A 113,751-nucleotide genomic window follows, 5' to 3' on the forward strand; every position below is an offset into this window, starting at 1 on the left:
ACGATTCTGCTGAACAAACCGATTGGCATCGTCAGCGGTCAGGCCGAAGACGGGCACGAGCCCGCCATCACACTGATCCAGCCGCAGAACCGCTGGGCGGACGACAACGCACGTTTCTTCTTCCACGGCAGCCAGCTCAAGAGCCTGGTGCCGGCCGGGCGGCTGGACATTGACTCCACCGGCCTGTTGGTACTGACGCAAGATGGCCGCGTGGCGCGCCAGCTGATTGGCGAAGACTCGGGCATGGAGAAGGAATACCTGGTGCGTGTGGTCTACACCGGTGTGGCCAACCCGGCGGCAGCCAACTCGCCCGCGGCCACGTACAACGCGCGCATGGCGGCCCGCCCTGCCCCCCCAACACAACTGAGCCGCATCGATGATGACGACCCGGTCAGCTCGGATGTGCAGTCCGTGTTCCCCATCGAAAAACTGCGCTTGCTGCGCCACGGTCTGCGCCTGGACGACCAGGCCCTGAAACCCGCCAAGGTGGAGTGGCAGAACCCCGAGCAACTGCGCTTTGTGCTGGTCGAAGGCAAAAAACGCCAGATCCGCCGCATGTGTGAATTGGTCGGGCTCAAGGTGGTGGGCCTAAAGCGCGTGCGCGTGGGCAAGGTCATGCTGGGGAATCTGCCGGTCGGCCAATGGCGCTATCTGGCGCCGCATGAGTCTTTCTGATTCTTGTGGTTTTGAACGCGGCTACAGCGCCAGGCCATCGAATCCGACACTGAAACATGCGGAGTTACTTTCGGTCTCTGGGCCTACTGGTCTTCGTTGCCTGCGTCGTCTACGGCATCGCAACAAATTTGCCGCATCTGCAGTTGTTGGCCATGCAAGTGTTTTCACAGCCAGCACAGCATCCGAAAACGACTCAAAGCACAGGTTCTCCCGAGTTCTTCGTCGACGTCTGGAAGTTGCGGCAGGACGTGGCAGCACTAGAACCACTGCGAGTCAGTGACAACACCGATGGATGCCATTTCGAGGGTGACGGTGAGGATGAGAGTGCTGACAAAGATCCTAGCCCACAGGCCGTGGCTGAGCAGGAAAATGCAGTTAAGCGAGAGCAGGACGCCGCGCGCGTTTGCGAAGAGACCATCACCCAGTCCTACAAAAAATACATGGCCGCCCGCCAGGCGTTTAACGACATTTGGTTGCCAAAATTGACCAAAGCTGTCGCAAGCGGAGATCGTGTGGCAGAGGTGATTTTGCGCCAGTGCGCCACAACGCCGGTCTTGGATCGCAGCAACATTGAGTCAACGTGTGACGAAAACCCACAGCGTCGAGCCGTAGCGGGAAAGAGATTGAAAGAAATAGGCTTCGCCCCCGCCTTTGACTACATCACTGAAATAGACCATGTGCCACGCCACAAAAGTCACTTGCATTCCATCAGGAGTGCGGTGTTGGCCGCCTTTCGCCAAGGTGCATATGGGGTCGATTACAGGAGAGCTGATTACGGAAACAGCGTTGACACAGAAAGTGAGCTTGCCGACTACCGTCGTTGGGCTCTTATCGAAGCTGCACACCAGGATGCGAAACGCATGTTTACGTATAGGGGCTCGGATGCGGATATTGCAAGCTATCCTGACTTGTCGTTGAACCGTCGCCCAGTTCAACCCACCACCCTGGCATGGGGTCGAGGGATGATTTCCTCTGACGGGCGGACATTTGAACGTGCCAACTATTGGCGCTCTTGGCCAGTTGAGGCGCAATTTGCTGGCAACCGACATTACTTTGGAAAGCCCATACGGGTGTTTCGCGAAAGGGTGCTCCATCTTTCTGGAAGTGGTGCGACCCTGATGACGGCTGACAACCACAAAATCGACAAAAACTTTGAATCAGATTTGCGCGAGATCTTGGAGGCGAACGACAGGGCCATAGACGGCTACCTGAAGGACGATACCCGCTGGGGCATTTTTCTACTCCAGCGCATCGGGCACCACGAATTTGTTCCGCAGGGAATGGCCAGCGACACCCACCGGGTTGATGCCGCTCTTATCGGAGACTGGAAACTTGAGAGGCATTTTGTCGACTGGGAGCCGGTGCCAGTGGATGCACAAGGCGTCGCAAAAGTTAGCCGCACCGGGGAATCAACGCGAATCAGCATTCGTGCAAAGCAAGCAAATTCAGACCTACGCGAAGTCGATGAACTGCCGGACATAACCGACTGCGTTTTGCGCAAGAGCGGCGGGCGTTGGCCCGGTAGGGGATATCTCCCGATCAATGAGAAAAAAATGCGCAACGGTGGGGATGAAACGATCCCTGCCTACAGCCCATTCGATTCGGGCGGTAGTTATGAGCAGGTTTTGTTGCAATGCAAGGGTGCCGAAGGCGACGACTCAGATCGCGTACGTTTCGTGCTGTTGGCGGGCAATACCTTGGTAGAGTTTTCCACGGCGAGCCCGCAGCATCAACTATTGCACATTCGCCACTTCAAGCGCCAGCCTTGAAGAACCAGGGTTTAAAGCTGGCGCGGCGCATGGCCACCGGCACGCCCCAATGGGCCGCGTGTACGATGAGACATGACAAAACCTCGCGCCAAAACCTCCGCCCTGAAACACCTGCGCCCCTCCGACCTGCGCGCCGTGGCCCAACTGGCTACCCAGGCGACCCGCGGCGTGACCACCATGGCCGAAGGTGTGCACCACGCGGTGCTGGGCACCATGGGCTTGGCCGGCGGCAAAGCCGGGCAGCAGACCAGTGGCCTCACCGGTTTTGTCTACCGCACCGTGCACGGTGTGACCGAGCTGGTGGGCAAGGGGCTTCAGGCTGCGTTTACCAAGCTGGAGCCTCCCCTGGCCGCGCTGGTGGATGCGCCGCCCGACACCCCCGAACGTGAAGCCGTGCTGGCCGCGCTGAACGGCGTGCTGGGCGACCAGCTGGAGCAAAGCCACAACCCGCTGGCCACGCCCATGACGCTGCGTTACCAGGGCCGCATGCTGAACACCAACGCCCTGCCCGCCATGCCCCAGGCCACCGGCAAGGTGCTGCTGATGATCCACGGCCTGTGCATGAACGAGCTGCAGTGGACACCGGGCGAACCCTCCGTAGAAGGAGGCAACGCCACAGCCAACATCGGCGCCGCATTGGCTGCCCAGCTGGGCTACACGCCCATTTACCTGCGCTACAACACTGGCCGGCACACCTCACAAAACGGGCGGGAACTGGCAGGCATGCTGGAGCAACTATTGGCCCACTGGCCGGTGGCGGTAGAAGACTTCACCGTGGTCGTCCACAGTATGGGTGGGCTGATCATTCGCAGCGCCGTCCAAACGGCCCAACACAAGCAGTTGCACTGGCCGCGCCAGCTCAAGAACATCGTTTTCCTGGGCACGCCGCACCACGGGGCACCACTGGAGCGTGCCGGCAACTGGATCGATGTGCTGCTGGGCGCCACCCCCTTCAGCAAACCCTTTGCCAAGCTGGGCCAGTTGCGCAGTGCGGGTATCACCGACCTGCGGTATGGCTTTGTGCTCGAATCCGACTGGGCCAACCAGGACCGCTTCAAACGCAAACCCGACAGCCGCCAGCCCCTGCCGCTACCCGAGGGTGTGGCCTGCTATACGGTAGCCGCCACCCTGGCCAAGCCACGCAGCCTGCTGGCAGAGCGCCTGGTGGGCGACGGCCTGGTGCCATTGCGCAGCGCGCTGGGTCAGCACGATACGCCCGAACACAACCTGCACTTTGCCAAGGACCGCCAAACCGTGGTCTACCGCATGAACCATATGGAAATGCTGTGCAGCCCTGTGGTGCGTGACAAGGTTCTGGCCTGGCTGGGTGCGGCAACCCGCTAACCGCCCCACGGCACGGGCCAGCGCCCGGCTCTTGAAAAGCTCCCCGTCGCCCATAATTGAGGGTTTCGCGCGGTACGCCGTTGGCGTCCGCTGGCACCTTTTCCCCTTGAATTAGCTTTACCGAAGGTTTTACGCCCCATGACCAAGCAAACCCTTTCCTTCCAGGCCGAAGTAGCCCAACTGCTGCACCTGGTAACGCATTCGCTGTACTCCAACAAGGAAATTTTCCTGCGCGAGCTGATCTCCAATGCGTCCGACGCCTGCGACAAGCTGCGCTTTGAAGCCATCAACAACAGCGGTCTGTACGAGAACGACTCGGAACTCAAGGTCAAGGTCACCTTCGACAAGGATGCCAAGACGCTGACCATCACTGACAACGGTATTGGACTCTCCCAGCAAGAAGCCATCGACAACCTGGGCACGATTGCCAAGAGCGGCACCAAGGATTTCGTATCCAAGCTCAGCGGTGACCAGAAGGCCGACAGCAACCTGATCGGCCAGTTCGGCGTAGGCTTTTACTCCGGCTTTATCGTGGCCGACAAGATCACCGTCGAATCCCGCCGCGCAGGTTTGCCTGCTGACCAAGCCGTGCGCTGGGTCAGCGACGGTGGCGCCAGCGGTGGCGGTGCGTTTGAAGTGGAAGGCATTACCCGCGAAGCGCGCGGCACCAGCGTCATCTTGCACCTGCGGGAAGACGCCCAGGACTACACCCAGGCCTGGAAGGTCAAGAACATCATCAACAAGTACTCTGACCACATCAGCCTGCCCATCCAGATGGAAAAGGAAGAGTGGAAAGACGGCGAACTGATCAACCCCAGCGACGAAAACGGCGGCCGCCAACCCGGTGGCATGGTCAAGACCGGCGAATGGGAAACCGTCAACAAAGCCAGCGCCATCTGGACCCGCCCCAAGAAAGACATCAGCGCCGAACAGTACGACGAGTTCTACAAACAGATCAGCCACGACTTTGAAGCGCCCCTGGCCCACACGCACAACCGCGTGGAAGGCAGCACCGAATACACGCAGCTGCTCTACATCCCCGGCAAAGCGCCCATGGACTTGTGGAACCGCGAGAAGAAAGGCGGCCTCAAGCTGTACGTGAAACGCGTGTTCATCATGGACGACGCAGAAGCCCTGCTGCCCACCTACCTGCGTTTTGTCAAAGGTGTGGTGGACTCTGCCGACCTGCCCCTGAACGTGAGCCGTGAGTTGCTGCAGGAAAGCCGCGACGTCAAAGCCATCCGCGAAGGCTGCGCCAAACGTGTGTTGTCCATGTTGGAAGATTTGGCCAACAACGACAAATTGCCCGAAGCATCTGCCGATGGCGTGACCGATGTGGTGTCTGAAGAAGACAAGGCACAAGTGGGCAAGTACACCAAGTTCTACAGCGAATTTGGCGCCGTACTGAAGGAAGGCCTGGGCGAAGATTTCGCCAACAAAGAGCGCCTGTGCAAGCTGCTGCGTTTTGCATCCACTACCAGCGACTCGGCCAGCGTGGGCTTTGCCGACTACAAGGCGCGCATGAAAGAAGGCCAGGAGGCCATCTACTACATTACCGCCGATACCCTGGCCGCTGGCAAGAACAGCCCGCAATTGGAAGTGTTCAAGAAAAAGGGCATCGAAGTGCTGGTGATGACCGACCGCGTGGACGAGTGGGCGCTGAACTTCGTGCAAGAGTTCGACGGCACGCCGCTGCAAAGCGTGGCCAAGGGTGCAGTCGATCTGGGCAGCCTGCAAGACGAAGCCGAGAAGAAAGCCGCAGAAGAAGCTGCCGAGACCTTCAAGCCCCTGCTCGCCAAGCTCAAGGAAGCCTTGAAAGACAAGGCCGAAGACGTGCGCGTGACCACCCGCCTGGTGGACAGCCCTGCATGCCTGGTCGTGAAAGACGACGGCATGAGCACCCAGCTGGCCCGCATGCTCAAGCAAGCAGGCCAAGCCGCACCTGATGTAAAGCCGGTGCTGGAAGTGAATGCCGAACACGCACTGGTCAAGAAGCTGGACGGCAGCGTGCACTTCAACGACCTGGCCCACATCCTGTTTGACCAGGCGTTGCTGGCTGAAGGTGGTATGCCTGCGGACCCGGCAGCGTATGTGAAGCGGGTGAATGCGCTGCTGGCTTGAGGATTTAAGCCAAATCGGTCTCTAGCCCCCGTAAAAATTGGGCAGGTCGCTAGTGATTCCCTAGCAAATGGAAACGCCCCGAAGTCGAAAGACTGTCAGGGCGTTTTTCATTTAGGAGTAAATCTGAGTGCTTCAACTTAGCCCAAAGAACCAATTTTAGAAGTGCTCACACTTTAATTTCCCAGCTCAAGTAAATCTGGAGAGTTAAGTAGTTCATGTGCAAATTGGCGAATCAATATGAAGTGATGATTTGTTGGCACACCAACTTCAATGCCGTTAACTCTTATGGATGTGACTTTCGTCAAACCCTGCCGCAGTTCTCGCACGCTGTCGGGGACGCTCTCTTGGACATGGGCTCCACCTTCTTTGTTAGCCGTGTCAAGAACAAGCTTCCTCCTGGTCAATGTATGTTCTTGCATCCAAACCACCTCATCCCACCATTGAGCAATAGTCACAAACACCGCTGGGTCCGGCAAGCTAAAAGGAGCAGATACACCGCCCTCCGCTGAATTCAAAAACAAGGGAAATATTGCGGTCGGTCGAAAGCCTGTCGACATAACCTCGGCTGTGCCGAATGAAGTGACAAGACTCACTCGCTCCTTCACACGCATTTGCTTGAGTAGCGACTTACTTTTGTCCGTATCGTGCAAAAGGACTCTTATAGTCAGCGCTATTCGAACGGCCTCATCGTGGTGCCCCGCGTCGTAAAGTTCACAAGACCGTCGAAGGTAGTCGACCTGTCGAACTAGGTGGTCCTTCAGTGTGATGGGCTTTTGATCACTTACCTTCACCGTCGACGATTTGCTATCCCCTACTTCCAGCTTTAGCTCAAAGTAGGTGCTCGTGGGGGCATCGCCAGCTTTCTCCATTTGAAACAAGTACGCAGTATCTCCACCAGCTGAATGCACTAAATGAGCGTTCAAGAGACAAACGATTTTGTTGTGCCAACGCAGATTTGCGGCCTTAACCTGATTGAGAGAGATCGGCAAAGCACCAACCCGTCGAGGCTGCAAAACCAACTCACAGTGTTCAGCTAGGATGGCGAAGTCCTCTTGAGTTAAATACTCTGAAGGTAAAGGGTGATTCCAAATGTGTTGACCCAGATCATCGCGAGCTGGGATCACAGGGACAGGGTAGAAGTGTTGGTTAATTTTGCCAAGCTTGGCAAAGAACTCCTTGACGTTCTTATATTTGACAAAAGCAGCGTATGCCGGAATCGCCTTTTCTCCAGTTGCCAACACGAATCCAAAGGCTAATAGTTCAAGTATTTTGAATAGCTGAAGTGTGCAGACCTCTATCGTCGCAACATCGTAAACAGCATTTAACTGCCCTTTGGAAAACAGCAAAAATACATTGCCGCGTTGCTTAACTTCCTTCAGTTGCTCAAGATATGTTTCAACGGAACGCTGGTCCATCACTTTCCTTTGATTGCTAAGTGCTCCCACAGTATGGATTCAGACGGTCCGCGCGGTGAGATTTATCCCGAGTATTGCAAGCATTTAGTGCTTCGGCATCAATTCGCGAGTACAAAAGCGTTTCACATTACTGTCTCTGAAATACGTCACTCCACCCAGAATTATTTGTCACGCGCAGATCTAACCACTACAGTCGCCACTCGCAGTTTTTGCCACAGCCCTCTGCTGTTGCGCCAAAACTGCAACCCCCACCCTTTCATCCACCTATCAGGAGAGAACAACATGCAAAAGAACACGACCTCCCTGTGGGCTGGGTCAACGGTGGCGGGGCTTTTCGTTTAACGACGGCACAAGCCTCTCCCACCTTTTCTAGCGCCCCACGGCGCGCTGCCAAGTGCTTTGATGTGCATGGCCAGCGCGGTGATGGCGTGCGCGCGTTTGTCCCAGTCCAGTTTCAACTTTTTACTTTTGAATCTGGATCTTTCTTATGGGCAATATTTTTGTCAAAACCGTGTCGGACCGCGCCTGCGTGGTCGCGTCCGACACCACGTGGATGGAACACGCTGCGCTACAGCAGCTCCTCACCACATCGCAACTCGAAGGCATGCAGCGTGTAGCCGGCATGCCCGACTTGCACCCTGGGCGCGGCTATCCGGTGGGTGCCGCATTTTTTTCAACCGGGCGCTTCTACCCTGCCCTGGTCGGCAATGACATTGGTTGCGGCATGGCGCTGTGGCAAACGGATCTGAGCGCCAGCGCTGTCAAGCTCGACAAGCTGGAAAAGCGCGTGGGCAATATCGACGGTGCGTTTGGCGATGGTGATGCCTTTGATGGTGCAAACGCTATTGCACAAGCATTGACGGACGGCTCGCTGCCAGCCACCGGCTTCGAAGCAGCGCTGGGCACGCTGGGTGGTGGCAACCACTTTGCCGAGTTCCAGCAGGTGGATACTGTGTTCGACACGGCGGCGCTTGCGGCGCTGGGTCTGGACACCAAATGCCTGCTGTTACTGGTGCACACCGGATCGCGCGGTCTGGGTCAGCACATCCTGCGCCAACATGTGGACCAGTTTGGTCACCACGGATTGGTCGATGGTTCGAGCGATAGCGCGGCCTACATGGCCCAGCATGACGCTGCCTTGCAATTCGCCCGCCTGAACCGGCAGTGGGTTGCACAGCGCCTGCTGGCCAATGTGCGCAGCGAGGGCCGCCATGTGCTGGATGTGCACCACAACTTTGTGGCCCAGTCCACCGTGGGCGGTAACACCGGCTGGCTGCACCGCAAGGGCGCCACACCGTCGGACCAGGGGCCGGTGCTGATACCCGGCTCACGTGGCGACTACAGCTACCTGGTGCAGGCCACGCAGCCAGACGATGCCACGCTGCGGTCCCTCGCCCACGGCGCGGGCCGCAAGTGGATGCGCACGGCCTGCAAGGACCGGTTGTTCAAGCTGATGACGCCCACACAACTGGGCCGCACGGCGCTGGGTAGCCGCGTGATTTGCAACGACCGCGAGCTGATCTATGAAGAGGCGCCACAAGCTTACAAGAGTGTCAACAGCGTGGTGCAAGACCTGGTGGGCGCTGGCCTCATACGCCTGCTGGCGCGGACCAAACCGGTGCTGACCTACAAGACGCGTGGGGAGTGCTGCGAATGACCATGCTGCTTCTACAACTCTCGGCCAATACCGGGCCCGAGGAATGCTGCCTGGCGGTGCGCAAGGCACTGGCCTATCTACAGGACGAGGCCGCAGGCATGGGCGTGCGTCTCGACGTGGTGGAGCAGGTTGCGAGTGAACGCGCAGGCAATCTACGTTCGGTTTTGCTGGCGCTGGATGGCGAGCAGGCGCAAGCCTTGGCGTTGCGTTGGCAAGGCAGTGTGCAGTGGATATGTGCCAGCCCTTACCGGGCTGGCCACCGCCGCAAGAACTGGTTCATAGGCGCGGAGATCTTTGCGCCAGACGCGGCTGCGCTCACCAATGGCGCGGCTCTGCAGGACAAAGACCTGCGTTTCGAAACCCTGCGCTCCAGCGGGCCGGGTGGCCAGCATGTCAACACCACCGACTCTGCGGTACGTGCAACCCATATGCCGACGGGTCTCAGTGTGAAGGTGCAGACCGAACGCAGCCAACACGCCAACAAACGCCTGGCCCGCGCGCTGCTGGCGCACAAGCTGGATGCGTTGGCGCAAGACGCGGCAGGCCAGAGCCGGGCCGAGCGCCGCATCCAGCACCACCTGGTGGAGCGTGGCAACGCCGGGCGGGTTTTCAGAGGGGAGGCATTTGTGCTGCAGGCTTAGTGGCCTGCAGCAGGGGCTCCACGGCCACCTGGTCGCGGCCCGCATGTTTGGCCTGGTACAGCGCCGTGTCGGCCGCCTTCACCAGCACCTCGTGGCCGGTGTCCAGGCTGGGCACCACACAGGCCACGCCCACACTCACCGTCACCACGCCGAAGGCACTGTCAGCATGGGGTATGGCCAGGCCGCGCACCGCCTCGCGCACCCGCTGGGCCACCCGCAGTGCACCGTCTGCATCGATGGACGGCAACACCACGGCAAACTCTTCCCCGCCGTAGCGCGCCACCAGGTCACCCGGCCGCAGCACGATGGCGGCTGCACATTGGGCGATACGGCGCAGGCAGTCGTCGCCGGCCTGGTGGCCATATCGGTCGTTGAACAGTTTGAAGTGGTCCACATCCAGCAACAGGAGCGCCAGCGGGGTTTTGTCGCGCCGGGCGCGCAGCCATTCGTGGTCCAGTTTTTCGTCGAAGCTGCGGCGGTTGGCAATGCCGGTGAGACCGTCGCTGGATGCCAGGCGCTCCAGCGCGGTCTGGGCCTGCTTTTGCTCGGTCATATCGCGCAGGGTTTCGACCACCGCTATCAGCTCTCCTTCAGCGCCGTAGATGGGGCCTGCGTCAATGGCCAGGTAGTACTGGTGGCCCAGTTGGGGCATCACACACCAGTTTTGGGCGTGGAAGCCACTCGCACTATCTCCGGTTTTGTCAAACGTGGCGTAGTGCTCCGATATTTCGCCGGTGCGGCCCTGTGCCACCAGGTCGGCCAGGCAGGGCCGCGGCGCGTCGTAAAAAGCGCGCCAGTGTTCGCGTGTGCCAATGACGTCTTTGGCAGCCACACCGGTCAGGCGTTCGCAGGCGCGGTTCCAGATGATGACGTGGCAGGCGGCGTCCAGCACAAAGGTTGGCACGACCAGATCCCGCATCAATTTGATGGCAAAACTGCGGTCGCGTTCTACATGCTTGTTCTTCATCGGGGGCCTATTTTTTGGCTGCGCTTTATCTCCTGCCTCTTGATTGTGCAACTGCCGGGTCAAAATATTGGCATAAATTTACAGCCCAGCACCATGCCTACCGCCGCACGCCCATCGCCGTTGTTGCCTGTCGCCCTGATGTGGGTGGCCCTGTTGTTCTCCAGCCTGTGCGCACCAGCGCTGCACGCCGCCGCCAAAGACGGTGTGCCCCGCGCCATCACCCCGCGGGGCGAGCTGGGCGCTGAAGAAAAGGCCACCATCGATCTGTTTGAGCGCGCCCGCGATTCGGTGGCCTTCATCACCACCAGTTCGCGCGTGCAAGACTTCTGGTCGCGCAATGTGTTTTCGGTGCCGCGGGGCAGCGGCTCGGGTTTTATGTGGGACGAGGCGGGCCATGTAGTCACCAACTTCCATGTTATCGAAGGGGCCAGCGAGGCCACGGTCAAGTTGGCCGACGGCAGCGAATTCAAATGCAGCCTGGTGGGTGCCAGCCCCACGCACGATATTGCGGTACTGAAAATCAGTGGCAGCTACAAACGTGCGCCGCCCGTGCCGCTGGGCACCAGCCATGATGTGCGCGTGGGCCAAAAGGTGTACGCCATTGGCAACCCCTTTGGGCTGGACTGGACGCTGACCAGCGGCATTGTGTCCGCACTCAACCGCTCGTTGTCGGGCGGCAATGGCGCCACCGTGGAGCACCTGATACAGACCGACGCGGCCATCAACCCCGGCAACTCGGGCGGCCCGTTGCTCGATTCGGCCGGGCGGCTGATCGGTATCAACACCGCCATCTACAGCCCCAGCGGTGCCAATGCCGGCATTGGTTTTGCCGTGCCGGTGGACACCGTGAACCGCGTGGTGCCGCAAATCATTCGCCACGGCAAATACGTGTTGCCCGCGCTGGGCATCCGCATGGACGACGGCGTCAACCAGCGGCTGCTGTCCATACTCAACCTCAAGGGTGTGGTGGTCTTGCGCGCGGCAAAAGCCGCCATACAACCCGCGGCGGGCCTGAAGGAGGCCACGTTTGGGCGCAATGGCACCATCACCCTGGGTGACGTGATCACGGCGGTAGAGGGCAAGCCCGTTACCTCGGCCAGCCAGTTGGCGGCGCGGCTGGACGACTTCAAGGTGGGAGACCGGGTGCGCCTGACCGTGCTGCGCCAGGGGCGCAGTGTGGCGCTGGAGGTCACGCTGCAGGCCGATTCCTGACGTATCTTGGCGCCTGCGCGGCTCAGCGTCAAGGCATTGAAGTACGTTTACAACGCCCATTATTTATGGCCTTAGCGTATGGCGCGGGCTGTGCTTCAATGGAGTTGTCGTTGTAGGGGTTTCAACACTATTGCAAAGGAGGCCACCATGGAATCATCTCGCAGTCTTGTTACACAGTCTTCCGTATTCCAGATGCCTGTTGCGCAGATGCGCCGCGTGTTCCAGCCCGATGAGGTGGAGCGCAAACTGGCCAAGTTGCAGGATAACGAACACGACAGCCTGCGCAACACCTACCGCCGCATGCTGGAGCGCGGGCCCCAGCGCTTTTCGGTCAAACCCTCGGGTGTGCCCAACATGGCGGGGCTGTACCACTCCCTCCCCAACTTCACAGAGGTGCTGGACGACGTCAAACGCCATGTGGCGCTGGCCCAGGACAGCCGCGATGCGCTGGAGGTCACCCCCATGCTGTTGCTTGGCCCCCCGGGCATTGGCAAGACACACTTCGCCCGCAAGCTGGCCGAGCTGCTGGGCACCGGCATGAGCCTGGTGCCCATGAGCTCCATGACGGCCGGCTGGCTGCTGTCGGGCTCATCCTCACAATGGAAAGGCGCCAAGCCCGGCAAGGTGTTTGAGGCCCTGGTGGACGGCGAATACGCCAACCCGGTCATCGTGGTGGACGAGATCGACAAGGCCAGCGCCGACGCCCAGTACGACCCGCTGGGCGCGCTCTACAGCCTGCTGGAGCACGACACGGCGCTCAACTTCACCGACGAGTTTGCCGAGGTGGCGATTGACGCGAGCCAGGTGATCTGGGTCACCACCGCCAATGACGAGCGCGGCATTCCCGCCCCGATCCTGAACCGCATGAACGTGTTCACCGTGGAAGCCCCCACGCTGGAGGCCGCACGCCTGATCGCGCGCGAGCTGTACCAGAGCATCCGCAACGACCACGACTGGGGCCAACGCTTTGGGCCCAAGCCCGGCGACGATGTGCTGGACCAGCTGTGCACCCTGGCGCCGCGCGACATGCGCCGCGCACTGATGACCGGTTTTGGCAATGCACGGCTGGACGGGCGCTGCGACATGGTGGTGGCCGACCTGCCCAAACCCGGGGGCAAGAAAGGCAATATGGGCTTTGTGCACTGAAATCGGCCCTGATCGACCCATATTGCTCTACTATTGATAGCTATACAGGTCCAGTCCACGGGGGCTGGATGCCAAAATAATAAAGAGGAGCATTGCGATGGTGTCGTTGAATTCGCCTTACCTGGCCTCGTTCTGGTCGCAGTCCATGGTCGAGGTCAATCTGCTGATCTTTTTGTACCTGGCGGGATCCCTGGCCCTGGGGCTGCTGCTGGGCTACGAGCGGGCCTACCACGGCCGTGCTGCGGGCATGCGCACCTATGGCATTGTGTGTATGGCGTCTGCGGCGCTGACCGTGTTTTGTGGCTACCCCGACTTTTGGTGGGGCGGGGGCCACCACTCCGCCATACCGATAGACCCCACACGGGTCATACAGGGCATCGTCACCGGTGTGGGTTTTCTGGGTGCCGGTGTCATTATGAAAGAGGGACTCAACATCAGCGGCCTGACGACGGCGGCCTCCATCTGGGCATCCAGCGCCATCGGGGTGCTGGTCGGGCTGGGGTTTTTCGCGGCGTCCATCATGCTCACGCTGCTGCTGTTGGCCTTGATGATGTGGGTGCCCAAGCTGGAGGCCCGCCTGCCCTCGCGCCGCGCCATGGGTGTGGTGCTGGGTTTTAAACCGGGGTTTGAGCCGCACGAGTCTGCGCTCAAAACCACCATCCGCGAGTGGGGCTACCTGGTGGCCGAAGGCTCGCTCCACATCTCTGCCACGCAGCATGCCGTGCAGTGGAATTTTGTGATGGTGGCACTCAAGAGCCGGCCCGAGCCTAACTCGCTGTTTGAGCTGTCTCGCAAGCTGCGTGAGGTGGCGGGCGTGGACAGTTTGCAAATCAGCCACGCCAGAAACTAGACTTTTTACCGCCGCACCGGCTTGGCGACGGGCAGGGGCTTGCCCTCAGATGTAGCGGGTGGGGCAATACCCAGCAAGCCCGCCAGCGTGGGTGCAATGTCCACCACCTCCACCCGCGTGTCTACCCGCCCCTTGCCAATCCAGGCCGGGCCATAGGTGAGGATGGGCACGTGGGTGTCATAGGCATAGGGCGAGCCATGCGTGGCCACGGCCCGCCCGGCAAACATCCAATAGGGCTTGAGAACATACTGCACATCACCCGACACATCGGCGTGCCAAGACTTGCGCATCTGGGCAAACAGGGGCTCGGAGTCACGGCTGCCGCTCAGCAACTCGGCACGGGTATAGGCGGCCGCGAAACCGGGCTCGGCCAGCAGCAGGGTGCGCGCAGCTTCGGCCACGGTGTTGGCATCCTGGCCCTTGCTGGCCAGCAACTGTTTGTCCAGCAACAGGGTTGAGCCCGAATTGCCCATCACCCACTTGCCGGGGCCAAATTGCGCCTCCAGGCCCTGGTTGATACGGGCCAGCGATTGCACACCATCGACCTTGCCGCTGGCATGGCCCTGGCTTGCGCTGTGCTCTACCGCTGGCGCAAAGCCGTGGTCGGCCGTCAACACCACCACATACTGGTCCTTGCCCACCTTGGCATCCAGGTCGTGCCAAAAGCTTTGCAGCAGGCGGTCCAGGTGCAGGACATGGTCGTGCGACAAACGCGACTCGGCGCTGAAGGCGTGGTTGACATAGTCGTGGCCCGACAGGCTGATGGACAGAATGTCTGGCGCGCTGTCCTGGCCCAGCTGCTCGCCCGCCAGCGCGGCGCGGGCAAAGTCCAGCGTCAGCGCATCGCCAAAGGGGCCGCGCAGCAAGCCACCATAAAAGTTGGGGCCGGGCTCTGCATCCTCCGCGGCGCTGTAGCGCATGGGCAGGCCACCACCGGCAGGCCCAAACCAGGGTTGGTTGTCCGCAACCGATCGCGCATAGGCGGCCTCGGGCAACACGGCCTTCCATTCACTGCGGAAGTACCGGTCTGCGGGTTTGGCGCTGTTGAACGTAGTCACCCAGGCCGGGTGCTCCTGCATGTAATAGGTGGTGGAGGCGAACTGCCCGGTGGAGCCCATGTACATATAGGCCGTGCCCGTCTTACCGGCAGGCAGTATGGCGCCACGGTCTTTGCCCGAGATGGCGATGACCTTGGACCGTGGGTGGGCACGGCGCAGCACGTCGCCCACGGTCTCTACCTTCAAGTTTTTCGGGCTGGTGCCGTCCAGCGGGTTGGTGGGGTGGCCGATGTAGGTGGCCGTGGTGTCACCCGCGCAGTATTCTCGGGCGCCGGTTAGGGCATCGCGCCATTCATTGCTGATGATGCCCGTGCGGTGCGGGTAGGCCCCGGTCAACATGGTGGCGTGGCCCGCCCCGGTGACGGTGTGGGCATGGCCATAGTGCGCGTTGGCAAACCAGCTGCCGCGTTGAAGGAAACGGTTGAATCCGTCTGGCACCAGCTGGTCCTGGTAGGCCAGCACCTGGCGCTGGGGAAGACCATCAATGGCCATGAAAACGATGAGTTTGGGCGGTTTGGCCTTGGGCTGCGGTTTGGCATCTGCAGCAGCCACTGGCGCCAGCGCAGCGCCCACCAGACACAGGCTGGCCAATAAACGGGCGGCCATCACGCTGCCTGGCCCAACGCGTGTGCCAGCCACTGGCAGACGGGGCTTTGGGCATCTTCCAGCCCGTGGATCACGGTGAAGTGGTTGGTGCCGGCATGCTCTTGCAGCGTAGCGGTATTGCCTGCGGCCTGCCAGGCGGCATGGTAGGTCTGGGACTGGCGGGCAAACTCGCCACTCTCCAACCCACCCCAGGTGATCCACAGCGGGGTTTTGCAGGGCCGCACCAAAAAGGCGGGGGAATTGCGCCGCACGATACCGTCGTCCAGCTGGATCATGGGTTGCAAATAGCTGTAGCGCAGGGGCTCCAGGTCATAAAGGCCACTGAAGGCAATGGCACCGGCCAAGGGGTCTTGCGGCAGGCCATAGTCGCGCGCCCATTCGGTTTGCAGGCACATGGCGGTCAGGTGGCCGCCGGCCGAGTGGCCACCGATGGCCACGCGGCTGGGGTCGCCGCCGTGTTGGCCAATATTGCGCAACACCCAGGCAATGGCCGAACGGCACTGGCGGGTGATTTCGTCAATGGTGACAAAGGGGCACAAGGCGTAGTTGACCACCACGGTGGTGATGCCCAGGGCGTTCAGGCCCAGCGCTACACCATGGAAATCTTTGCTAGACAGGGCGCGCCAGTAGCCGCCGTGTATGAAGACAAACACCGGCGCGTTGGGCGCAGCAGCGGGAAAAATATCAAGGGTTTCTTCGACCGTAGGACCGTAGGGCACATCCAGCGTGTTGCGCAGTGTGGTGCGCGACCGGTGGGCCTGCGCACCGAAATGCTCCATGGGCTGGTCGCCCGGGGCCAGCACCAGGCTGGGGTTGTACTGGGCGTCTATCTGCGCCTGGGTTTCAAAATTGCGGTACAGCGTGCGCATGGGGGATGCCTTTGTAGCGATGGAATGCGGTGATTATTCCGCATGCCGGGCCCCCAGCCCGCAAGCTGCCAATCAGTTCAGGTACGACTCGGCGTGCGCCTCGAAGTCTTCTGCGTCAATGGCGGCGTCGTAGGCGGCGCGGCTGGCCAGGGCTTCCTTGGTGTAGGGGATCAGGGGTTTGTCCAGCGGGCGCAGCTTGTGGCGGCGCAGGCCGCGCAGTTGCTGGGAGCGTTCCATGGTTTGCAATACCAGTTCGGGCTCCATCATCAGGCTGAAGGGGTTGAGTGCCAGGGCTGCGGTTGTCATGGTGGTTCTCCGGTTGCAAGCTGCGCCAAGGTAAGAAGGGAAAGAAAGCTTTGGCGCTTGGTGCAACTGTAGTCACTGTGGCGCAAAACTGGAGTCAGCCGCAGGCTGGAAAGCGTGTAGGAATTTGCCTTACAAGCAGAGGCGGCCGGGCCCAAAACGCCTTGTTACGTTTGCCGGCCAGCAGCCTGGCGAGAACTGCAGCAAAATCCTGCTTGGAACGCCAGTGACGGCGGCACAACAAGGACGGGTTGGATCGTGAAAAAAGCTCTCAAACATACGGCGCAAGCCCTGGCCGCCATCCCCCTGCTGGGTTCGTTGAATGCCCATGGCGCCAGTGTCTTTGATGCCACCATCAACCGACTGTTTATCACCTCGGTTTCGGTAAACGGCACCAGCTACACCAACGTGTCGGCCACCATCAATTCGTACACCCTGCTGGGTGTGGACAGCGGCACACCGGGCAGTGACACCTTCAACCCGTCGAATAACCTGCTGACGCTGGGCTCGGTGGTGTTCCAGGGTACAACCTTCAACAACGTGCGGGTGCAACTGAATTCGTTCACGCTGCTGGCCGCCACGCCAGTGGCCACGACACCGACCACCCCCACAACGCCGACGACACCTACGACGCCCACCACACCCACTACGCCTACCACCCCAACAACACCAACGACACCCACAACGCCCACCACCCCGGGCGGCACGTTGACGGCGGCCAACACCTGCAACCTGGCCAACTTCCAGACCGACCTGATGACCCTGATCAACCAGGCCCGCGCCAGCAGCCAGACCTGTGGCGGCGTTATCTACCCGGCGGTGGCAGCCGTGGCCTGGAACAGCCAGCTGTTTGATGCCGCGGCAGGCCATTCGGCCGACATGGCTACGCAGAACTATTTTTCACACACCAGCCTGGACGGCCGTACCGCCGGCCAGCGCATCACCGCGGCTGGCTACAGCTGGACCGCCTATGGTGAAAACATTGCGGCTGGGCAAAGCAGCACGACATCCGTGATGGCCGGCTGGATGGCCAGCGCCGGCCATTGCAGCAACATCATGAACAGCAACTTCACCGGTGTGGCCGTGGCCTGCGTTAGCAACAGCAGTTCTGCCTACAACCGCTACTGGACGATGAACCTGGGCCGGCAGTAAGCCGGGCGGTTTCACCGTGGGGCAAAAGCTACTCAGGTGTAATCGGCCAAGCTCATCACCCGCGCCCGCACACTCTTGCCCTTGACCTTGCCCGCATTGAGCTTGGCGCAGGCCTGCTTGGCCACATCCCGCGTCACCGCGACAAAGGTGCTGAACTCGGTGACCTGGATCTTGCCAATCTGCTCGCGCGCGTAGGCCGGTCCGCCCTCTTCGCTGGTTAACGCGCCCAGCACATCGCCGGGGCGAATTTTCTCTTTGCGGCCACCCAGAATCTGGATGGTCACCATCGGTGGCAACAGCGGCGCGTCGCTGGCGGGCACCAGCGTGTCCAGCGGGTACCACTTGGACGGCTGGTTTTGGTACTGCTCGATCTTGCCGATACGGCCCATGTCGTTCATGATGGCCAGGCTCAGCGCCAGGCCCGTGGCACCTGCCCGGCCGGTGCGGCCGATACGGTGCACATGCACTTCGGGGTCGGGCGTGATGTCAACGTTGATCACCGCTTCCAGCTGGTTGATGTCCAGCCCGCGGGATGCCACATCGGTGGCCACCAGCACCGAGCAGCTGCGGTTGGCAAACTGCGCCAGCACCTGGTCGCGCTCGCGCTGCTCCAGCTCGCCGTACAGTGCCAGGGCGTAGAAGCCTTCTGCTTGCAGCAGCGTCACCAGGTCCTTGCACTGTTGTTTGGTGTTGCAAAACGCCAGCGTGCTCACCGGCCTGAAATGGCGCAGCAGCTGGCCCACGGTGTGCAGGCGGTTGGGCTGGGTCACCTCGTAAAAGCGCTGTTCGATCAGGCTGTCGGTCTTGGGTGGTGCCACCTCCACACGCTGCGGGTCACGCATGAACTGCTTGGCCAGCTTCTCGATCCCCTCGGGGTAGGTGGCCGAAAACAGCAGGGTCTGGCGGTTGGCCGGGCATTGTTTGGCCACCTTGGCGATGTCGTCAAAGAAACCCATGTCCAGCATACGGTCGGCCTCGTCCAGCACCAGGGTGTTCAGACCTTCCAGCGTCAGGTAGCCGCGCTCCAGGTGGTCCATGATGCGGCCCGGCGTGCCAACCACGATGTGGGCGCCATGCTCCAGCGACGCACGTTGGCCGCGCAGCGCAATGCCACCACACAGTGTGACCACCTTGATGTTTTCTTCGGCCCGCGCCAGGCGGCGGATTTCAACGGTGACCTGGTCGGCCAGCTCCCGTGTGGGGCACAGCACCATGGCCTGCACGGCAAACCAGCGCGGGTTGAGCTTGGCCAGGAGTGCCAAGGCAAAGGCGGCCGTCTTGCCGCTGCCGGTCTGGGCCTGGGCAATCAGGTCGTTACCCGCCAGTGCGATGGGCAGGCTGGCGGCCTGGATGGGCGTCATGTCGCTATAGCCCAGCTGCTGCAAATTGGCCAAGGCGGCGGGGCTCAGGGCCAGGTTGGCAAAGCTGGTGGGGGGGGATGCGTCAGGCGCGGTGTTCTTAAGAGTCATGCCCAATTATCGGGCAGGGGGCTCCTCAGGCAAATTCCACGGCATCGCTGGGGGTGAGCGTTACGCCGCCAAAGCCATTCCACACCCAGTGGTGGTGCTCGATGATTTTGGTCGCATCCAGGTGGGGGCGGTCGCGTGTGGTGTGGGCGTCTGACACCACCACGGTCTCCAGCAGTTGGCCGCTAGCAGCGCGGCGCACATTGGTGTCTATGCAAAACTCGGTCGCATAGCCGCAGATGAATACCCGAGTGATGCCCTGCGCCACCAGGTGGTTCTGCAGTGCCGTTCCCTGAAACGCGTCGCAGATGCTTTTGGGGCTGACATAGTCGCCCGGCTGGGGCGCTATCGCGTCGGGGAACTTCCAGGTCTCGGTGCCCTTTTCCCAGATGGTGCCCGCTTCGTCATGCTGCACATACACAACGGCCACACCAGCGGCGCGCGCCCGGGTGATGAGGCCGTGGATGCGGTCCTGCACCAGCAGGCCCTGGTAGGCCGGCGGGTCCGTGAAGATGGCGTTTTGGAAATCGATGACCAAGAGCGCGGATGTCATAAGCGGGGGTGTTCTTTTCTGTACAAGGGGGTGATGGGATGGCGCGGTTCGCGCACCGCAATATATCCCCTCCGCGCAGTTGCCAATGGGGCACGCCCTGCACACAAGCCGTTACAGTGGATGCACTTCCCTGAAAGCACTGGACACACCACCCATGCCCGCACTGCACATCTCCACCCAGTTTGACTCCGGCGCCATTGAGGTGCTGAGCCTGGACAACCCGCGCGACATCCAGCTCAACATCCGCGCCGACAACGCCAGCCCCTTTGCACAGTGGTTCCACTTCTGCCTGCACGGTGCGGCCGACAAGGCGGTCACGCTGCGCTTCATGAATGCCGGCGCCTGTGCCTACCCGGACGGCTGGGACGGCTACCGCGTGGTCGCCAGCCACGACCGGCAAACCTGGTTTCGCATCGCCACCGAATTTGACGGCACGGTGATGACGGCCCACGCCACGCCCGAGTGCAACTGCATGTACTTTGCGTACTTCGAACCCTATTCGTACGAGCAGCACCTGGACCTGCTGGGCTCGGCCGCGCAGTCTGCCCATGTGGCCTTGCACCGACTGGGCAGCACGCTGGATGGGCGCGACATGAGCCTGCTGCGCATCACCAACAGCCACAGCGCCACGCCGCTGGATCAGAAGAAAAAGGTCTGGGTGATAGCCCGCCAACACCCCGGCGAGACCATGGCCGAGTGGTTTGCCGAAGGGTTTCTGGAGCGCCTGCTGGACCCGGACGATGCGGTGAGCCGCGTGCTGCTGGACCGCTGCATCTTCCACGTGGTGCCCAACATGAACCCCGACGGCGCCGTGCGCGGCAACCTGCGCACCAATGCCGCGGGCGCCAACCTGAACCGCGAGTGGGCCACGCCCAGCATGGAAGCATCACCCGAAGTGTTTCTGGTGCGCCAACATATGCAGAAGACCGGCGTGGACCTGTGTCTGGACGTGCATGGCGACGAGGGCCTGCCCTACAACTTCTGTGTGGGCTCCGAGGGCAACCCGGGCTACACCGAGGGAATCGCCATGATGGAGAACACGTTCAAGGCCGCGTGGCTGGCCAACTGCCCGGATTTCCAGGACCAGTTCAACTATGGCCGCAGCGCCCCCGGTAGCGCCAACCCCACGCTAGCCACCAACTGGGTGGCGCAGAATTTTGGCTGCCTGGCGCTGACGATTGAAATGCCGTTTAAAGACAACGCGCAGTGGCCGAATGCCGAGACGGGCTGGAGTGGGGAGCGCTCGCGCAAGCTGGGGGCCAGTGTGTTGCAGCCTTTGTTGGCGATGGTTTAAACATCATTTCGCTATCGTGTTGATAGCGTATTAGTTATGTTTTACGGGGGCTAGAGGCACATTTTGCTTGCAGGCATCTGGCGGGTGCGCGCGCGGCGGGCGGCGGGCGGCGTGGCTTGCATTCTCCGCCTCGCCTCGCGCGCGACTGGGCCGGTGTGCTGGCGCTACTGCGTGAATGCTTGGGTTGGTGTGCAGGCTCTGCGGCAACCGCGACTGCGGCCTGCGCCCGCAAACCCCACCACCCGCCTTGGGTGGATTTGAGGCACCAGATCGAACAGCCGTTAAAGACACATAGCGGTAGTACAGCTTTTCAAAACTGTTGCCGCTGAGCAGACGTTCGCTTTTACTTTAAAACTTACACAAAAATCGCCGTTTCAACCTAGCAAGTCAGGGCAGGCCCTTTGGCCGCGGGATTGATTTTGCATTCGATGCGGTGTTCGCGAAAGCGATAGTTCTTGTCATATCCGCTGGAGTTTGAGGTTGGAACAAATGTCGCAGAATCCGAGAACTCAATGACTACCGACTCGTAGTACACCGCGTGTTTGTCTTTCGTATAGGCAGGATGCCGGTCTAGTACTTGGAACGTCGCTGGGTCTCGGTCTATTTTTTTGTAATTCAGGTATACAGCGGAGTCGTCAACCGTGTATCTCCCATCTAACGGAAAGGTTCTAGCAGTGGCGGGATCCAGTCCAACAATTTCCCGGCCTTCACTGTACACAGCACGCTTGTCTTTGAATAAAGAGCCGGCAATCTTCGTTATAGTGACTGGGTCCGCTCCAGCTATTGGAACGTCGTAATAGTAGACCCTGTGTTTGTCCTTGGTCATTCCTCCGACTATCTGGATCACTTCGAATGAAGCTGCATCGGCGATGAGTGCTTTTCCCCCGTTGTATACCTTGGTGCTAGTTCTCGCGTATTCGTAGCCGTTAGGAACTTCTTCGAATCCTTCGCCTTCAAATTTTGTTACTTTGTAGAAGTAATGCTTACCGTCTGTCGCCCAAACTCCAATCGGCAGTCTGCGAAACTCTTCAACGCGATTCGTGAGGCGTGTAGCGCCACTGTAGACGGCAGACCTGTCCTTGGTATAGATGCCATCCATGAAAACAAAGGTGTCTGGGTCGGCCCCCGCCAAAATACTCCCACGATAGATCACATGATCCTTGTCCCGCGCATAGTTGTTTATTCGCCCTGCGCACGGACCTTCTCCGCTGTAGGGTGAAATATCTCTGAAGGTTGCTGTGTCGACACCCTTGACTATCTGATTCGAATCGGGATGTCTGCTTGAAAACCAAACCTGGTCTCCCCGAACCCTGTAGCTAGACGCTTCTTGCGTACAGGTTAGGGCGCCTACACCAAACGGCAACATCAAACTGAGCAAGGCCAATATGATGATGCAAAGCGATTGGGTGAGCTTTAGCAAAATCGATTCCGTCATTTCAGCCCTTCTCAAGTATTCATGTTTGCATTGGACCGAATTGTGCACAAAGACCACATGGCCAATCGTTGCTCGCAGCTTTCGATTCCGATTCAGGTATGCGTTGCCATGACAACCTGGTCATCAATGCCGCAATCGAACTAGCGGACAGCAGTCATCAACGACCGACCGCTTCCGCCCCACAACGGCCCCCACGCGAGGTGGCATTTCCTTGAATCTTATCCGCTCCCCCACCGCCCCCAGGCTGGCGGACCGGGTGTCCGTTCATCGGCCCCAGATTCGCGGTTGCCACGGAGCAGGCGCACCCACCACGTTGTTAACGAACCCTCGCCCGCACACCCACACTGCCCGCCCGCGAGCAAGGGCCAGGGAACGGATACCCGGTCCGCCAGCCCCGCATACACCTTGGCGCGCAACCCACCCCAACCACACACACTCCTACAAACATAGCAATACAAGCATATTGCACGGGGGCTACAGCCCATTTTCACCAACAGCAATTATTTTCAGGCATATCTAGAATATTTGTTCTAGAACATCTATACTAGATTCATGCCACAAGCGACAACCCCCATCCCCCACCCCACCGCCGCCGAGCTGGACCTGCTGCGCATACTCTGGCGCATAGGCGCTGCCGACGCCAAGCTGGTGCATGAAGCCCTGCTGGAAGAACGGCCCGACGCGACCTATGCCACCGTGCTGCGCCAGTTGCAAGTCATGTATGGCAAGGGCCTGCTGACCCGTGACGAGAGCCAGCGCCCGCAGCTTTACGCGCCCGCGCAAAAGCAGGACAAGCTGCAAACCCATTTGCTCAAAGACCTGATCGCCAAGGCCTTTGCCGGTTCGGGCAAGGCCCTGGTACTAGCCGCACTCAAGGGCCATGTCAGTGCCAAGGAGCGTGCCGACATCCAGAGGCTGCTGGGTGGTGGCAATAGCAAACAGGACGAGGCCCCATGAGCCCGCTGACCACTGTGGAATCAATGTTGGTGCCAGCCCTGGGCTGGGCGCTGCTGCACTTTGTGTGGCAAGGCCTGGTAGTGGGTGCGGTTGCCGTAGTTGCTCTGGCCCTGCTGCGCCATGCCAGCCCGCGCTGGCGGTATGCCGTGTGTGCGCTGTCTTTGCTCATTTGCCTGGCCCTGCCCTTGGCCCATATGGGCTGGATGCTGGGCACCGTGGATGTGCTGGCACCGCCAACATTTGCGCTACCCGGGTGGTTGCAATCTGTGGCCGCACAACTGCCGGCCCTAGTGGCCGCCTGGAGCCTGGGTGTGGGTCTAATGGCGCTGCGCCTGGGCGCTGGCCTGGCCTGGGTGGGCATGTTGCGCCGCCGCGCGGTCCCGGCCCCCGCGGTCTGGCAGGCGCGGCTGGATGCGCTGGCGCACACCCTGGGTGTGCAGCGCAAGGTTTTGTTGCAGCTGCTGCCCGATCTGCCCAGCCCCATCACCGTGGGTTTTCTGCGGCCGTTGGTGCTGATGCCAACTGCCTTGCTCAGCGGTATGCCCGTGCATTTGCTGGAGGCCCTGCTGGCCCACGAACTGGCCCATGTGCGCCGCTGGGATTACTTGGCCAACCTGCTGCAAAGCGTGGTCGAGGCCCTGCTGTTTTTCCACCCTGTGGTGTGGTGGTTGTCGGGCCGCATGCGGGATGCGCGTGAAGAGGTGGCCGATGAACTGGCCGCCGCTGCGCTGGATGACGACCCCCACCGCCTGGCCAAGGCCTTGCATGCGCTTGCCCTGCAACAAGCTGCCCCCATGCTCAGCCTGGCGCTGGCCGCCAACGGTGGCAAATTACTACAACGATTGGAACGACTGATGGCACCGCACCACACCCATACCTCGGGCTGGAAGATGGCCCTGCCCGCCCTGCTGCTGGCCTGCACCAGCCTGTGGGTCCAGGCGCGCACAACCCCGGCTACCAGCCCGGTGCAAGCACCTGCCGCAACCATTGCGGCGGCGGCCCCTGTTGCAACCACCACGCCACCGGCCACACCCGCAGTCACCCCGGTACTGCCTACTGCGCCGCAGTTGCTGCAATTGCCCGTCAACGCCAAACACGCCCTGGTGCTGGAAGAAGGCACAGGCCGCATCGTGATGGCCAAGAATGCGGATGCGCCCGTGCCCATTGCCTCCATCACCAAGCTGGTGACGGCCATGGTGGTGCTGGATGCCAAGCCCAATTTGCAAGAGACCTTGCGCATCAGCCAAGACGATGTGGACATGCTCAAACACAGCGCATCCAGCATCCGCGTGGGTGCCGAGATGCCGCGCCTGGCCGCGCTCAAGCTGGCGTTGATGCAGTCAGAGAACCGTGCCTCGGCCGCTCTGGCCCGCACCTACCCCGGTGGCACCGCTGCCTTTGTACAGGCCATGCAGGCCAAGGTGCGCAGCCTGGGCCTGACCCACACCAGCTTTGCCGATGCCACTGGCCTGTCGCCGGCCAACACGTCCACCGCCACCGAGGTGGCCAAGATTGTGGCCGCGGCGGCCCGCTACCCGGCCATTGCCAACATCACCAGCGACCGCACAGCCAGTGTGCCGGTCAACGGCCGTGTGCGCGCGGTGCACAACACCAACAAGCTGGTGGGCGGCAGCGGCTGGGACATCCTGCTCTCCAAGACCGGCTACACCGACGAGGCCGGCCGCTGCCTGACCATGCGGATGAAGAGTGGCAACAAACACTTCACCGTGGTGCTGCTGGATGCCGATGGCTCGGCCCAGCGCCTGCGCGATGCGACCCGCATACGCTCTTCGCTGGTCCAGCTGGCCAAGCAGCACATCTAAACAAAACCACCCCCAGGAGCATCCCCATGCAACGCCGCCAATTGTTGGGGGCGGGCGCCGCTGCGCTCGTCACCTTGCCCTCCATCCACCACGCCCAGCAAAACAGCTTTGCGGCGCCCCGCACGCTGGCCCCCGTGCGCGCCAGCGCAGACCGCCTGATCGACATGACCGTGTGCCTGCGGCCGTTTCGGGCACAGGGGCCGCGCATCGAGTCCGAACGGCGGTATGGCAAAACCATCGTCCACCACTATGGCCACGGGGGCAGCGGCTGGTCGCTCTCCTGGGGGTCGGCACAACTGGCCTTGCCACTGATCCAGGCCACCGGTGCGCGCCAGATTGCCGTCATTGGCTGCGGTGCCATTGGCCTGACCACGGCCCGGGTGGCGCAGCAACACGGCCTGCGGGTGCGCATCTACTGCAAGGAGCGCCCGCCCGAGGTGGCGTCCACCTTTGCCACCGGCACCTGGTCGCCCGACTCACGCATTTGCACCGAAGAGCACGCCACACCGGCCTTCAGCCAGCGCTGGGAGACCATGGCCCGCCATTCCTTCCGCACCTACCAAAGCCTGCTGGGCCTGGCCGACAACCCGGTGGAATGGCGCGACGGATATGTCTTGTCGGACACACCCTTTGACCAGCCGCTGGAAGGCGACGACGACGGCGAGCCGGACTACCCGGATTTGCAGGAACGCCTGGCCGACATGCGTCCCCGGTCCGTGCCGCTGAGGCCGGGTGAACACCCGTTTAAAGTGCCCCACGTGCGCCGCTTCACCCAGATGAACTTCAACATCGCGGCCTACCAGCGGCTGCTGGTGAATGACTTTTTGCGCGCGGGCGGCGAGTTTGTGCAGCGCACGTTTGAGCACCCCCGCCAGTTTTCCGACCTGCGCGAGCGCACTATCGTTAACTGCACCGGTTACGGCGCGCGGGCGCTGCTCGGCGACCACAGCATCATCCCGGTGCGGGGGCAAATCGCCCGCCTGGTACCACAGGCCGAGGTGGACTACGCCATCATGTACCGGGGCCACAACCTTTTCATGCTGTCGCGGCGTGACAGCCTGCTGGTGCAGGCACAGGGTGTGCACGACTTTGGCAACGACGACACCCGCGTGGACCGCGCGCTGTCGGTGGCTGCGGTGGAGCGACTGGCGGCGCTGTTCGCTTAGCGGTGAACAAGGCACAGTGGGGCTAGCGCTCCAAAAGCGTGGCGCAACGTGAGAAGCGCCCCGGCAGATGGTGTAATACCTGCGACAAAAGCCTGGCGAGAACATCGCTAGGCTCGCACGTAATATTGCAACCGAGCGGCCAAAAGCCGCCTTGGTGCAACACCCCATCACCCGCCATGCAAAAAATCTCCTTCACGACCTGGCTTGCCCGCGGCACCTACCCGCGGTTGTACCTGCCCATCATTGCCATCATTCTGGTGGTCTCCGTGGTGCGGTATGACCTGCTGATCAAGGCAGAAGTCAAAGAAGTGCAGCTGCAACGGCAGGACAGGCTGCAGCACATGCAGCATTACCTGGTCCCGCGGCTACTCGCCCAAAGTGCGTCCGGGGAAGCCGCATCGGTGAAGGCGCTGCTGGATGCAGAGGCTCGCCTGAACCCCGACATCCTGTCCTTGCGCTGGCAACATGGCGACGCCACCACGGCGGCCAGCCTGGCGCCAGGCCAGGGTTCACACGTGCCCGGCTGGTTTCAGCGACTGTCTGGGCTGGAGCAGTTGGAGACCAACTGGCCTGTCCCATCCGTCGACGGACTGCTGGCCACTCTGTCTGTGCAACTGGGGGCGGACCATGCCCAAGAGCGGGTCTGGAACACCGTGGGCTCGCAGCTGCCCATTTCGGCGCTCAATATTTTTACCATCCTCTTCTTGCTGACCCTGCTGGTGCGCTCCAACGCCCGCATGCTCCAGCGCCTGGACAGCGCCACCAGCCAATTCCGCGCGGGCCAGCTCCAGACACGCATGGCCGAGACGGGCACGCTGGAGGCGCGGGCCTCCGCGCGCACCTTCAACCTGATGGCGAGTGAAATCCAACGCCTGGTGAAGTCGCTGGAAAAAACCCAGAAGCAGCAGGAAGAACAGCTGCACTTCACCCGCCAACTGGTAGATGCCCTGCCCCTGCCAGTGTTTGTGCGCACCAGCGACGGCACCTGCCTGAGCGTGAACAAAGCCTGGGAGCGGCTGTTTGACACACCGGCCGCCACCGTGGTGGGCAGCCCCATGCGCAGCGATTTTGTCCCTATAGAACCTGCGCGCGCCAGCAAAGAACGGCGCACCGTGCCACGTGAAAGCAACGAGGTGTTGATACGGTCTGGCGCATTTGATGTGCGTGAGATGTCGTACTTCAAGGCCGCGTTTTCGACCACCGATGGCGCAGAGGGCGGCACCATCAGCGCGCTGGTCGACATCACCGAACGCAAACTCGCACAGGACGAACTGGTGGCCGAAAAAGAGCGTGCAGAGGTCACGCTGTCATCCATTGGTGATGGGGTCATCACCACCGACATGGCGGGGTTCATCGAGTCCATCAATGAAGTCGCCCAGTTTCTGACCGGGCATACTAGCGCCCACGCGGTGGGCCGCAGCCTGACAGCGGTGTTCAACCTGGACAGCACCTCCCAGGCCCTGCCCTATGGCACGGCGTTGCACGCATTACATGCCACCACCAAACGCCTGCACGCGGTCAACCAGATTCTGGTGCACCGTTCGGGCGAGCGTTACCCCATTGAGTTCACCGCGGCCCCGATCCGCCGGGGCAATGGCCCGCATGTGGGCTGTGTGCTGGTGTTCCGCGACATCAGCGAAACGCGGGATCTGCAGCAGCAGATTTCCTGGCAGGCAACCCACGACGCCCTGACCGGGCTCAACAACCGCACCGCGCTGGCCGAACGGCTGACACACGCCATCTTCCAGGCGCGCCAGGACGATGGGCTGCTGGCCGTGTGCCTGCTGGACCTGGACCACTTCCAGGCCATCAACGAGCAATATGGCAACACCACGGGCGACCTGCTGCTCAAAGAGGTGGGCCAACGCCTGATGGACATCGCACCCGACCCGGCCAACATCGCCCGCTTGGGGGGCGATGAATTTGTGGTGCTCCTGCCCGGCCACGCAGACGTGGCCAGCATCCATGCGCAGGCGCAACAGCTGCTGCAGCGCATTGCGCAACCCTATGCCATAGGTGACCAGCAGATCACCCTCACCGCCAGCGTGGGTGTGTCGATCTTCCCGCTGGACAACGCCAACCCCGACACGCTGATGCGCCATGCGGACCAGGCCATGTGCCAGGCCAAACAAACCGGGCGCAACCGGATACACCAGTTCGACGCGCAGAACGACCTCAACATCCAGACGCAGCATTCGCAGATCACCCGCATCACCTATGGCCTGCGCTCGGGTGAGATGCGGCTCTTTTACCAACCCAAGGTGAACATGCGCAGTGGGCGCATCCTGGGCTACGAGGCGCTGATGCGCTGGGAGCACCCGGAACGGGGCATCGTCAGCCCTGGCGAATTCCTGCCCCTGATTGAACAGACGGACCTGATCGTGGAAGCCGGCCATTGGGCGTTACACAAAGCCATGGCCCAGCTCGACGAATGGGTGCAGCAGGGGCACGACTGGGTGGTCAGCGTCAACATTGCAGCGCGGCACTTCCATACACCAGACTTTGTGGAGAGCATGCGCCAGCTGCTGGCGCAGTATCCCCGTGTGCCATCCCATCTGCTGGAGCTGGAAATTCTGGAGTCTGCCGCGCTGCAGGATGTGGCCCATATGCGGGAGGTCATGCAGGCTTGCCAGGCGCTGGGTCTGCAGTTTGCGTTGGATGACTTTGGCACCGGCTTTTCTTCGCTGTCTTACCTGAAGCAGTTGCCGGCCGAAACCATCAAGATCGACCGCAGCTTTGTAGACGGTTTACTGAGCAACGCCGATGACCGCACGCTGGTCAGCGCCATTGTGGGTCTGTCGCAGGCCTTCACCCGGTCGGTGATTGCAGAAGGTGTGGAAACGCCCGAGCAGGCGGGCAAACTCTTGTCGCTGGGCTGCGAGCTGGGCCAGGGTTATGGCATCTGCAAACCCATGCCGCTGGCACAGGTCAAGGGATGGGCGGCGCAGTACACGCTGTTGTTTGAACCTGCCTGAGGGGTGGCCGCCCGGTCTGTGCACTGGCGCACAGGACGGCCGCTTGTGCGCTGATATGGTCAACCAGACATCAACCCACAGCGTCTGGAGGCCTGCCCATGATCGACGACCTCGTCGCCTACCTGCAAATCACACCCTGGCCCCTGCAACCGGGCGTGGTGTTTTGGTCGGCCCTGGTGCTGGTGGCTGGCGGCAGCCTGGGCGAGCTGGTGTTTCGCAAGGCGGGCCTGCCGCGCATTGTGGGCTACAGCGCCGTGGGCATGGCCATTGCGGTAACGGGATATGGCGCTGGTGCGTATTACCTGGGCGGTGTGGTGCGGGTCATCGTGGACCTGGCCCTGGGCCTGCTGCTGTTTGAGCTGGGCAGCCGCGTCAGCCTGCGCTGGTTGCGTGCCAACCCGGCCCTGCTATGCACCAGCCTGGCCGAAGCCTTGTTCAGTTTCCTGGCCGTGTTTGTATCGCTGCGCTGGATGGGACTGAGTCTGAATGTGGCACTGACCTGCGCCACGCTGACCATGGCCACCTCGGCCGCGGTGATTGGCCGTGTGGCCAGCGAGCTGCACTCTGCCGGCCAAGTGACGGAGCGCATGGTCATCATGACGGCGCTCAACACCCTTTTTGCGGTGCTGCTGCACAAACTTATCCTGGCTTGGCTGCACTTGGACCGGGTGGGCGACTGGACGCTGGCCATCACCCAGCCCCTGTACACCTTTGGCGGCTCTTTCCTGGTGGCAGCATTGTTGTGTGGCCTGGTGTCCTGGATCGCACGCCGCTTGGACCTGCGCGATGAAAACTCCGTGTTGTTGCTGCTGGGCCTGATCATGCTGGCGCTGACCACGGCGCGCATGTTCAAGCTGTCCACGCTGCTGGTGCCCCTGCTGGCGGGTGTGATGTTGCGCAACACCTCCGACCGGCCCTGGGTCTGGTCCCGCCACTTTGGCACGGCCGGTGGTGTGCTGGTGTTGATGCTGTTTGTGATTGTGGGGGCCTCGTGGTCAGTGCAATCCCTGGTGGCCGGGGGTGCCGTCGCTGTGGTCTTGCTGTTGGTACGCACCGTGGCCAAAGGCCTGGTGGTGACGGCCGGTGCACGCTGGAGCGGCATCAGCCTGCGCCAGTCGCTGGCATTAACCCTGGCGCTGACACCGATCTCTGGCACCGCACTGGTACTGCTGGCCGAGCTGCAGCTCAGCCATCCGATATTTGCGATGCAGGTGGCGCCCATTGTGTTCAGCGCCATTGCCATCATGGAGCTGCTGGGGCCCATCGTTGTGCAGTGGGCCTTGCGGGTATCGGGTGAACTGCCGCACAGCGCCGCACGCAAAAAAGGAGCACAGCCATGAGCCTGGGTAACTTCGCCGAATCGCGTGCACTGAGCATGGGTGTGGAGCTGGAATTGCAAATCGTCAACCTGCACGACTTTGACCTCAGCCCCGGATCCAGCGACCTGCTGCGCCTGGTGGGCAAACGCAAGCTGCCCGGTCTGGTCACCCCCGAGATCACCGACAGCATGATTGAGCTGTGCACCGGCGTGTGTACCAGCCACGCCGAGGTGTTGTCGCAGTTGACGGAGATCCGCGACGCGCTGGTGCAGTGCGCCGCACAGCTGAACCTGGGCCTCAGTGGCGGTGGCACCCACCCCTTTCAGCAGTGGAGTGAACGCCGCATCTACGACACACCGCGCTTCCACCAGGTGGCCGAGTTGTATGGCTACCTGTCCAAACAGTTCACCATCTTTGGCCAGCATGTGCACATTGGCTGCCCGGGGCCGGACCAGGCCCTGGTGCTGCTGCATGGCCTGTCCCGCTTTATCCCCCACCTGATCGCGCTGTCGGCCTCGTCGCCCTTTGTGCAGGGCACGGACACCGGCTTCCATTCGGCGCGGTTGAACTCGGTGTTTGCGTTTCCACTGTCGGGTCGCGCACCCTTTGTGCTGAACTGGGACGACTTCAATGTCTTCTTCGACAAGATGGCACGCACCGGCGTCGTCAAGAGCATGAAAGACTTCTACTGGGACATACGACCCAAACCGGAATACGGGACCATTGAAGTGCGGGTGTTGGACACACCGCTAACCATTGAGAAGGCCGCGGCCATGGCCGGCCTGGTGCAATGCCTGGCCCGCTGGATCAGCCTGGAGCAGCCGTTCGAGCCCGCCGAGGACGACTACCTGCCCTACACCTTCAACCGTTTCCAGGCCTGCCGCTTTGGCCTGGACGGCACCTTTGTGGACCCCAAGACCGGTGAACACCGCACGCTGCGCGACGATATTGCCACCACACTGGCCGCGCTGGCGCCCCACGCCCAGGCGCTGCATGCCGAAGCGGCCCTGGTCTACTTGCAGGGCGAGCTGGCAGACCAAGGCAACGACGCGACATGGATTCGTGGTGTGGCACAGCATGAACGCCTGCTGCCCGAGGTGGTGCGCCAGCAGTGCCAACGCTGGGCCGGGCATTCACGGTTTCACGGTAGTCGATAGACGCACCACCGCTGCAGCGACCCGAACGCCAAATCAAGGCCGGCGTTGCTTGCTTAGCCAGGCCGAATGGTCAAGGGTTTTTACGCAGCTTGCTACCAACATAGCCCGTTCATACTGGCGTTGAACTCTCTGAGGCAACACTGCAGTGCAATGCTGTGCAGCCCGCAATAAAAACCCCTATGAGGACGACCCGATGCGCCAGTTGTACCTGCTTCTTGTTCTGATCGGTTTTCTGGCCGTCGCGCCCGCAGCCGTTGCGCAGCAAGCCCGCCCAGGCTGTGATTCCTGCCAGATTGTGGTCAAGAACCTGGACGCACCCATCAAGCTCAGCGGCAAATGGTTGTTCACCCGTGACGACAACCCCCAGAACAAGGCCGTGGACCTGGACACCAGCACCTGGCCCATTATCAAGACGCCGGGCCCCTGGAAAGGTGCCTACCCTGACCACACCAATTTCCGGGTCGGTTGGTACCGCGGGGTGTTCCAGTTCGCCCCTGAACTGGTGGGCAAGGAGGTGGTCATCCTGGTCAACGCCTATATGGGGCGGGTCAATGTGTACAACAACGGCGAAGAGATCTACCGCCGCCCCGGCGACATCAACGTGGAGCGGTATTACGCCACGCAGCCGATTCCGATTCGTTTTAAGGTGACCCAAGCCCAGCACGTCATCGCCATCCGCGTGGATACGCTTTTGATGACCGGCATTTACCAGTTGCCGTTTGAGCTGCACCAGTACGACATGCACGACTACTCGCTGGCCTGGTACCAGTTCCAGAATGGCGAATCGCGCATCCTGGCGGCTTTTGCCGTCTTCTTCTTTGGTCTGTTCTTCCTGCTGGTCTACCGTAAAACGAACTATCGCCTGTATTTGATTGCGGCACTGGGGAGCATTTCGGTTTTCCCGTTCTTTGTAGCGCCCAGCGACATCATGATGAAGGTGTTGCCGCCAGAGCCCATGCTGTTGCTGCATTACACAGGCTTGTTTGCCTTTTTCTTTGCCTACATCTTCGCCCAGTATTTCTACAAATTCAAACCCAAAACCAACTGGGTGTTAGGCACGATTTACGCGTTGGCGGGGCTGGTCATTGCGGCGCAAATATTGCACTTCAACATCGACCTGTTTCAGAAGGCCAGATCGGTGTATTTCCTCACGAGCCTGATCCTTGGGACCATGGCGTTGTATTTTTCGTTTAGGGGCGCCTTGCTCAAAAATCCGGGCTCCCGGGTGTTGTTCGGGGGCATGCTGGGCTTCTATGCGGCCGGTGTGCACGACATGCTGCTGAGCTTTGGACTGATCAACTCGATGTCCATGCTGTTCTTTGGCGTGTTGATCTTTGAAATTTCCATGCTGAATGTCGCTATCACGATCTTTGCCAATACCTTTGTGGAGAACAAAGTCTTGGCGAACGACCTTAAGTCGATCAACGACAACCTGGAACATCTGGTGGCCGAGCGGACCCTGCAACTGCGGCAGAAAACCAACGACATCCAGACCATGCTGCAAAACATGCCGCAGGGCATTTTGACGGTGGCAGACGGTGGGCTGATTCACCCCGAGTATTCAGCCTACCTGGAGCAAATATTCGAGACCCAAGACATTGCCGGCAAGGGCGTCATGGACGTGGTGTTTGCCCACACCAATCTCGGGGCCGATGTGTTGTCACAGGTGGAGGCGGCCTTTGGTGCCTGCATCGGTGAAGACCGCATGAACTTCGACTTCAACACCCATCTGATGGTCACTGAAATGGACAAGACCCTGCCAAACGGCAAGGTCAAGTCATTGGAGCTGAGCTGGTCCCCCATCTGCAACGACGACGATGTGTGTGAACGCCTGATGCTGTGTGTGCGCGACGTCAGTGAACTCAAAGGGCTGGCAGCAGAAGCCGACCAGCAGCGCATCGAGCTCAACATGATCGGAGAAATACTGGCCGTCAACCAGGAAAAATTCCACCAGTTCATCGACGGCGCGGTGCAGTTTATCGATGAGAACCGCAAGATCATTGAACACACCCCGCAGAAGGATCAGGAAGCCGTTGCACTGCTGTTTCGCAACATGCACACCATCAAGGGCAATGCCCGCACCTACGGCCTGCTGCAACTCACGAACACCGTCCACGAGACCGAGCAAACCTACGACAACCTGCGCAAGGACCCTGAGCAACCATGGGATCAGGCGCTGCTGCTGGCGCAACTCAAGCAGACGGCGCATCTCATTGCCGAGTATTCCCACATTAACGATATCAAGCTGGGCCGAAAGGGACCTGGCCGGCGCGGCGGGGTGGAAAAATTTCTCATGGTGCAGAAAGACCAGATCGAGTCCCTCATTTCAGCGCTGGAGGCCGCACCGTCCAAGCCCGAGGCACAGAACCAGGAGTCACTGGTCCGGCGTGTTCTCGCTACCTTGCGCCAAATTGGAACGGAGAAGCTCAGCGACATACTGGCCGGCGTGACCGATTCGCTGCCGTCCCTGGCCAAAGAGCTCGGCAAAGAGACACCCGTGGTCCAGGTGAACGATGGGCATATCGTGCTGCGCAGCCAGATTGCCGATTTGCTGAAGAACGCGTTTATGCACCTGCTGCGCAACTCGCTGGACCACGGAATCGAGCTGCCGGCTGAGCGCCAAGCCAAGGGTAAGGCGGCAGCGGGAGTAATTGCCATTGATATGTCACTTGGGGACGGTCGCCTGTGGTTGCGCTTGCGCGACGACGGTAAAGGATTGGCGTTAGCCTTCATTCGGCGCAAGGCGATAGAGTCTGGCCTGCTGGCCGCCGACAGCGTGGTCAGCCCAGACGAAGTCGCCCAGTTGATCTTTGCCTCCGGCTTTTCCACAGCATCCGCAGTGACCGAAGTGTCCGGCCGCGGCGTGGGCATGGACGCAGTCAAGGGGTTCATCGAGCGCGAGGGCGGCACCATTTCACTGCATTTCCTGGACGACAACAGCGACGCCGACTTCCGGCCTTTTGAAACGGTGATCTCGTTGCCGGAGAAGTTCGCAGTGCGAACGACCGCCTAACACCGCGGCATCAAAACTCCCGTATGGGCAACATCAGGGCAGCTGGCAAGCCAACTGCCCTGATCACAGCCGCTACACCGCTAGATATGCAGCGCGTGCCCCAGCGCCCGCAGGGCCGCCTCTTGCACGGCCTCGCCCAGCGTCGGGTGCGCGTGGATGGTGCCGGCCACGTCTTCCAGCGTCGCACCCATCTCCAGCGAATGCGAGAAGGCTGTGCTCAGCTCCGACACCCCCGCGCCGACCGCCTGCCAGCCGACGATGCGGTGGTTGTCGCGCCGGGCGACGACGCGCACAAACCCGTCGGTGGATTCCAGCGTCATCGCGCGGCCGTTGGCCGCGAACGGGAACTGGGCTGTGATGCAGTCCAGCCCGGCCTTGGCGGCCTCCAGCGGCGTCTGCCCCGCCACGACGACCTCGGGGTCGGTGAAACAAACGGCGGCGATGGCCGCCGGGGCGAAGTGGCGGCGATGGCCCGAGATGATCTCGGCGACCATTTCACCCTGCGCCATGGCGCGGTGGGCCAGCATGGGCTCGCCGGTCAAGTCGCCAATCGCCCAGACATTGCGCATCGAGGTGCGGCACTGGTCGTCGACCTTGATGGCGCGGCCATTCATAGCCAACATCAGCTTCTCCAGCCCCCAACCATGGGTGTGCGGCACACGGCCAATGGCCACCAGCACCTGGTCGGCGGCGAGTTCGCGCTCGCGGCCCGCAGCATCCAACACGCGCACGGCATCACCGGCAGCATTCAGGCCCTGTACCTTGCTGCCCAGCTGCACCTGCACGCCCAGCTTGCGCAGCGAAGTCGCCACCGGTTTCGTCAGCTCTTCGTCGTACAGCGGCAGGATGCGGTCTTGCGCCTCCACCACGGTCACGTCGCTGCCCAACTTGCGGTAGACCAGGCCCAGCTCCAGGCCGATATAGCCGCCACCGACGACGACCAGTTTCTTGGGAATGCTGTCGGGTGACAGCGCCTGCGTAGACGAGATGACGCGCCCACCAAAGGGCATGCCAGGCAGGCCCAGCTCGACCGAACCCGTGGCCAACACGATGTGCTCGCCCTGGATGCGCACGGGCTTGGTGTCCGCCTGATCCTTGGCTACATCGACGGTCTTGCCGTCCACGATGGTGGCCCAACCTTTGACGACCTTGACGCCATGTTTCTTCAGCAAGGCGCCCACGCCACCGGTGAGCCTTGCGACAATGCCGTCCTTCCAGCGCACGGTCTGCGGAATGTCGATGCGCGCGCCGTCCACATGGATGCCCAGTGTGCTGTCGCCCATGAAGGTGCGAGCCTGGTGGAAGGCCTCGGCCGCGTGGATCATGGCCTTGGACGGGATGCAGCCCACATTCAGGCAGGTGCCGCCGAGCTGGTCACCCTCAATCAGCGTGGTGGCAATGCCCAGTTGTGCGGCGCGTATCGCCGTGATGTAGCCGCCGGGGCCACCGCCTATGACTAAGAGTGTTGTGTGTTGTATGTCCATCTTCGCCCTCTATTCCACAAACAAGGTGGCCGGACATTCCAGGTAGCCACGTATCTTTTGCACAAATTCCGCCGCGTTCATGCCGTCCACCACGCGGTGGTCGAATGAGGACGACAGGTTCATCATCTGGCGCACCACGACGGCGCCGTTGCGCACCATGGGGCGTTCGACCATGCGGTTGACGCCGACGATGGCCACCTCGGGGTGGTTGATCACCGGTGTGCTGACGATGCCGCCCAAGGCGCCCAGGCTGGTCAGCGTCAGCGTGGAGCCGGTCAGCTCGTCACGAGAGGCCTTGTTCGTGCGCGCGGCTTCCGCCAGGCGAACGATCTCGGCGGCGCAGGCCCACAGGTCCAGCGTTTCGGCGTGGCGAATCACCGGCACCATCAGGCCGCCTTCGGTCTGTGTGGCAATGCCTAAGTGCACCGCGCCAGAGCGGGTGACCACGGCCGCCTCGTCGTCGTAGCGGGCATTGACCTCGGGGTGCGCACGCACGGCCAGCACCATGGCACGCACCAGGAAGGGCAGCACCGTCAGGCGACCGCGCTCCTTGCCGTGCTGGGCGTTGAGCTTGACGCGCAAAACCTCCAGCTCGGTCATATCCACTTCTTCCACATAGGTGAAATGCGGAATGCGGCGCTTGGCCTCTTGCATCTTCTGCGCGATCTTGCGGCGCAGGCCGATGACGGGCACGGTCTGCTCGTCCAGGCGCTGCGCATAACGCTGATCCGCCACACCGGCCGGTTGGGCCTGTGCCGCGCGGGCCACATAGGCTTGCAGGTCTTCGTGGGTGATGCGGCCTGCGGTACCCGTGCCGGGCACGAACTGCAGTTCCACACCCAGGTCCCAGGCCTGGCGGCGCACCGCGGGTGAGGCAATGGGTTTGTCACCTGGGGCGCGGACCAAAGCGGCGGGGGCTTTGCTGCCGTTGCCGTTGCCATTGCGGGCTGGTGACGATGGGCCGTTGCCGGCTTTCGCTGCAGGTGCAGATGTGGACGCTGGCGCAGGCGTGGCGGGTGCCGCGGCAACAGCTGCCTCAGGTGTAGGGCCTGCGGCGGCAGGTTTTGCATTCGCTACTGAATTAGTAGCAACTTGCGCAGGTTTTGCGGGGGCTGCAGCCGATTCTGGCTTAAGGTTTCCTGCGCCGTCCACTTCGATACGGATGACTTCAGACCCTACGGCCATGACCTGGCCGACAGCACCGCCCAGGGCCAGCACCTTGCCAGCCACGCTCGATGGAATCTCCACCGTCGCCTTGTCCGTCATCACATCGGCCAGGAGCTGGTCCTCGGCCACCATGTCGCCCACCTTCACATGCCAGGCGACCAATTCAACTTCTGCAATGCCTTCGCCAATGTCTGGCATCTTGATGATATGGATTCCCATCATGCCTCCATGGCGCGTTTGAACGCTTCAGCGACCCGCTTGGGGCCGGGAAAATACGCCCATTCCTGGGCGTGCGGGTAGGGGGTGTCCCAACCGGCGACACGCTCGATCGGCGCCTCCAGGTGGTAGAAGCAATGCTCCTGGATCAGCGACACCAGTTCGGCGCCAAAGCCGCTGGTGCGTGTGGCTTCATGCACCACGACACAACGGCCGGTCTTCTTCACGGAATTCACAATGGTCTCCAGATCCAGCGGCCAGATGGACCGCAGGTCGATGATTTCAGCGTCCACGCCGCTCTCGGCAGCAGCCGCTTCCGACACATAAACCATGGTGCCGTAGGCAACCACGGTCAGGGCCTTGCCCGGGCGGAAGATGGCCGCGGTGTCCAGCGGCACGGTGTAGTAACCCTCGGGCACATTGCCCATGGGGTGTTTGGACCAGGGAACGACCGGTTTGTCGTGGTGGCCGTCAAACGGACCGTTGTACAGGCGCTTGGGCTCCAAAAAGATGACGGGGTCGTCGTTCTCAATGGATGCGATCAACAGGCCCTTGGCGTCATACGGGTTGGACGGCATGACCGTGCGCAGGCCGCAGACCTGGGTGAACATGGCCTCTGGGCTTTGGCTGTGCGTCTGCCCTCCGTAGATGCCGCCGCCGCAGGGCATGCGTATCGTCATGGGGCAGGTGAAGTCACCGGCCGAGCGGTAGCGCAGGCGCGCCGCTTCGGAGACGATCTGGTCGGTGGCGGGGTAGACGTAATCCGCGAACTGAATCTCGATCACGGGGCGCAAGCCGTAGGCGCCCATGCCCACTGCCGTGCCAACAATGCCGCCCTCGGAGATGGGGGCATCGAACACACGTGAGGTGCCGTACTTCTTTTGCAGGCCTTCGGTGCAGCGGAACACGCCGCCGAAGTAACCCACGTCCTGGCCGTAGACGACGACGTTGTTGTCGCGCTCCAGCATCACATCCATGGCGCTGCGCAGCGCCTGGATCATGGTCATGGCCGTCGTTTTATCTGCGCCAACTAGGGTCGCGTTCATGGTTGTTGTGGTGTTGTCTTGGTCCATTTAGATCCCCAGTTCCTGGCGCTGCTGGCGCAGGTGCGCGGGCATGTCCTTGTAGACGTCTTCAAACATTTCAGCCGGGCTGCGCACCATGCCATCGGCCAGCGTGCCGTACCGCTCCGCTTCTTTCTGCGCGGCGGTCACTTCGGCTTCCAGTTCCTTTTGCATGGCTTCGTGCTCAGCGTCGGACCAGGCACCGAGCTTGATCAGGTGCTGCTTCAGGCGGGCAATCGGGTCGCCCAGCGGGAAACGTGCCGGGTCGTTGGCGGGCCGGTATTTGCTGGGGTCGTCGGATGTGGAGTGCGGTCCTGCACGGTAGGTGACCCATTCGATCAGCGTCGGGCCCAGGTTGCGGCGCGCGCGCTCCAGCGCCCATTGGGACGCGGCGTACACAGCCAGGTAGTCGTTGCCATCGACGCGCAGCGACGCAATGCCGCTGCCCACGCCGCGTGCGGCAAAGGTTGTGCCCTCACCACCGGCAATCGCCTGGAAGGTGGAAATGGCCCATTGGTTGTTGACCACATTCAGGATCACCGGTGCGCGGTACACATGGGCAAAGGTGACGCCGGTGTGGAAGTCCGCCTCGGCGGTGGCGCCGTCGCCAATCCAGCTCGATGCCACCTTGGTGTCGCCCTTGATGGCCGATGCCATGGCCCAGCCCACAGCCTGGATCACCTGGGTGGCCAGGTTGCCGGAGATAGAGAAAAAGCCCTGCTTCTTGCTCGAATACATGACCGGCAGCTGCCGGCCCTTGAGCGGATCGTTCTGGTTGGAGAACAGCTGGCAGATCATCTCCACCATATTGCAGTCGTCACGCGCGAGCAGCAGGCCCTGCTGGCGGTAGGTGGGGAAACACATGTCGCCATCGGTCAGCGCCATGGCGTGGGCACAGGAGATCGCCTCTTCGCCCAGGGACAACATATAGAAGGACATCTTCTTTTGCCGCTGCGCGATCTGCATACGGGCGTCAAAAGCGCGGGTCTTGACCATGGCGCGCAAACCCTTGCGCAGCGCGGCCACGTCCAGGGCGGGCGCCCAGGGGCCGACGGCGTTGCCGTCTTTGTCGAGCACGCGTATCAGCGTGAAGGCCAGGTCGCTGGTTTGTGCAGCTTGCGCATCGACCGGGGGTCGGCGCACGGCACCAGCTTCAGACAGGGGGAGGTAGGAAAAGTCCGTGTCGTGTCCCGGTCGCCCCGTGGGCTCCGGCACATGCAGACGTAACGGCTCGTACGGTGCCATATGCATTTACTCCTTGCAGGGTCGTGTCCTGCAGCATTTTTCAAGGGGGCTGAACGTTTGGCGGGTAGCCAAGCTCAGTCTGACAATACCGCAAACCCCACAGGATCACCATGGGGTTTGCATGCGGTCGAGAGCATACCGCGGCTTGGGCGCATGGCCAGCCGCCCAGTACAGAATATTTGCGGTTCAGCCGCCGCGCAGCTTTTCCAGTTGCATGCTCAGCTTCTGGCGCAGGTCGGCCAGGCGCTTTTGGTTGGCGGGCGCGTCTGCCGCGTCGGGGGCGGTCTCCAGCGTGCGGCGCAGGGCTTCGATCTCCTGCATCAGCTCCACCTCGGGGGGCACATAACCCGCGTCTTTGAGGATTTTGTAGCCCATGCGCAGGTCTTCGGGCGTCTCGAAGTAGCCGTCGCCATAGTCCAGCGGTTTGCCAAAGCTGGGGGCGGCCTGCAGCTCGCCGGTTTTTTCACTCTCGGCCAGGTGGCGGCCGATGTGGTCTTCCACCAGACGCAGTCCGTTTTCACGCTTCCGTTCTTCGAGATTCATGGGTAGCTCCTGAAATTTTGTCGCCGCACACTATTTTTCAACTTTTACACCAATAGTTGAATCCAGCCCCGTTTGGCATGCGTATCTCCAAGGGATGCCCCCTCTCTTTTACCTTTGGAACAACACGCATGAAAACACTCACCACAGCCCTTGTCATTGGCGCAGCAGGCCTGGCCTGCACGGCGGCCCAGGCCGACACCGGCAAACTTCTGCTGACCGGTGGGGTCAGCTCCATCGATGGCGCGGCCGGTGGCGGCCTGACGCCCTGGGCCGTGATTGGCAGCAACGCCACGGCCGGCGAAATCGGCGGCTCTGCCTTTGTGACCCGCACCACCACACAAGACTATGGCCTGACCGCCTATGGCGCAGCGGCTGGCATCTATGACCGGGTTGAAGTGTCCTTGGCGCGCCAAGACTTTGACGCGTCCCCCGCCATCGCCCTCAACGGTGTGGCACCATTTGGTGTGATGCCCGGCCAGCACATCGTGATGGATATTGTGGGTATCAAAGTGAAGGTGGCGGGCGACGCCGTGCTGGACAGCGATTCGCTGATGCCACAAATTGCGGTGGGCTTGGAACACAAGTCGGTGTCCCCCGGCTCGCTGAGCTCGGTCTTCAATTTCCTGGGCACCAAGACCAACGGCACCGACTTTTATGTCAACGCCACCAAACTCTTCCTGGCCCAGGGCATTCTGGTGAACGCCACACTGCGCAATACCAATGCCAACCAGAACGGCCTTTTGGGTTTTGGCTCCGCCGCGCCGGGTAAAGACAGCCGCTCCTGGGTGCCCGAGGTGTCGGTGGCCTACCTGTTGAGCAAGAACTGGGCAATTGGCGCCGAATACCGCGCCAAACCCAACAACCTGGAAGACCTGGGTCAGGCCGCCGGCCTGGGCAAGGGCCTGGCCGAAGACGCCTGGAAAGATATTTTTGTGGCCTGGGCGCCAAACAAAAACGTGTCCATGACGCTGGCCTATGTGGACTTGGGCCGCATCGTGCCCGGGGTCACGGCGGCGCGCAACCAGAGCGGTTATTACCTGTCGGCGCAACTGGCGTTCTGAGCCGGATCCCCGCCTTACCCATCGACCGAAACCATTTTCACCACGAGATTTCCATGAAAAAACGACTCACCTCCCTCGCCCCCGCTTTGCTGCTGGCCGCGTCTACCCTGCTGGCCCTGCCTGCGTCTGCCCAGACTGCTCCCACACCCATGGCGGCCAGCAGCGCGCTGTTTGACACCTTTGGTGGCAAAGCGGGCCTCGCCAAACTGATGGACAACTTTATGGTGGGCCTGCTGGCCGACCCCCGCACCGGCCCACACTTCAAACCCGCCAACCAGCAGCGTATCAAGGAGCAACTCGTAGACCAGTTCTGTGTGGTGATGGGCGGGCCCTGTGTGTACAAAGGTGCGGACATGAAGTCGTCCCATGAAGCGATGGACATTACCAAGGGTGACTTCAACGCGCTGGTCGAGGTATTGCAGCGATCCATGGACGCCCAAGGCATTCCGTTTGGTGCACAAAACCAGCTGCTGGCCAAGCTGGCCCCTATGCACCGTGACGTGATCACGGTAAAGTGAACAGCACCATGATGAATTCAATTTCGCCCAATGGGCAATACACCTTCCAGCTGCGCGCCTTGTTTGCCGCGCTGGCCATGGGCCTGCTGGCCACCGCAGCCCAAGCCGGCACACTGGAGGTGCTGGTACTGGACCGGGATGGCAAGCCGGTGCCCGACGCCGTGGTGGTGGTACAGCCCAGCGCAGCGGGCGGCGCTGCCAAAAAGGCACTGCCCCTGAGCGCAACCGTCAACCAGGAAAAAATGCAGTTTCTGCCTGCGGTGTCCGTTGTTGGCGTGGGCGCCAAGGTGCGTTTCACCAACAACGATGCGTGGGACCACCATGTGCGGCTGACGGTGCCGGGCGCATTGGCCAGCGCCACGCCCAGCAACACCGATGGCCTGTCGCTGCGGTTGGAGGGCAAGACCGAAGGCAAACCGGCCAGTTCCACCGTGCTGACACTGGACAAACCCGGTGCCACCGGGGCCGTGTTGCTGGGCTGTTTTATCCACGGCTCCATGAGTGGCCATGTGTATGTGGCCGAATCTCCGTGGACGGTGAAGACCGATGCCAACGGTGTGGCCTTGGTTGAAGACGTGCCCGGTGGCGCCGCCACGGTCAAGGTCTGGCACGCGGTCCAGCTCGTGGACAAGGCTCCGCAAAATCTGACGGTAGGCGCCGCCCCCGCCAAAGTGACTTTCCAGCTGGACATCGTGCCCCGGCGCCGCCGGGGTTGATGACCCTTACAGCATCTTCTGGATCAAAGCACCCTTGAAGAGTACGGGCCCTGTGGGGCCCGTTTCGCTGGGCACGCCGCCTTTGGGCTCCAGGCTGATGGCCAAGGTGGGCACTTCGCGCACGTCACGCTCACCAGCGGTCAACTTCAGCAGCTTGTCGCGGCCCAGCACACCCAGTGACTTGGGCCCGCCGGTAGGCGGCAAGGCCCACAGCTGCAGCGAACGGTCGCCAGCCTCCTCAAAATCGCCCACACGCTGCAGTGTCAGCTTCTTGGCCTTGGGGTCAAAGGTGACCAGCATGGATGCAGCGGCCTTGTCATCGGCCAGCACCGCCACGTATTCAATCTGCGGCGCCGCCAGCAGCTGGTTTTGCAGGCGGGCAATTTCGCCGCCAAACTCCTGGCGCTGGCCCACATTGACGGTGATGGCCGTCACCGTGGCCAGTGCGCCCACAGCGGTGGCCGCGCGCCACAGCGTGAGGCTGCGCAGCCAGGCGGCCAGGCCGGTCGACTCGGCCGCCGTCTGGGCACGCACAGCCGCTTGACTGGCGCTGGTCTTTTCACCCTGCACCAGGTTGTGGATACGGGTCCAGACCACGGCATCGGGCTGTACCTGGGGCTGCAACTCGTTGATGCTGGCCAGGCGGCTTTGCCAGATCAGCGCGGCAGCACGCACCGGCGCCTGCTCACGGGCCATGGCTTCAAAACGGCGCCGCGCGCCACCGCGCAGTGTGCCCAGGGCGTAGGCGCTGGCCAGACGTTCCAGTAATTCGGGGTGGGTCAAGAGGTTCATGGCTGTGCCTCTCTTATTAAGCAAAACGCGCCATACACAGGCGCAACTGGTCCAGCCCGCGGCGTATCCAGGTCTTGACCGTGCCCAGCGGCAGGCTCAGTTGCTGGGCCAGTTCGCCGTGGCTCAGGTCGCGCACATAGGCCAGGCTCACCACTTCGCGCTGTTTGTGGTCCAGCTTGCCCAGGCACTGGTGCAAGGCCCAGGCCTGTTCGCTGGCCTGGGCTGTGTCCATGGGGGTGGGGTTGTCGCTGGCCAGCGTGTCGGCCAGCACCTCGTCCAGCTCCTGGGTCACATGGCTACGGTCCGCCGTGCGCCGGCGCAACATGTCCAGGCCGCGGCTGCGCACGATCAGGCCCATCCAGGCCATGGGCGGGCTCAACGAGGCGCGGTAGTCGGGGGCGGAGCGCCAGATGGACAAAAAGGCCTCCTGCAACACGTCTTCGGCCCAATCGCGGTGGGTGACGACGCGCAGGGCCAGGCCATAGAGCTTGGGCGCACATTGGCGGTACAAAACCTTGAGGGCGGCATCGTCCTGCTGCGCCACGCGCTCCAGCAGGGCAATCAGCAGGGCGTCGCTGGTGTCTGTATTCATGTCAGCATTGTGCGGGAAGGCGCCGGGGTGGCGCGCAGGCCCCGCGGTATCCCATGGCAGCCGGGGGTCACTATCAAATGGATAGCGACTAGCGCTTATTTCACGGGGGCTAGAGGGCAAAAACATGGTGAGTGCTCCCTGGTGGGGCGGTTTGCATAAAAGGGTGTACGTACTGAATACGCAGGCCAGCGGCCATCGGATTCAAAGGGGATCCACATTTGGGGGTGTCCGAATCTGCGCCGCTCCGGCACAATCTCCTTAAATAGAAGCTGGGGAGGACAATCAATGGGAGGCGTACGCTGGGCGGGCGGGGTAACCGGAATCGCCATGTTCCTTTTGGGCGCGTTCTGGATGTTTATGTGGCTGATTGGCAGCAACGGGTTCAGCAGCAGCCGCGGCAGCGTGATCCTGGGGGGCAACCTGTTGCTGGTGGTGCTGGCCATACCGGGCGCCACCTGGCTGGCGTGCCGCCTGAGCCGCCGCTGGCTCACCGAGGGCTGGCCGCTCTGGAAAGCCACGCCACTGGCGATCGTTTGCGCGTTTGCGGCAGGCCTCGCTTTCCTGTCCGTCACCTGTTTTGGGGTGCTGGCTGTGGCCAGCGCCTGACCAAAACGCAGTGCGATACTGAACGCCATGCGCCTGGTCTTCCTCTGTATCCTTGTGCTGGCCGGGCTCAGTTGCCACTGCCGCGCCTGGGCGGAAGATGCGGTCACGGTGGTGCTGAGTGAAGACGGTGGCGTCTACGCCGAATTTGCCAGCCAGCTCGGTCTGGCCCTGGGCCAGGCTGGCGGCGCCAGGCCCCCGCTGCGCGTAGTGACACTCAATAGCCTGAAGGACGAACCGACAGGCCGCGGCAGCCAAGGCCAGTTGCTGGTTGCCGTGGGCACCCCGGCCATGACCGCCATGGCCCGCAAGCCGCCCAATGTGCCGGTGCTGAATGTGCTGGTGCCGCGTGCCAGCTTTCGCAGCCTGGCCCGCTCCAGCCCCCGCACACAAGACAGCAAACTTTTTTCTGCTGTATTTTTTGACCAGCCCTGGGCCCGGCAACTGTCCCTGATCCGCAACGCCGTGCCCGGCCGCCGGGTCGGTATTTTGCTGGGCAAGGATTCGGCCGACCTCAGCGCCACCCTGCTGACCGCCGCCCGCGAGGCGCAAATGGTGGCCAGCATAGAGATGGTTGCCGACGAGGCCGATTTGTTGCCCGCCCTCAAACGCCTGCTGCCCAACACCGATGCCCTGCTGGCGGTGCCCGATGCCACCATCTACAACCGCAGCAACATCGCCACCATCCTGCTGACCAGTTACCGCGCCAAGGTGCCGCTGTTCGGGTTTTCCCCGTCGTATGTGAAGGCAGGTGCGCTGGCGGCGGTCTACAGCCAGCCGGCACAAATCGCGCTGCAGGTGGCCGAAATCATCCAGAACCTGCCGGCCAGCGGCAGCCTGCCAGCGCCCCAATCGCCACGGTATTTTTCGGTCAACGTCAACCCACAGGTTCGCATGTCCCTGGAGCTGAGCATGGACGATGAGGCGCAGCTTCTGCAAAAACTCAAGCAGGGCCCGGAGGGCACCCCATGAAGAACTGGCGGATCACCCACCGCATCTTGCTGCTGGCGCTGGCGCCTATCTGGATCATCACGATTTTGCTGACGCTGCTGGTCGTGGTGGGCGGCATCACCGAAATCGACGGTGCGCTCAAATTGCGCGGCACGGTCATCGTGCGCCAGCTGGCACCGGCCAGTGAGTACGGGGCCTTCTCGGGCAATAGCGAGGTCTTGCAGGCGCTGGCCCAGGCCGTGATGCGCGAGGACGATGCCAAGGCCGTCATGATCACCGACACCCAGAACCGGGTGCTGGCGGTCAGCGGCACGCCAGGGCGTTTCAGTCTGGACCACAGGGGGACGGTGGACCAGGCACAGGTATTGCACAGCGACAAAGACGCCCTGGTCTTCGCCGCGCCCATCTACCAGGACGCACGCCAGGGCGACGGTTTTGGCCTGCTGGACCAGGCCGCCAGCACACCGGCCAACGCGGCCAAACTGCTGGGCACCGCCTACCTGGAGTTGAGCACCGCCAACAGCCAACACAGCAAAAACATGTTTATGCTGGTCTGCCTGCTCATTGGCGCCCTGGGCACGGCCAGCGCCACGGTGCTGGCCCTGCGCATGAGCCGCGAGCTCACGCGCCCCCTGGTGTCCTTGCTGGGCGGCGTCAACCAGATGGCACAGGGCAAACTGGAAACCCGCATTCCCACCCAGTCAACGGGTGAGCTGGCCGAGCTGGAAAACGGCTTCAACCTGATGGCCGCGGAGCTGCAAAGCAGCCACGAGGCCATGCGCAAGGCCAATGTCAACCTGGAGCTGCAGGTCGCCCACCGCACCCAGCAGCTCAAAGACCGCAACCTGGCACTGGAGCAGCTGTCCAAGACGGACCAGCTCTCACGCGAGCAGGCCGAGGCGGCCAACAAAGCCAAGAGCGAGTTTCTGGCCAATATGAGCCACGAAATCCGCACGCCCATGAACGGCATCATTGGCATGACACACCTGGCCCTGCAGACCCCACTGGACACCCGCCAACGCCACTACCTGCAAAACGTGGAAACGGCCGCCAAGGGATTGCTGGGGGTTATCAACGACATCCTGGATTTCTCCAAGATCGAGGCGGGCAAGGTCAGCTTCGAGCAAGTCGATTTCCAGCTGGAAGACGTGTTGTATGGTGTGACCGACCTGGCGGTGATCAAGGCACAAAAGAAAGGGCTGGAGCTGCTGTTCCGCATCGACGCCCAGGTGCCCCATGCCATGGTCGGTGACCCGCTGCGCCTGCGGCAGATCCTGACCAATCTGGTGGACAACGCGATCAAGTTCACCGAACACGGCGAGGTGACCGTCTCCATCAGCACGGTCTCGGTGGATGCGGACGGTGCCGTGCTGCGGTTTGCCGTGTCCGACACCGGCGTGGGCCTGGACACCGAGCAAATCAGCCGCCTGTTCACACCCTTCACCCAGGCCGACAATTCAACGACCCGCAAGTACGGCGGCTCCGGACTGGGGCTGACCATTTGCAAACGGCTGGTGGAGCTGATGTACGGCCAGATGGATGTCACCAGCGAGCCCGGTGTGGGCAGCACCTTCTTCTTTACCGCACGGTTCGGGCTGCGCGCAGCGGACCGGCCGCGCACCGCCGCGCTGGCACCCATGGATGCACTGCGGGTGCTGGTGGTGGACGACAACGCCAGCGCACGTGACATCTTCCACGGCATGCTGCAGTCCATGCAGATCGAGGCCGTCTGCGTCACGAGTTGCCTGCACGCCCTGGATGCACTGGAACAGGCACACCGGGACGGCAAACCCTTTGGTCTGGTCCTGGTCGATTGGCATATGCCCAACATCGACGGCGTGGAGACAATACGCCGCATCCAGGCAACCGCCAGTCTGCCTACTCCGCCCATGTGCATGATGGTTACGGCCCACAGCCGCGAAGAACTGCTGCGACAGGTACAGGATTCGGGCATCGGCATAGACGGTCTGTTGATCAAGCCGGTGGCCCCCTCCACCCTGCATGACAGCATCATGACGGCGCTGGGCACGGATGCCAGTCCGCGCCGAAGCGCGGTCGTGGGGCGCAGCGCACGCGCTGACGTGGAGGCCGCCTTGCGGGGTGCCCACATCCTGCTGGTCGAAGACAACGACATGAACCGCGAATTTGCGCTGGAAATCCTGGGCCGTGCAGGCATTCAGGTGGATGTGGCCAGCAACGGCAGGGAGGCACTGGAAAAGATTGACTGTTTCCACTACGACGGTGTGCTGATGGATTGCCAGATGCCGGTCATGGACGGTTTTGAGGCCACCCGCTGCATCCGTGCCGACGTGCGCTTTGCCACCCTGCCCGTGATTGCCATGACGGCCAACGCCATGGCGGGTGACCGTGAACGCTGTGCCGCCGCCGGAATGAACGACCACATTGCCAAACCCATAGACATAGACCTGATGTTTATGACCTTGGCGCGCTGGATGAAACCCCGCACCGGTACCGATGTGGCGTTTGCCACGCCGCAGCTGCCGCAGCCCACCCCCATGCCCCAGGTCGCCGACCTGGACATCGCAAAGGTCGTGGCGCGTATTGGGGAAGACGGCGCCCTGTTCCGCAACATGCTGCGCTGGTTTGCCGACGGTCAGGCCGACTTTGTACGTGACCTGCGGGCAGCCATCGCCACGGGTGACCACGACACGGCCCGGCGGCTGGCGCACACCCTCAAGGGCGCCGCTGGCGACATCGGCGCGACCCGCCTGGGTGAGGCGGCCAAGCGCCTGGAGGCTGCATTACAAGCCCCCACCGCCAAGGCGCCGCCCGCTCTGGTGGATGCGGTGGAGGCCCTGCTGGTCCAGCAACTCAGGCACATCCGGCAAGCGATAACACCGCAGGACGGTGCAGCGGTTACACCGAGCGCTCCGGCCGACGACGGAGAACTGGCCACCCTGCTGCGCCAGATGGCTAAACTGCTACGCAACGACGATGCCCAGGCGCTGGAATTGCTTCCCGCCCTGGCGGTACATGGCAAACGCAGTCGGCAGGCCGAAGAATTTCACCGCCTGCAGAGTTTGGTGGAGCGCTTTTCGTTGAACGATGCGCTTATGGTGTTGCACGGCATCGCAGCGGGCATGGACATCGCGCTGGATTGAGGTTCACAGGACATGGTGGTGCATATGAACAATATCCCCGCATTTGCGGGTGAGGCGACGGTTCTTGTGGTGGACGACACGCCCGCCAACCTGTCGCTGATGAGCAGCCTGCTCAAAGACACCTACAAGGTGAAAGTGGCCAATGGCGGCGAGCGCGCCCTGGAGATTGCGCAATCCGACACACCGCCTGATCTGATACTGCTGGACATCATGATGCCCGGGCTGGACGGTTATGAGGTGTGCCGCCGCCTCAAGGCCCAGGAGTCCACCAAGGACATCCCCATCATTTTCATCACCGCCATGGCGGACGTTGAAAACGAAAGCATGGGTTTCGCCCTGGGTGCGGTGGACTACATCTCCAAACCCTTCAACAAAACCGTGGTCAAGGCACGCATCCGGGTGCACATGCAGCTCAAAAGGCAAAGCCGCCTGCTGGAAAACCTGGTGTTCCTGGATGCACTGACGGAGATACCCAACCGCCGCGCCTTGGACCAGGCCTTTGCGCAGGAGTGGGCGCGCAGCATGCGCGCGGGCCAGCCGCTGTCCTACATCCTGATCGACATTGACCTGTTCAAGCAGTTCAACGACCACTATGGCCATGGCAGTGGGGACGAGTGCCTGGCACGTGTGGCCAAGGCGCTACACGCCTGTGTACAACGGCCCGGTGACTGCCTGGGCCGGTATGGTGGTGAAGAATTTGGGGCCATTTTGGCCAATACCGATCTGGACCAGGCACTGCAGGTTGCACAGAATTTTCATACCAGTATTGCAGGCCTGCAAATTCCCCACGCACGCTCTGAAGTTGCGCCCCAGATAACCATCAGTATTGGTGTCGCGACCACTAAACCAGTTGCAGACCAGAGCAGCCACGGTTTGAGCGATGCTGCAGACCGCATGTTGTACGCCGCCAAACACGGCGGCAAGAATACGACGCGTTACCAGCGGCTCTGAGCCCCAAATTTGTTACAAATTGCGGGATAAGCATGGCATCATGGTGCAGCACCTGTACACCTGCAACCATGTCCCATTCAGCATATTTCAAGCGACTGACACCGGCGGCGTTAGCATTTTTTGTAGGGCTGGCTTACGGACCTTGCGCCGCACAAGCCCAAGGGTCTGCGGACGATGTTTTTACCCAGGACCTTCCCCTGGTGCTCACCGCGTCGCGGCTGGCGCAACCCGTATCGGAAGCGCCCAGTGCGGTCACCGTGATCGACCGGCAAATGATTGTGGCATCGGGTTTTCGCACCGTGCCCGAGCTGATGCGGCTGGTACCGGGCATGTATGTGGGGTTTGTGGACGCCAACCGCCCGGTTGTGTCGCTGCATGGCTCTTCCGATGAGTACGCACACCGCATGCAGGTCTTGATCGATGGGCGCAGTGCCTACCTTCCACCGTTTGGTGGTGTGCACTGGGCGGATCTGCCCTTGCTGACGGAAGACATTGAACGCATAGAAGTGGTGCGCGGCCCCTCGTCTGCATCCCACGGCGCCAATTCGTTCTACGGTGTGATCAACATCATTTCGCGTGACGCGGCAGACCAGACCGGCACCAGCGTATCGGCCAGCGGTGGACATGCGGCGGACGCTCTGGTTCGCTTTGGTCGCACAGCGGGCAATTTTGACTACCGGGTTTCACTGGGCTACCGCTCGGACCGGGGCCTGGACAACTTTGTGCTGAACGACCGCAATGCCACGCGGGTGGTCAATTTTCGCGGCAACTACCACCCCAGTGCCACCGACAGTGTGGACATCCAGATGGGCAGCAGCGACGGCGTGTATGGCCTGGGTATAGAAGGCCGGCCGGAAGATGCCTTTCGCAACACCACGGCACGCAGCGACTTCCAACAATTCAGCTGGCTGCATGTGTGGCCCAGCGGGGACGAGAGCAAGCTGACCTATTCGCGGGCCAGCCGCCGATCCAGGGACCCCTATATCTGCATTGACAGTGAGGTATGCGAAAACAAGGTCATTGGCAAGACCGCCGCCGAAGGTTTTACCACCCGCGACGTCTACACCCGGCGCCATGATCTGGAGCTGCAAAACACCATGCAGTGGGGCGCAAACAACCGCCTGGTTTGGGGGGCAGACCTGCGCAGCGACCATGCAGACTTCCCGCTGCTGTTTGCACGACCTTACACCGTCAACCCCTGGCAGTTTTTTGTCCACAACGAATGGCGTTTGCCCAAGTCGGCTGTGTTCAATATCGGCACCATGCTGGAAGACGACGGCATGGGCAATCGCAGCCATTCACCACGGGCCTCGCTGAACTACCATGTCTCGCCGGAGCACACCCTGCGGATTGGCGTCTCGACCGCTACCCGCAGCCCGGTGATGTCGGAGGCCTTTATTGCAGCCGACAACACCATCTGGGGTGGCGCCTATGTGCCACCCACACTGGCACTGACACCCGAACGTGTGGTGTCGCGCGAAATCGGTTACATCGGTGAATTGCGCCAGTTGGGCCTGTCCGTTGAGGCCCGGCTGTACAACGAGTCCGTTCGCAACCTGATCTGGTGGGACAAATGTGTTGAACTGTCCCGCTGCGCCGATGGTTTCGCCAACCTGTTGGCTGCCGAATACCAGGGCCTGGAAGTCACTGCGAAGTTTCGCTGGGACGAAGGGCGGAATTTTTTGATTGCCAACTACGCCCGCCAGCACGCATCGGCCCGCATGGACGCGTTTCCGACCCAGTACTTTCACCCCGTGATTGGTGGTGCGGTCAAAGACTTCTATGACAGCAAGTACCTGGCCCTGTTCCCGCAGTCTGCACCGCTGAACAGCGGCAGCCTGTTGTTGTCCATGGCACTGGCGGACACGTGGCGGCTGAGCACGGGGTATTACTTCAGGGACCAGGTGCGGGTTTTGGATGTGGCGGAGGACGTGACACCGGAATACAGCATGCACCGCATCGACATGCGCCTGGCCAAGACGTTCAAGTTTGAACAGGGTCGCCAGGCAGAAGTGGCCGTGGTGGTGCAGAACCTCAACCGGGATGATTACCCGAAATACGGCACGGTCAACCGCGTCGCGGAAGTCCCCTTCACACGGCGCGCCTGGTTGACTGCGGCCCTGCATTTCTGACGGCCGCGCCCGGCGCTACATATTGCGCCGGTACTGACCACCCACCTCAAACAGCGCATTCGTGATCTGCCCCAGTGAGCAGACACGCACCGCATCCATCAGCACCTCAAACACATTCTTGTTGTCGATAACCGCCTGTTGCAGGCGCTTCAAGATGGCTGGTGACTCTGCGGCGTGCGCGGCGTGGAAAGCAGCAAGGCGCTTCAGCTGGTTCTGTTTTTCCTCGTCGGTGGAGCGGGCCAGCTCCAGTTTGTCCATGACCTGGTCGCCATGCGGGTTACGGAAGGTGTTGACACCAATGATGGGCAGTTCACCGGTGTGTTTGAGCATTTCGTAGGTCATGCTCTCGTCCTGGATCTTGCCGCGCTGGTAACCGGTTTCCATCGCCCCCAACACACCACCCCGATCCGCAATCGCGTTGAACTCGGACAGCACGGCCTCCTCCACCAGCTCGGTCAGCTCTTCGATGATGAAGGAGCCCTGGTTCGGGTTCTCGTTTTTGGCCAGACCCCACTCGCGGTTGATGATCAACTGGATGGCCATGGCGCGGCGCACGGAATCTTCGGTCGGCGTGGTGATGGCCTCGTCGAATGCGTTGGTGTGCAAGCTGTTGCAGTTGTCGTAAATCGCAATCAGCGCCTGCAGCGTGGTGCGGATGTCGTTGAACTGGATCTCTTGCGCGTGCAGGCTGCGGCCACTGGTTTGGATGTGGTACTTGAGCTTTTGTGATCGCTCATTGGCACCGTATTTCTCTTTCATCGCCACAGCCCAGATGCGGCGCGCCACGCGGCCCATGACCGTGTACTCGGGGTCCATGCCATTGCTGAAGAAGAACGACAGGTTGGGCGCAAAGTCGTCGATGTGCATGCCGCGGGCCAAATAGGCTTCGACCAGCGTAAAGCCATTCGACAACGTGAACGCCAGTTGGCTGATGGGGTTGGCCCCAGCCTCGGCAATGTGGTAGCCGCTGATGGATACGCTGTAGAAGTTGCGCACGTTGTGGTGCACAAAATACTCGGCTATGTCGCCCATGACTTTCAGCGAAAACTCGGTGGAGAAGATACAGGTGTTTTGCCCTTGGTCTTCTTTCAGAATGTCGGCCTGCACCGTGCCGCGCACATTGGCCAGCACCCATTCCTTGATCTTGGCCGCTTCGGTGTCCGTGGGTTCGCGCCCGTTGTCGGTCTTGAACTTTTCCAGGTTCTGGTCAATGGCGGTGTTCATGAACATGGCCAGGATGGACGGCGCGGGGCCGTTGATGGTCATGGAGACTGACGTGCTGGGGCTGCACAGATCAAAACCGCCGTACAGCACCTTCATGTCGTCCAACGTGGCGATGGACACACCACTGTTGCCAACCTTGCCGTAGATGTCGGGGCGTGGGTCGGGGTCGTTGCCGTAGAGCGTGACCGAGTCGAATGCGGTGGACAGGCGCTTGGCGGCCATGCCGCTACTCAGCAGCTTGAAGCGGGTATTGGTGCGGAAGGCATCACCTTCGCCCGCGAACATACGGGTCGGGTCCTCGCCTTCACGCTTGAAGGCAAAGGTGCCGGCGGTGTAGGGGTAGCTGCCGGGCACGTTGTCCAGCATCAGCCACTTCAGGATTTCGCCATGGTCCTCATACGTGGGCAGGGCCACCTTGCGGATGGTGGTGCCGCTCAGCGACTTGGTGGTGAGTGCAGTGCGCAGCTCCTTGTCGCGAATCTTGACCACATATTCGTCACCGGCATAGGCGCGTTGCATTTCGGGCCACTGGTTCACCAGTTTGCGGGCGGCAGGGTCTTGTGTCTCTTCGCGCAGCACGGCCAAGCCTATGACGGCCTCGCAAGCGCGTACCTTGTCCGGATTGGCAGCTTCCAGCATTTTTGCGGAGGCACGCAATTGCTGAATTTCACGCGCCAGGCGGGCCTGGGCGCGGGCGTGGTGTTTGTAACCACGCACCGTGTCGGTGATTTCTGCCAGGTAACGGGTACGGGCGGCGGGCACGATGGGGGTCTGGTTGCTGCTGTGGCGCACGTTCACCGTGGGCAAACGGACACCGGTGGTGTCAGCTTGCAGCCCCAAAGCCTGTAAACGTGGCAGCAGAGCCTGGTACAGCGCCGTCACCCCGTCGTCGTTGAAACGCGCGGCCATAGTGCCAAAAACCGGCATTTGGTCCGGCATCGTGGTCCAGGCTTCCTTGTTGCGTTGCACCTGTTTGGCGACATCGCGCAGCGCGTCGCTGGCACCCTTGCGGTCAAATTTGTTGATGGCGACGAACTCGGCAAAGTCCAGCATGTCGATTTTTTCCAGCTGGCTGGCCGCACCAAACTCGGGCGTCATCACATACATGGGCACGTCCACCAAGGGCACAATGGCCGCGTCACCCTGACCAATGCCCGAGGTCTCGACGATGATGGCATCAAAACCCGCCACCTTGCAGGCGGCGATTACGTCGGGCAAGGCCTGGCTGATCTCGGAACCAAAGTCGCGTGTTGCGAGGCTGCGCATGAAGACACGCTCGCCGTTCTGCCACGGACTGATGGCGTTCATACGGATGCGGTCACCCAAGAGCGCTCCACCGCTCTTGCGGCGCGACGGGTCTATGGAGATGACGGCCAGGCGCAAGCTATCGCCCAGGTCCAGCCGCAGACGGCGGATCAGCTCGTCGGTCAGCGAGGATTTGCCGGCGCCGCCGGTGCCGGTAATACCCAGGACCGGTATCTTTTTTGTAGCAGCAGAAGCACGTAACTCGGGGGCTAGAGGGTGTTTTCCTTCAGAAGCTTCCAGCCCGGTGATCAGTTGTGCCAACGCGCGCCAGGATGCTGTGGTGTGGCCTTGTACCGCTTCAAGCGCTGCCGGCGCAAAACCCGTCAGATCTTTGTCGCAGCGCATCACCATCTCGCCAATCATGCCGGCCAGCCCCATGCGCTGGCCGTCTTCGGGGCTGTAGATGCGGGTCACGCCGTAGCCTTGCAGCTCGGCAATCTCGCTGGGCACAATGACGCCTCCGCCGCCGCCAAACACCTGGATGTGCGCGCCGCCGCGCTGTTTGAGCAGATCGACCATGTATTTGAAGTACTCGACATGGCCGCCCTGGTAGGAGCTGATGGCAATGCCCTGTGCATCCTCTTGCAGGGCTGCGGTCACCACCTCGTCCACGCTGCGGTTGTGGCCCAGGTGGATGACCTCGGCGCCCATGCCCTGCAGGATGCGGCGCATGATGTTGATGGCGGCGTCGTGCCCGTCGAACAGGCTGGCGGCGGTGACAAACCGCACCTTGTGCGTGGGGCGATAGTTGGCCAAGGCTTTGGCTTCTGCGGACAGGTCGGACATGGGGATGCTCCTAAATCACTGCGCCTATTGGACTGGCGCAGTTGACGTTTACGTAAACGTCAACTGTAAACCATTTTCCGCCGATCGTGGAACCGGGAACCCCACGGCAACCAGAACAGAGCGCTTGGCCCGCGCGGAACCCAGTGAGTTGCCTCTAAATTTGTGGCACTGACCTTGCATCCACCGGTTGCAGCCATTTTGCGCATTGTTGGAAAGGTTTATATGAAGACACCCTTCGGTACCCGTCGCTCCGTCTTTGCCGCCCTGTGTTGTATCGCCGCCCTGGGCGCCGGCGCCCTTCACTCCCACGCTGCGGATGTTTTGCAGGTAGTTGCAAAACCGGGACAGGCAACGCTGGTGGTCAACGGAACGGGTGTTCGGCGCGACGCGGCCGCAGAGCTGTACAGGGCAACCCTTTACATGGAGCACCCAACGTCCGACCCCGCCCAGGTGGCGCTCATCCGCGGCCACGCGAAGTTCCGCGTTGTCCTGCTCAAGGATGCCAGGGCTTCGCAGCTGACCCACCTGTTGACCCAAGGCCTGGTGGCCAATGCCAGCGACGACGAGCTGATTACGCTGGTGTCTGAAATCTTTGAGGTGAGTATGTTGCTCAATGAACAGGGCAGCTTGGCAGCCGGTGACAGTATTGAGGTGGCGTCCCACCCCGCCAGCGGAACGACCGTAAGCCTGCACACGGCCAAGCCCAGCGCCCAATCCTTTGCCAACCCCCTGTTTTTCAAGGTCATGATGGGCGTTTGGCTGGGCAAACAACCAGCCGACCCCGGCCTGAAGCGTGCACTGCTGGGGCAGCCCAGCTAGGCGCTTGAATGAATTACAGTGGCACTCCCAACGGCGAGCCGCAGGCTCGCCCGCCATCCGGGAGAAGACCATGCACCCTTTACAGCTTTTTGACGCCGCATCCAGCACCTACACCTACGTCGTTTTCGACGAAACCACCCGCGATGCCGTCATCATCGACCCCGTAGACCAGCAGGTGGAGCGTGACCTGGCCGTGCTGAGCCAGTACGGGCTCAAGCTGCGCTGGACGGTGGAAACCCACACACACGCGGACCACATCACCGCCGCCAGCCTGCTGGCCGAACACACCGGCGCCCAGACGGCGGCACCCCAGGCCTGTGGCATCAGCACCGCAGCATTACAAATGGTGGACGGTGACCTGCTGCGTTTTGGGCGTGAAACGCTGTTGGCCTTACATACCCCAGGGCATACCGCGGGCAGCATGAGTTTTGTGTGGCGCAACCATGTGTTCACCGGCGACACCCTGCTGATCAACGGCTGTGGCCGCACCGATTTCCAGTCGGGCAGTGCCGAGGCGCTGTACCACTCGCTGACCGAGGTCTTGTTCAAACTGCCGGATGAGACCACCGTATGGCCGGGGCATGACTACCAGGGCCGCACACACTCCACCATCGCCACCGAACGCAGCTGCAATGTGCGGATCGCTGGCCGAAGCCTGGAGGATTTTGTCGCCGTCATGGCGACGCTGAACCTGCCCAAACCCAAACGCATGGACGAAGCCGTGCCGGCCAACCAGAGTTCCGGCGTACGGCACGACGCCGACAGCGCGGGTACCGCCGCCCCGCGCAGCGCCGATGGCTACGCGGGTGATGTGCCACCGGCTCTGGCCTACAGCTGGTGGCAGGCCGGCGACGCCGTGTTAGTGGACGTGCGCACCGACGCCGAGCGCGAATGGGTGGGTTTTGTACCCGGCGCCGTGGCATTGGCCTGGAAGCAATGGCCGGGCATGGCCATGAACCAGGGATTTGACGAAGGCCTGTGCGCCGCGGTGGAGCCGGGCAAAAAAGTGGTGCTGCTGTGCCGCAGCGGTGTGCGCTCGGTGGCGGCTGCCAAACGCGCCACCGAACTGGGTTTTGAGGCCTACAACATTCTGGAGGGTTTTGAGGGCGACCCCGATGCCAATGCCCAGCGCGGTCGCAAAGGTGGCTGGCGCCTGCGGGGCCTGCCCTGGCGCCAAGGATAATGGGGCATGACCTTTCTCGCTCTGGATATCGGCAACACGCGGCTCAAGTGGGCGCACTATGCATCCCCCCGACCCAATGCCGCGCTGCTGGCCCAGGGTGCGGAGTTTTTGGAGAACATTGACAAGTTGTCCGAAGGCGCCTGGAAAGACCTGAAGGCGCCCCAGCACATCCTGGGTTGTGTGGTGGCAGCCGATGCCGTCAAACGCCGCCTGCAAGAGCAGATGGAACTGTGGGACGTCGCCCCGCAATGGGTGGTGGCCAGCGAGGCCGAGGCCGGTTTGCGCAATGGGTATGACCACCCCACACGGCTAGGGTCGGACCGCTGGATTGCGATGATTGGCGCCTACCACCGCATGTTGTCGCAGGGTGCGCCCCGCCCCATGGTGGTGGTCATGGTGGGCACCGCGGTGACGGTGGAGGCTGTGGACGCCAGTGGCAAATTTTTAGGCGGCCTGATCTTGCCGGGCCACGGCATCATGCTGCGGGCACTGGAATCCGGCACCGCCGGCCTGCACGTGCCCACGGGTGAAGTGAGCCTGTTCCCCACCAACACCAGCGACGCGTTGACCAGCGGCGGCACCTATGCCATTTCGGGCGCGGTAGAACGCATGGTGCAACACGTGCGCCAGCACTGTGGCGCCGAGCCCCTGTGTGTGATGACGGGTGGTGCAGGCTGGAAAATGGCGCCGCACATGTCGGTGCCCTTCGAACTGGTCGACAACCTGATTTTTGACGGCCTGCTGGAACTGGCCGCCGTCCGGTTCCCGGGTTAGATATCCAGGAGTTGGGAGAAATCGGTGTCGGTGGCGCGGCGGCGTTCTACTTCCACCACTGCGCTGGACTCGAACATGTGGTCCACAATCGTGGCCTCGGTTTCACCGTCGCGCGGGCCGGCCAGCAGGGCACGGTCCACCATGCGCATCAGCAGGGTGCGGGCCACCTCAGGGCTTTCGCCATGCATGTCGAATGTGGCGTTGATGGTGAGGCGCACCGTGGCCAGGTCGGGAATGCGTTCGGCCAGCCTTTGTACCGAGCCCGTGTCCTGCAAAACCGCGCCGTCGTGGCCCACAAACAGAATCCGGGCGGGCACCTTGGGCGACAAGACATGGGACATGCCTTCGGTGTTGACGACCAGCATGGTGCCATTGGCAAAGTCACGTGCCCAAGCAGTTTTGCCGCCCTTAAAACCGCGAATCGTGAAGCCGTATTCGCGTGGGGACACAAAAAACCGGCCCGTGGAATCCACCGCGGGGTCATCCACTTCCAGGTCGTCGTGGATAAACACATACCGCACCACCCCGGGTGAAATCTGGCGATGGATGGCTTCTGGCAGGCCTTCCGGCTTGTCCCGGGAAGTCAACTCACTCCAAATCGTCACGGCATAGCTCCCTTTGCGCTTAAACGCTATAAGCCTGCATCATACTAATTTTGTCGCTACGCGAGCCATGCTTCCGCCAGTTTTACCCAGTAAGTCGCGCCCAGCGGGATCAATGCGTCGTTGAAGTCATAACTGGGGTTGTGCAGCATGCAGGGGCCGCCGCCATGGCCCATTTCGCGGTGGGCGCCGTCACCGTTGGCAATAAAGGCGTAACAACCGGGCTTGGCCATCAGCATGTAGGCAAAGTCTTCCGCGCCCATGGTGGGCTCCTGGGCGGTCACATTGGCCTCACCCACGATGCTGGCCATGACCTTGCGCGCAAATTCGGCTTCTTTGGCGGCGTTGATGGTGGGCGGGTAGTTGCGCACAAATTCAAAACTGCACTCCATGCCAAAGGCTGCGGCCGTGTGTTTGGCAATCTCGCCCATGCGCTGCTCGATCATGTCCAGCACCTCAATGCTGAAGGTGCGCACCGTGCCCCGCAATTCGCAGCTATCGGGGATGACATTGGTGGCCTCGCCGGCATGGATCATGGTGACGGAGATCACACCAGCGTCGATGGGTTTTTTGTTGCGGCTGATGATGGTCTGGAAGGCCTGCACCATCTGGCAGGCCACCGGCACCGGGTCTAGGCCATTGTGCGGCATGGCCGCGTGGCCGCCCTTGCCCCGTATGGTGACCGTGAACTCGTTGCTGGACGCCATCACCGGCCCGGCACTGACAGCAAACTTGCCCACCTCGGAGCCCGGCCAGTTGTGCATGCCAAACACAGCCTCCATGGGAAACTGCTCGAACAACCCGTCCTTGATCATCTCCCGGGCGCCGCCGCCGCCCTCTTCGGCGGGTTGGAAGATCAGGTAAACCGTGCCATCAAAGTTGCGCTGTTTGGCAAACTGCTGCGCCGCGGCCAGCAGCATGGCGGTGTGGCCATCGTGACCGCAGGCATGCATCTTTCCGGCATGTTGGCTGGCGTGGGCAAAGGTGTTGAATTCCTGCATGGGCAGGGCGTCCATGTCGGCCCGCAGGCCAATGGCGCGGTTGGAGGTGCCGGCCTTGACAATGCCCACCACGCCGGTGGTGCCCATGCCACGGTGAATGGGGATGCCCCAGGCGGTCAACTGGGCGGCCACCACATCGGCCGTGCGCTCTTCTTTGAAACAGAGTTCGGGGTGTGCATGGATGTCGCGGCGGATCGCCCCAATGGCGGGCGCGGCGGCAACCAGTTCGGGAATAAGCTTCATAACAGTCCTGGTGTTGGCGTTGAAAACACATTATTACGCCCAAGGCTTTACCATGGCGGCCATGCCTGATTCAACCCCTTCTATCGCTACCCCATCCGTCCGCGACGCCTCAGATGACGCTCCACATGACGTCCTTGGCGCCTGCCCGCACGACTGCCCGGACACCTGCTCCCTGGTCACCACGGTGCAGGGCGGCATTGCCATCAAGGTGCATGGCAACCCCGCCCACCCCCACACCGACGGCGCGTTGTGCACCAAGGTCTCCCGCTACACCGAGCGCACCTACCACCCCGAACGCATCCTGCACCCGATGAAACGCAGCGGGCCCAAAGGTTCGGGCCAGTTTGAGCGCGTCACCTGGGACCAGGCGCTGACCGACATCGCGCAGAAGCTGACCGCCATTGCCGCCCGGGGGCCAGACGCCGCCCAGGCCATACAGCCCTACAGCTACGCCGGCACCATGGGCCTGGTGCAGGCCGAAAGCATGGCGGCGCGTTTTTTCAACCAGTTGGGCGCATCGTTCCTAGACCGCACCATCTGCGCCACGGCCGGTGGCGAGGGCATGACCCAAACCCTGGGTCGCAAGGTTGGCATGCGGGTGGAGTTTTTTGCCGAATCCAAACTCATCATCATCTGGGGCAGCAACTCCATTGCCAGCAACCTGCACTTCTGGCGCTATGCCCAGGTAGCCAAGCGCAATGGCGCCAAACTCATTTGTATAGACCCGCGCAAGAGCGAAACCGCAGACAAGTGCCACGAACACATCGCCCTGCGCCCCGGCACCGACGCGGCGCTGGCGCTGGCGCTGATGCACGAGCTGATCGCCAACAACTGGCTTGACCACGACTACATCGCCCAGTACACGCTGGGCTGGGACGCCCTGAAGGCCCGCGCGCTGGAGTGGACGCCGGAGCGGGCCGCCGAAGTCTGCGGCATTGAGGCCGAACAGATCCGCTCCCTGGCGCGCGACTACGGCGGCTGCTTCCAGCGTGGCGAGCCGGCCGCCATCCGCATGAACTACGGCCTGCAGCGTGTCCGCGGTGGTGGCAATGCGGTGCGTGCCATAGCCTGCCTGCCGGCATTGATTGGCGCCTGGCGGCACCGGGCGGGTGGTGTGCTGTTGTCCAGCTCGGGCACCTTCCCGGTGGACACCGCGGCCCTGCAGCGCCCGGATCTGCTGGCTGGGCGCACGCCGCGCACCATCAATATGTCCACCATTGGTGACGACCTGCTGCGCCCCGCGTCGCCCGACTTTGGCCCGGCGATCGAAGCCCTGGTGGTCTACAACAGCAACCCCGTGGCTGTGGCGCCCGAGTCCAGCAAGGTAGTGCAGGGCTTTGCGCGCGAAGACCTGTTTACCGTGGTGCTGGAACACTTCCAGACCGACACCGCCGACTATGCCGACTACATATTGCCCGCCACCACCCAGCTGGAGCACTGGGATGTGCACCTGAGCTACGGCCACACCGATGTGCTGCTGAACCGCCCGGCGATTACGCCCGTGGGAGAGGCCAAACCCAATACGCAGATCTTCCGCGAGCTAGCGGCGCGCATGGGCCAATACGACCCCGGATTTCTTGACCCCTGTTTTGCCGAAAGCGACGAAGACCTGTGCCGCGCCGCCTACGGCCCGGCGGTGGATTTTGAGCTGCTGCTCAGCCAGGGTTTTGCCACACTGAAGGGAGCCGACGCGCCTTTTGCCGAAGGCGGTTTCCCCACACCTTCGGGTCGCTGCGAGTTTTTCAGCGCGCGCCTGCAGGCCCAGGGCCTGGACCCGCTGCCCACCTACCTGCCCAACCATGAGCTGGCCGGCAGTTCGGCCGCCTACCCGCTGGCCATGATCTCGCCACCGGCGCGCAATTTTCTGAACTCGACCTTTGTCAACGTGAAGAGTCTGCGCGACATCGAAGGCGAACCCATACTGGAAATGCACGCAGCGGATGCCGAAGCACGCGCCATACCCTCGGGCGCCGTGGTGCGGGTGTTCAACCAGCGCGGCGAGTACCTGTGCAAAGCCGTGGTCTCCAAACGGGCGCGGCCGGGTGTGGTCAACGGCCTGGGCGTGTGGTGGCGTAAGCTGGGGCTGGCAGGCACCAATGTCAACCAGCTCACCAGCCAGAAGCTGACCGATATGGGCAAGGGCCCTACCTTCTACGACTGTCTGGTTGAAGTGGCATTGGCAAAATAGGCCTCTAGCCCCCGTCAAATGGACAACTATTGCTATATTTTATATAGCAATTCGCAACACCCCTTACGCTGGCTTCACATCGATGTGGTACACGCCCCAAGGGCACAGACCAAACCGCTGCTTCAGCGGTTTGTCCTTGAAGTCCGCCAGGTTGTCGGCATCGTAGACCGCCCACTGCGGGCCCAGGCCGCCCAGAGACAGGGGCTGGCCGTCCATGTGGGTTGCCAGCACCATGCGGTAGCGCCGGATGTCGGCCAGGCTGATGGCCACGTTGTAGCCATCCACCGCCCGCAGGCCGACCAGGACGTTGCTGCCCGGTGCCACGCCCGCCGCTTCCAGCACGGTGCTGAGCAGGGGCCCGGACAGGGTGTGCACCTTGGCGTCGTACTCCAAGGTGGGTTTAATTTGCACGGCTGGCATGCGGTGCAGCGCGGCAGCGTCCAGGGCCAGGGCCTTGTCAAAATTGATGCCGTGTTTGACCATCATCTGGTCCAGCGCACTGTCCAGCGCGCCACGGTTGCTCTTGGTGACCGCCGCACCACTGATGGTCAGCAAAACCGGTCCGCGGGACGCGGGTGTGGCGGCCTGCACAGACACCGCAACCGGCAAAACACCCACCAGTGCAGAACCTGCCAAAAAATCGCGCTTGTGCATGCATGCTCCCTTGATTGATTGCGTAGAAAAATCATTCTAGCCACGGCCTTCACAGCCTTGGCACACGCATGGGCATGGCCTTGACGGGCCTGTTCTTGTACAGTGCGGGCATGATGACCGTTGACAAAACGCTGGCCCTCAGCCTAGTGACCCTTACCGTATTGCTGGTCGGCTGTGGCACCACCCCATCGGCAAGAAATTCACAAAACTTTCCAGAAAACATAGAGTACCCGGCCCGCCTGACCGCAGACCAGGCGGGCGATGTCACCATCTATGCCATTGGCCTGGTGGGTACGCCCTACCGCTACGGCGGCAATACGCCGGAATCGGGTTTTGACTGCAGCGGCCTGATCGGCCATGTCTACCAAACCCGGGCACAGGTCGCACCGCCCCGCACCGTGGCCAAGCTCAACGGCTGGGGTTATCCCGTTGCCAATGACAGGGTCCGCTCCGGTGATCTGGTGCTGTTCACCCAGCGCGGGGTTGTTTCCCACGCGGGTATTTACGTGGGCCAGGGGCGTTTTGTGCATGCCCCATCGACAGGTGGAGAGGTCAGGCTGGACTACCTGGCATCCAAGTACTGGTCCGCGCAACAGGTGGCTTTTCGGCGGCCGTAGTCAACGCGCAGGCATTCCAGCCGTTAAGCAGCAACGGCTCCGTCTGGAAAACCATGAAATCCACCACCAAATCCCTCACCGTCGCCCTGCTCACCCTGGTCATTACAAGCAGCGCGCTTGCAGATGGTCCCCGGGGCCGCTACTCCCACAACCCGCACCGCGGTCACCATGAGCGGCACCACAACAACCACTCCGCCAATTGGGTTGCACCACTGCTGTTCCTGGGGCTCGCCGGGGCGGTCATCGGTGCCGCGGCCAGCCAGCCAAGCCCACCACCACCGCAGCAAGTGTATGTACCGCCACCGGTCACCTATGTGCAACCCGCTCCTGTCTACGTGGCGCCCCCGGTTGCCATGCCGGCACCCGCCCCGCAGCCAGCCCAGGCCTGGTACTTTTGCAGGTCGATCGGGCAGTATTACCCCTACACCCCAAGCTGCCCGGAAGCCTGGCAACTGGTATCCCCCACTCCCCAGCAGTAACAAACCGGCCCTGCGCCGGTGTGTCTCAGCCGTGCTGGGAGGCCTTGGAATGCCATGTTCCAATATGGCATTACTTCTGCGTTTGAATTGACGACCCCATGAACCACACTACCCAAGGCCTGGAGCGATTTGTAGAGGCCCAGGCCCCGGTCTACCACACGGTCATTGCCGAGCTGTCCATGGGCCACAAAGAGACGCACTGGATGTGGTTCATCTTTCCGCAACTCAAAGAGCTGGGCAAAAGTGCGATGGCCAAACGTTACGGCATCGAATCAGCAGACGAAGCCAAGGCCTACCTCGCACACCCGTTGTTAGGCAGCCGCCTGGTGGAATGCACCAAGCTGTTGCTGGCCCAGAGAAATGCCAATGCGTTCGAGATTTTCGGGTCGCCGGATGAGTTGAAACTGCGGTCCTGCATGACCCTGTTCGCGGTGGCTGCACCCGAACAGCCGGTTTTCAAGCAGGCGCTGGATGTGTTCTTCAGGGGCAAGGCTGACGAGGTTACTGTGAAGCTGCTGGCACCGTCAGTTGGAAAATAATGCCGCTGGGTTACAGACTCAGGAGTTGAGCAGCCGCCACGCCAAGAAGGCGCCAAGCACCACATTCCCAATTGCAAACACCACAATCATCAGACTGACCAGCACACCCAACGCATAGGTTTGTGCAATCCAACCCAAAACCATGGACATCAGGTTTAACGCCGCCATGAGCCAAAACAGTGGATTGCGTGGTTGGTACAAACGGCTGAGCTTCATCGCGCTAGTTGCAGTCTAGATTTGAGCCAGAACTGCGTGGTCGTGCTGAATCCAATTGACCCACATGAACCACGCTGGAAACCGCCTTGAAACTGATTATTTCAAATGCCCAATTGCCTGGAATTTCGGCTAGAAAGTGGCGCGGTTTGAAAGCGAAATCAACACTTCGCTTAAACCAGGTACCGGCTTTCGTTGTGTAGGCATAAGTATTCCGAAACGGAACAGCTATGGTTCCAGGAACACGACCTGTCCCTGGAACCATAACCGTGCCGCGGAGTGAATCATAACCGTTCCGCTACCAGCAAATAGCTCACGATTCGATCCCTGATTGACTGATTTTTGGGCAGATTTCAATCCGCGGGCAAAGAGGCGTTCAACCTAAGAGAGCAATGGACATGCGTTGTCGCAGCGCCTGTGCTTGAAAATTGCCGACGCACAAGAAAAATTGATCGAACAGTGAGATTCTTCAGATCGACCGCAAAGGAGCCTGTCAGAAATTTTGTGTGCGAGGCATAACATGTCAACAAGGAGCATGAATGCCAAGCAAGACAAAGAGCGCCACGGTGGCGGACAACGCAACACAACTTCAAATCCCAGCCGAGTTGCTGGACCAACTGGTGACCGGCCCCATGACAGCCGGTCAAGTCCAGGGACTGTTTGACCAGTTCAAAAAGGCCGTGCTGGAGCGGGCACTGGCTGGAGAAATGAGCCATCACCTGGGCTACGCGCCGGGCAAGGCCAAACCCGAGGGAGCGCCTGCAAACCACCGCAACGGCAAAAGCGCTAAGACGGTACTGACCGATGCAGGAGCCCTGCGCATTGACGTCCCGCGCGACCGGGAAGGCACGTTCGAACCCCAACTCATCGGCAAACACGAGCGCCGTTTCACCGGCTTTGACGACAAGATCATCGCCATGTACGCGCGTGGCATGACCGTGCGCGAGATACAGGCGTTTTTGAGCGAGATGTACTCGGTCGATGTATCGCCCGACCTCATCAGCCGCGTGACTGACGAAGTCATGAGCGAGGTGACAGCCTGGCAGAGCCGCCCATTGGAATCCATGTACCCGGTGGTGTTCTTCGATGCGCTGCGCGTCAAGATTCGTGAGGACGGGGTGGTGCGCCCAAGGCCGTGTACTTGGCCCTGGGCGTGCTGGCCGATGGCAGCCGCGACATCCTGGGGATCTGGGTCGAGAACACCGAAGGGGCCAAATTCTGGATGAAAGTGTTCAACGATTTGAAGACCCGAGGTGTGCAGGATATCCTGATTGCCGTCACCGACGGGCTCAAAGGCATGCCAGAGGCCCTGGGCGCGGTGTTCCCGGCCACGACACTGCAAACGTGCATCGTGCACCTGATACGCAACAGCCTGGACTTTGCCAGTTGGAAGGATCGCAAGGCGCTGGCTGCGGCCATCAAACCCATCTACACGGCGGTGAGCGCAGAGGCAGCACAGGCTGAACTCGATGCATTTGAGGCAGGTCCCTGGGGCCAGAAGTTCCCCACCGTGGTGGGAGCCTGGCGCAGGGCTTGGGACAGAGTGATTCCCTACCACCATTTCATAAACTTGCCTACGCCCATCAGAGCCATCAGCATTCCGATGACGATGCATAAACTCTTGTTGAGCAGGAAGGTGGGGAGCTTTTCCCTTTGTTGAATTGGCAGACGATCTGCGGCAAACGCGAAGTAGAAGAACGTGGCCGAACCGAAAATCCAGCCAACTATGTCGTACCAAGGCCCAAAGACCTGACTGCCAAATGTTTGTGCCATCTGATTTTCCTAGTTCATTAAGAAAGCGCCTGTAGCTATTCCGATGTGCAGATCGCCCGGCTCATTTTGGCTGCAATTTGCACAAACTGAGGGCCCTATAGCAACGACCGCTCCCGCCCCAATTCGGGGACGCAACGTAGCGTCCCAGAGGGGGCAAGTGGGTGCGATTGTCTTCCAGTAAGCGGGTACTGGCAAAAGACCGCAACTGGCCCGAACCTGCGGTCGGTTCCAGATACAAAGCGGTCAGAGGCAACGTCGGAGTTGTACGGCACACAACAAGTGCCTCGGAGCGGCCTTCTTATGTTGTGTATCCGTGTCAGGCGACCTGTTAGCCATGCGACCCGCCCTTTCCGCCTTTCTTCAACAGCTTTTGAACGACGAGGAACAACAGAAACCAACCGAGCCAGATGATGAAACCTCCCAGCGTGTATCCGAACTGTGTGGGTTCAAAAAAACCGTTGTTCGGTTCGCCCAACCCGCGCATGCCCAACTCATGCAGCGACCAGAGCGGCAACATCACGGCGATCAATCCAAGAATGTTGAACCCGGGAATAAACATCACCACTGCCCAAATCATGGTTACGGCTAGTGCATTCTTTGCGGCGCGAAGCATATCTTGCATGGCTAACGTCCGAGGCTACAGGCACACGACACAACACGTCACTTCGACTCCAAAGCTCCCAGTATCTGTTCGGTCGTGACGCTCCATGGCTGCACGAGGTGGTTTACATAGTACTGTTGTTCTTTGACGTATGCGCCCAGCCCATTGAAGAAGAAGACGTATTCAGCGCCCACCTTAAATGAATCAATTCCGCAACTGGATCTACCGCTGGTGACAACCTTATCGCCCACAAACTTGCCCTTCAAAACGCGAATGGGCTGAACCTGAGCAATAGAGGCCAATGATCCTTGCTCCTGAGACAAGACACGCAAATGAACCACGACATCGGCATTGTGAAACGCGGATTGAGGCGTAGGTGGCTTCCATCCTGGCATGGGTGAGCAGGCAAGCACCGAATACGGCATCGCTGAAAGGATTGAGACAAGGATTGCAAGCAGTCGCATATTTTTCGTCATGTAATGTCAAAGACCGAAACTGGGCTCCGATCTTAACTACCGCTTCCGCCCCGCTGCCGACGAAAGCCGGCGACTCTGAATTTAGACCAGTCTACTTCCCGTAAGCAGTCATACGACCAACGGACGCCGCTACATTCATTACTACGCGACTACGTGCTCGTCAACCTGGACCACCGGCTCAAGGAGCTGGGTACAACGCGCGCCGAGTTGCTGCGGATCGGCGCCGCCCCAGGGATCGGCTTTGGCGGCGTGATTCGTAACATTGCGAATCATTTGATGGGCCGGCGAAGCGCAGGCGATACCAAGGCGAAAGTGAGTTCTTAGGAAGCGATTGCCGAACGGGAGTCTGCTCGCCGCTGCACAGCGACCCATCGCGAGGCGACCGGCGCAGTGGGTCACATGCTGACTTCCGCAAAAGACCGCTATCGGCGACAAGACTGGGGAAAATCTAGAGTTGCCGTCTTTGCGGACACGGGGCGAAAGCAGTGCTCCAGATGGTTGGACTAGCGGGCTATAGTTGCGACTCATGACATCCAATATTCGTTAGACGGCATCATTCACTACCGGTCCCCACGGAGAACACAAAATGCACGAAGGTTCCTGCCACTGTGGCGCAGTTAGGTTGAAATTGCCTTCCACGCCGGAAGTAGCCACCGCCTGCAACTGTTCCTTGTGCCGACGCATTGGTGGGCCGTGGGTCTACTTCGAGTTTGGTACCGTCGAAATCCAGGGGCATCCGGAGGCAACTAAAGAGTACATCCAGGGCGACAAAACGCTGCGCACTATCCACTGCAGGACGTGTGGATGCGTCACGCACTGGGAACCACTGCAGCCGACGCCTGGCTGCAAGCATGGTGTCAACCTCGGAAACTTCCATCCTAAGCTCATAGCGGCGGTCCGCGTACGCCGGCTCGATGGTGCCGACACTTGGAAATTCCTTGACGACTGAGCATGCCCTGTGGGCCATCTTCGGACATTAGTCCGTGACCGCTTTGTCGAAGATAAAAACGCTGACTCAGCGCCAAGCGCATGCTTACTTGTACTTTGCGGCCGTGATGAACTGTCCGAACGACTCGCACCATACGATGACGGTGTTGTACTGAGAAGGGTCTACGCCTTGCGGCACGACCAAAAGGAAGTTATCAAAGGTTTTCACGTCCCCCACGCGAACCATACTCTCCTTCAATCGCCTAAAGTCCGCCTCCGTCTCCACAAATGCCGGGGAAAGGTAGAGCTTGTAGTCGGGACCCGGAGCAAGCTTACCTACCAAGCTGATGCTCTTGGGACCAACTGAGACCCTGCCTTCTCCCCAGTGGAGAGCATCGCTGTCCTTCAAGTCGCGCCGAAACTGCCCCGTCCACTGCGCGGGACCCATCAAAGACGCGATTTCGGCGCCGGACAAGGCGTTTGGGGCTATGAGGATTGGTAAGACATACACACCCAGGGCAAACCCGAGCAAGAGCGCCACCAGATGGGTGCCAAAGAGCAGAAGTCGCTTCATACTCGTATTGTCGGCTGTGGATACGTCGAAGAATGGCACAAGCGCCGGCCGCCGGTGGTGCTCCAATCGATCAACAGGTTATGGCGCTTGGGCATTACTACTCCGAGAAATTCGTTACTTTGAAACGACGCGACCATCCGCAGAATACCCGACTCCATACTCCATACTCCGTACGAAAGTACTCGTAACCCTCTTCCGTGAGACAACGGCCATCATTGTGGGCACTGTACTTTGAATCGTCAACCACCAAAAAGGTTTTTCCACATGTGCGAACCACGTCCGGGCCCGCGCAGCCACTACTGCCGCTCACGGAGCGTTTTCAGCGACTTCGAAGGGCCAGGTGCAGTCATTGGCCAATGGCAGCTCTCTGGAAGACAATCATCCTGTCTTACACCTTGTATATGGACTCCCCCACAAGTGCAAGAAACTGGCAGGGTTGCAGTTTGAGGGCCTACACACCAAGCCAACGCTTGGCCTGACCGACGACATCGGTTAGGCATCCGTCATCAAAGGGTGAGACGAGACCAGCTCCCCGCACCAGCGACTGGAAAGGCGCCTCGCCGCCGCGGCGGCACAGCGCGACATAGTCCTCCATCGCGGCCGCTCGTTCCTTTTCAGCGCGCACCCAAAATTGCATGGCACACGTCTCGGCAAGCACGTAGTCAATGTAATAGAAGGGTGAGCCATAGATGTGGGACTGCGCCTGCCACATGCCACCCTGGCTCGCATGCGGCATCCCGCCGTAGTTTCGCCAAGGGAGGTAGGTCTGCTCCATCTCCTTCCACATCTCACGGCGGCGCTGGGCAGTCGCATCCGGCTCGGCATATACAAGATGCTGGAAATGGTCAACCGCGACGCCATAAGGCAAAAAGGCGATTTTTGCCTGCAACTCTTGGCGACGGAAGCGGTCGGCGTCTTCTTCACCAAAAAACTGCTCCATCCACGGCCAAGTCAGGTACTCCAGACTCATCGAATGAATTTCAGCCGCGTCATAGGTCGGCCAAAAGTAGTCGGACAAGCGCTGTTTACGTGAGGAATAGTTCTGGTACGCGTGACCCATCTCGTGGGTAAAGACGGTAACGTCGGCACTGGTGCCGTTGAAATTTGCAAAAATGAAAGGTAGGCCCCACTCAGTGATGCTGGTGCAATAGCCACCACCCGCCTTGCCGTTGCGGGCCTTGAGGTCAAGCAGACCACGCTCGCGCATCTGTGCGAAGAACTCGCCCATGTCGCTGCCAAGCTCTTCAAACATTGTTTGGGCGCGCGCCACCATCCAATCGTGGTCACCTTTGGGGCGGGGGCTGCCCTGGATGTCCCAGATCTTTTCATCCCAATACATCACTTTGTCTATGCCAAGGTCCTTGGCTTGCGTTTGTTTGAGTGCAAAGGCCAGCGGTACGATGCCATCGCGAACCTGCGCGCGAAACTTGGCGACTGCCACCTGGTCGTAGTCGTTGCGCTGGCGGATGCGGTAGGCCATTTCAACGTAGTTTTTGAAACCGAGCTTTTGGGACATTGCGTGGCGCAACTTGACCAGTTCGTCATAGATCGCGTCAAGTTCGGCTACGTTGGAAGCGAACCATCCCCACTGTGCCTCGCTCGCAGCCTGCCGGGTTGCACGGTCAGCGTCCATCGCGAATGCAGCAAGGCGTGAAAGGTTGTAGCTCTCACCACGAAAGAGGATTTGGGCACCAGACTTTAATGACGTGTACTTCGAGGCCAGCTTGCTTTCGGCGACAAGGTCGGCCTCAATCTTTGGATCGAAGGTAATCACATCGTTTTCCCACAAGCGAAACGCTTGTGCACCGAACTCTGCTTCGAGCTCGGCCCGGTACGGCGACTTCAGGAGCATCTTCTTGAACTCGGTTTCAGGGCCCAGGAACTTGGGCGAAAGTTCTGACTCTCGATCCTTGGCCGCCTTGTAGTCCTCGTTCCTGGTGTCCTGCGTGAAACGGGCGTGAACCACGCTCTGCCATGTGCCCAGCTTGATGCGCAAAGCATCCCAGCGCTTGATCGTTGCGACGCGCCCACCAGCGTCCTTTGCTGCTTCAAACGCCGCGTTTATTGTTGCGTACTCGGAGACGACGGAGTCAACGTTTGGGGTCTCAGGATTGAACGTGTCGAAGTTCGGAAGCGTGGTGTGCATGCGTGCCTTTGTTCTGCGGGAACGTGAAATGGTACGCCATGTACTCAAGTCACGATGCAGGTCGCGTTTGGGCCACCTGCAGCCATTGGCGAAGGACTTCAGGTGGGGCGTACGTTGACAGAGGTCGGCTATATTCTTCCGCATTCCAACATCAGATGAGTTCGTTGAATGAAGCGCTTGCTGTTCCTCCTATTGATGATGACATCGCTATCGGCTTCAGCAGATGCCTTTTACGTTCTTGCTGGCTACGTTTGCGACAAGAAGGCTGATGAGCTTCGCATTACCTATGACGGCGCCTACAACGAGGCGGGCAAGGCCATGATGGCCAGCCGCAGAAAAACCCAATGGGACCCGTGGGATCTGACAGTCGCAAAGGATGACGACCATATCGGATCGTTAAAGACGGTGAGAGCAAATTGTCGCTTATCAAACGGAGTCTATGCAGTAGAGATCACACCTTCGCCTGGAAATTTCAACGTACAAGGCCGGTGCGGCGCATGGATGACGGCGGGAGCGAAAGTTTTCAAGGGGAGGAAGCAGATTTACTCTATCGGTCGATTTGACAGTGACTGCTTCGGCGAGGAGCCGATAGTGACTCGCGTGGCTGTCGGTCCCAAGTTGACGAAGCCTGTCGAAACTTCAGTGAGCTCCGCAGAGTTCTACAAGTAGGGGTTCAATTTTTAGTTAGAGTAGGGCCACTTGCAGACTTTCACGAACGACTGGTATCGGGTACCATTACTGCAACCATTCAGGTCCCAAGACAACTTTATGCACCGCGCCGCCTGGCCCCCTTTGACGAACCGCTGAACGCATAACGCCACCTTGCACTCGCTGCAGGCGGCCACGTGCATTAAAGCGCCAGTACGGTAGTAATCCGCACTGGCAATACCCCTTTGCCCCAACCTTTTCGGTCCCTTTTGTCGGCCGGGTTGAGGCTGTTCGTCTTCCGTTCTCTTGGATACCCACATGCAACTCTTCAATTCCGTGGTGGCGCACGCCATCCCCTGGATTCCCCGCGCGCTCGTGCAAAAAATGGCCCGCCGCTACATCGCCGGCGACGACATCAACGCTGCCGTCAAGCGTCTACAGCAACTTCAAACGCAGGGGTTTTGCGCGACCATCGACGTTCTCGGCGAAACAGCCGCCACGCCGGCTCAAGCTCACAATACTGCAGCCGAATACCTGCGGGTTCTCGACGCCATCCACACCTACGGGCTCCATGCCAGCATCTCAGTCAAGCCCACGGCAATGGGTCTCTTGTTGGACGAGGACCTATGCGAGCGGTTGTTGACTGAAATTCTGCAATCAGCCTGTCGCATCGGGGCGTCGGTGTGTATGGATATGGAAGATGTGCGTTGCACACAAATGCAGATTGATCTATTTCAACGGCTGCAGGCTCACCACAGTGACTTCGGCCTTGCCTTGCAAGCCTACCTGCGGCGTACCTATCAGGACATTGAATCCCTGGCGCACGCACGCAACACGCTGCGTCTGTGCAAGGGCATTTACCGCGAAGAGGCCGCCCACCTGGTGGACAACGCGGGTCGAGACCGCAACGCGATCAACCCGCACTTTCTCGCACACCTGGCGCGCTGCTTTGATGCTGGATGCTTCGTGGCCATTGCCACCCACGACGCGGCTCTGATTGACCAAGCGGTCGCGCTGGCGCACAGTCGTGGCATAGACCGCTCCCGCTTTGAGTTCCAGATGCTACTGGGCGTTAGTGAGTCCTTGCGCGATCGCCTACTGGTGCAAGGCTTCGGTGTCCGAATCTATGTTCCGTTCGGGAAAGACTGGTATGGCTATAGCACGCGCCGGCTGAAGGAGAACCCCCGCATTGCCGGACATGTGCTGCGGGCAATGCTGCAGCGCTGATCACCACAAGGGGGGCTACAGCAGGGCCATGGTGCACAAGAGCGGTGGCCTAGCAGCGATTGAAACGCCGGTGTCATATGAACTTGTGCCAACGAACGTTTGCATAGTCGCTAATCGCTCGTCGTTCGCGAGAGCAATTAGCGCAATATCAGCTTGGAATATCGACCTTTCCTTCTGAGCAACGAGTTTCGCATTCGTCAGGAGGGGGCCACTTGCGGTCCTCTCACAATGACTGCTTTGAGTTGTTTCATTGGCTACGCGGCACGACCGGCTGCTGCCGGGTTGTCAGATCACTGCCTGACAAGGTTTGCAAAGCAACTGCCCGCAATGCCGTTGGCCATCACTTTGGCGATGTCGCAGTAGAAATCACACGCCGCCGTTAGACGAACCGTTCCGCATGAGACGTGAGGGCCATCAACATGAGCAAACCTTGGGTCGAACGTAGCGGAGGTATTTGGCTTAGCAGAGCACAAACGTTCGATAAGCTCCTGGTTGAGGAATACGACCAGGAGCACGATGCATTCATATTGATCTGGCAACGCGCATCTGACGGACACTTCCAAGTCGAGTATCTGGTCAAGGGAAAAGAGCACCGTGATCCACAGTGGTCATTGCCATTCTGGGGCAACATCGCTGGCCAGGGAATTTATGGGACACTAGCTGATGCAAACGCAGACTTGAATGCAATTGCCAAAGAGCACCACCGAAAAGTCGCTGATGCCCAACAATAGCTTCATCCGACGACTGCGAGCGCAGCGAGCGTCAGCAATGTGTCTGGAAGCGACCTCGGGTTCGGGCCAGTTGCGGTAGTGGCCAGCGACCGCTATTGGGATGATCCCGGCTGCGCCAATCTACTTCGTGGCGGGGCTATAGTGACCGGTTGAGTGTTCAATTTTTCAAAAGTATCCAATGAAGAGTCTGCTTGTCTGTGCAGTTGAGCCATACAGCCCCGGAGATGGTGCCGACGTTACCCTGCGAAGCGACAAGGCTGAAATTGTTGTCTTATGCTATCCCTGCGGGCTAGTTGTGGGTGACACAGTTGAAAATAGACTGTCGATTCTGAGCGGTAATGTTCATTCCGCATACCTCTCCGATTGGCCGGAAGAGGACAAAGTCTTGCGTTCCCATCACAAGCTTGAGCGCGTTGGCAACTACGCCTATCGTGGGGTCGGTCAGGTGGTGAATCACGCAGAGGGGCTTGTGGACGTCCTCGGATTTGTTATTGATTTTGGTAGCGTCCCGTGCGATGGAGCAGTTGAGTTCGAGGTCAGCCGCGTTGACATATGAAGTTTCCGACTAATCTGCTCACTTTGGGCCAGGTGCGGACTTTGGTCAATGCCCGCTTTTGGAAGACAATTCCGCAGTCAAATTGCTATTTTTTTGAGGTGCTTCGCCGTAAGTGGCGAGCTCCGATTCGCGCTGAAGTTAATCTGCCTCACGCCAACAGGGTGAAAATGACTTCACTTTCTTTGCGAAATGGCTGCGAATCAAGCCTTTGTGCGCCTTGCTGTCGTCTGCGTGATGAGCATTGGCAAGGGAAATTTGGCTCTATCCCGTCGGATATCCTAGGAGCCCAGGATATCCGCCATCTACATCACGTTGGGCAAAGAACATGAAACACCTTCTCGCAATCGTCCTCTCTGCTGTCTTGCTCGGGTGTGGAACCACGTCAAACGTTGCACCCGGTACCGCCATCTCGGTTGACCAGTCCAGCAGTGTCTTACTTCTGCGAGTCAGTCCTCAATATAGGATCCACCTTCTCCGGGGAAAAATTGAAGGCAACCAGTGGGTACGCCCCCATCTGGATATCCCGGAAGTAAATATCGTGCCAGGCTCGGACGGGTACATCTTCGTAAAGCTTAAGAACAATGCTGCAAGCGAAAAGCTCGGGGTGTCTCTTGTGTTTCCAGAAGGCAAGCCCTACGGGCCTTGCGAGGGGTCCATCGGAGCCACATTTGACCTACGACCCGGCGCGATCACCTACGCTGGTGAATTGGTGTACACCTACGACGGCAAGAATCTCAAGTACAGCCACAGATTTGATGAGCAGGATGCGAAGAACTACGTTGAGAACCATCTCGGAAAAACACACCCTCCTATAGAAGCGGCGCCTATGACCCCGATGAAGGTTAAAACAAGTTTCTGTGAGCCCAAAGCGACGGCCTATATTCCGATCTATATTCCGATCTATGTGCCGCGTGGACGATGAACTATTAACAAGTCCTCTCGTGCGCTGAAGCTGCTTGCCTAGGGCTGAACTGTCATTACAGCCGGACCGGGCCAGTTGCGGTAGTAAACCAACGACCGCTCTGAGGCTCACCATCGGCAAAATCTAGTGCAGCGAATGCTCCCAGTCTGTCTACTGATAGTGAATGGCGTTAGGTTTCTGAAATTTACAGCAGGCTTCAAGTACCTTCTCTGCTGCAGCGGGATTTACGTGGTTAAGTCCCGAACCCAGCATTCGTGAACGGTTTGGTTCAGCGATTGCTGTTGACATCGGCAGGGCGACTGACCGCAAATGGAAAAATGAATTCATTGCTTGGCTGGCGAAGATTGGCATTGCACCAGTTTAGCCAGTTGAACTGCTTGTCCAATCTTTTGTCATTGTCATTTCTGCCACGGGCCAATTGCATTCTTTCGTGAATGACTGGTATCAGGAAGTAGACTGAGGTTACCTAGAGCATTCCGCATTTGAAAAGTGGGTTGTGATCAACACTGTATTTGCGTACGTGACATTTACAGTGGCAGCAGGAATCTCCCATTTTGTTCTGAAAGCCTTGCGCCTTGCAGCCGCGTGGCAGTATTGCCTGGTCATGTTTTGTGTGGCTTTGGTCGCAAATCTAGGTCTTGGTTTTTATGGCCTCCAGGGTTACAGCGAGCTTTACCACTCGCAAACACAGGTAGTCCAAAACGGATCGATCACTGGCGCAGGATTTGTCCTCGAAATCACCAATGCTGTTCAAGGTGCGGCTCTTCTCTCCGCTGTTTTCCTACTCTTTTGGTTCATCAGCATCGGACGACGAACCGGGGGTGGTACTCATGTTTAACAAGTTGTTCGTCACGGACATGCAGTCGCAGAATACCGCTGCGCGGCGTATACTGCCCGCCGTACAACGCCGACGTTAAATTTCAAATGAAGCGTATTAAAAATGCGGTAGCTTTGAATCCGCTTGTGGGCACTTGGAAATGCGGTGACGGCTTTTCTGATTTGGAAATCAGCGTCCAATTCAAAGGCGACATCCCGAGCGTTTCGGTAGTAGACAAGTACGACGACGAGGCCCCACAAGTTTTTGAAGTACTGTGGGACGCAGAAAAGGGAATCTTGAGCTTTGGAACTCTGTGGTCTACCGGTCGTTTCGTAAAGTACTCTTTCATGTCGTCGCCCATTGTGGGCCGCGCCGGTGTCACGTTTTCTTATACCGATCAAGAGTTGTGGGTGCGTCAATGAAATTTGAGATTTCGCTCGGCGCGGACACGCAGCAGCAGGATGCCGCTGCGCTGCAAGTGCTGCGTGCTGGGCAGCTTTGACGTTATGCCTCATAGAAGCGCCCCGATCTGGCGGCAACTGGGTAGCGCCTCTGGCCGTCGCCGGAGTTCTCCATCCAAGCTGCAAATCGAAAACCCACTAAAGCGTAGGCGTTCTTTCTGGAGTCGCCTCACCAAGCCTGAGCTTCGTTTGCTCATGGCGGGGTTGGCAAATTGGGAACGACGTTCACGCGGCCCTACTCGTTCCCGTGTACGGCGCAAGCGCTTGGATGCAGTGGAGTATTACGGCCGCAGGTTTGGCGCTCTCGCGAGTGAGCGCCTTTGGGCGAGTCCGAGGACAAGCGGCAGGGCACTACCTACACACAATCCACGGAGTGAGAACGCTAGAGGAGTGTTGTGGCATGAGGCATAACATGTTCGTCGATTGGACCAACAACAGCGCGCCGCGCGCTTGCGATTCTTCACAATTGAGCGCGCTGTTGTATTCCACTCGCGGCCGACTTTAAACCGCACAGACGAGCAATGAGGTACTACTGCACTTTCTTCCTGCGGTCCGACGACAGGGATGCACCGTCGAAGATATTGCTTTCCGACGTCGTCGATGCGCTCGACTTCGATGACAACCAGTCTGCGACTAGGTTAACCTCCAACGCTAAATCTGCATTTTGAGCGACTGCTTTGGAGCTCCGCCCTTGACCGCTATTGTCTGGAACAGACCGCAGGTTCGGGCCACTTGCAGTCTTGGGCGAATGTCCGCTGCCAGGAGCTGAGGCAAGAGCCTTGAGTCGGACGGAATCAGCTTACCGCACCGTTGGCAGAGAGTTACAGCGAGCCAATCTGTTTCGTCAATAATTGCTGGGGCATCGAATATTCGATCGAAACCGCGTAGGCTTCAGGCCGGACGCCGTCTCCCACTCCGAACGATGCCAGTTCTTCAACAACAATAACAAAGACAAAACCATGACAGAAATTTACATCAGTACAGACGTTGAGACCGATGGCCCGATACCGGGCCCGCATTCAATGCTGAGTTTCGGCTCTGCCGCTTACACAGCAGACAAGAAGTTGATCGCCACTTTTGAGGCCAATCTAGAAACGCTTCCAGATGCATCCCCCCATCCAAAAACTGCGGAGTGGTGGGCTACCCAGCCGGAAGCATGGGAAGCATGCAGGAAAAATACTGTTCCGCCATCGGACGCGATGAACCGATATGTTGAGTGGCTCAAGTCCATGCCTGGTCGGCCAGTTTTCGTTGCCTACCCCGCGGGCTTTGACTTTCTGTTCGTGTACTGGTACCTCATCCGATTCGCCGGAGAGAGTCCCTTTAGTCATTCCGCGCTCGATATGAAGTCCTTCGCAATGGCGCTACTGAAGACAGACTATCGAGAAAGCACCAAGCGAAATATGCCAAAACACTGGTTTGACAAGCTTCCACATACCCATGTCGCGTTGGACGACGCTATTGAACAAGGGGCGCTGTTCTGCAACATGTTGAGGGAAAACCGAGGGGGATAGAGTTTATGCAATTCGTTCGCCTCGGCGACTACTTCTGCGCCTCCCATATTACCGGGCCAAAGCACAACCTACTTCAAGTGCGTCTGTCGAACGCTGTGGGAGTCCAACGTCCAGTTCTTGAGACGCTCCCGGCAATTGGCAACTGCTCACACGCGCCGCTGAACGATGAAGTAGTAGTGCAGAAGGTTGTCGAGGGAGTCGATGAGGCCAATCGTCGTTTGGGTACGAGCTTCCATGTCACACACATTCGTCGGGTTGCCAACGACACCGGTCCCGAAGTCTTGCTCGCCTACATGGCAGGAAAAATAGTTGAACGCATTGTGGAAGGTGGCCAGTTCCAAGAAGCTGAGCGCCAATCGACAGGAGAGTCTTAAGTAGCCAATCACCACTAACCCCGCGGAGAGTCTTGGCCTGTCGTGGGCTTCGGGCCAGTTGCAGTCGATTACAGATGACTGTTATGAGGCACAGAGTTGATAGACTACGCTGAAGCGACAGCGGTAATAGAGAGTTGAATTGACTAGAAGGACGCTATGGGACTTTGGGAAAAGCTGTTCAAGCGCAATGGCAACGATGTCGATGAGACAAGTTGGGCCGGTATTTTGGCAAACTCTGTTGAAACGCATGGTGCGGTCACAACTGTTAAAGACGGGGGAACAGTTGTGAAAGAAATTCGTGGAAAGGAGTTTTTTGGCCCGGCGGCTGAATGCCAAGACTTCGAGGCCGTGACCAGTCTCCTAAGGGATGTTGTTGACGAAGATGCCAAGAAATCCGTAGTGGCGTTTGGCATGTTGATGGCGGCCAATTCAACAGAAGGCGGCGTTTACCGCAAGGACGCATTAGCAGTTCTTACCAAGCTCGCGTTTGCGAAGGCGGAACTGGACTCGACTATCTGTCATACACATCCAACAATTGACGTTACGGCTGATATCCTGTCACAGGCGCAGGAGTTTGCTGATCGAAACACTATTCCGTGCAACGAATGGCCAACTTCAGAGGAAGTCGTCGCAAACGTATTGGAAAACGCGATGAAATATACCCAGGTGAAGGAGTGGAGAAGGCACACTTATAGCGCCAACGGGTTGGTGATTGGCGTAGAAGCCTTTAGCAAAACTTAGGACGTTGATTGGGCTTTTTGGAAACGATCGCTGGTCTGGGCCAATTGCCGTCGTTGGTGAATGTCCTAAGTCGGGCGGTAGACTGAGTCAGTTTCAAACCAATTGCGACACCAACTTCATGTCAATCCAACCCGCCCCTGTGTTTTGTAGTGAGGCCTGCGCTAATGCAGACACTGTCCGATCATTTGGAGAATGTCCCGACTGTAGGAAGAGCTGGGATGGCGGTGGCGGGGGCAACTGGGACCACTACAGAAACAACGCTTGGGCAGTTTGCAACACGTGTTCAAGGGCCCAGAACCGATGCGCGCGATGTGGCAAAGACGCTTCTGGCTTAGGAATCAACGGTGCTTGATCGCTTTCGTCGAGTCCGCGAGCCGTATCGTGGACTGCTAATTGCTTTGGCCACTTTCATCGTGCTAATGGCAAGCAATACCTGGCCGAGCCTGAGCTATGCAATCTGGGGTCTATTTGTTGCCACTATGGCGGCGATGCTTTACGGAGACCTTCGGGAACCTGTTAACTATGAGTCGATGCGGATATCGGATGGAGCCATCGAATACGTTGCCTTTGGCCAAACGACCCTAGTCCGACTGGACAAAGTTTCAAAGCTGGAGTTCGTACGCGAAGAGGCACTCTTTCCAGATATTGATGGGCCATACCGTGAGACAAAGTGGGTGGTGCAGTACGGTGGTGGCCTTCGGGTTGAAATCATGGATGAGTGGCCGCACCGACGAGCATTGCTCCAGGCATTCAGGAAGCACTTACCAAAATTCGATGATCAAGCAGCCCGAGGTGGTATCGCGGCACGGAGGGAAGGCCAGTGGCTTTGCTACGAGTTAAAAGCTGATGAAAAGTTATGCGTTTGATGCGCAGATATGAGTTCAAGTACGAGGGATTCGAAGTGGCAAAACTATCAGACGAAATTCATTCCGAAATACAGCGTCTTTGTGCGACGGGAGATGAACTCGCTAAGGCAAGAAGATTTGCCGATGCGATCCCCATGTATTGGACTGCCTGGGATCTGTTGCCAGAACCCAAAACAGACTGGAGTGCGGCCCTTTGGATTCTGGCTGCGATTGGCGATGCAAATTTTCTAGGGGGTGATTACGTCGCCGGCCGGGACAACTTGTCTCAAGCAATGCATTGTCCAGGTGCAATAGGGAACCCATTTGTGCATATGCGCCTTGGGCAATGCCAGTTCGAACTCAACGCCGTAGATCGCGCTGCTGACGAGCTAATGAGAGCCTATATGGGTGCTGGGCCGGACATATTCAAAGACGAAAACCCACGCTATCTGGCCTTTCTAAAGACCAAGGCAAAAGACATAGAGACACCAAAAAAGCCATGGCAGTTTTGGAAGAGGTGATTCGAAAGAAATGGGAGAGACTAAGTGTTTCCAAGTCACTACGAATGCAGCAGCTGCCGTGAGAAATTCCAATTCGGCTTCACTGAAGTACGCTACTATCTAGGTGGCGACTCAGCCACTGCTTCTGTCCGGGATGAAGACACCCTCTTGGCGCCTGTTCGCCCAGCATGGTGCAAGGATTGCGAAGTCGTCACCGTTGTCGAGGACATCCAATCAGTGCGGGCCTTTGAAGACGCCTATGGCGCTGTTAGGGGTGGACACCCGGTCGACTATCCGTTCGGAACTGAGTTCATGGATACAGCCGGGGCCATAGAGTTTGTAGGGAGGTACCTACGTTGGAGGATGGCTCGCCAACATACTCCAAGGGCACTTTGCTGCGGTAGATCGAACTTTCAATTCCTAGACGTTGCACAGCCGCTGCTTAAGCATGCTGAATGTGACTTCGGCTTCATTGAGCCTCTGTACTCCATTTCTCCATACTGTGGGCCTGGTCCCGGCATTCTTGGTCCAGCGAACATTCGTCTCTACAGCGCAGAGGGAGTGCTTGTTGGCCTGCTTACTTGGCGAAACCGTGATGACGAAAGATGGGATGTCCAGAGTCTCAGCTACGGGCAGGTGATAGTTGAGTAAATAGTAATCGGAGGGCTTAGGCTCCCTTATCAGCGGGAGGCTGTCACTGCTTGTTTGTCAGCCTTGACATTTACTGAGGCAATAGATGAGTTACTACACGAGATTGGAACTGAGCTGGGATGATGGCGACTACGCCGCCGGTGACATGACACCGGAGGCGGTGCTTTTGGCAGCAAGGCCGTTCGTTGTTGCGAGCGACTGGGGGGTTGAAGACGTTCTTTCCGACTTAAGGGAGTCCGCCGAAGGAAACGGTCTTGACCGTCAGGGATACAACCGTATCGTCGCATTCGACTTAATCGAACTCATCGCCACAGTTTCTCGTGCCTATCCTGATGTGACGTTCTACGCTCGCGGAGTTGGTGAGGAGTACTTTGATACATGGGCAAGACACTTCCGCGGTGGAGCAGTGTTGTGGGAATTCGGCCCGTTCGATCCTGACTGACTTCAGATGGAGAAAGTGCCCCGTCTAAGTTCGTAAAACTGTGGGCTATAGTTCCGTAACATTCTCGCTCTTGAACTCGCTGTGGACCAAGTCATTGCATTTACCGTCGTTGAAGTCCACCTGAGCCCTTGGGAGGCTCATGTTGCACGAGCACTGCTGGAGTCAGAGGGCATTCGGGCCTATCTGGGTAGTGAGCACGTTGTGGCGGCGTGGTGGCCGATGTCATTGGGTTTTGGCGGCGTTCGCTTGCTTGTCCGTCGTGAGCATGCTGATCAAGCGCATGCTGTTCTGAATTTGCGTGATCGAGGCGAGCTTGAAGCTGCGTTGATTGAGGCATATCCACCGGACGTCGTCCAGTGCTCGCATTGTGGATCTGGGCAGTTCGTAGAGTGCCGCAGTTGGCCCGCTATCTCACTTGCATTCATGCTGCTATTTGTCGGCCGCGCCATCTTTCCACCAGCGAAGGATTTTCGATGCCAGTCCTGCGGTCAATTGAGATGATCCGTGAGCTTCGGGCCAAGTGCTGACATCGACGAATGACCGCAATCGGTATGCAAGTTGATCAGGTGCCTGGAGGCAGAAGTTGCTACTCTTCGTGTCGATGCTCTAGCTAATATAGTTGTCACCCTCGACGTCAACTATTTGTCGCACCTTCTATGAGTTTTCGATCACTTGATACGCTGTATTCCCTAGCCAAATCGGGCGAAGAGCCCGTTTTTATCGCCCACCTTCTGGAGCTGGAGTCAATGTACCCGGGAGATCAGGACCTGCAGAACTGGGCTCTTATAGCGGCGGCCGAAGAGAACCGTATCGAGATTGTCGAATCATTGCTGAAGAGAGGCGCAAACATCGAGGGCGCGTCAGAACGGCCTTGGATTCGGCCACTCTGGAAAGCCGCGAAAAAGGGTAATTTGGCGATGGTCGAACTACTTCTGAACAATGGAGCAAACATCCATGCTACCGATAACTCGGGAATGAGCGCTCTGGACTATGCGAGGAGGTACTCACGCGCCGATGTGGCGAATCTCCTAGAGGTTCGCAATCGTGAGATCGACCAGAACATTTGAGGCGGCACTTGATAAAACTGTCGCCCTGGTGTTCATTCAGCGTCGGCAGTATTTTGTGGCTACCGCGGCTACGGGCCAGTTGCGGTAGTAAACCAACGACCGCTCTGAGGCTCACCATCGGCAAAATCTAGTGCAGCGAATGCTCCCAGTCTGTCTACTGATAGTGAATGGCGTTAGGTTTCTGAAATTTACAGCAGGCTTCAAGTACCTTCTCTGCTGCAGCGGGATTTACGTGGTTAAGTCCCGAACCCATCTGAACATTAAACTCTTGCATCGTTACTCCGCTACCGCCACCCAAGGTAGCTCCCGTGAACTTAGACATTCCGGTCAGCTCAATAAAGTAGGTTGTCGCTGGCTTCAGGTTTAGCGATATCAGCGAGTCCCTTTGGCCTGACAGGCCAGCCCACACTGCCCGAATTTCCGTTGTCCCCGGAGCTACTGTGGCCCACGTGTAACCATTTTGATTGAGGCTCGTGACTTCGGTGCCGTTGATCTTGATCGTGGTCCCAAATGCCGTTGGCTCAGCGTACTTTCGAAAAATGTACACAGTTGATCGGTCCGACTGTAGGGTTTTCGCCTTACTTTCCGAGTAGCTTGGGCCTTGTGCAACGGTCGCGCAAGCCGTCACAGAAAAGACGAAGGCTGAGACGATGGCAAATCGAAGAAATGACTGCATAAATGGTTTTCGCTTGAAAGGGTACTGTGATGAAGCGCCCAGTGTAAGTGTTGAATTTGGCAAATCTACTGTAGTTGCCAGTTCCAGTTTGAACGCTTGCTGCAGTTTCTGCTGATGGAGACCGTAGGGGGCCAGTTGCGGTCATTGTCGAATAACCGCAATCAGGAACTGCGTTGATAAATTTCAGTGGTAGGGAGCTTCCAGTCACGGCAAGCTTCAGTTGAGCTCCGAGATAGCGCGTGGAGGCCCCTGTCCTTTGCCATCGCCAATATGCAGCTATCCGATAGTTAGCTCTTTCTAAGTAAAACAATAGTTTCAATTGAATGCAAGGCGAATTGCTGACGCCGCTCAGTTTGGCAGACTGCCGCAAATATTTACGATCTGTTTACGCTGCTCCCGTTCCAATCAGGAACATGAACGACGGCCTGCTGATGAAAGATATTTTGTGTCGGGAGCGAGTGTTGCTGGATGCTCCAGTGACTTCGCAGGCGGAGGCGTTTGCAGCAATTGGGCAGGTGGTGCAATCGTGTAGTCTCGCCAAGGCAGCGGAAGTAGCTTACCGGCTCTCAACACGTGAGCGCCACGGCTCCACTGCGATGGGTTATGGCGTGGCGATTCCGCACGCGCAGATCTCGGGCTTGCGGCGGCCGCTGGTCGTGTTTCTAAGGCCGAAAACCCCGATCCCCTTCCAAACGCCCGATGGAAATCTCGTCACCGACTTGCTGGTGCTTCTGGTTCCCAAACCAGCAGTGGCTCAGCATTTTGCGCTGCTGAGTGATTTCATCCAATTGCTGTCGGACCCTGACTTCCGCCAGGCCTTGGTCGCTTGTGTGGATACCCTGGAGGTTTGGCAGTTGTTTGAGCAGTGGCCGTTTTACAAGGGCGTTACCAAGTCAAGGCCACCCGTGAATGGTGTCTCGGGCTCACGCATGCAACAATGCGACGCCACCTCCTGACACACTGTTTCATGCGCGCCAATCCGACTGACGATCTGGCACATTGCAATGCCCGAAAAACTGCCGCGGCCGGTCTGGCTTCAGGCGTGCTGTCCCGTTGGGCGAGTCCTGTGCAACGTTACGGCTGGGTCTATGCGTTGCTGGTCGTGCTGATGTGTACCGGGCTTTGTGCCCTGATGACGCCGTATTTCGATCTGGCCAATCTCATCATGGTCTATCTCGCAGGGGTTGTTTATACCGCCTTGAGATTTGGCCAATCGGCCTCGGTGGTCGCCGTTCTGTCGAGCCTTTTCCTCTTTGACCTGATTTTTGTACCGCCGCGCTGGTCACTCAATCCAACCAATACCCAGCACGTTTTCACGCTGATTGTGATGCTGCTGGTGGGTTTGCTGATCAGCCGCTTGGTGGCACAAGCCCGCACCCAGGCGCTTGTCGCGGACGAACGGTCACGGCGTGAGCAAGCGCTCAACGAACTCGCACGAGAGCTCGCGGTTGCCCGGACCCCCGACGCAATTGCAGTGGGGCTGACAAAGGCGGTTCGCTCCACTTTCGGCGCGTCCGGCGTCCTGTTGTTGCCGGACGAGTCTGGAAGGCTTCGGGATACGGAGGGATTTTGTCGTGGACTCCTTGGGGACACTTCGAACCGGCTGGCGCGGGGAGGCGTCGGTGCGGAACTGCATGAAGCGCAGAAGACGTTTGATCGAGGTGAAATCACGGGAGCCGGATTGCACAACGCTTCGCAGCCAAGGGCACTGTATGTACCTTTGCGTGGAGCCGCCGGCTCGCTTGGCGTGCTTGCCATACATCCCGGTCAATCGGGCTTGCATAACCCTCAAGAGCATGATCTGCTTAAAGCCATCGCCAACCAGGCCGCACTTGCCCTGGAGCGTTCGATCTTTGAACACAAGAGTGCGAACGCAGTGGTCGAAGTTGAAACCGAGCGGTTGCGCAGTACTCTGCTCTCAGGAATTTCACACGATTTTCGTACCCCGCTGACGACGATAGTCGGCGCGGCGACCAGTCTGCAGCAGCAGGACAAGTTGCTGGATACCTCCCGTCGAAGCGCGCTGACCCAGTCCATTCTGGATGAGGCAAGGCGCATGCACGCACTGGTCAGTGATCTGCTCGATCTCACCCGCCTGGAAGACGGCGGCGTTCAACCGGCCTATGAATGGTGTCCAGCCGATGAATTGGTGGAGGAGGCACGCAAAGCGTTGGCTACACGGCTGAAAACCCACATCCTTCTGATACAGGTGCCCCCCGATGCGGTTGTCTGGTGTGATCCGCGCCTGCTGGTGCAAGTGTTGACCAATCTGCTCGACAACGCTTTGCGTTACACCCCACCAGGGAGCACCATTGTGGTGGCCGTGGATGTGATGAAAGAGTACTGGCGGCTTACAGTGAGCGATAACGGCCCGGGCCTACCCGTCGGGCATGAACGCGATGTGTTCAAGAAGTTTTACAGAGGGCGGCCCGAGCCGGCAGGTGCGGGTACTGGCCTCGGGCTTGCCATCAGCGCGGCGGCGGTGCGGCTGCACCATGGAACCATAGAAGGGGTCACCCGCGACGGGGCTAGCTTCGAAATCCGCTTGCCCCAGCCGGAGCGCCATGCACCACCAATGGACGAGGTGGCCTGATGTCATTGCGCGCGCCGGTCACACGGGTACTGCTGGTGGAAGATGAGGAACCGATCCGCCGTTTTCTTGTGACCACGCTGGAGGCGGAGGGGTACGAGGTCTTCGAAGCTGCCAATGCGCTGGAAGGCGAGACCCTTGCCGGAAACAGGCGAATCGATGTCTTCCTGGTTGATCTGGGGTTGCCCGACCGCGACGGGGTTGATCTGATACGCCAGTTGCGCACCTGGACGCAGCGACCCATCCTGGTGTTGTCTGCGCGGTCGCAGGAACGGCAGAAAGTCGATGCTTTAGACGCTGGCGCCGACGACTACCTGAGCAAACCTTTTGGAGTTGATGAATTGCATGCCCGTCTCCGCGTGGCTTTGCGCCATGCCGCCCAGACGACGCGGGCGGGCGCATCGACACTGCGCATTGGTGATGTGCGCATCGATCTGGAAACCAAAACGGTCTATCGCGCCGGGCTGGTGGTTCGCCTGACGGCCACGGAGTGGCGATTGCTGGAAGCGCTGGCCAAACGCGCAGATCGGGTGGTGACCTCGCGCCAGCTCTTGCATGAAGTCTGGGGCCCTGGGTATGCAGAGCAAGGTCACTACCTGCGTATCTATATACGCCAGTTGCGGCAGAAGCTGGAGGTGCAACCGGCCAGCCCAGTTCTGTTGCTGACCGAAACCAGTGTCGGTTATCGCCTGCTTGTTCAGTCCGACGGCATGCCCTTGCGCTCGGCAGCGTCATCCTAGGGTCAGCTGAAGATCGGGCCCAGTGTGGGCCGTCAGCCTTTCGTCAGCGCACAGCCGTTTTCTTTACGGCCTCTTTACACCCTGCTGGATAGAGTCAACCGGTCCTTTCCTGACAGGTTTCGGAGGCTCCGCTTTGAAAACACTTCTTTCTTTCGCCCATCTGGTTGACTGGGTCAACGACCGCTTCGCCAGCATTGCCAAATGGGCCGTCATCCTTTCGTGCGCAATCAGCGCCGGCAACGCTGTGATCCGCTATACCTTCGACATCAGTTCGAACGCCTGGCTCGAAATCCAGTGGTACATGTTTGCCGCTTGCGTCATGCTGGGCGCTGCCCAGGTACTGCGGGTCAATGAACATGTCCGTGTAGATGTGATCTATGGGCAGTTTTCCAGCCGGGGCAGGGTGTGGATCGACCTGTTTGGCCTGGTTTTCTTCCTCCTGCCAGCAATGGCCCTGATGCTCCATTTTTCTGCCCCTCTGTTTTTGCGCATGTATCTCATGCATGAAATGTCGAGCAATGCTGGCGGTCTGATCCGCTGGCCTGCCATGCTGATGCTGCCGCTGGGCTTCACTTTGGTGTTTTTTCAGGGCCTGTCAGAGATCATCAAGCGCATCGGCTGGCTCCTGCATGTTTATGACATGGACCTCCATTACGAAAGGCCTCTGCAATGAGTTTCCACATTTATGTTGGACCGCAATGGATGGGCGGCTCGCATACCAACGCCACAGTACTTTTCCGGAGAGCAGCATGAACATGCAAGATTTCGCCCCGCTGATGTTTGGCGGACTGATTGTCATCATGCTGATCGGTTTTCCGGTTGCTTTCTCGTTGTCGGCGCTCGGCTTGCTTTGCGGTTTCATTGCCATCGCGATGGGCTGGTTTCCAGCCGCCTTCATGGCCAACCTGCCGCTGAACGTCTTTGGCATCTTGTCCAACGAGTTGTTGCTTGCGATTCCCTTCTTCACCTTGATGGGTTCGATTCTCGAAAAGTGCGGTCTGGCCGGAGACATGCTCGATTCCATGGGGCAACTGTTTGGCCCGATGCGCGGCGGGCTGGGTTACTCTGTCATCATTGTTGGCTTCATTCTGGGAGCCATCACAGGCACTGTAGCTGGACAGGTCATTGCCATGGCCATGATTTCACTGCCAGTGATGATGCGTTACGGCTACAACATGCGCTACGCCACGGGCGTGCTGGCAGCATCTGGAACCATAACCCAGCTGGTGCCGCCTTCGCTGGTGTTGGTGGTGATGGCAGACCAGCTAGGCCGCTCTGTCGGCGACATGTACAAGGGCGCTTGGGGGCCATCCATCCTGCAGGTCGTGATTTTTGCGCTTTACACCTTTTTCCTGACGCGTTTCCGCCCGACCTATCTGCCGGGTGTTCCCGCGGAGGCGCGTACGCTCGGCGGCTGGGCCTTGTGGAAGAAGTGCCTGCGAGGGATCATCCCCTCTGCCATTCTGATCTTTGCCGTGCTTGGCAGCATGGGTGGTTTGCCAGGCATTAACACCGCCATTGCAACGCCGACAGAAGCCGGGGCCATGGGTGCGGTCGGCGCATTTATTCTGGCCGCCATTCACAGGCGTCTTTCGTGGGATCTGATCAAGGACGGCATGACCGGCACCATGCGTATTACCGCCATGGTGGTGTTTATCCTGATTGGTTCACGTGTCTTCTCGCTGGTGTTCCAGGGCGTTGATGGTGGGATCTGGATTGAACACCTGTTGACCGGCCTGCCTGGCGGTCAGATCGGGTTCCTGATCGTTGTCAACGTCTTCATTTTCTTTCTGGCGTTTTTTCTCGACTTCTTCGAAATAGCCTTCATCATCCTACCAATGCTTGGCCCGGTAGCCGACAAGATGGGAATCGACATGATCTGGTTTGGTGTGCTGCTTTGCGTCAATATGCAAACCAGTTTCATGCATCCGCCTTTCGGTTTTGCGCTGTTTTACTTACGAGGAATTTCCGATACGCTGTTCAAGTCCGGTGCCATCCCGGACAAGGTGAAGTCACGAGACATTTACCTGGGTGCCATTCCTTGGGTTCTGCTTCAATTGCTGTTGGTCGTCATTGTTATTTTTGTTCCCCAGACGGTGACAATCTTCCTCGACAAAGAAGAGAAGGTCGACATCGACAAGGTTCAGATCGAGATGCCGGCGCAGGAAGAGTTCAACGCCATGGATGATCAAAGAAACGTCGAAGAACTGTTTAAAAGCGCCTCCAAGTCAGACGCGGCGTCTGGCGCACCGGCAGCCACAGACAATGCTCGGAAATAACATGTCACCAGCTTCCGCAACTATGGATGAAGTGGCAGAAGGCGCCGCCTTTCCCATGGCTGTAAAGATACTGGCGAGCCTTTTCATGGCCGCGCTGCTGTACTGGGGAACTCGGGCGGCCCACCAGATCATCGGGACAGGCTGGTCCATCCACGCGGCATTGTTCATGGCGGTGACTTTTTCTGTCATCGCGTTTTGCTATTACTGGATCTTGCAGAGCCGTACCATGATTGACGAGAACTGCATTCACCAGAGCTGGATGTGGTCCAAGCGGGTCGCTTTGGCGGATATCAGTCAGATCAAGTTCGTTTACGTGCCTTACCTGCAATGGTTGATTGCACCGCGCTTGATTGTTCGTGCCCGAGGTCGGGGTTTGTTTGTGTTCCATGCCGCCGACAACAGGGTGCTGCAGAAGTTTGCGCATCTTAGTCTCGGCGGCGCATTTTTTACGGGCACGACAACGACCGGGTTGGATACTGCTGATGCCCGGAAGTCTGCCAAAGACTAGTTTTTCCTTGTGGCTGGCTGTAAGGCCGAACATGAGGCCGAGGCAGGCTTCCTTCACCGCGACCCGCAAAACCAGTACCGCACCACGTTCGGACAGAGGGGCGGCCCGTGTCGGTACTTCGTTCAGACGTGCCGTAGGAGATAGCATTCAAAACTGGAGGCGGAGCTAACCCGCTCGTTGCAAGCGATCCTGCAGCTTCTGCTGTGTGCGCAATCGGCGTGGTGCAGGTACTTTCTGCATTTTCAGATCGCTGTTCATCGCGGCTGCGCGGACCAGAACGTGCTGAGGGCCAGAAGCAGCAGGGGTCTTGCGGCTGTTACTTGAACCGCCGGGAGAGTTGTACACCTAGAAGTTCGTTCAACACAGCAGAGTGTACGGTTAGCATTGGCGAAACCGATGGCGCATCACAATTGTTATTGGTCCTGGGTATAAGCATTGCATCCGTGCGTGTTTAGCGCCGCTACGCGCGCATTCATTTCAACTTAGCCGACATCGCTGGGAAGGCGGATCTCCACGTAATACCGTAGGGTCTCCTTTACCCAGGTGTCTGAAAGAAGAGTTCATGATTGACAAGAAGAAACTGCTGTCACCCGAGCTGATAGCCATCGCCACCGGCAACCCTGCCGCAATTGCCAACCGCTGCACGAGCGCAGACCATCGCTTGGCTTGCCAGTTGCTGGGCCTGACGGTCGGCTTATTCGGTCTGAGCTTGCAAGTGCATGCGGCAGGCGGACACCATGCGGTGGATGACGCCGCCATTCTCGCGCCGGGTCAGTGTCAACTTGAAACATGGTTCGACCGGGACAGCCACGGCGCACGCTCGCTCATCCACATCGGCCCAGCCTGTCGCGTGGGTCCGGTCGAGCTGGGCCTAAATCTGGATAACACACACGTGACCGACATAGGCGCCACCACCGCGGTAGGCCCGCAGATCAAATGGGCGCACCAGCTTACGGAGGCATTGAGCGCCGGGGTGGTGTTTGGAGCCAACTGGCAAGATCGGTCGCCGAGCTTCGTAGCCAGCACCGTGGTGTTCCCGTTGACTTGGGCTGCGAGTGAGACCGTGACCATCCACGTCAATGTCGGCCGCGATTTTCGCCGTGGTGGTGAACCAGACACCGATCGCGCGGGCGCGGCACTGGAATGGGCGCCAGTGCCAGCGTGGACCTTTGTGGCGGAGCGTTTCCGTGAAAGCAATATGGACCACTGGCGCGCGGGTGTGCGCTATGTGTTGAGCCAGAACGCCAGCATTGATCTCAGTCGGGCCAAAGGACTCCATGGAAGCGAGCCCGCCTGGTGGACGGTGGGGCTGAGCTGGGCCTTTGCCCGCTGAGCGAACGCGACCGCTACAACCAGCGAGCGCGCTTGAATTTCCAGTAGAGGAAAGAACACGCCACCGCCATGACGCCCAGTGCCATGGCGTAGCCATATTTCCACTTCAACTCCGGCATGTTCTCGAAGTTCATGCCCCAGACACCGGCAAGCGCGGTCCATATTGCAAAGATACTGGCCCATGCCGCCAGACGTTTGGTGACCTCGTTTTCTTCAATCGTGGCCATGGCCAGATTCACCTGGATGGCCGTGCCTATCGTGTCGCGCATGGTGTCGATCAGCGAATTGATGCGCGACAGATGGTCCATCACGTCGCGAAAGTAATCCTGTACCCCGAGGCAGATACTGGGAACCCTGCCTCCAGAAAGCTTGCTGGTTCCCTCCAACAAGGGGGCCACCGCGTGCTTGAGAACCATCACGCGGCCCTTGAGTTCATACAGGCGTTCGATGTTGGAACGTGCCATTTTTTTGGTAAAAATGTCCTTTTCGATCAACTCCAGCTCGGTCTCGAACCCATCAATGATGGGGAAGTAGCGGTCCACCACCGAGTCCATCAGCGCATAGAGTACAAAACCAGAGCCGTGGCGCAGCAGTTCAGGCTCCCGTTCACACCGGGCTCGCACACCCAGGAAGCCCTGCTGGCTGCGATTGCGTACCGAGAGCACGTAGTTACTACCGGTGAAGATGTTGACTTCGCCGATGTTGAGTTCGCTGGGCTTGTCCGGCACAACCAGCGGTTCGATGAGGTGCAACACGGTAAACAGTGAAGCTCCGTATTCCTCGACTTTTGGGCGTTGGTGGCCATGCCGGGCGTCCTCGACTGCCAGTTCATGCAGTGCGAACTCTTCCCGCATTTCTTCAAGCTCTTCCGGCGTGGCGTCTTGCAAGGCGACCCAGACGAAGGTGTCTGGTTTGGCAATGTAGTCGCTGATTTCGCTGACGGGTATGTCGGCGAGCTTGGTGCCATGTTGATAGACGACACAGTTGATCAACATCTCAGTGCTCCGTGGATTGTTGAAATCTCGGATTTTGACATTGATTTTTGACAGAAACTCAGACTCCCGCCGTGCCACGCGGACAAAGACATGCTCGGCGATCAGTCCCTCGAATGCCGTGATCCCGCTTATGAGGATCTATGTTGGTGAAGATGGCAGCAGTGCAAGCTGCCATTGCGGTATTTACACGAACAAAAGCGTGCCAATCTTGGGTGACCTTGTACTAGCTTGTAGAGCTTGTGCGATACCCAAATACCAATTGCTGAGCGTGAACTTATCGGTAGTACCAATGATCCTAAGAAGGCCAAAAAGGGTGTGTCCGACTCCGGTCGACTTGGTTTATCTGTCTCAAACACATAGTCACGAAAGTCCGCTTTCAGGCGCCGAGTCGGCGGTGGTCTAATTCCGCTTTGGGTCGGAACCGGCTGTACGCGGAGCTCGTCAAAGGATTGCAACCGGCGGTTAGCGAATACCACAGCGGGGGTTGGAATCAGCAACTGCAGAATATGCACTCTGTCATCGTTAGCTCACTGCTGAACCTGTGACCTGACCTGTGGTGTCAAGCAGCTTACTCCGACGGCAAGACCCATAGTTAAAAAAAGCGGGGGTCTTTGCGAGTTCTGTCCTTTGACCCCGGGCCATCGTTTAGGAACTCTTCATCGATCGCGTGCGTGCGGGTTTTATCCCGGAGTCCGCGACAGATTGTTCCACTTGATACCGCTGCTCGACTCGCCCCATGAAGTCACCGAGTGGGTATTGCAACCCCTCTGCCAAACGCAATAGGACGCTAATCGTAGGCTGTTTGCTACCCACTTCTATCAAAGAAATATAGGGTCGATCCAGCTGGCAGATCCCCGCCAAATCCTCTTGCGTAAAGCCCAGTTCCTGGCGGCGAAGTTTGATCTCCGTCGCCAAGGCGCTGATTAAAGGCTGATTCTTGCTGGGCCGCATATGGCCCTACTATTTCTGTTATGTATACTTTAGACACGTGTCTATAGACAGCTAAATGCCGCTTTTGGCCGATTTCCATGGAGTGCCGCTACGGAGTGGTCGCTGCTCCAGCTGAGATGTATTCAACAGAACTAAGAGGCCGGTATGAAAGACTCCTTAATACTGACAACATTCGCCTGCATGGTGCTACTTGTTGGGGCGTGCAGCATGCAAGCAAAACCGACTCCAGAAGAAGTTGCAGGCGTCGTAGCGAAACGATTTCAGAAGCTTGGCATCCGGTTCGTGGACTTGACTGTCTCTGATCTGAACTGCGCCTACGAATCCCCAAAGTGGCGGTGCACGTTCACAAATTCCGCGAGGGATCTGGATTTCTCCAAGTCCGATTCAACCGGCAAAGAGGTCTACAACGACAAATTGACCGTCACCCCCAACGTCCAGTTGACTCTGATCAAAGGCGATGGGGGATGGATGGAAACGCGTTGACAGCGGGGAAACGCAGTCCAACTCTCCAGCTCGCTCAAAAGCCTATTCAACTCCCGGAGACCCTCATGGATCTGAACTGCCCGAAATGCCATAGCGAAAACACCCAGCGCCTTTCCCAAGCATTTGAAAACGGGCTCTCCCACATCAATACAGCGACCAAGGGCGTCGGCATCGGTGTCGGCCCCGATGGCATTGGCGTTGGAGTGGGTGGTGCCAAGACATCCGGGACTTCCCAGACGGCCGCATCCCAGCGCGCTGCACCACCGGCCAAGATGAAATACCTCTACCCCCTTATCGGCATCTTCGTGATGGCCCTGGTCGGCGTGCTGGTGGCCGGCATCATCTGGAAGCCCTTGGGTTTCTTCGCACAACTGTTCTGGGTCGTAGGTTCCATTGCCTACATCTACCGTGCCTACCAGTTCAACGCAAAGACCTGGCCCCTACTATTCCAGGATTGGCAAAACACTTACGTATGCAAGAGGTGCGACCACGCCTTTCTAGTGAACTGACCCATATCGGGATTGTTAGCGTGATGGGCCTTGCTATGCCCCACGTTGAGATTGCGTTGTCGAACTGTTCAATCTAAAAACCAAGGGTGCTTTGCCGCTTGCTCATGGCCGCATGTTTGCATGTGTGATTTGCGCCCCACTCTGAGCTCCTACTCATCAAGCCCTGCGCCGATTTGTTGATCCGCGCAGGGCTTGCTGCTGCGCGTTGTCTAAGCAATAGGTGACCGTTTATGGTATCCCTCTAGCCGGCTCGGATTCTCCAGGTGACCATTTGTGGGGAACCCCCATATCGAGGGACTATTGCTTCACACAAAACGCAATCCAGCGTGCTGTGAATGGATGGGTTTAACCATCACGCCTTTTGGAGCAAAACCATGAGCGAGCAATCCAAGTCCACAGATGCTGGCAGTGATACACCCATTGCAGAAGTCACTGTCCCAGACGATTTTCCGCGCGATCCATTTCCGGCCGCACTGTCCGGTACCCAGGCCAAGTTCGCAGCACGTCTGATTGATGGGAGATACGTAGTCGGCCTGACACCGGATGAGCGGGCCGAGCGCTACCTTGGTTGCCTTGACCTGGTCGACCAACTCACCGCCTACGTCAACAGAAAAGCGCTAGAGAAGCCGGAGCTTACGCAGTCCGTTGTATTGGACAGCCTGGTCAGCCGTATGCCCCATCAGGGATGGAACTTGGGAAATGCAGAGCTGGCATGGATGGAGAAACATCTGCGAGCCCGGTTCTCGATCGCGACGATCGTTTCTGACTTGCTCGATCTCTGACCCAACGCCGAGCCGGCGAAGTCCCACCCATCTCTCCTTGGAGCGCGTATGCAAAATCGAATCATCGCCTTGGACGCAGACGGCGTCCTGCTGGACTACAACCTAGGGTACGCCGCCGCCTGGAAGCGAGCTTTCGGCATCTATCCAAAAGAAGTAGACCCAAATGCCTATTGGGCACAGGACCGCTGGGATGTCGAGCAACTGGATGGCGATCGGCTTGAACACTTTCGGGCGAGCTTTGATGAAACGTTCTGGGAGTCCCTATATGCATTGCCCGGCGCCATCCAGGCTTGCAAGGATTTGAAGTCCGCCGGATACCTCTTGGTTTGTGTCACTGCTCTAACAGGACGGTTCGTCGCGGCGCGTAAGCGCAACCTCCAGCAACTGGGATTCCCAATCGAAACTGTCATTGCAACCGGTAAATACGCTGAGGGCAAGAGTCCCAAGGCTGTTGCCCTGAATCTCCTAAGCCCAGCAGTATTTGTGGACGACTACTTGCCTTACATGGCCGGCGTGCGTCCTGGCATTCACCGGGCGCTCATCACCCGCGATCCCAACGGCTCGCCGAATGCCGGTGCGGCTTTGCAATCCGTCGCGTCCAAACACAACAACCTTAGAGAATTCAGCGACTGGTGGTTGTCGACTGCGACGGTTTAGAGACGAATTGCCAATACAACCCTGCTTAGAAACTACTCACCATGAATGAACGCAAAGTCTCGATGCCACGGCTGTCCCTTTGGCTGGTGCGCCTGATTGCTAGCGACCAGGTGCAAAGGCGCATGGTGCTGGACCCCATGCTCTTCGCCAGCTGGTATGCCATGGGATCAGACCTGTTGGACTGGCCGGAAGCGGCCCAAGCCATACAACTGGACCAGCGCGCCAGAAAACTCTCCCTGGAACGCGCCCTGAGACTATTGGGCCAACTGGGCAAGGGAAACGCAAGCACCCATGCCAGCCTCCAGGAGGCAAGGCTGCTGGTGGAAGGTTATGCCCTGCACGACTGGGCAACGTCCAACTGGAGAGAGTTCACCGAGCTGGCAAGTAATCGCGCCGCCCAGCTCGGCTCCTCCTTCGAGGACTTGTTGAAGAAATTTGAGGACTCCACGACCTTGCGCATGACAGAGCTTTGCAAGGTGCTCAACCTCACTGCGGTCGAGGAGAAGGTACTGGTGCTGGCCTTCACCTGCGCCATTTACAGCGACTTTGGTGCTTTCCTGGTCCAGTTGATGAAGGAGCGTCGCTCGAACATGGCCCAAACATGGTGTGCCATGCTGGACTGCTCCGAAGAAGAGTTGCGCATGGCACTGTCAAACGCCGGAATCCTGCGCACCAGCCGGATTCTCCGGGGCCAAGGAAAGGACAACCAACTACCCAGGGTCTCCGACTTCTGGGTGGAACTCCTGACGGACCCTCTGGAAAGCGTGTTCGACAGCCTGTTGAAACCTATGGTTACCGCTCCGGGTGCTGGCATACCGGCCCGCATGGCACCAGAAGACTTCCAACTGGCGGTAGACATCCTGCGCAATGGAGCAGAGAAGGACACCCTGGGTGTCAATCTCCTGCTGTACGGTGCCCATTCCATTGAAAAGCGCTCCCTGCTGGGTGAGCTGCTGGGCCAGGCCCAGCTGGTCGGATACGTGTTCCAGGACTTTGACAATGCCTACGGGGAATTGCCATGCATAGCCTTTGTGGCACAGCGCGTTCTCTGTATGGTCGCTTTGGACCCGGCGCTGTCCTGGTGATCGAGAAACCCGGGGATGTCCTGGAACGCAGGCCGTCAGAGTTCCTACGAAACATCCTGGGCATCGAACTCGACAGTAGCCATATCGCACCCTTGGACCAGCTTCTGCTGGATACCAATCCGGCCCCCACGGTCTGGACCGGACCCGGATCCGACAGCCTGGTGGACGAATGTGTGGCGCGCTTTGTCTTCCACGCAGCACTGATGAAGGCCGGCAGGGAGGAGCGGCGTACCCAGATGGAAAACCTGGTGACCGACCTCAAGCTCTACAAGGCCACCAAGGCCGACATCCTGGCGCTGGAAGACGTGTCTGCCAAGCAGATAGAGGCGGCAGTGCGTGCCTCCAAACTCAGCGGCGCCGCCAACAAACGAGAGCGAGAAAACGCCATGGTGCGGGCCGTGCGGCGCTCGCTGGCCGCCATGCAGCGGGACACCTTGCCCAAGGCAAAGGAATGCGTGACCGAATACTCACTTGAATACATCAACCATGCCGGGAGATTCGGGCCAGCCCAGATTCTGCAGGCTCTCAAACTCCGGCCCAAAGGCTCCTTGTGTCTCTATGGTCCACCGGGCACGGGGAAGACGCAATTTGTGGAGTACCTGGCGCAGCAAATGGGCAAACGCCTGATCAGCAAGCGCGCTTCCGATTTGCTGTCCAAATGGTTGGGTGACAACGAACGGAACCTGGCTGCCATGTTCCAGGAGGCCGAAGAGGAAGAAGCCATCCTTTTCCTGGACGAGGGGGACAGTTTCCTGCGTGACCGTAGTCTGGCCAACCACTCCTGGGAAGTGACCACGGTCAACGAGCTGCTGCAGGGCATGGAGCGTTTCCCGGGGGTATTCATAGTGGCGACCAATCTGTTCCGCGGACTGGACACGGCCGCATTGCGTCGGTTCACCTTCAAGCTGGAGATGAGGGCCTTGAGCCCTGAGCAGCGCTGGAGCATGTTTGTCAGCGAGACCGGCATCAAGAAAACCCTGGCCGAGATAGCGAGGACCCAGAAGGACAGTTGGAAGGCAGACCTGTACCAAATGCACCAGCTTGCTGCTGGGGACTTTGCCACGGTCAAACGGCAGTGCATCCTGCTGGGTGAGACCTTGTCACCCGATCAGTGGATTGAGCAGTTGCAGATCGAGTGTGACATCAAGCGCGAGTCGCAGACGCGAGAAGCCTCGGAGACCGCGCCGCCGCCAGCGGGTGCAAAGACTCCCGCCAAGCTGGTCCATTGAAGAATCGGAGCCAACCATGACTGCCAAGTGCCTAAAGCGCATGCGTCCCGCAAATTGGTCAACGACGGTCGATAGCCGCCTGCGCGTGGCCATTCCACCTGGCGCAACACCTTGGAAGGTTGGACAACGCGTGTACTGGCTGTTTCACCCGGATCGGCCTGGCTCTGCCGTCGTTTCGGTCAACCCGCGCGGCACGCTGCGCAGTGGCCATTACGTTTCCACGGCGGTTCAGCGTACTCGCTTGCGCGGACAAAAGTGGTCAGGTGCAAAAAGGGTCAAGTCCAGGACTTACCTTTCCGTCTGAGGCATGTGCGCGTCAACGGGGGCTCCTCCCCTGAGCATTGAGGAGATGAAGCCATGAGCCGAAGCAGAAGGAAGACGCCTATCTTCGGTATGACAGGTGCGAAGTCCGAGAGGCGGGACAAACAGACCTGGCACTCGCGCATGCGTTCCCTGGTAAGGACGGTCTTGACGGCGATACCGCTCGCGCAATTGGATGGGTATGTAGCCCCAATTGAAAATGAAGTCGGCAGTGTTTGGGAAATGGCCAAGGACGGAAAACACTACTTCCGCTCAGACCGGCAGGATGCTGTAGCAACCAGATTCTCCAGAAAGGGCAAGACGGCCATTGAGCGGCAATCGTTGAAGATCAGGTTGCTCAGGAAGTGGGCAACCAAATAACGCACGTTGGTGGGTTCAAAAAAGTGACCGCCAAAAATTGGAAATCACTGCTTGGCGAACCACTTCACTCGGACTGTGGGAAGTCCAACTGGATGGCGCTATCGTCCAAAAGGAGTCTGCTTGTCAGGGATCAAAAACCGTGTCCGAGCAATGAACCATAAGCGTTCCGCGCTGAACCATAACCGCTCCGCCCCTGCCGTCAGCATTTGACAGAAACTGCGTCAAATATGCGGAATTGCGCAAGCAATCGCCGTAGTCATGCAACTGCATGCACGGGATTGCGTCTTTGTGAGTGAAGCATAACCATGCCGCACTCAAAATGAAGCATAACCGTTCCGAAACGGCAAGGTTATGGGTGTAGGGACAATGTGACACGTTGAGAAGTGTCAAATTGGTGCGGCTGGCGGGGATCGAACCCACGACCCTTGGCTTCGGAGGCCAATACTCTATCCACTGAGCTACAGCCGCACGGCTGAATCAAACAACACCCGGTATTTTCGCACATCGCCAACCGGTTCCTCGCGCCGTCGACTAGGGCCTGACGGTGTTGACCTGCAATGCAATGCCGTTTGCCCCCACTTTGACGGTCTGCACCGCTGAAACCAGGTCACCCGGCTCGGCCTGGGCCATGCCCGATTTGGAAATACGGGCCTCGATTTCTACCGTGCTCGCACCCGAGATACGCGCCTGCGGGCTCATGGCCAACGAGTCATCCAGCGTGAATTTCAGCGGTAGACTGGTCGCAGGGGCACGCAAGACAGCCACCGGCATACGGGTGCCCGGCACGCGGGCGATCACCATCACCGTGTCACCGGGTGCGGCCTTGGCTTTTAACGCGGGGTCCAGCTCCACCACGCCGCTGACACTGCCCGTCGGCGCGGCAGGCTGGGCTGGTGAGGCCGCTGGCTGGGGCGCCACCTTGCCGGTTGCAGCATAGGCAGCTTCGATGGCCTGCTGCAGCATGCGGGCGTCGTCAGAGCCGGGTTCGACCTGGGGCACCAGGCGCTCCCAGATACGCAGCGCCACATCAAACTGGTTAGCGCGAAACGCCGCAGTGCCGGACAACCACAGTGCCATGGCGTTTTGGGGATCAACCCGCAGCGCTTTTTCCAACAATTGCGCCGGTTTGCCAGAAAAGTTTCCGTTTGCATTGGTGGCGGCCACGTCGGCGTAGATGGCCAGCAGCTGCGCATCGTTGTCCAGGAAGGCGCCTGCGCGCACAAACGCCTGCTCAGCCTCCGCATTGCGGCCCAACATCTTGTACGAGCGCGCCAGCATGGTCCAACCCTGCAGGTTGTCGGGGTCTGTCTCAAGCTTCATCGCCAAATTGGCGACCAAGCGATCCATGTCTTGCGGTGTGGCAGCGCGTTGTGGGCCATTGTCCGGGTCCAGTGTGGCCGGACTACCCAGCAACAGGTAAAGCGCCGCGGCTGCGATGGGTAGCAGCAGGCCCACAACCAGCATGGTTTTCTTGGGGGTGCGCACGGTCGCGGTGTCGTCCGCGTCCTGGGTGTCGTCAATGACGCGGCGTTGCAGTTCGGCGCGGGCCTGCTGGTAGTCTGCCTCTGCAATCATGTTGTCCGTGCGGTCACTCTCCAGCCGAACGGCCTGGTCACGGTAAATGGCGGCGTTGAGCTGGCGGCGAGACACCTGCGCGCCGGATTTCTTCCACCAAAACGGCCTGAACAACAGGGCCAGGACCAGCACCAATGCCAGTGCCCCGGCAACCAAAAAACCTGTCATTTCTCGCCTTCCTTTAGCAGCGCTTCGGCGCGCTTGCTTTCTTCTTCTGTCAATCCGGTACTGGCTGCCACCTCGGAATTGCGCCGCCGCAAATACACAAACAGGGCCACCAGCCCCGCCAGCATCAAGCCGAAGGGGCCTAGCCACAACAACCAGGTGCTGGGCTTCACCGGTGGGCGGTAGAGCACAAAGTCACCATAACGGCTGACCATGAATTCGCGGATCTCGGCATCGGTCTTGCCCTGCTTGATCAGGTTGCGCAGTTCGCGGCGCAGGTCCATGGCCAGATCGGCGCGGGAGCCCGCCAGGGATTCGTTTTGGCACACCAGGCACCGCAGCTCTTCCGAGATGGCGATCAGCCGCTGCTCCACCACCGGGTCTTCAGCCAGCAGGACCGCGTCCTTGGCAAAGACACCGGTGCACGCCACCAGCAACAACACCCATGCGTAGAAATATTTCACGATTTCTTCAACTCGTTGATGAGGGGAATGATGGTGTCACGCATCGCCTCAGCCGTGATCGGGCCGATGTGTTTGTAGCGGATGACACCGGCCTTGTCGATGACATAACTCTCGGGCACGCCATACACCCCGTAGTCGATGCCGACCCGGCCGTCTGCATCAAACACGGTGATGTCATACGGGTTGCCCGTGCGTTTGAGAACACCCAGTGCGTCTTTGCGCTGGTCTTTATAGTCCAGCCCAATCAGCGGGGCCACCTTGGCACGCGCAAACTCCATCAGCACCGGGTGCTCCTGGCGGCAGGCCACACACCAGGAGGCCCACACGTTGAACAGCCAGACCTTGCCTTTCATGTCCTCGGGCGAGAACTGTGCCTCGGGCTGCTCCAGTTGCGCAACCTTGAAAGCCGGGGCCGGTTTGTTGACCAGGGGCGAGGGCACCTCACGCGGGTCCAGCCCCAGGCCTACGGCTAAAAAGCCCACGAGCACCGCAAACAAGGCCAGCGGAATCAGTGTTTTTGCATTCATGCGGCAGCTCCCTTGGCAAGCGCCGCGTCCGATGCCGTGGCTTTGACCTTGAGGCGGTAGCGGCGGTCCAGCATGGCCAAAAATCCGCCCAGGGCCATCAGCACACAACCACCCCAGATCCAATCGACAAAGGGTTTGAAGTACACCCGCACCGCCCAGGCCTTGCCCTCCAGCGGCTCGCCCAATGACACATACACGTCGCGGGTGAAGCCGGAGTCAATGGCCGCTTCGGTCATGGGCATGGTGGACGAAAAGTAGTTGCGTTTCTCAGGGTGCAACACCTGCACGGATCCGCCGTTCTTGCTGACTTCAAAAGTGCCTTGTGCGGCGCTGTAGTTGGGGCCGGGCACATCCCGCACACCAACCATCTTGAACAGGTAACCACCCACGGTGACGGTATCACCCGGCTCCATGCGCACGTCCTGCTCTTGCTGAAAACCTCCGACCAGGGTTACGCCAAACACAAACACGGCAATGCCGAGGTGGCCCAAATGCATGCCCCAGAACGACGCCGGAGGAAGGCCGGATGTGAGCCTGCGCGCGATCTGGATCACACCCGATGCCGCAATCCACACTGCCAACGCAACACCCATACCGGTCAACATAGTCCAGCCGCCCATCACGCTGGGGACCAGGCCACCCGCCACCAGGGCCAGCACGCCCGGAATCCACATGCGCATCGCGATGTCCTTGATATCGGCCTGCTTCCAGCGCGCCAGGGGCACGGCCGCCATCAGAAACAAGACTGGCACCATGATGGGCACAAACACCGCGTTGAAATACGGCGGGCCGACGGAAATTTTGCCCAGGTGCATGGCATCGATGATCAGCGGGTACAAGGTGCCCAGCAATACGGATGCACAGGCCACCACCAGCAAGACATTGCCCACCAGCATCAGTGACTCACGTGAGACCAGCGCAAAGGTTCCGCCCAAGGCAACCTTGGGCGCGCGCCAGGCAAACAGCGCCAGCGACGAACCCACCACCACCACCAAGAGCACCAGAATAAAAACACCCCGCCGCGGATCGGTGGCAAACGCGTGCACCGACGTCAACACGCCGGAGCGCACCAAAAATGTCCCCAGCAAGGACAGCGAAAACGCGCCGATGGCCAACAGCACAGTCCAGCTCTTGAAGCTGCCACGCTTCTCCGTCACGGCCAGCGAATGCAGCAAAGCCGTGCCGAGCAACCAGGGCAAAAAGGATGCGTTCTCTACCGGGTCCCAGAACCACCAGCCACCCCAGCCCAGCTCGTAATACGCCCACCAGGAGCCCAGTGCAATGCCCAGGGTCAGGAAAGCCCAGGCCGCAGTCGTCCACGGGCGTGACCAGCGGGCCCAGGCGGCGTCCAGCCGGCCGGAGAGCAGCGCCGCAATGGCAAACGCAAACGCCACCGCAAAACCGACGTAGCCCATGTACAGCATGGGCGGGTGAAAGATCAGACCCGGGTCTTGCAGCAGCGGGTTCAGGTCGCGGCCGTTTTCCGCAGCGGGCAGCAGACGGTCGAAGGGGTTGGAGGTGAACAGCACAAACAACAACAGGCCCGCGGTAACAAGCCCCAGTACCCCGATGACACGGGCCACCATGGTGTCGTCCAAGGTGCGGGAGAACTGCGCCACGGCAAGTGTCCACCCCGACAGCATGAGCACCCAAAGCAACAGGGAACCTTCGTGCCCTCCCCACACCGCACCAAAGCGAAACAGCGTGGGCAACTGGGCATTGGAGTGGTTCGCCACGTACTGCACCGAGAAATCGTTGACGTAAAAACTCCAGGTCAATGCGGCAAAGGACGATGCCATCAGCAGGAACAGCACCTGCGCTGCAGGCCGGGCCAGCAGCATCCATTCACGGCGGCCGTAGTGGGCACCGGCCAATGGCAGCGTGCCTTGTACCAGGGCGACGCACAGGGCCAGGATGAGGGCAAACTGCCCGAGTTCTGGGGTCATGGTGTTGTGCTGCCTTTGCTCTGTTGTGCCTTGTCCAGGGCGTCTTTGGCCTCGGGCGGCATATAGTTTTCGTCGTGTTTGGCCAGCACTTCGGTGGCGATGTATTCACCGCCCGTGATCTGCTTGACCTGCACCACGGCGCCCTTGCCCTCTTTGAAGAGGTCCGGCAGGATGCCGGTGTAGGCCACCGGAATGTCTTGCACCATGTCGGTCATGGTGAAGTGCACGGTCAGGTTGTCGCGGCGGATGGAGCCCTCTTTGACCAGCCCCCCGATGCGAAAGGCCTGGGTCTTGGGCGCCTTGCCGGCCTTTACGTCGCTGGGGGTGACATACAGGGCGATGTTGCTGTTCAGGGCATTGAGGACCAGGGCGGCGGCGATTCCTACTGCGCACAATCCCCCGCCTATGATGGCGGCGCGTTTTTTCCAACGTTTCACGGGTTTTCCATTTCCAGTTTTTCGGCCGCGGTTTGCCGGCGCAGGGTGCGCACGGCCTGGCTATGACGCTGGCGTATCAACAAAGGTTCCACAACAAAGGCCAACAGGCAGGCGCCAAAGCTGCCCCATACATAGAGGGCGTAGCCGCCCATTGCAAAAAAATCTGCCGCAGAGTTCCAGTTCATGCTGCCACCTCCCGCGTCATTTCGGGCAACTGTTTGACCCATTCGGTGTGGGATTCCCGCTCCAGGATGATGGCGCGGACCCGGGTCAATGCCACGGCGATGGAATACATCCACAGGCACAGCGCCATCAGCAGCATGCCCCACAACATGGTCATGGCCATGGTGGGCGACTTGTTGATGGACACCGAGGCCCCCTGGTGCAGGGTGTTCCACCAGGTGACCGAGAAATAGATGATGGGCACATTGACCACGCCCACCAGGGCGAGAATCGCACCTGCCTTGTCGGCCCGCCGGGGGTCTTCTATGGATGCCTGCAGCGCGATGAAGCCCAGGTACAAAAAGAACAGGATCAGCTCAGACGTGAGCCTGGCATCCCACACCCACCAGGTGCCCCACATGGGCTTGCCCCAAAAGGCCCCCGTCCACAGCGACAGGAAGGCCATCAGTGCACCGGTGGGCGCCAGCGCCTGGGCCATCATGCTGGACAGGCGTGCATTGAGCGACAGGCCCATGGCAGCCCAGCCGGCCATGACCAGATAGATGAACATCGACATCCACGAGGTGGGCACGTGCACAAAGATGATGCGGTAGCCCTCACCCTGTGTGGCGTCGGTGGGTGCGACAAAAAACCCCATCCACAGACCGGCCGCGCCAAACAGGGCGGTCAGCACCCAGAACACGGGGATCATCTTGCCCGCCAGCGGGTAAAAGGTCTGGGGGCTGGCGAATCTGAACCAGTTTGTCAGTTGCTTGCTCATTCCAATGCGATCCTCAAGGCAGCCGTGGCGGCCCACGGTGCAAAAAACACAGACAGCGCCAGCAGGGCCGCCAGCAGGGACAAATGCCCGCCCGCGCCCAGCCCGGCAATATGGGACTCCACAGCCCCGGCGCCAAAAATCAATACCGGCACAAACAGCGGCAGCACCAGCAGGCTCAGCAAGACACCGCCACCGCGCACACCCAGTGTCAGCGCAGCACCAATGGCGCCAATCAGCGAGAGCACCGGTGTGCCCAGCAGCAGGGCCAGCACCAACACGCCCAAGGCTCCGGCATCCAGATCAAACTGCAGGCCCAGCACCGGCGCCATCAGCACCAGCGGCAGGCCGCTGACCAGCCAGTGGGCCGCAATTTTGCCAACAACCAGACCCACCAGAGGGCTTGGGGAGATTGCCATCTGCTCCAGGGTGCCGTCGGCATGGTCGGCCGCAAACATGCGCTGCAGTGCCAGCATGGTGGCCAGCAAGGCGCCCACCCACAACACGCCGGGTGCGATTTTGCGCAGCAGGCCCGGCTCTGGCCCTATGCCCAAGGGGAACAGGCTGCTGACGATGACAAAAAAGAACAGTGCCGTCAGCACCTCACTCTTGCGCCGCACCACAACCAGCAGGTCGCGCTGCACAACGGCCAGTATCGCGCTCACAACTGCACCACCAATCCGCCGGCGATGGGCATGGTTTGGTGGCTGGTCAGCACCGCCATGCCACCACCGGCTAGGTGTTCAGTGATCAGGGTGGCCAGCAGGTCCACGGCTTTGGTGTCCAGCGCGGTAAAGGGCTCATCCAGTATCCACAGCCTGGCCTTGCGGGTGGCCAGGCGGGCCAGCATCACGCGACGCTTTTGCCCGGCCGACAACACGCGTATCGGCAAATCTTCGCGACCGCGCAGGCCCATGCGGTAGAGCGCGGCCAGCGCCTGGGTTTCGGGCAGTGCGGCGCCATCCATGGCGGCGGCAAAGCGCAGGTTTTCCAATGCGCTGAGGTCTTCCTTGACAGCGCCCTGGTGGCCAAAAAATAAGAAATGCCGGCGGTAATCGGATTCGGTCGACTGAATGGGGTGACCGCACCAGCGGACCTCACCTTCGGCGGGGAGCGCCAACCCGGCCAGCAGGCGCAACAAACTGGTTTTGCCGGCGCCGTTTTCGCCCCGCACGTGCAGCCACTGTCCCGCATCCACGGCGAGGTCCAGTTGGGCAAACAGTCGGCGTTCGCCGCGCACGCAGCTCAGACCGTGTGCACTCAGCATGAAACGAATTTGGAAGTCAATTTGGAGGACGCCTTGCCCGGGCTGTGTGGCGTGCCCATCAGGGCGGTAGGGCATCGCCCGCCATTGTAATCAACCGGTCTTGCGCCACACCGGCCCGTTATAATCGCCCGTTCCTTTCCGCGCGCGCATCCGACTATTGAGGACCCCATGAGCAACCACAGCAACGCACCTGGCCACGACGACGAGGCCCACACCGGCCCAATCAAAAATCCCAAGCAACTGTTGCTGGCAGTGTTCTATTCTTTTGTTATCCCAATCTTCGTGATCATTGGCTTGGTCTACTACGTCACCTCGGCCAACAAGCCCCAGTCGGGCTCGGTCAATCTGGAACAGTCCGTGGTGGCGCGTATCCAGAAGGTTGGCACCGTAGAGATCCGTGATGCCAACCGCGAAATGAAAAGCGGCGAAGCCGTTTACCAAGCCCAGTGCACCGCCTGCCACACCAGTGGCGCAGCGGGCGCCCCCAAGCTGGGTGACACCGCAGCCTGGGCTGCCCGTATCAAAACCGGTTACGACGCCCTGCTGCAGTCTGCCCTCAAGGGCAAAGGCGCCATGGGAGCCCAAGCCGGCGGCGACTTTGACGATTTTGAAATTGCACGCGCCGTGGTCCATATGGCCAACGCTGGTGGTGCCAAGTTTGCTGAGCCGGTAAAAGCCGCGCCCGCTGCCAAACCCTGATTTTTGGCCAAGCCTTCTTAGCCGGCCTTTGCGCCGGCTTTTTTCTTTCTGGGCTGGCTCTTCAAACGAAACTGGGCTCTAGCCCCCGTCAGTGCTAGATATACCGCTATACCTTATGTAGCATCTTTGATTCGGCGGCGGGGCTGGTGGTGTAGCCATATCGCGCGGCCAGGCTGCTGCGTTTCACTTCCTGCACGGTCCACTGGCCCGCCTCCACCGCTTCTGCGGCCAACGCCACATCCTGGGTGTGGACCAGGCCAAAGCCCAGTGGTGTTTCCAGGTACAGCCAACCCTGTTCATCGGTCAGGCACACCGTGCATGTGGTCGGCAGACCGGTGTGGGATTGCAGTGTGTAGTCGGCCTGCACACGCCAAATCCACGGTGTTGCGGCCAGCTCCACATACACCCGCTGTGGGCCATTCTGGAAGAACCAGCGGCCGCTGTCGTCGGCCATGTAATTGCGGTTGATAAACGCAATCAGCTTCTCGTGCAGCAGCAATGAGCCCTTGGCCGCCGGTGGTCCACCGGCAAAAGGGCCCAGCGACTGCACCCGGTCATCCCGCATGTACCAGTTGCCACGCGTGTCAAGGCCCAGCCAGCCGTAACAGTCCGGCACATTGGGCCACTTGGCCATGGCTTGGCGGACGATGTCATCCATTGTGAGTACCCACTCTTGTTTTAGTACCGGCGTGTCTTAGAAGCCAACCACCCACCGCCTCTGGCATGGCAAACACATGGGTGGGCGGGCGCCCCTGCGGAAAGCCTACGTGGCCACCATGTGCGGGTTGCCACAGTGTGACGTGGGAACCCACTTCGTGCTGGGACGGCAAACTGCTGGCGGGCACAAAGGGATCGTTGCGGGCGTTGACCACCAGGGCAGGAAGCTTGATGCTGCGCAAGTGCGGCTTGGCCGAGGCCCGGCTCCAGTAGTCATCGGTGTTCTTGAACCCGTGTACCGGTGCGGTGAACACGTTGTCAAATTCGTAGAGGTCTTTGGCCCGCAGCAGGGCATCCCGGTCAAACAAGCCGGGGTGCTGGTCCAGCTTGCGCAAGGCCTTGGGCTTCATGGTGTTCAGGAACATGCGGGTGTAGACGAGCCGATTGAAGCCTTTGCCAATGGCGTGCCCCCCGGCCGCCAGGTCGATGGGCGAGCTGACAGCCGCCACCGCCGACACCACCGCAGCGGCGGATGCGCCCATTTCCTGTGCCCAGCGCAACAAGGCATTGCCACCCAATGAAACACCTACCGCCACGATGGGGCCGGTGTGGTGTGCACGAAACCGCTGCAACACCCAGCCGATTTCAGCATGGTCGCCCGAGTGGTAGGCACGGGGCCCCAGGTTCAGTTCACCGCTGCAGCCGCGAAAGTGCGGCACCGCGTAAGCCATGCCGTGTTCCCGCGCAAAGTCGGCAAAGGCCAGCGCGTAGTGGCTGGCGGACGAACCTTCCAGACCGTGGAACAACACCAGCAAGGTCTGATTGGTTTCTATCGTCTGCAGCGAGACCAAATAGTCCACATCGATGAAGTCAGCATCTGGTGTAGTCCAGCGTTCGCGGCGGTAGGCTGGCGGCGCACCCTGGACCCGGCGGGCGTACAACGCGGGCCATATGGTCTGCAGATTGCCACCAGGCAACCAGGATGGCGCTACATAATTCATAGCTATTGAATCAATAAATTCGGTGGCTAGGGGGTGATTTTATTCAATGCAATACCTGGGACACCTGGTTAACCTCCTGCACTTCGTCCTGGGTGCCGGGGCTGGCGTGGTGCACCACCAGGCGCCAGCCCAGGGGTGTCAGGTGGTAGACATTGGTGGCCAGCACAAAAGCGTGGACAGGGCCTTCGCTGGTCATCACCTCGATGCGCTCTAGCACATTGTGCACCGCACTGGCCATGGAGGTGATGCGCCGGATGGACTCTGCCTGCACCTGGATGGAGCCTTCATGGCCAAAAATGGCGTCAAAGGCCGAGCGTATGGCCAGTGCCCCCACCACACGGGGACCGCCGGGGTGGATACACACAATGTCGTCATCATCGGCCCAACAGGCCATCAGCTTTTCGATGTCCGCCGACTGGAGCGCCTCGTAGAAGGCGGTCTCCACTTCGTCGGGTGTCACGCCTAGGGTGGCGGCTTGCTGGCGTGCTTTGGGCATGGGCTGCGTGGAAAAGGAGGCTGGTCGTGCCATTGTGACGTGTTTATCCACGTACAAAAAACAAAACCGCCCGGAGGCGGTTTTGTGCGCTAGTGCAAAGCGTTTACTTTTTGAGACGGTACTTGCGCAGTGCGGCGATTTCGGCCGCAATGACGTACATCTCTGACTGGGCCTTGGCCACATCAAATTCGGTTTTGGCGTTCTTCAACGCCTCTTCAGCCGCTGCCTTGGCAGCATTGGCCTTCTCTTCGTCCAGATCCTTGCCACGGATAGCCGTGTCGGACAGAACGGTGATGCAGTTGGGTTGCACTTCCAAAATACCACCGGCAACGAAGACAAACTCTTCACTGCCGTCAGCCTTTTCGATGCGCACCGAACCAGCCTTGATACGGGTGATCAGGGGTGTGTGGCGGGGATAAATGCCGAGTTCGCCAGCTTCACCGGGCAGGGCCACAAACTTGGCTTCACCGGAGTAGATGGATTCTTCAGCACTGACCACGTCAACATGGATGGTGTTCATGGTGTTCCTAATCTGTTCAATCAGTTGGGGACAGCGCTTGCCGCTACGCGACTGCGGTCTGTCCCACAATATTTCTTAAACTTTCTTGGACTTCTCGATCGCTTCGTCGATGGTACCGACCATGTAGAACGCTTGTTCTGGCATGTGGTCGCATTCACCGTTCACGATCATCTTGAAGCCGCGGATGGTTTCCGACAGGGGAACGTACTTGCCGGGCGAACCGGTAAACACTTCAGCCACGTGGAAAGGCTGGCTCAGGAAACGCTGGATCTTGCGGGCACGTGCCACAGCCAGTTTGTCTTCAGGGGCCAAGTCATCCATACCCATGATGGCGATGATGTCGCGCAGTTCGCGGTAACGCTGCAGCGTACCCTGCACGGCACGGGCCGTGTTGTAGTGCTCTTCACCGACCACGTTGGGGGACAGCTGGCGGCTGGTCGAATCCAGCGGGTCGACCGCAGGGTAGATACCCAGCGACGCGATGTCACGGGACAACACCACGGTGGAGTCCAAGTGGGCGAAGGTCGTAGCAGGCGATGGATCGGTCAAGTCATCCGCTGGCACGTAAACGGCCTGGATGGAAGTGATGGAACCCACCTTGGTCGATGTAATACGCTCTTGCAAACGGCCCATTTCTTCGGCCAATGTAGGCTGGTAACCCACGGCGGAAGGCATACGGCCCAGCAGCGCGGACACTTCGGTACCGGCCAGTGTGTAGCGGTAGATGTTGTCCACGAAGAACAGAACGTCCTTGCCTTCGTCACGGAACGATTCCGCAATGGTCAGACCGGTCAAGGCCACGCGCAAACGGTTGCCTGGGGGCTCATTCATCTGACCGTACACCATGGCCACTTTGGAGTCTTCCAGCTTTTCCAGGTTCACAACGCCGGAGTCTGCCATCTCGTGGTAGAAGTCGTTACCTTCACGGGTACGCTCACCCACACCAGCAAACACGGACAAACCGCTGTGTGCTTTGGCGATGTTGTTGATCAACTCCATCATGTTCACGGTCTTGCCGACGCCGGCGCCACCGAACAGACCCACCTTGCCGCCCTTGGCGAACGGGCACACCAGGTCAATCACCTTGATGCCGGTTTCCAGCAGTTCTTGTGATGGGCTCAGTTCGTCATAGGCAGGGGCCTTGCGGTGAATCGACATGGTCAATTCAGAGCTGACAGGACCACGCTCGTCGATAGGAGCACCCAGCACGTCCATGATGCGACCCAGTGTGGCTTTGCCCACGGGGACCATGATGGATTCGGCGGTGTTCTTGACGATCATGCCGCGGCGCAGGCCGTCGGAAGAGCCCAAGGCAATGGTACGCACAATGCCGTCGCCCAGCTGCTGCTGAACTTCCAGCGTCAGCGCAGAACCGTCCATCTTGAGCGCGTCATAGATCTTTGGCATCTTGTCGCGCGGGAACTCCACGTCAACCACAGCGCCAATACACTGAACAATTTTCCCTTGAACGCCTGCGTTCACATTTGCTTGAGCCATTACGTTTGCTCCAAAAATAAATTCATTTAAACCGCTGCACGTGACCGTGAGGTCACACCGCCGCCGCGCCGGCCACAATTTCCGAAAGTTCTTTCGTAATTGCAGCTTGTCGCGTTTTGTTGTAGACCAGTTTCAACTCGGCGATCACATTGCCCGCGTTGTCGGTGGCAGCTTTCATGGCCACCATACGTGCTGCATGCTCGGACGCCATGTTCTCGGCCACTGCCTGGAACACCATCGCCTCGGCATAACGCACCAACAACTCGTCGATGACCGTCTGGGCATCGGGTTCGTAGATGTAATCCCAGCTGGTTTGCGCGCCACTGTCTTTCGACTCTTTGGCCATCTTTTCAGCGGACAAAGGCAGCAATTGCTCCAGTACGGGCTCTTGCCGCATGGTGCTGACAAACTTGTTGTAGCACACGTAGACCGCGCTGACTTCACCCTTGACATAGGCGTCGAGCAAGACCTTGACCGGCCCGATGAGCTTGTCCAGGTGCGGCTTGTCGCCTAGGTGGGTGATGTGCGAGACCACTTTGGCGCCAACACGTCCCAAAAAGCCCAGTCCCTTGCTGCCGATCGCCACGGTCAGTGGCGATTTGCCGGCCGACTGGGTTTCGCGCAACTTCTGGGTCACCGCACGGAACAGGTTGGTATTCAAACCACCGCACAAGCCTTTGTCCGTGGTCACCACGATGTAGCCGACCGACTTACCGTCGTTCGACGTCATGAATGGGTGCACGTACTCTGGGTTGGCTTGCCCCAGGTTGCTGGCGATGTTGCGGACCTTGTCGCTGTATGGACGGGCGGCGCGCATGCGCTCTTGCGCCTTGCGCATCTTGGACACGGAAATCATTTCCATGGCCTTGGTGATCTTCTTGGTGTTTTCCACCGATTTGATCTTGGTGCGTAATTCCTTGCCTGATGCCATAAGTGCCCCTTTTGCTTAGATTCGTGAAAGACTCGTTACGGAGTCCGAATCAGGCAAACGTCTTCTTGAAGGCAGCAATTGCAGCATTCAGCTCGTCTTCAGCAGCCTGGCAACTCTTCTTAAATGCAGCCTTAGCTTCATTGTCTTTAGAGTCTGGTTTGGTCGCCCACTTAGCACCGTCGTTCTCCATCTTGGCGAGCAATGCTGCGTGTTTGTCTTTCAGGTAGGCGTGCAGACCGTGTTCGAAGGCCAAAACCTTGTTCACAGGCAGATCATCCATGAAGCCCTTGTTCACCGAGAACAGCGTTGCACCCATCAGGCTGATAGGCAGAGGGCTGTACTGAGTCTGCTTGAGCAGTTCGGTCACGCGGGCACCGCGGTCCAGCTGCTTGCGGGTGGCTTCATCCAGGTCAGACGCGAACTGCGCAAACGCAGCCAATTCACGGTACTGGGCCAGGTCGGTACGGATACCGCCGGACTGCCCTTTAATTAAGTTTGTCTGCGCAGCGCCACCGACGCGGGACACCGAGATACCGGCGTTGATCGCGGGGCGGATACCGGCGTTGAACAGCGAGGTTTCCAGGAAGATCTGGCCGTCGGTGATCGAAATCACGTTGGTAGGCACGAAGGCCGACACGTCACCCGCTTGGGTTTCGATGATAGGCAGAGCGGTCAAAGAACCGGTCTTGCCCTTCACGGCGCCCTTGGTGAAGGCTTCGACGTAGTCGGCGTTAACACGAGCGGCCCGCTCCAGCAGACGGCTGTGGAGATAGAACACGTCGCCAGGGTAGGCTTCACGGCCTGGTGGGCGGCGCAGCAACAGGGACACTTGGCGGTAGGCAACGGCTTGCTTGGACAGGTCGTCATACACGATCAGCGCGTCTTCGCCGCGGTCGCGGAAGTATTCACCCATGGTGCAACCGGAGTAGGCCGAGACGTACTGCATGGCAGCCGATTCGGACGCGGTTGCCGCCACAACAATGGTGTACTCCATCGCGCCAGCTTGTTCCAGCGAACGGACCACATTCTTGACGGACGACGCCTTTTGGCCAATCGCGACGTAAATACACGTGACGTTTTGACCCTTTTGGTTGATGATGGCGTCAATCGCAACAGCCGTTTTACCGGTCTGGCGGTCACCAATGATCAACTCGCGCTGGCCACGGCCCACGGGCACCATGGAGTCAATAGACTTCAGACCCGTTTGCATGGGCTGGTCCACCGATTTACGGGCGATAACACCGGGCGCAACCTTTTCGATCACGTCGGTCATCTTGGCGTTGATGGGGCCTTTGCCGTCGATAGGCTGACCCAGCGCATTGACCACACGGCCTTTGAGCTCGGGGCCGACGGGAACTTCCAGAATACGGCCGGTGCACTTGACCGTGTCGCCTTCGGAGATGTGTTCGTACTCACCCAAAATCACGGAGCCGACCGAGTCGCGCTCCAGATTCAGGGCCAGACCATAAGTGGGCAAACCATCGCTGCCGGCCGGGAATTCAAGCATTTCGCCCTGCATCACGTCAGACAGGCCGTGGATGCGGCAAATGCCGTCCGTCACGGAAACCACGGTACCCTGGTTGCGAATATCGCTAGTCGCGGCCAAGCCTTCGATGCGGCTCTTGATCAATTCAGAAATTTCTGCGGGATTGAGTTGCATGACTCTTTCCTTCTTTCTTTAGTTGGGCTTCACAGCAAGTGGCTTGCGCCTCAGACTGTCAAAGCCACTTTCATTTGTTCCAGACGGGCCTTGACGGAGGTGTCAAGCACTTCGTCACCCACCACCACACGGATACCGCCAATCAGCTCGGCGTCGAGTTCAACGGTGACGTTGAGCTTGCGGCCAAAACGCTTTTCGAGCGAAGCCGCAACTTCCGCCAACGCAGCTGCGTCGATCGGGAAAGCGCTGTAGACAACGGCGTCGGACATACCACTCTTGGCGTTCTTCAGCACACGGAAAGACGCTGCAATTTCGGGCAGCGCATCCAGGCGTCCGTTGTCGATGACAGTGCGCAGGAAGTTTTTACCTTGCTCCGACAGCGCTGCCTTCATCACGCCGGCGATCAGGTCGTAAACCTGGGCGCTGGTGACTTTGGGGTCGCTGGCGAATTGCTGCAGTTGACCATTTCTGGCAACTTCAGCGAGCTCATCCAGCCACACTTCGGCAGCGTTCAAGTCTGCTTGCGCAGCCTTGAACAGGGCTTCGGCATACGGCCGGGCAATGGTGGCAAGTTCAGCCATGGTCTTCCCTTACAGCTCAGTCTTCAGACGAGACAGCAAGTCGGCATGCACACCGGCATTGACTTCCTTGCGCAGAATCTGCTCAGCACCTTTGACAGCGAGGGCGGCGACCTGGTCGCGCAGGGCCTCACGGGCCTTGACCGACTGTTGCTCCGCTTCCGCCTTGGCAGC

The 113,751-nt window shown here is 59.6% G+C and carries 109 protein-coding genes, 1 tRNA gene and 2 pseudogenes (2 of these 112 running past the window's edge); 65 read left to right on the forward strand and 47 right to left on the reverse strand.

Features of this window, described 5'->3' with window-relative positions; all coding sequences use genetic code 11:
* The 4 genes from HZ993_RS12400 to htpG all read left to right on the forward strand — a co-directional run.
* A protein-coding gene (locus HZ993_RS12400) for a pseudouridine synthase (RefSeq protein WP_209393062.1) crosses the window boundary here: on the forward strand, positions 1-675 show its 3' portion. 309 nt of this gene lie to the left of the window's left edge; the window shows 675 of its 984 coding nt (coding positions 310-984); its start codon lies off the left edge, out of view; its stop codon occupies positions 673-675.
* A gap of 152 nt (positions 676-827) precedes the next feature.
* Positions 828-2,444 (forward strand): hypothetical protein, encoded by a 1,617-nt coding sequence (locus HZ993_RS12405; protein WP_209393063.1) that lies wholly within the window; start codon positions 828-830, stop codon positions 2,442-2,444.
* A 72-nt stretch (positions 2,445-2,516) separates the two neighbouring features.
* Positions 2,517-3,788: a triacylglycerol lipase gene (locus HZ993_RS12410; RefSeq protein WP_209393064.1), complete on the forward strand. Its 1,272-nt coding sequence runs from the start codon at positions 2,517-2,519 to the stop codon at positions 3,786-3,788.
* 138 nt (positions 3,789-3,926) lie between these two features.
* Positions 3,927-5,909 carry a molecular chaperone HtpG gene (gene htpG / locus HZ993_RS12415; RefSeq protein ID WP_209393065.1) on the forward strand — a complete coding sequence of 661 codons (1,983 nt, stop codon included), beginning with the start codon at positions 3,927-3,929 and terminating at the stop codon, positions 5,907-5,909.
* A gap of 173 nt (positions 5,910-6,082) precedes the next feature.
* On the opposite strand, the gene HZ993_RS12420 is transcribed toward htpG, so the two are convergent.
* Entirely contained in the window at positions 6,083-7,324 is a 1,242-nt protein-coding gene (locus HZ993_RS12420) for a hypothetical protein (protein ID WP_209393066.1), read from the reverse strand.
* Positions 7,325-7,811: 487 nt separating this feature from the next.
* On the opposite strand from HZ993_RS12420, the gene HZ993_RS12425 reads away from it, so the two are divergent.
* Together HZ993_RS12425 and prfH are read left to right on the forward strand one after the other, a co-directional pair.
* Positions 7,812-8,981 carry an RNA ligase RtcB family protein gene (locus HZ993_RS12425; protein WP_209393067.1) on the forward strand — a complete coding sequence of 390 codons (1,170 nt, stop codon included), beginning with the start codon at positions 7,812-7,814 and terminating at the stop codon, positions 8,979-8,981.
* A complete protein-coding gene (prfH, locus tag HZ993_RS12430; RefSeq protein WP_371816928.1) occupies positions 8,978-9,622 on the forward strand; it encodes a peptide chain release factor H in 645 nt (214 codons plus the stop codon). Before HZ993_RS12425 ends, prfH begins: the two co-directional genes overlap by 4 nt.
* Here prfH and HZ993_RS12435 read toward each other — a convergent pair.
* Positions 9,591-10,589, reverse strand: a complete 999-nt coding sequence (locus HZ993_RS12435; RefSeq protein ID WP_245213615.1) for a diguanylate cyclase — start codon at positions 10,587-10,589, stop codon at positions 9,591-9,593. The two genes, prfH and HZ993_RS12435, sit on opposite strands and share 32 nt — an antisense overlap.
* Positions 10,590-10,727: 138 nt before the next feature.
* On the opposite strand from HZ993_RS12435, the gene HZ993_RS12440 reads away from it, so the two are divergent.
* The 3 genes from HZ993_RS12440 to HZ993_RS12450 all read left to right on the forward strand — a co-directional run bounded on the left by HZ993_RS12440 (position 10,728) and on the right by HZ993_RS12450 (position 13,797).
* On the forward strand, positions 10,728-11,801 hold the full coding sequence (locus HZ993_RS12440; protein WP_245213980.1) for a S1C family serine protease: 1,074 nt from the start codon (positions 10,728-10,730) through the stop codon (positions 11,799-11,801).
* 147 nt (positions 11,802-11,948) lie between these two features.
* On the forward strand, positions 11,949-12,947 hold the full coding sequence (locus HZ993_RS12445; RefSeq protein WP_209393069.1) for an AAA family ATPase: 999 nt from the start codon (positions 11,949-11,951) through the stop codon (positions 12,945-12,947).
* 97 nt (positions 12,948-13,044) lie between these two features.
* Positions 13,045-13,797: an MgtC/SapB family protein gene (locus HZ993_RS12450; RefSeq protein ID WP_209393070.1), complete on the forward strand. Its 753-nt coding sequence runs from the start codon at positions 13,045-13,047 to the stop codon at positions 13,795-13,797.
* Between the two features lie 5 nt (positions 13,798-13,802).
* Here the strand turns inward: HZ993_RS12450 and HZ993_RS12455 are convergent, their stop codons facing one another.
* The 3 genes from HZ993_RS12455 to HZ993_RS12465 all read right to left on the reverse strand — a co-directional run bounded on the left by HZ993_RS12455 (position 13,803) and on the right by HZ993_RS12465 (position 16,636).
* Positions 13,803-15,461 (reverse strand): alkaline phosphatase family protein, encoded by a 1,659-nt coding sequence (locus tag HZ993_RS12455; RefSeq protein WP_209393071.1) that lies wholly within the window; start codon positions 15,459-15,461, stop codon positions 13,803-13,805.
* Positions 15,461-16,330 (reverse strand): alpha/beta hydrolase, encoded by an 870-nt coding sequence (locus HZ993_RS12460; protein ID WP_209393072.1) that lies wholly within the window; start codon positions 16,328-16,330, stop codon positions 15,461-15,463. Before HZ993_RS12460 ends, HZ993_RS12455 begins: the two co-directional genes overlap by 1 nt.
* A 72-nt stretch (positions 16,331-16,402) precedes the next feature.
* Positions 16,403-16,636 carry a hypothetical protein gene (locus HZ993_RS12465; protein ID WP_209393073.1) on the reverse strand — a complete coding sequence of 78 codons (234 nt, stop codon included), beginning with the start codon at positions 16,634-16,636 and terminating at the stop codon, positions 16,403-16,405.
* A 255-nt stretch (positions 16,637-16,891) separates the two neighbouring features.
* Between HZ993_RS12465 and HZ993_RS24575 the strand changes: the two genes are divergently transcribed.
* Positions 16,892-17,785 (forward strand): CAP domain-containing protein, encoded by an 894-nt coding sequence (locus HZ993_RS24575; RefSeq protein WP_245213616.1) that lies wholly within the window; start codon positions 16,892-16,894, stop codon positions 17,783-17,785.
* Between the two features lie 32 nt (positions 17,786-17,817).
* Here the strand turns inward: HZ993_RS24575 and dbpA are convergent, their stop codons facing one another.
* Together dbpA and HZ993_RS12480 are read right to left on the reverse strand one after the other, a co-directional pair.
* Positions 17,818-19,254 carry an ATP-dependent RNA helicase DbpA gene (dbpA, locus tag HZ993_RS12475; RefSeq protein ID WP_209393074.1) on the reverse strand — a complete coding sequence of 479 codons (1,437 nt, stop codon included), beginning with the start codon at positions 19,252-19,254 and terminating at the stop codon, positions 17,818-17,820.
* 25 nt (positions 19,255-19,279) lie between these two features.
* On the reverse strand, positions 19,280-19,804 hold the full coding sequence (locus tag HZ993_RS12480) for an isochorismatase family protein (protein ID WP_209393075.1): 525 nt from the start codon (positions 19,802-19,804) through the stop codon (positions 19,280-19,282).
* 154 nt (positions 19,805-19,958) lie between these two features.
* On the opposite strand from HZ993_RS12480, the gene HZ993_RS12485 reads away from it, so the two are divergent.
* Complete coding sequence (locus tag HZ993_RS12485) at positions 19,959-21,098, forward strand: M14-type cytosolic carboxypeptidase (RefSeq protein ID WP_209393076.1); 1,140 nt, start codon at positions 19,959-19,961, stop codon at positions 21,096-21,098.
* Positions 21,099-21,477: 379 nt separating this feature from the next.
* Here HZ993_RS12485 and HZ993_RS12490 read toward each other — a convergent pair whose 3' ends face one another.
* Positions 21,478-22,533 (reverse strand): DKNYY domain-containing protein, encoded by a 1,056-nt coding sequence (locus HZ993_RS12490; RefSeq protein WP_209393077.1) that lies wholly within the window; start codon positions 22,531-22,533, stop codon positions 21,478-21,480.
* Positions 22,534-23,085: 552 nt separating this feature from the next.
* Here HZ993_RS12490 and HZ993_RS12495 point away from each other — a divergent pair.
* The 7 genes from HZ993_RS12495 (at position 23,086) to HZ993_RS12525 (ending at position 34,943) form a co-directional block, all read left to right on the forward strand.
* A complete protein-coding gene (locus HZ993_RS12495) occupies positions 23,086-23,490 on the forward strand; it encodes a BlaI/MecI/CopY family transcriptional regulator (protein ID WP_209393078.1) in 405 nt (134 codons plus the stop codon).
* Entirely contained in the window at positions 23,487-25,313 is a 1,827-nt protein-coding gene (locus HZ993_RS12500) for a M56 family metallopeptidase (RefSeq protein ID WP_209393079.1), read from the forward strand. The genes HZ993_RS12495 and HZ993_RS12500 overlap by 4 nt, the downstream gene beginning before the upstream one ends.
* A 26-nt stretch (positions 25,314-25,339) precedes the next feature.
* A complete protein-coding gene (locus HZ993_RS12505) occupies positions 25,340-26,479 on the forward strand; it encodes an FAD-dependent oxidoreductase (protein ID WP_209393080.1) in 1,140 nt (379 codons plus the stop codon).
* Between the two features lie 176 nt (positions 26,480-26,655).
* A complete protein-coding gene (locus HZ993_RS12510) occupies positions 26,656-29,454 on the forward strand; it encodes a bifunctional diguanylate cyclase/phosphodiesterase (protein WP_209393081.1) in 2,799 nt (932 codons plus the stop codon).
* 98 nt (positions 29,455-29,552) lie between these two features.
* The gene (locus tag HZ993_RS12515) at positions 29,553-30,794 is read left to right on the forward strand and encodes a cation:proton antiporter (protein WP_209393082.1); all 1,242 of its coding nucleotides are present in this window, start codon (positions 29,553-29,555) and stop codon (positions 30,792-30,794) included.
* Positions 30,791-31,930, forward strand: a complete 1,140-nt coding sequence (locus tag HZ993_RS12520) for a YbdK family carboxylate-amine ligase (RefSeq protein WP_209393083.1) — start codon at positions 30,791-30,793, stop codon at positions 31,928-31,930. The genes HZ993_RS12515 and HZ993_RS12520 overlap by 4 nt, the downstream gene beginning before the upstream one ends.
* Positions 31,931-32,123: 193 nt before the next feature.
* Positions 32,124-34,943 carry an ATP-binding protein gene (locus tag HZ993_RS12525; protein ID WP_209393084.1) on the forward strand — a complete coding sequence of 940 codons (2,820 nt, stop codon included), beginning with the start codon at positions 32,124-32,126 and terminating at the stop codon, positions 34,941-34,943.
* Positions 34,944-35,023: 80 nt separating this feature from the next.
* Here the strand turns inward: HZ993_RS12525 and lpdA are convergent, their stop codons facing one another.
* From lpdA to HZ993_RS12550, 5 genes are all read right to left on the reverse strand, one after another.
* On the reverse strand, positions 35,024-36,427 hold the full coding sequence (lpdA, locus tag HZ993_RS12530) for a dihydrolipoyl dehydrogenase (RefSeq protein ID WP_209393085.1): 1,404 nt from the start codon (positions 36,425-36,427) through the stop codon (positions 35,024-35,026).
* Positions 36,428-36,436: 9 nt separating this feature from the next.
* Positions 36,437-37,813: a dihydrolipoamide acetyltransferase family protein gene (locus HZ993_RS12535; RefSeq protein ID WP_209393086.1), complete on the reverse strand. Its 1,377-nt coding sequence runs from the start codon at positions 37,811-37,813 to the stop codon at positions 36,437-36,439.
* A complete protein-coding gene (locus tag HZ993_RS12540) occupies positions 37,813-38,856 on the reverse strand; it encodes an alpha-ketoacid dehydrogenase subunit beta (RefSeq protein WP_245213617.1) in 1,044 nt (347 codons plus the stop codon). Before HZ993_RS12540 ends, HZ993_RS12535 begins: the two co-directional genes overlap by 1 nt.
* Positions 38,857-38,883: 27 nt before the next feature.
* Positions 38,884-40,119, reverse strand: coding sequence for a 3-methyl-2-oxobutanoate dehydrogenase (2-methylpropanoyl-transferring) subunit alpha (locus HZ993_RS12545; RefSeq protein WP_209398447.1), 1,236 nt, complete (start codon positions 40,117-40,119; stop codon positions 38,884-38,886).
* Positions 40,120-40,305: 186 nt separating this feature from the next.
* Entirely contained in the window at positions 40,306-40,662 is a 357-nt protein-coding gene (locus HZ993_RS12550; protein ID WP_209393087.1) for a DUF1992 domain-containing protein, read from the reverse strand.
* 128 nt (positions 40,663-40,790) lie between these two features.
* On the opposite strand from HZ993_RS12550, the gene HZ993_RS12555 reads away from it, so the two are divergent.
* From HZ993_RS12555 to HZ993_RS12565, 3 genes are read left to right on the forward strand one after another with little or no spacing between them, the layout of a single operon-like run.
* Entirely contained in the window at positions 40,791-41,723 is a 933-nt protein-coding gene (locus HZ993_RS12555) for a DUF3034 family protein (RefSeq protein ID WP_209393088.1), read from the forward strand.
* Positions 41,724-41,776: 53 nt separating this feature from the next.
* Positions 41,777-42,241, forward strand: a complete 465-nt coding sequence (locus HZ993_RS12560; protein ID WP_209393089.1) for a group 1 truncated hemoglobin — start codon at positions 41,777-41,779, stop codon at positions 42,239-42,241.
* Positions 42,242-42,249: 8 nt separating this feature from the next.
* Positions 42,250-42,957, forward strand: coding sequence for a plastocyanin (locus HZ993_RS12565; protein WP_245213618.1), 708 nt, complete (start codon positions 42,250-42,252; stop codon positions 42,955-42,957).
* 6 nt (positions 42,958-42,963) lie between these two features.
* Here HZ993_RS12565 and HZ993_RS12570 read toward each other — a convergent pair whose 3' ends face one another.
* A complete protein-coding gene (locus tag HZ993_RS12570; RefSeq protein ID WP_209393090.1) occupies positions 42,964-43,749 on the reverse strand; it encodes an anti-sigma factor domain-containing protein in 786 nt (261 codons plus the stop codon).
* Positions 43,750-43,765: 16 nt separating this feature from the next.
* Positions 43,766-44,341 carry an RNA polymerase sigma factor gene (locus HZ993_RS12575; protein WP_209393091.1) on the reverse strand — a complete coding sequence of 192 codons (576 nt, stop codon included), beginning with the start codon at positions 44,339-44,341 and terminating at the stop codon, positions 43,766-43,768.
* A gap of 327 nt (positions 44,342-44,668) precedes the next feature.
* On the opposite strand from HZ993_RS12575, the gene HZ993_RS12580 reads away from it, so the two are divergent.
* The 5 genes from HZ993_RS12580 (at position 44,669) to HZ993_RS12600 (ending at position 52,100) form a co-directional block, all read left to right on the forward strand.
* Positions 44,669-44,947 (forward strand): hypothetical protein, encoded by a 279-nt coding sequence (locus tag HZ993_RS12580; RefSeq protein ID WP_209393092.1) that lies wholly within the window; start codon positions 44,669-44,671, stop codon positions 44,945-44,947.
* 27 nt (positions 44,948-44,974) lie between these two features.
* Complete coding sequence (locus HZ993_RS12585) at positions 44,975-45,916, forward strand: ABC transporter substrate-binding protein (RefSeq protein ID WP_209393093.1); 942 nt, start codon at positions 44,975-44,977, stop codon at positions 45,914-45,916.
* A complete protein-coding gene (locus HZ993_RS12590) occupies positions 45,913-49,017 on the forward strand; it encodes a response regulator (RefSeq protein WP_209393094.1) in 3,105 nt (1,034 codons plus the stop codon). The genes HZ993_RS12585 and HZ993_RS12590 overlap by 4 nt, the downstream gene beginning before the upstream one ends.
* A gap of 24 nt (positions 49,018-49,041) precedes the next feature.
* The gene (locus HZ993_RS12595; RefSeq protein ID WP_209393095.1) at positions 49,042-49,968 is read left to right on the forward strand and encodes a diguanylate cyclase domain-containing protein; all 927 of its coding nucleotides are present in this window, start codon (positions 49,042-49,044) and stop codon (positions 49,966-49,968) included.
* Between the two features lie 68 nt (positions 49,969-50,036).
* Positions 50,037-52,100 carry a TonB-dependent siderophore receptor gene (locus HZ993_RS12600; protein ID WP_209393096.1) on the forward strand — a complete coding sequence of 688 codons (2,064 nt, stop codon included), beginning with the start codon at positions 50,037-50,039 and terminating at the stop codon, positions 52,098-52,100.
* Positions 52,101-52,115: 15 nt separating this feature from the next.
* Here the strand turns inward: HZ993_RS12600 and icmF are convergent, their stop codons facing one another.
* Positions 52,116-55,415: a fused isobutyryl-CoA mutase/GTPase IcmF gene (gene icmF, locus HZ993_RS12605; protein ID WP_209393097.1), complete on the reverse strand. Its 3,300-nt coding sequence runs from the start codon at positions 55,413-55,415 to the stop codon at positions 52,116-52,118.
* 222 nt (positions 55,416-55,637) lie between these two features.
* Here icmF and HZ993_RS12610 point away from each other — a divergent pair, with 222 nt between their 5' ends.
* The 4 genes and pseudogenes from HZ993_RS12610 (at position 55,638) to HZ993_RS12620 (ending at position 58,191) form a co-directional block, all read left to right on the forward strand.
* Complete coding sequence (locus HZ993_RS12610) at positions 55,638-56,234, forward strand: chalcone isomerase family protein (protein WP_209393098.1); 597 nt, start codon at positions 55,638-55,640, stop codon at positions 56,232-56,234.
* Between the two features lie 70 nt (positions 56,235-56,304).
* Positions 56,305-56,805, forward strand: a pseudogene (locus HZ993_RS25080) (MBL fold metallo-hydrolase); the annotation flags it as partial.
* 240 nt (positions 56,806-57,045) lie between these two features.
* Positions 57,046-57,417 (forward strand): rhodanese-like domain-containing protein, encoded by a 372-nt coding sequence (locus HZ993_RS25085; protein ID WP_371817000.1) that lies wholly within the window; start codon positions 57,046-57,048, stop codon positions 57,415-57,417.
* A gap of 6 nt (positions 57,418-57,423) precedes the next feature.
* Positions 57,424-58,191, forward strand: coding sequence for a type III pantothenate kinase (locus tag HZ993_RS12620; RefSeq protein ID WP_209393100.1), 768 nt, complete (start codon positions 57,424-57,426; stop codon positions 58,189-58,191).
* On the opposite strand, the gene HZ993_RS12625 is transcribed toward HZ993_RS12620, so the two are convergent.
* Both HZ993_RS12625 and HZ993_RS12630 read right to left on the reverse strand, forming a co-directional pair.
* A complete protein-coding gene (locus HZ993_RS12625; RefSeq protein ID WP_209393101.1) occupies positions 58,188-58,796 on the reverse strand; it encodes a hypothetical protein in 609 nt (202 codons plus the stop codon). The two genes, HZ993_RS12620 and HZ993_RS12625, sit on opposite strands and share 4 nt — an antisense overlap.
* Positions 58,797-58,852: 56 nt before the next feature.
* Positions 58,853-60,037, reverse strand: a complete 1,185-nt coding sequence (locus HZ993_RS12630; RefSeq protein WP_209393102.1) for a M20 aminoacylase family protein — start codon at positions 60,035-60,037, stop codon at positions 58,853-58,855.
* A gap of 61 nt (positions 60,038-60,098) precedes the next feature.
* On the opposite strand from HZ993_RS12630, the gene HZ993_RS12635 reads away from it, so the two are divergent.
* Complete coding sequence (locus HZ993_RS12635; protein ID WP_209393103.1) at positions 60,099-62,225, forward strand: molybdopterin-dependent oxidoreductase; 2,127 nt, start codon at positions 60,099-60,101, stop codon at positions 62,223-62,225.
* Between the two features lie 63 nt (positions 62,226-62,288).
* On the opposite strand, the gene HZ993_RS12640 is transcribed toward HZ993_RS12635, so the two are convergent.
* Positions 62,289-62,879, reverse strand: coding sequence for a molybdopterin-dependent oxidoreductase (locus HZ993_RS12640; protein ID WP_209393104.1), 591 nt, complete (start codon positions 62,877-62,879; stop codon positions 62,289-62,291).
* A gap of 113 nt (positions 62,880-62,992) precedes the next feature.
* Between HZ993_RS12640 and HZ993_RS12645 the strand changes: the two genes are divergently transcribed.
* From HZ993_RS12645 to HZ993_RS12655, 3 genes are all read left to right on the forward strand, one after another.
* Positions 62,993-63,496, forward strand: a complete 504-nt coding sequence (locus HZ993_RS12645) for a C40 family peptidase (RefSeq protein ID WP_209398451.1) — start codon at positions 62,993-62,995, stop codon at positions 63,494-63,496.
* A gap of 53 nt (positions 63,497-63,549) precedes the next feature.
* On the forward strand, positions 63,550-63,975 hold the full coding sequence (locus HZ993_RS12650) for a hypothetical protein (RefSeq protein WP_209393105.1): 426 nt from the start codon (positions 63,550-63,552) through the stop codon (positions 63,973-63,975).
* A gap of 98 nt (positions 63,976-64,073) precedes the next feature.
* Entirely contained in the window at positions 64,074-64,514 is a 441-nt protein-coding gene (locus HZ993_RS12655) for a DUF1810 domain-containing protein (protein ID WP_209393106.1), read from the forward strand.
* Between the two features lie 18 nt (positions 64,515-64,532).
* Here HZ993_RS12655 and HZ993_RS12660 read toward each other — a convergent pair whose 3' ends face one another.
* Positions 64,533-64,730, reverse strand: a complete 198-nt coding sequence (locus HZ993_RS12660; protein WP_209393107.1) for a hypothetical protein — start codon at positions 64,728-64,730, stop codon at positions 64,533-64,535.
* A 536-nt stretch (positions 64,731-65,266) separates the two neighbouring features.
* Here HZ993_RS12660 and HZ993_RS12665 point away from each other — a divergent pair.
* Positions 65,267-66,321: pseudogene (locus HZ993_RS12665) on the forward strand (IS256 family transposase); the annotation flags it as partial.
* 507 nt (positions 66,322-66,828) lie between these two features.
* Here HZ993_RS12665 and HZ993_RS12670 read toward each other — a convergent pair.
* The 4 genes from HZ993_RS12670 to HZ993_RS12685 all read right to left on the reverse strand — a co-directional run bounded on the left by HZ993_RS12670 (position 66,829) and on the right by HZ993_RS12685 (position 71,224).
* A complete protein-coding gene (locus HZ993_RS12670; protein ID WP_209393108.1) occupies positions 66,829-67,122 on the reverse strand; it encodes a hypothetical protein in 294 nt (97 codons plus the stop codon).
* 38 nt (positions 67,123-67,160) lie between these two features.
* Positions 67,161-67,577, reverse strand: a complete 417-nt coding sequence (locus HZ993_RS12675; protein ID WP_209393109.1) for a hypothetical protein — start codon at positions 67,575-67,577, stop codon at positions 67,161-67,163.
* A gap of 1,033 nt (positions 67,578-68,610) precedes the next feature.
* Complete coding sequence (locus HZ993_RS12680) at positions 68,611-69,078, reverse strand: DM13 domain-containing protein (RefSeq protein WP_209393110.1); 468 nt, start codon at positions 69,076-69,078, stop codon at positions 68,611-68,613.
* A 451-nt stretch (positions 69,079-69,529) separates the two neighbouring features.
* Positions 69,530-71,224, reverse strand: a complete 1,695-nt coding sequence (locus HZ993_RS12685) for a M3 family oligoendopeptidase (protein ID WP_209393111.1) — start codon at positions 71,222-71,224, stop codon at positions 69,530-69,532.
* Positions 71,225-71,392: 168 nt separating this feature from the next.
* On the opposite strand from HZ993_RS12685, the gene HZ993_RS12690 reads away from it, so the two are divergent.
* From HZ993_RS12690 to HZ993_RS12710, 5 genes are all read left to right on the forward strand, one after another.
* Positions 71,393-71,893, forward strand: coding sequence for a hypothetical protein (locus HZ993_RS12690; protein WP_209393112.1), 501 nt, complete (start codon positions 71,393-71,395; stop codon positions 71,891-71,893).
* Between the two features lie 297 nt (positions 71,894-72,190).
* Positions 72,191-73,099: a proline dehydrogenase family protein gene (locus HZ993_RS12695; protein WP_209393113.1), complete on the forward strand. Its 909-nt coding sequence runs from the start codon at positions 72,191-72,193 to the stop codon at positions 73,097-73,099.
* A gap of 419 nt (positions 73,100-73,518) precedes the next feature.
* Positions 73,519-73,830 (forward strand): hypothetical protein, encoded by a 312-nt coding sequence (locus HZ993_RS12700; protein WP_209393114.1) that lies wholly within the window; start codon positions 73,519-73,521, stop codon positions 73,828-73,830.
* 178 nt (positions 73,831-74,008) lie between these two features.
* Positions 74,009-74,386, forward strand: coding sequence for a hypothetical protein (locus HZ993_RS12705; protein ID WP_209393115.1), 378 nt, complete (start codon positions 74,009-74,011; stop codon positions 74,384-74,386).
* A gap of 325 nt (positions 74,387-74,711) precedes the next feature.
* The gene (locus tag HZ993_RS12710; protein WP_209393116.1) at positions 74,712-75,308 is read left to right on the forward strand and encodes a hypothetical protein; all 597 of its coding nucleotides are present in this window, start codon (positions 74,712-74,714) and stop codon (positions 75,306-75,308) included.
* A 150-nt stretch (positions 75,309-75,458) separates the two neighbouring features.
* Here HZ993_RS12710 and HZ993_RS12715 read toward each other — a convergent pair whose 3' ends face one another.
* The gene (locus tag HZ993_RS12715; RefSeq protein WP_209393117.1) at positions 75,459-75,659 is read right to left on the reverse strand and encodes a hypothetical protein; all 201 of its coding nucleotides are present in this window, start codon (positions 75,657-75,659) and stop codon (positions 75,459-75,461) included.
* A gap of 145 nt (positions 75,660-75,804) precedes the next feature.
* Between HZ993_RS12715 and HZ993_RS12720 the strand changes: the two genes are divergently transcribed.
* The 10 genes from HZ993_RS12720 (at position 75,805) to HZ993_RS12765 (ending at position 82,720) form a co-directional block, all read left to right on the forward strand.
* Entirely contained in the window at positions 75,805-76,146 is a 342-nt protein-coding gene (locus HZ993_RS12720; protein WP_209393118.1) for a hypothetical protein, read from the forward strand.
* An 86-nt stretch (positions 76,147-76,232) separates the two neighbouring features.
* On the forward strand, positions 76,233-76,547 hold the full coding sequence (locus tag HZ993_RS12725) for a hypothetical protein (RefSeq protein WP_209393119.1): 315 nt from the start codon (positions 76,233-76,235) through the stop codon (positions 76,545-76,547).
* 998 nt (positions 76,548-77,545) lie between these two features.
* Positions 77,546-78,100, forward strand: a complete 555-nt coding sequence (locus HZ993_RS12730) for an exonuclease (protein WP_209393120.1) — start codon at positions 77,546-77,548, stop codon at positions 78,098-78,100.
* A gap of 5 nt (positions 78,101-78,105) precedes the next feature.
* Positions 78,106-78,474 carry a hypothetical protein gene (locus HZ993_RS12735; protein WP_209393121.1) on the forward strand — a complete coding sequence of 123 codons (369 nt, stop codon included), beginning with the start codon at positions 78,106-78,108 and terminating at the stop codon, positions 78,472-78,474.
* 156 nt (positions 78,475-78,630) lie between these two features.
* Positions 78,631-79,215 carry a hypothetical protein gene (locus HZ993_RS12740; RefSeq protein ID WP_209393122.1) on the forward strand — a complete coding sequence of 195 codons (585 nt, stop codon included), beginning with the start codon at positions 78,631-78,633 and terminating at the stop codon, positions 79,213-79,215.
* 344 nt (positions 79,216-79,559) lie between these two features.
* Positions 79,560-80,081 carry a hypothetical protein gene (locus HZ993_RS12745; RefSeq protein ID WP_209393123.1) on the forward strand — a complete coding sequence of 174 codons (522 nt, stop codon included), beginning with the start codon at positions 79,560-79,562 and terminating at the stop codon, positions 80,079-80,081.
* Positions 80,072-80,581, forward strand: coding sequence for a tetratricopeptide repeat protein (locus HZ993_RS12750; RefSeq protein ID WP_245213619.1), 510 nt, complete (start codon positions 80,072-80,074; stop codon positions 80,579-80,581). Before HZ993_RS12745 ends, HZ993_RS12750 begins: the two co-directional genes overlap by 10 nt.
* 715 nt (positions 80,582-81,296) lie before the next feature.
* Positions 81,297-81,653 carry a hypothetical protein gene (locus tag HZ993_RS12755; RefSeq protein ID WP_209393124.1) on the forward strand — a complete coding sequence of 119 codons (357 nt, stop codon included), beginning with the start codon at positions 81,297-81,299 and terminating at the stop codon, positions 81,651-81,653.
* Between the two features lie 81 nt (positions 81,654-81,734).
* Positions 81,735-82,154 carry a DUF2007 domain-containing protein gene (locus HZ993_RS25090; protein WP_209393125.1) on the forward strand — a complete coding sequence of 140 codons (420 nt, stop codon included), beginning with the start codon at positions 81,735-81,737 and terminating at the stop codon, positions 82,152-82,154.
* 155 nt (positions 82,155-82,309) lie between these two features.
* Positions 82,310-82,720, forward strand: coding sequence for an ankyrin repeat domain-containing protein (locus HZ993_RS12765; RefSeq protein ID WP_209393126.1), 411 nt, complete (start codon positions 82,310-82,312; stop codon positions 82,718-82,720).
* A 154-nt stretch (positions 82,721-82,874) separates the two neighbouring features.
* Here HZ993_RS12765 and HZ993_RS12770 read toward each other — a convergent pair whose 3' ends face one another.
* On the reverse strand, positions 82,875-83,396 hold the full coding sequence (locus HZ993_RS12770) for a DUF2846 domain-containing protein (protein WP_209393127.1): 522 nt from the start codon (positions 83,394-83,396) through the stop codon (positions 82,875-82,877).
* Between the two features lie 413 nt (positions 83,397-83,809).
* On the opposite strand from HZ993_RS12770, the gene HZ993_RS12775 reads away from it, so the two are divergent.
* The 7 genes from HZ993_RS12775 (at position 83,810) to HZ993_RS12805 (ending at position 90,846) form a co-directional block, all read left to right on the forward strand.
* The gene (locus HZ993_RS12775) at positions 83,810-84,352 is read left to right on the forward strand and encodes a PTS sugar transporter subunit IIA (protein WP_209393128.1); all 543 of its coding nucleotides are present in this window, start codon (positions 83,810-83,812) and stop codon (positions 84,350-84,352) included.
* Positions 84,353-84,363: 11 nt separating this feature from the next.
* A complete protein-coding gene (locus HZ993_RS12780) occupies positions 84,364-85,989 on the forward strand; it encodes a DUF4118 domain-containing protein (RefSeq protein WP_209393129.1) in 1,626 nt (541 codons plus the stop codon).
* Positions 85,989-86,726, forward strand: coding sequence for a response regulator (locus HZ993_RS12785; RefSeq protein WP_209393130.1), 738 nt, complete (start codon positions 85,989-85,991; stop codon positions 86,724-86,726). The genes HZ993_RS12780 and HZ993_RS12785 overlap by 1 nt, the downstream gene beginning before the upstream one ends.
* A 133-nt stretch (positions 86,727-86,859) precedes the next feature.
* Entirely contained in the window at positions 86,860-87,399 is a 540-nt protein-coding gene (locus tag HZ993_RS12790; RefSeq protein ID WP_209393131.1) for a TRAP transporter small permease subunit, read from the forward strand.
* 76 nt (positions 87,400-87,475) lie between these two features.
* A complete protein-coding gene (locus tag HZ993_RS12795) occupies positions 87,476-89,005 on the forward strand; it encodes a TRAP transporter large permease subunit (protein WP_209393132.1) in 1,530 nt (509 codons plus the stop codon).
* A 1-nt stretch (position 89,006) separates the two neighbouring features.
* A complete protein-coding gene (locus HZ993_RS12800) occupies positions 89,007-89,513 on the forward strand; it encodes a hypothetical protein (protein WP_209393133.1) in 507 nt (168 codons plus the stop codon).
* A gap of 562 nt (positions 89,514-90,075) precedes the next feature.
* Complete coding sequence (locus tag HZ993_RS12805; RefSeq protein WP_209393134.1) at positions 90,076-90,846, forward strand: hypothetical protein; 771 nt, start codon at positions 90,076-90,078, stop codon at positions 90,844-90,846.
* A 13-nt stretch (positions 90,847-90,859) separates the two neighbouring features.
* Here HZ993_RS12805 and HZ993_RS12810 read toward each other — a convergent pair whose 3' ends face one another.
* Positions 90,860-91,840, reverse strand: a complete 981-nt coding sequence (locus HZ993_RS12810) for a magnesium and cobalt transport protein CorA (RefSeq protein ID WP_209393135.1) — start codon at positions 91,838-91,840, stop codon at positions 90,860-90,862.
* Positions 91,841-92,485: 645 nt separating this feature from the next.
* Entirely contained in the window at positions 92,486-92,791 is a 306-nt protein-coding gene (locus HZ993_RS12815) for a helix-turn-helix domain-containing protein (RefSeq protein ID WP_209393136.1), read from the reverse strand.
* A gap of 144 nt (positions 92,792-92,935) precedes the next feature.
* Between HZ993_RS12815 and HZ993_RS12820 the strand changes: the two genes are divergently transcribed.
* The 7 genes from HZ993_RS12820 to HZ993_RS12850 all read left to right on the forward strand — a co-directional run bounded on the left by HZ993_RS12820 (position 92,936) and on the right by HZ993_RS12850 (position 98,217).
* Positions 92,936-93,274, forward strand: a complete 339-nt coding sequence (locus HZ993_RS12820; protein ID WP_209393137.1) for a hypothetical protein — start codon at positions 92,936-92,938, stop codon at positions 93,272-93,274.
* Between the two features lie 65 nt (positions 93,275-93,339).
* A complete protein-coding gene (locus HZ993_RS12825; protein ID WP_209393138.1) occupies positions 93,340-93,783 on the forward strand; it encodes a hypothetical protein in 444 nt (147 codons plus the stop codon).
* Positions 93,784-94,157: 374 nt separating this feature from the next.
* Entirely contained in the window at positions 94,158-94,565 is a 408-nt protein-coding gene (locus tag HZ993_RS12830; RefSeq protein ID WP_209393139.1) for a hypothetical protein, read from the forward strand.
* Between the two features lie 48 nt (positions 94,566-94,613).
* Entirely contained in the window at positions 94,614-95,222 is a 609-nt protein-coding gene (locus HZ993_RS12835) for an HAD family hydrolase (RefSeq protein ID WP_209393140.1), read from the forward strand.
* A 41-nt stretch (positions 95,223-95,263) separates the two neighbouring features.
* Positions 95,264-96,307 (forward strand): hypothetical protein, encoded by a 1,044-nt coding sequence (locus HZ993_RS12840; RefSeq protein ID WP_209393141.1) that lies wholly within the window; start codon positions 95,264-95,266, stop codon positions 96,305-96,307.
* Positions 96,304-97,536, forward strand: a complete 1,233-nt coding sequence (locus HZ993_RS12845) for an AAA family ATPase (RefSeq protein ID WP_209393142.1) — start codon at positions 96,304-96,306, stop codon at positions 97,534-97,536. Before HZ993_RS12840 ends, HZ993_RS12845 begins: the two co-directional genes overlap by 4 nt.
* 357 nt (positions 97,537-97,893) lie before the next feature.
* Entirely contained in the window at positions 97,894-98,217 is a 324-nt protein-coding gene (locus HZ993_RS12850) for a hypothetical protein (RefSeq protein ID WP_209393143.1), read from the forward strand.
* A gap of 392 nt (positions 98,218-98,609) precedes the next feature.
* On the opposite strand, the gene HZ993_RS12855 is transcribed toward HZ993_RS12850, so the two are convergent.
* The 10 genes from HZ993_RS12855 to ccmA form a co-directional block, all read right to left on the reverse strand.
* Positions 98,610-98,685, reverse strand: a tRNA-Arg gene (locus HZ993_RS12855).
* A 63-nt stretch (positions 98,686-98,748) separates the two neighbouring features.
* Positions 98,749-99,960 (reverse strand): c-type cytochrome biogenesis protein CcmI, encoded by a 1,212-nt coding sequence (gene ccmI, locus HZ993_RS12860; protein ID WP_209393144.1) that lies wholly within the window; start codon positions 99,958-99,960, stop codon positions 98,749-98,751.
* Positions 99,957-100,421 carry a cytochrome c-type biogenesis protein gene (locus tag HZ993_RS12865; RefSeq protein ID WP_209393145.1) on the reverse strand — a complete coding sequence of 155 codons (465 nt, stop codon included), beginning with the start codon at positions 100,419-100,421 and terminating at the stop codon, positions 99,957-99,959. The genes ccmI and HZ993_RS12865 overlap by 4 nt, the downstream gene beginning before the upstream one ends.
* Positions 100,418-100,948 (reverse strand): DsbE family thiol:disulfide interchange protein, encoded by a 531-nt coding sequence (locus HZ993_RS12870; protein WP_209393146.1) that lies wholly within the window; start codon positions 100,946-100,948, stop codon positions 100,418-100,420. Before HZ993_RS12870 ends, HZ993_RS12865 begins: the two co-directional genes overlap by 4 nt.
* Positions 100,945-102,894 (reverse strand): heme lyase CcmF/NrfE family subunit, encoded by a 1,950-nt coding sequence (locus tag HZ993_RS12875; RefSeq protein WP_209393147.1) that lies wholly within the window; start codon positions 102,892-102,894, stop codon positions 100,945-100,947. Before HZ993_RS12875 ends, HZ993_RS12870 begins: the two co-directional genes overlap by 4 nt.
* The gene (ccmE, locus tag HZ993_RS12880; protein ID WP_209393148.1) at positions 102,891-103,331 is read right to left on the reverse strand and encodes a cytochrome c maturation protein CcmE; all 441 of its coding nucleotides are present in this window, start codon (positions 103,329-103,331) and stop codon (positions 102,891-102,893) included. The genes HZ993_RS12875 and ccmE overlap by 4 nt, the downstream gene beginning before the upstream one ends.
* Positions 103,328-103,516, reverse strand: coding sequence for a heme exporter protein CcmD (gene ccmD, locus HZ993_RS12885; protein WP_209393149.1), 189 nt, complete (start codon positions 103,514-103,516; stop codon positions 103,328-103,330). The genes ccmE and ccmD overlap by 4 nt, the downstream gene beginning before the upstream one ends.
* On the reverse strand, positions 103,513-104,274 hold the full coding sequence (gene ccmC / locus HZ993_RS12890; RefSeq protein WP_209393150.1) for a heme ABC transporter permease CcmC: 762 nt from the start codon (positions 104,272-104,274) through the stop codon (positions 103,513-103,515). Before ccmC ends, ccmD begins: the two co-directional genes overlap by 4 nt.
* Positions 104,271-104,936, reverse strand: coding sequence for a heme exporter protein CcmB (gene ccmB / locus HZ993_RS12895; protein WP_209393151.1), 666 nt, complete (start codon positions 104,934-104,936; stop codon positions 104,271-104,273). Before ccmB ends, ccmC begins: the two co-directional genes overlap by 4 nt.
* A complete protein-coding gene (gene ccmA, locus HZ993_RS12900) occupies positions 104,933-105,538 on the reverse strand; it encodes a cytochrome c biogenesis heme-transporting ATPase CcmA (RefSeq protein ID WP_209393152.1) in 606 nt (201 codons plus the stop codon). The genes ccmB and ccmA overlap by 4 nt, the downstream gene beginning before the upstream one ends.
* A gap of 168 nt (positions 105,539-105,706) precedes the next feature.
* Between ccmA and HZ993_RS12905 the strand changes: the two genes are divergently transcribed.
* Positions 105,707-106,237: a cytochrome c5 family protein gene (locus tag HZ993_RS12905; RefSeq protein WP_209393153.1), complete on the forward strand. Its 531-nt coding sequence runs from the start codon at positions 105,707-105,709 to the stop codon at positions 106,235-106,237.
* Positions 106,238-106,343: 106 nt separating this feature from the next.
* On the opposite strand, the gene HZ993_RS12910 is transcribed toward HZ993_RS12905, so the two are convergent.
* The 9 genes from HZ993_RS12910 to HZ993_RS12950 all read right to left on the reverse strand — a co-directional run.
* Entirely contained in the window at positions 106,344-106,895 is a 552-nt protein-coding gene (locus HZ993_RS12910) for a DUF2946 family protein (protein ID WP_209393154.1), read from the reverse strand.
* The gene (locus HZ993_RS12915; protein ID WP_209393155.1) at positions 106,888-107,895 is read right to left on the reverse strand and encodes a YheT family hydrolase; all 1,008 of its coding nucleotides are present in this window, start codon (positions 107,893-107,895) and stop codon (positions 106,888-106,890) included. The genes HZ993_RS12910 and HZ993_RS12915 overlap by 8 nt, the downstream gene beginning before the upstream one ends.
* A gap of 43 nt (positions 107,896-107,938) precedes the next feature.
* Positions 107,939-108,391 carry a nuclear transport factor 2 family protein gene (locus tag HZ993_RS12920; RefSeq protein ID WP_209393156.1) on the reverse strand — a complete coding sequence of 151 codons (453 nt, stop codon included), beginning with the start codon at positions 108,389-108,391 and terminating at the stop codon, positions 107,939-107,941.
* Between the two features lie 103 nt (positions 108,392-108,494).
* Entirely contained in the window at positions 108,495-108,911 is a 417-nt protein-coding gene (locus tag HZ993_RS12925) for a F0F1 ATP synthase subunit epsilon (RefSeq protein ID WP_209393157.1), read from the reverse strand.
* 75 nt (positions 108,912-108,986) lie between these two features.
* Complete coding sequence (gene atpD, locus HZ993_RS12930) at positions 108,987-110,408, reverse strand: F0F1 ATP synthase subunit beta (protein WP_209393158.1); 1,422 nt, start codon at positions 110,406-110,408, stop codon at positions 108,987-108,989.
* 52 nt (positions 110,409-110,460) lie between these two features.
* Positions 110,461-111,339, reverse strand: a complete 879-nt coding sequence (gene atpG, locus HZ993_RS12935) for a F0F1 ATP synthase subunit gamma (RefSeq protein WP_209393159.1) — start codon at positions 111,337-111,339, stop codon at positions 110,461-110,463.
* A 49-nt stretch (positions 111,340-111,388) separates the two neighbouring features.
* Positions 111,389-112,999, reverse strand: coding sequence for a F0F1 ATP synthase subunit alpha (atpA, locus tag HZ993_RS12940; RefSeq protein ID WP_209393160.1), 1,611 nt, complete (start codon positions 112,997-112,999; stop codon positions 111,389-111,391).
* A 50-nt stretch (positions 113,000-113,049) separates the two neighbouring features.
* Positions 113,050-113,580, reverse strand: a complete 531-nt coding sequence (locus HZ993_RS12945) for a F0F1 ATP synthase subunit delta (RefSeq protein ID WP_209393161.1) — start codon at positions 113,578-113,580, stop codon at positions 113,050-113,052.
* Positions 113,581-113,589: 9 nt separating this feature from the next.
* On the reverse strand, positions 113,590-113,751 hold the end of the coding sequence (locus HZ993_RS12950) for a F0F1 ATP synthase subunit B (protein ID WP_209393162.1). The gene runs 309 nt beyond the window's last position; the window shows 162 of its 471 coding nt (coding positions 310-471); its start codon lies off the right edge, out of view; it ends in the stop codon at positions 113,590-113,592.

This window comes from Rhodoferax sp. AJA081-3, assembly GCF_017798165.1.
Taxonomy (GTDB): domain Bacteria; phylum Pseudomonadota; class Gammaproteobacteria; order Burkholderiales; family Burkholderiaceae_C; genus Allorhodoferax.

Excerpts from the sequence above, each read along its gene's own strand:
- HZ993_RS12405 (WP_209393063.1), top strand. The coding sequence starts at position 828 with ATGCAAGTGTTTTCACAGCCAGCACAGCATCCGAAAACGACTCAAAGC.
- HZ993_RS12410 (WP_209393064.1), top strand. The coding sequence starts at position 2,517 with ATGACAAAACCTCGCGCCAAAACCTCCGCCCTGAAACACCTGCGCCCC.
- htpG (WP_209393065.1), top strand. The coding sequence starts at position 3,927 with ATGACCAAGCAAACCCTTTCCTTCCAGGCCGAAGTAGCCCAACTGCTG.
- HZ993_RS12420 (WP_209393066.1), bottom strand. The coding sequence starts at position 7,324 with ATGGACCAGCGTTCCGTTGAAACATATCTTGAGCAACTGAAGGAAGTT.
- HZ993_RS12425 (WP_209393067.1), top strand. The coding sequence starts at position 7,812 with ATGGGCAATATTTTTGTCAAAACCGTGTCGGACCGCGCCTGCGTGGTC.
- prfH (WP_371816928.1), top strand. The coding sequence starts at position 8,978 with ATGACCATGCTGCTTCTACAACTCTCGGCCAATACCGGGCCCGAGGAA.
- HZ993_RS12435 (WP_245213615.1), bottom strand. The coding sequence starts at position 10,589 with ATGAAGAACAAGCATGTAGAACGCGACCGCAGTTTTGCCATCAAATTG.
- HZ993_RS12440 (WP_245213980.1), top strand. The coding sequence starts at position 10,728 with ATGTGGGTGGCCCTGTTGTTCTCCAGCCTGTGCGCACCAGCGCTGCAC.
- HZ993_RS12445 (WP_209393069.1), top strand. The coding sequence starts at position 11,949 with ATGGAATCATCTCGCAGTCTTGTTACACAGTCTTCCGTATTCCAGATG.
- HZ993_RS12450 (WP_209393070.1), top strand. The coding sequence starts at position 13,045 with ATGGTGTCGTTGAATTCGCCTTACCTGGCCTCGTTCTGGTCGCAGTCC.
- HZ993_RS12455 (WP_209393071.1), bottom strand. The coding sequence starts at position 15,461 with ATGGCCGCCCGTTTATTGGCCAGCCTGTGTCTGGTGGGCGCTGCGCTG.
- HZ993_RS12460 (WP_209393072.1), bottom strand. The coding sequence starts at position 16,330 with ATGCGCACGCTGTACCGCAATTTTGAAACCCAGGCGCAGATAGACGCC.
- HZ993_RS12465 (WP_209393073.1), bottom strand. The coding sequence starts at position 16,636 with ATGACAACCGCAGCCCTGGCACTCAACCCCTTCAGCCTGATGATGGAG.
- dbpA (WP_209393074.1), bottom strand. The coding sequence starts at position 19,254 with ATGACTCTTAAGAACACCGCGCCTGACGCATCCCCCCCCACCAGCTTT.
- HZ993_RS12480 (WP_209393075.1), bottom strand. The coding sequence starts at position 19,804 with ATGACATCCGCGCTCTTGGTCATCGATTTCCAAAACGCCATCTTCACG.
- HZ993_RS12485 (WP_209393076.1), top strand. The coding sequence starts at position 19,959 with ATGCCCGCACTGCACATCTCCACCCAGTTTGACTCCGGCGCCATTGAG.
- HZ993_RS12490 (WP_209393077.1), bottom strand. The coding sequence starts at position 22,533 with ATGACGGAATCGATTTTGCTAAAGCTCACCCAATCGCTTTGCATCATC.
- HZ993_RS12495 (WP_209393078.1), top strand. The coding sequence starts at position 23,086 with ATGCCACAAGCGACAACCCCCATCCCCCACCCCACCGCCGCCGAGCTG.
- HZ993_RS12500 (WP_209393079.1), top strand. The coding sequence starts at position 23,487 with ATGAGCCCGCTGACCACTGTGGAATCAATGTTGGTGCCAGCCCTGGGC.
- HZ993_RS12505 (WP_209393080.1), top strand. The coding sequence starts at position 25,340 with ATGCAACGCCGCCAATTGTTGGGGGCGGGCGCCGCTGCGCTCGTCACC.
- HZ993_RS12510 (WP_209393081.1), top strand. The coding sequence starts at position 26,656 with ATGCAAAAAATCTCCTTCACGACCTGGCTTGCCCGCGGCACCTACCCG.
- HZ993_RS12515 (WP_209393082.1), top strand. The coding sequence starts at position 29,553 with ATGATCGACGACCTCGTCGCCTACCTGCAAATCACACCCTGGCCCCTG.
- HZ993_RS12520 (WP_209393083.1), top strand. The coding sequence starts at position 30,791 with ATGAGCCTGGGTAACTTCGCCGAATCGCGTGCACTGAGCATGGGTGTG.
- HZ993_RS12525 (WP_209393084.1), top strand. The coding sequence starts at position 32,124 with ATGCGCCAGTTGTACCTGCTTCTTGTTCTGATCGGTTTTCTGGCCGTC.
- lpdA (WP_209393085.1), bottom strand. The coding sequence starts at position 36,427 with ATGGACATACAACACACAACACTCTTAGTCATAGGCGGTGGCCCCGGC.
- HZ993_RS12535 (WP_209393086.1), bottom strand. The coding sequence starts at position 37,813 with ATGGGAATCCATATCATCAAGATGCCAGACATTGGCGAAGGCATTGCA.
- HZ993_RS12540 (WP_245213617.1), bottom strand. The coding sequence starts at position 38,856 with ATGAACGCGACCCTAGTTGGCGCAGATAAAACGACGGCCATGACCATG.
- HZ993_RS12545 (WP_209398447.1), bottom strand. The coding sequence starts at position 40,119 with ATGGCACCGTACGAGCCGTTACGTCTGCATGTGCCGGAGCCCACGGGG.
- HZ993_RS12550 (WP_209393087.1), bottom strand. The coding sequence starts at position 40,662 with ATGAATCTCGAAGAACGGAAGCGTGAAAACGGACTGCGTCTGGTGGAA.
- HZ993_RS12555 (WP_209393088.1), top strand. The coding sequence starts at position 40,791 with ATGAAAACACTCACCACAGCCCTTGTCATTGGCGCAGCAGGCCTGGCC.
- HZ993_RS12560 (WP_209393089.1), top strand. The coding sequence starts at position 41,777 with ATGAAAAAACGACTCACCTCCCTCGCCCCCGCTTTGCTGCTGGCCGCG.
- HZ993_RS12565 (WP_245213618.1), top strand. The coding sequence starts at position 42,250 with ATGATGAATTCAATTTCGCCCAATGGGCAATACACCTTCCAGCTGCGC.
- HZ993_RS12570 (WP_209393090.1), bottom strand. The coding sequence starts at position 43,749 with ATGAACCTCTTGACCCACCCCGAATTACTGGAACGTCTGGCCAGCGCC.
- HZ993_RS12575 (WP_209393091.1), bottom strand. The coding sequence starts at position 44,341 with ATGAATACAGACACCAGCGACGCCCTGCTGATTGCCCTGCTGGAGCGC.
- HZ993_RS12580 (WP_209393092.1), top strand. The coding sequence starts at position 44,669 with ATGTTCCTTTTGGGCGCGTTCTGGATGTTTATGTGGCTGATTGGCAGC.
- HZ993_RS12585 (WP_209393093.1), top strand. The coding sequence starts at position 44,975 with ATGCGCCTGGTCTTCCTCTGTATCCTTGTGCTGGCCGGGCTCAGTTGC.
- HZ993_RS12590 (WP_209393094.1), top strand. The coding sequence starts at position 45,913 with ATGAAGAACTGGCGGATCACCCACCGCATCTTGCTGCTGGCGCTGGCG.
- HZ993_RS12595 (WP_209393095.1), top strand. The coding sequence starts at position 49,042 with ATGAACAATATCCCCGCATTTGCGGGTGAGGCGACGGTTCTTGTGGTG.
- HZ993_RS12600 (WP_209393096.1), top strand. The coding sequence starts at position 50,037 with ATGTCCCATTCAGCATATTTCAAGCGACTGACACCGGCGGCGTTAGCA.
- icmF (WP_209393097.1), bottom strand. The coding sequence starts at position 55,415 with ATGTCCGACCTGTCCGCAGAAGCCAAAGCCTTGGCCAACTATCGCCCC.
- HZ993_RS12610 (WP_209393098.1), top strand. The coding sequence starts at position 55,638 with ATGAAGACACCCTTCGGTACCCGTCGCTCCGTCTTTGCCGCCCTGTGT.
- HZ993_RS12620 (WP_209393100.1), top strand. The coding sequence starts at position 57,424 with ATGACCTTTCTCGCTCTGGATATCGGCAACACGCGGCTCAAGTGGGCG.
- HZ993_RS12630 (WP_209393102.1), bottom strand. The coding sequence starts at position 60,037 with ATGAAGCTTATTCCCGAACTGGTTGCCGCCGCGCCCGCCATTGGGGCG.
- HZ993_RS12635 (WP_209393103.1), top strand. The coding sequence starts at position 60,099 with ATGCCTGATTCAACCCCTTCTATCGCTACCCCATCCGTCCGCGACGCC.
- HZ993_RS12640 (WP_209393104.1), bottom strand. The coding sequence starts at position 62,879 with ATGCACAAGCGCGATTTTTTGGCAGGTTCTGCACTGGTGGGTGTTTTG.
- HZ993_RS12645 (WP_209398451.1), top strand. The coding sequence starts at position 62,993 with ATGACCGTTGACAAAACGCTGGCCCTCAGCCTAGTGACCCTTACCGTA.
- HZ993_RS12650 (WP_209393105.1), top strand. The coding sequence starts at position 63,550 with ATGAAATCCACCACCAAATCCCTCACCGTCGCCCTGCTCACCCTGGTC.
- HZ993_RS12655 (WP_209393106.1), top strand. The coding sequence starts at position 64,074 with ATGAACCACACTACCCAAGGCCTGGAGCGATTTGTAGAGGCCCAGGCC.
- HZ993_RS12660 (WP_209393107.1), bottom strand. The coding sequence starts at position 64,730 with ATGAAGCTCAGCCGTTTGTACCAACCACGCAATCCACTGTTTTGGCTC.
- HZ993_RS12670 (WP_209393108.1), bottom strand. The coding sequence starts at position 67,122 with ATGCAAGATATGCTTCGCGCCGCAAAGAATGCACTAGCCGTAACCATG.
- HZ993_RS12675 (WP_209393109.1), bottom strand. The coding sequence starts at position 67,577 with ATGACGAAAAATATGCGACTGCTTGCAATCCTTGTCTCAATCCTTTCA.
- HZ993_RS12680 (WP_209393110.1), bottom strand. The coding sequence starts at position 69,078 with ATGAAGCGACTTCTGCTCTTTGGCACCCATCTGGTGGCGCTCTTGCTC.
- HZ993_RS12685 (WP_209393111.1), bottom strand. The coding sequence starts at position 71,224 with ATGCACACCACGCTTCCGAACTTCGACACGTTCAATCCTGAGACCCCA.
- HZ993_RS12690 (WP_209393112.1), top strand. The coding sequence starts at position 71,393 with ATGAAGCGCTTGCTGTTCCTCCTATTGATGATGACATCGCTATCGGCT.
- HZ993_RS12695 (WP_209393113.1), top strand. The coding sequence starts at position 72,191 with ATGCAACTCTTCAATTCCGTGGTGGCGCACGCCATCCCCTGGATTCCC.
- HZ993_RS12700 (WP_209393114.1), top strand. The coding sequence starts at position 73,519 with ATGAGCAAACCTTGGGTCGAACGTAGCGGAGGTATTTGGCTTAGCAGA.
- HZ993_RS12705 (WP_209393115.1), top strand. The coding sequence starts at position 74,009 with ATGAAGAGTCTGCTTGTCTGTGCAGTTGAGCCATACAGCCCCGGAGAT.
- HZ993_RS12710 (WP_209393116.1), top strand. The coding sequence starts at position 74,712 with ATGAAACACCTTCTCGCAATCGTCCTCTCTGCTGTCTTGCTCGGGTGT.
- HZ993_RS12715 (WP_209393117.1), bottom strand. The coding sequence starts at position 75,659 with ATGCCAATCTTCGCCAGCCAAGCAATGAATTCATTTTTCCATTTGCGG.
- HZ993_RS12725 (WP_209393119.1), top strand. The coding sequence starts at position 76,233 with ATGAAGCGTATTAAAAATGCGGTAGCTTTGAATCCGCTTGTGGGCACT.
- HZ993_RS12730 (WP_209393120.1), top strand. The coding sequence starts at position 77,546 with ATGACAGAAATTTACATCAGTACAGACGTTGAGACCGATGGCCCGATA.
- HZ993_RS12735 (WP_209393121.1), top strand. The coding sequence starts at position 78,106 with ATGCAATTCGTTCGCCTCGGCGACTACTTCTGCGCCTCCCATATTACC.
- HZ993_RS12740 (WP_209393122.1), top strand. The coding sequence starts at position 78,631 with ATGGGACTTTGGGAAAAGCTGTTCAAGCGCAATGGCAACGATGTCGAT.
- HZ993_RS12750 (WP_245213619.1), top strand. The coding sequence starts at position 80,072 with ATGCGTTTGATGCGCAGATATGAGTTCAAGTACGAGGGATTCGAAGTG.
- HZ993_RS12755 (WP_209393124.1), top strand. The coding sequence starts at position 81,297 with ATGAGTTACTACACGAGATTGGAACTGAGCTGGGATGATGGCGACTAC.
- HZ993_RS12765 (WP_209393126.1), top strand. The coding sequence starts at position 82,310 with ATGAGTTTTCGATCACTTGATACGCTGTATTCCCTAGCCAAATCGGGC.
- HZ993_RS12770 (WP_209393127.1), bottom strand. The coding sequence starts at position 83,396 with ATGCAGTCATTTCTTCGATTTGCCATCGTCTCAGCCTTCGTCTTTTCT.
- HZ993_RS12775 (WP_209393128.1), top strand. The coding sequence starts at position 83,810 with ATGAACGACGGCCTGCTGATGAAAGATATTTTGTGTCGGGAGCGAGTG.
- HZ993_RS12780 (WP_209393129.1), top strand. The coding sequence starts at position 84,364 with ATGCGCGCCAATCCGACTGACGATCTGGCACATTGCAATGCCCGAAAA.
- HZ993_RS12785 (WP_209393130.1), top strand. The coding sequence starts at position 85,989 with ATGTCATTGCGCGCGCCGGTCACACGGGTACTGCTGGTGGAAGATGAG.
- HZ993_RS12795 (WP_209393132.1), top strand. The coding sequence starts at position 87,476 with ATGAACATGCAAGATTTCGCCCCGCTGATGTTTGGCGGACTGATTGTC.
- HZ993_RS12800 (WP_209393133.1), top strand. The coding sequence starts at position 89,007 with ATGTCACCAGCTTCCGCAACTATGGATGAAGTGGCAGAAGGCGCCGCC.
- HZ993_RS12805 (WP_209393134.1), top strand. The coding sequence starts at position 90,076 with ATGATTGACAAGAAGAAACTGCTGTCACCCGAGCTGATAGCCATCGCC.
- HZ993_RS12810 (WP_209393135.1), bottom strand. The coding sequence starts at position 91,840 with ATGTTGATCAACTGTGTCGTCTATCAACATGGCACCAAGCTCGCCGAC.
- HZ993_RS12815 (WP_209393136.1), bottom strand. The coding sequence starts at position 92,791 with ATGCGGCCCAGCAAGAATCAGCCTTTAATCAGCGCCTTGGCGACGGAG.
- HZ993_RS12820 (WP_209393137.1), top strand. The coding sequence starts at position 92,936 with ATGAAAGACTCCTTAATACTGACAACATTCGCCTGCATGGTGCTACTT.
- HZ993_RS12825 (WP_209393138.1), top strand. The coding sequence starts at position 93,340 with ATGGATCTGAACTGCCCGAAATGCCATAGCGAAAACACCCAGCGCCTT.
- HZ993_RS12830 (WP_209393139.1), top strand. The coding sequence starts at position 94,158 with ATGAGCGAGCAATCCAAGTCCACAGATGCTGGCAGTGATACACCCATT.
- HZ993_RS12835 (WP_209393140.1), top strand. The coding sequence starts at position 94,614 with ATGCAAAATCGAATCATCGCCTTGGACGCAGACGGCGTCCTGCTGGAC.
- HZ993_RS12840 (WP_209393141.1), top strand. The coding sequence starts at position 95,264 with ATGAATGAACGCAAAGTCTCGATGCCACGGCTGTCCCTTTGGCTGGTG.
- HZ993_RS12850 (WP_209393143.1), top strand. The coding sequence starts at position 97,894 with ATGAGCCGAAGCAGAAGGAAGACGCCTATCTTCGGTATGACAGGTGCG.
- ccmI (WP_209393144.1), bottom strand. The coding sequence starts at position 99,960 with ATGACAGGTTTTTTGGTTGCCGGGGCACTGGCATTGGTGCTGGTCCTG.
- HZ993_RS12870 (WP_209393146.1), bottom strand. The coding sequence starts at position 100,948 with ATGAATGCAAAAACACTGATTCCGCTGGCCTTGTTTGCGGTGCTCGTG.
- HZ993_RS12875 (WP_209393147.1), bottom strand. The coding sequence starts at position 102,894 with ATGACCCCAGAACTCGGGCAGTTTGCCCTCATCCTGGCCCTGTGCGTC.
- ccmD (WP_209393149.1), bottom strand. The coding sequence starts at position 103,516 with ATGAACTGGAACTCTGCGGCAGATTTTTTTGCAATGGGCGGCTACGCC.
- ccmC (WP_209393150.1), bottom strand. The coding sequence starts at position 104,274 with ATGAGCAAGCAACTGACAAACTGGTTCAGATTCGCCAGCCCCCAGACC.
- ccmA (WP_209393152.1), bottom strand. The coding sequence starts at position 105,538 with ATGCTGAGTGCACACGGTCTGAGCTGCGTGCGCGGCGAACGCCGACTG.
- HZ993_RS12905 (WP_209393153.1), top strand. The coding sequence starts at position 105,707 with ATGAGCAACCACAGCAACGCACCTGGCCACGACGACGAGGCCCACACC.
- HZ993_RS12910 (WP_209393154.1), bottom strand. The coding sequence starts at position 106,895 with ATGGATGACATCGTCCGCCAAGCCATGGCCAAGTGGCCCAATGTGCCG.
- HZ993_RS12915 (WP_209393155.1), bottom strand. The coding sequence starts at position 107,895 with ATGAATTATGTAGCGCCATCCTGGTTGCCTGGTGGCAATCTGCAGACC.
- HZ993_RS12920 (WP_209393156.1), bottom strand. The coding sequence starts at position 108,391 with ATGCCCAAAGCACGCCAGCAAGCCGCCACCCTAGGCGTGACACCCGAC.
- HZ993_RS12925 (WP_209393157.1), bottom strand. The coding sequence starts at position 108,911 with ATGAACACCATCCATGTTGACGTGGTCAGTGCTGAAGAATCCATCTAC.
- atpD (WP_209393158.1), bottom strand. The coding sequence starts at position 110,408 with ATGGCTCAAGCAAATGTGAACGCAGGCGTTCAAGGGAAAATTGTTCAG.
- atpG (WP_209393159.1), bottom strand. The coding sequence starts at position 111,339 with ATGGCATCAGGCAAGGAATTACGCACCAAGATCAAATCGGTGGAAAAC.
- atpA (WP_209393160.1), bottom strand. The coding sequence starts at position 112,999 with ATGCAACTCAATCCCGCAGAAATTTCTGAATTGATCAAGAGCCGCATC.
- HZ993_RS12945 (WP_209393161.1), bottom strand. The coding sequence starts at position 113,580 with ATGGCTGAACTTGCCACCATTGCCCGGCCGTATGCCGAAGCCCTGTTC.